We start from the raw sequence: 106,837 nt of genomic DNA on the forward strand, positions 1-106,837 counted from the left end.
ATTTTCTTCGTGTGGTCATCACAGTAAATTTAAGGGGTTAATCATAACTTAATTTACTGTCCCGTTTTTGGGGGAATGCTCATGCATCCGCCGTGGAAAAGATCGGGAAGCCTTTCGGCCAATTTTTTCTGTGGTTTTCGGGCAGGGTCGGTATATTGTACCAAACCAATTTTTCGATGAGACTGCTATTTGCCCTGAGTTTGCTTTTTGGCCTGGGAACTACTGCTTTTGCCCAAAAGACAGACAGCGTCTCCCAAGACAGCACGGCCAAAATGAAAAAGATCGACTTCAGCGTGATGCCCTTTCTGAGCTACAACCGCAACCTGAAGTTCATGATCGGAGCTATCCCGATGGCGATGTATCGGCCCAACCCCGCGGACACCATTTCGCCTAAGTCGCTTTCTGGCATGGCAGCGGTTTACACGACGAACAAGTCCTATTTTCTCTCGTTTTTCAACAAAATCTACCTGAACGAAGACCGTTGGCGGCTCACGCTCTTTGGAGTGACTGGAGACCATAACTCCCAATTCTACATGGACGACATGGAGGATCCGGGTTTTTACGACTACGGTACCAAGACTACGTTCATAGCCGTGGGGGCGCAGCGCCGGATTATCCCACATCTCTTTGGAGGGTTGACCTATTCCTACGCCCATCACCACACCGAATATGACGATGGTGTCCAGCCGCCCAGCACGGTGCAGACGAACGGACTCCAGTTCAATGGCCTCTACGATACCCGAGATGCGGTGTACTATCCGCACAAGGGTATCAAGACTTCCCTAAAATGGATCAACTTTCCGACTTGGTTTGGCAATGACGTAGAGGCAAAGAAGATCCTTTCCGAGTACAACCACTACCTTTCGGTGAGGGAGGGTAGGGACGTGTTGGCCCTTCGTTTTGCCGGGAAATTTGGCTTGGGCGACATTGCCTTTGAGCAGCAGGTCACGCTAGGTGGTCGGGATATTCGGGGATACTCCGAAGGAAAATATCGGGGCGACGGGTTGATGGCTGTGCAGGGCGAGTATCGATACAATTTTGAAAACAAGCTGGGTATGGTCGGTTTTGTTGGGCTGGGTACCATCTATGGCTCGGACACGGAGTCTTTTGACTGGAAAGCCTATCCGGGAGCTGGTGTGGGGATTCGATACAGAGCATTTAAGACGGTCAAGTTTAACATCGGCTTAGACGCGGCCGTAGGCAAAGACGACTGGGGCTTTTATTTCAGGATAGGGGAGGCATTTTAGGCCCGAGGCCGTACCGGCTGGTACTCTTTCTCTTGTCTAATGGAAAGGGGCTGATATCGACTGGGGGCTTGTCACTGCCATTTTTATCACTTATAATAGATTTGGCATTCAATCAAAACCCAAAGCCATGGACTTAACCAAGATTTTTGAAAACAACGAAAAGTGGATCCAATCCAAGACCCAGGACGATCCCACCTATTTTGAAAACCTCAACAAAGGCCAAAAGCCGGATGTGCTCTACATCGGCTGCTCAGACTCCAGAGTCACTGCCGAGGAGCTGATGGGCATGAAGCCGGGCGAAGTATTCGTACACCGCAACGTCGCCAACATCGTCAACGCCATCGACCTCAATGCCCAGAGTGTGATCAACTATGCCGTGACCCATCTGGAAGTCAATCACGTCGTCGTGTGCGGGCACTACTCCTGCGGCGGAGTCAAGGCCGCCATGGAAGCCAAAGACCTGGGCATCCTCAATCCTTGGTTGCGCAATATCCGCGACGTGTATAGAGCTCACAAGGACGAACTCAACGCCATCGAAGATGAGCAAAAGCGCTACGACCGACTCGTCGAGCTCAACGTGAAGGAGCAGGCGATCAACGTCATCAAGATGGCAGCCGTGCAGCGGGCCATCCGAAAAAGAGGCATGCAGATCCACGGCTGGGTATTTGACATCAAGACCGGCAAGCTGATCGACTTGGAGATAGATTTTAGAAAGGCTCTGGAAGGTGTGATGGAGATCTATAGGCTGGAGGACTAGTCGGTCAGAATATCATTCCGATACAAAGTGCGGTTAATCGAAATCATAAAGTCGGGTCCAAAAACTAGGAATAGGATTCGGAAGACTCCCTTTTTACCTTTGCGAAAACAATCCAAACTTATGATTCTGGTAGGAAATGCCGTGCTGTCGGACGATATCAAAGAAAACTTTTTTGTCTGTGACCTAGACGCCTGCAAGGGGGCCTGTTGCGTAGAGGGCGATGCCGGAGCGCCGCTGGAAGATGAGGAGACCAAGATCCTGGAGGAAATCTATCCCATCGTCAAAGATTACATCACCGAGGAGGGACGCCAGGCCATTGCGAAACAGGGAGTGTGGGTGATCGACAAGGACGGGGACAAAGGCACTCCCACCATCGGTGACAACCGGGAGTGCGCCTATGCCTTGTACGACGAGCGCGGCATTCTCAAGTGTGGGATCGAGCAGGCCTACATTGCTGGAAAAATCTCATGGAAGAAGCCGATATCCTGCCATCTCTATCCCATTCGGGTGACGAAGTACGAGCAGTTTGATGCGCTGAATTATGACCGCTGGCATATCTGCGATCCAGCTTGCCAGCTGGGGCAAAGCCTAAAAGTGCCTCTATACCGCTTCCTTAAGGATGCTTTGGTAAGAAAGTATGGAGAAGTCTGGTATGAAAACCTACTGGAGGAAATCGAGGGTCCCAAATAAGGAGACTTAGCCGCCCGACTTCTTGGCGCCGTAGCCAGCTTGAAGCAACACCTGGAGGACTTTGTCCCGGTGGTCGCCCTGAATGAGGATTTCGCCATCCTTGGCAGATCCGCCGACTCCGCACTTGTTTTTCAGAAGCTTGCCCAATTCCTTTAGATCGTCTTCTGTTCCTACAAAGCCTTCTACAAGCGTTACCTGCTTTCCGGCACGGGCTTTTTTGTCCAGCAAAACTTTCAGTTTCTGCTGGGAAGCGGGAAGTGTTTCTGCGTCGTCCTGGTTTCCGTGATTGTATTCAAAGCTGTCGCTAGTGGAATAGACCACGCCGTCGCGCTTTTTCCAGTCGTTGTTTTTCTTTGCCATAGGGGAAATAAAAAAGCCCACACCGAAATGTAGGCTTTAAAGGTAAGCTTGAATTACTTGGTTTTATAAGTCCAGACGGGTCTTTTTGAATGATTGACCACATCCTCTGCGATACTCCCGGTGATCAGGTGCAGCAGGCCGGTTCTCCCGTGGGTGGTCATGGCGATCATGTCGGCCTGAACATCGTCGGCAAATTCCAATATTCCGGACTCCTCAGACAGAGAGTTGTAGATTTCTGCCTTAATGTTTTCAAATTGATATTTCCGGACAAATGTCCTGATTCTTTCCATTGATTCCCGGGTAGTCTCAAAATTGCCTGGTGTATTGATCACCACGAAATAGAACTCGGCATCGAAAATCGCCTGCATCCGCTTGATCCGCCCGGCAACGTGATCATCAGATTCCCTAAAATCCGACGCAAATACGACCTTTTTCATTTTATCGATCGGTGTGTCGGCTTTGATGGTGATTACCGGGCATGAGGCGTTTCTTACCACTTTTTCGGTATTGCTTCCGATGATGACTTCTTCGAGCCCGGAGCTTCCTTTCGAACCCATTATTACCAGGTCAGGGGATTCTTTTTGAATTGCTTCATTGATGCCTTTGAATACATTGCCGAGAACCAATTTACTTTTGAAGCTGAACTTAGATCCCTCATATTGTTCTTCGAGTTCTTTGAACTGTTTCTTTCGGGTTTCAATCAATTCCATGTAGAAAATCTGATTTTGAAAATCAGGGATGGACTCCAATCCTCCACCCATAGTTCCCATACCGGTCGTCACGGGGGTTTCCAACACGTGGATCACGCTGATTTCAACATGATGATAAACTTCTGTCAGACTCGTGGCAAAATTGAGGGCATGCTGCGCGGTGGGAGAAAAATCAAAAGGTACGAGAACTTTTATCATGGCTAAAAGGGTTGTTGTGACGTTTCAAATTAGCTATTTAAAGCGATAGGAAAATGATTTTTGAAAGCTTTTGCTAAAAAAGTAAACCGACTCCAAAAAGGATGACCCAAAGCAAAGTGCTGAGTGCCATTTTCTTTAGAAAAGGGTCCGTTTCAGCAGAGGATTTGGCGCGCTGAACACCCAGACCAACTCTCCACATCAATAGCCCAGCTAGAAGAGCAAGCAAAGAAGAAAATTGGCCGCTAATCAGCGAAAAGCCAACCAAGCACAGGTAACCTCCCCCCAATAACGCCCAATTGTAGCGCACGGCGGCTGTTCTCCCAATTCGGACAGGGATGGACCTTTTCCCAGCCAATTCATCGGATTCGATATCCCGGATGTTGTTGATATTAAGTACAGCTGCGCTGAAAAGCCCAAGAGCAACACCGATAAGCAGTGTAAGCGGTTCAAAACTCAGTGTATGGAGAAAGAACGTGCCTAAAACCCCGAGGAGACCGAAGAAAAGAAATACAGAGATGTCTCCCAAACCTGCATAGCCGTAGGGATTGCTGCCGGAAGTGTAGGTGATTGATGCCCAGATCGCCGCCAGGCCAAGCCCCAAAAAGAGAGCGAAAAGTTTCCAATCCTGTACTGCAACGTAGAGTAGAAGTAGGCCTGACACCAGCGACAGGAATCCAAACAAATACATCGCCCGTTTCATCTCCGGCAGTGTAATGATCCCGGACTGGACGGCACGAACGGGGCCTTGCCTTTCGGCGGAATCAGCTCCGTGTACGGTATCGCCGTAGTCGTTGGATAAGTTGGAGAGAATTTGGAGGAAGATCGTAGTCAACGCGGCGAGAAACAGGATCTCCCAGCGGAAAATTTCTTTCCAGGCAGCCAGAAATGAACCTGCCAGAATACTTGCCAACGCCAAGGGTAAAGTACGAAGCCTGACCGCATGCAGCCAGGCTTCTTTTTTCGATGTGATTTCGTTTTTCAAGGAGAAATTTCTTGAATTAGGCTTCGATTAACTGTAGGATTTCTTCGTCCAACGGCTCCACCTTGGAAGGAAAGAACTTGACAAGCTCGCCTTTCTCATTGATGAAATACTTACAGAAATTCCAGTTGGGCTCCTCGTTGTTCCAGCCATTTTGGGAAGCATCGGAAAGCCATCTGTAGAGGGGATGTTTGTCAAATCCTGCTACAGAGATCTTTTCAAACATGGGGAAAGTCACCCCGTACTCCGTTGAGCAGAAGTCCTTGATCTCTTCGTTGGATCCGGGCTCCTGACCTCCAAAATTGTTGGCAGGAAAGCCGAGGATCAGGATATCTTCTCCGTGCTCAGCGTAGAGCTCCTGAAGTTGGGCATACTGCTTGGTGTAGCCGCACTTGGAAGCGACGTTAACCAAAAGAAGTTTCTTGCCTTTGAACCCGGAAAAATCAACTTCTTTGCCGTTGATGTCTTTCATCTTGAAGTCGTAAAAAGAGCTTTCCATAGTCTGATCAAAAGAGGGGTGGAATTCGGCCTGGTCAGTAGGTCTTCCCAGGGTGTTGCCACAGGCGAGCAGGGCAATGCTGATGAGTAAAGTGAGTGTATTCATGATTTACATTCGTTCTGGTACTGCGATGCCGAGCAAGCTCATACCTTTCTTGATTGTCTTGGCGGTGAGCGCGGATAGCGCTACTCTAAAAGCTTGAATCGCTTGGTTCTTTTCTTGGAAGATAGGAAGATCTGCGTAGAATCGGTTGTACTCTTTTGCCAAATCAAAGAGATATTGGGCGATCACCGCAGGAGAAAACTCTGCTGCAGCGAGGCTTAATTTTTTCTCAAAGTTGCTTAGCAGAAAGATCAGGGCAGTTTCTGACTCAGCCAATTCGCCGATACCGGAGAAATCCGGATTAACATAAGGTACTCCGATTTGGTCTGCTTTTCTCAAGATTGCTGCAATCCGTGCATGAGAATACTGGACGAAAGGGCCCGTATAACCCTGGAATTCGATGGATTCCTGAGGGTTGAACAACATGCGTTTTTTGGGATCGACCTTGAGCAGAAAGTATTTCAGGGCGCCCATTCCCAGAGTTTCATAGAGCTCCTTTGCCTGCTCGTCGGAGAAGCCTTCGATCTTGCCGAGTTCCTTGGTGTGATGCTCGGAGGTCTCGATCATTTCCTGCATCAGGTCATCGGCATCGACTACCGTGCCCTCTCGGGATTTCATCTTTCCGGTAGGCAAATCGACCATCCCGTAAGACAAATGGTAGAGTCCCTCGCCGTACGATCTGCCGAGTTTTCGCATAATCTTAAACAAAACATCAAAGTGATAATCTTGCTCGTTTCCAACGACATATACGGATTTGTCGATTTGAAAATCTTTGTATTTCAAGTCTGCTGTACCGAGGTCTTGGGTGATGTATACAGAAGTCCCGTCACCTCGGCGGACGAGCTTTTCATCCAAGCCTTCGTCGCTCAGATCTACCCACACTGATCCATCATTTTTCTTAAAAAATACACCCTTCGCCAAACCTTCTTCCACGATGTCCTTGCCTAACAGGTAGGTATCGGACTCGTAGTAATACTTGTCAAAGCTGACACCCATCTGAGTGTACGTCGCTTCAAAACCAGCATACACCCATTCGTTCATCTGCTTCCAAAGTGAGACGACTGCTTCGTCGCCAGCTTCCCACATTCGAAGCATTTCCTGGGCTTCGAGAATGATTGGTGCATTTTTCTTTGCCTCTTCCTCGGATTGACCAGCTGACTTTAGTTCCTCGATTTGCTTCTTGTATTCCTTGTCAAAAAGCACATAATATTTCCCCGCCAGGTGATCACCCTTGAGCCCCGAAGATTCGGGAGTTTCACCATTTCCAAAGTGCTGATAAGCCACCATGGATTTGCAAATGTGGATGCCTCGGTCGTTGACCAGGTTGGCTTTGATGACCTCATAGCCGTTTGCAGCGAGGATCTCCGCAACGGAGAAACCAAGAAAGTTATTTCTGAGGTGGCCAAGGTGCAGCGGTTTGTTAGTGTTAGGAGACGAGTACTCCACCATTACTTTTTGGCCGTTTGCTGGAAGCTGCCCTAGATTGGGGTTGGAATAAATTTGGGAGAAAAGATCTACCCAGACCGTTTCGTTCAGCACGAGGTTGAGGAAGCCTTTGACGACGTTGAAGTCTGCCACCACCGGGACATTTCCTTTGAGGTATTCACCTATTTGCGTGGCCGTGCTATCAGGGTTGGCTTGGGATATCTTCAAAAACGGAAAAACCACAAAGGTATAAGTTCCCTCAAATTCCTTCCGCGTAGGCGCCAAGCTGATCCGATCCAAAGGCAAATCGTGGTTGTAAATGTTCTGAAACGCCAGCTGAATGCCTTGGATGATGTTTTCTTGTATGTTCATTATCTTAATCTGACCGCGAAGGGTTTTTTATCCACAAAGAGTCCAAAGGTACATAAAGAATGCCTTTTGAACTGCCTTGGGGCTTTGGTTAAAATCATGTTTTTGATCTCTGATCTGATTTGAATCAACGTTTCCTTGAGGAGTAAGCCAAGTTTTGAAATCGCAAATTTCGACTCCCAGCAATTTGACCGAGAAGGGCGGGAATGTCTATTTCATTGACTTTTTGTGGCGCAGACTGATTTTGAGATTTTCTAAGTTCTCTATTCCAGCCCAAGCATCGCTTTGATATCCTGCAGAGACTTTCCTTCTTTTCTCAAAAACTGAATCGAAGTAGCACCAGCGGATTTGGAGAGCTTTTCTTGTTTGGGCCCTTTGATCAGGGGGTGATGGTGAAAGGTAATTTGTCCAATCCGAGGCTCATCGAGATGTTTGGAAAGATCGAGTTGCGCCAAGGTAGAACTGTATAAATCATTGCCTCTCACGATCAGATCCACGCCGAAGTGCAAATCATCAAGGACTGAAGTCAAATGATAGGCAGGTAATCCGTCTCTTTTCCGGACTACATAAAATGCCGCATCCTGCGGGATCAATGCTTTTTTCTGGTGGTCTGGATATTCTTTCAACTTCAGATAGTCAGCTTCCATGGTATCCATTCTCCAGGATACTTCGGCTTTGTCAAGCGAAAGCCTTCTGTCCAGGCATTGTCCAAGATAGTAGCCTGAGGAGTCGAGTTGCTGGATCTTCTTGCGGGAGCAATCGCACGCAAACAATGATTCAGTGGCTCTCAATTTACCCAGTGCGTGTTGGTATTTTCCCATTCTGTGGATTTGAGACCACTCGGTTTCAAACTCGCTAAGATTTTTTGGTCCTTGGTCAATCTTGATTTCCAAGAAATCCAACGTCTCAAAAATATCTTCCACATATTCGGTCCGATATCGTTCACGATCCAAGTCGTCGATCCGAAGTAGAATTTTTGCCCCATGCTTCTCGGCAAGTGCCTTGGTAATCAAAAAAGAATAAGCATTTCCCAGGTGGAGAAATCCGCTGGGAGTGGGAGCGATGCGGGTCAGATTGTAATCCATGCGGCGAAATTAGCTAGATTGAAATAAAAAAGAATGAATCGACTCTTCCTAGTTGTCCTGATCTATGCCGGTCTAAGCTCATGCACTTCCAACTCTGTAAACCCAGTGACCGGTCGAGACTATATTTTGAAGTCAATAGAATACCACGATCCGGAGGAAGTTTGGGGGAGTCTTAAGGCAACGTTTGTGATTCAGGATAGCTTACCAGCGGGTCGAGATTCGCGATTCTATGAATTTTCTGTGGACAACGCAGAAAGTAAAATGAGCTATAAAATCAAGGATCTTCAGTACCTCGTGTGGCATGATTCTGTACAGGTGCTCGAAGGTGAAGTCGAAACGGAACGGGCATTGCGAATGCGAAATTACTATACCTATCTATGGGGACTTCCCATGAAGTTGACGGATCCCGGTACGGTCATCGACGATGATGTCAAAACAGAAACGTTGGATGGAGTCCGCTATCATGTGGTGAGAGTGCCCTATGAAAAAGACATTTGGTACTTCTATCTCGATCCGGAGACGTATCGAATGGCCGCCTACAAATTTTACCAAGACGAGCCAAACCTGAAGGGGGAAATCATCTATCTGGAAGGGGAAAGGGAATTCAGAGGATTGAAAATCCCAGCCAAACGATCTTGGTATCGGACGGAAAAGCCAGAGTTTTTGGCCACTGATCAGTTGTTGGAAATCAAAGAGACGGATTAGCCTCGACTGCTGTTAAGTTACTTTAACTGGGATCGCTATCGAGTAGGGCTAGTTTCCAGTAATTTGCACTCGAAATGAAAATCCCTGTTTTCTTTATCGTTTTCTTCAATTTTCTACTTTGCGCCTACGGGCAAACCAACTTTTCGGGCAATGTATTGGATGCTTTTGACAAAAAATATCTGGAGGGAGTCACGGTATCTATTACGGGCGGGGATGAGGTTATGACCAATGCGAGAGGATATTTTTCACTCAAGGGTGCCGAGGGAGACACCCTGAAGTTAAGCTTTCCTGGCTTTATTGACCGTGAGATAGTATTGGGAGAAGACCATTTTCTGTTACTCCAAATTCAGGATCGGGCACGGTTGCTTCCGACGTTTCAAGTAGATGCGCAGCCCTATCGATACAGATTCAAAGACGGAAAACTGTACCTCGCCGAGGACGAACCGGAGTATGTCAAACGGCTGAGTAGCGGCGTGAGTGCCGGTGCTGCAAACAATGCTGACCTTACACCCGGTTTTGCAATTTACGGGGTGCTGAGCTCGCTGACCAAGAGGAATAGGGAATTGCGACAGTACGAGGAGCGGCTGGAATGGATCAAGCGACGACAGGGCTATTTGGAAGTCATCGACTCCGAAGAACTCCGCACCGAATTGATGGAAAACTATCAATTAACCCGTGAAGCTTGGGACCAGTTGATCATCCGTTTCAATGCATTTCACCTTGAGCATGAGTTTCTAGACTGGCCCAAAGCTCGTGTGGATGCGAGCCTGCGGGAATTCATCCGGATCGAGGCGTATCTCGACTATTAACTTTTGCGCTTGAAAGACCAGGTGACAAAAAACCTTGCTACGACTTCACCGGCAGGATTTTTTCCGCTGGAAATCATCGTCAGTTGTTCCGCTTCTCCGACTTTCAATCCTTGGATCAAATCAAACAATTCGGCCCCTTGTTCACAGGAAAAGGTGATTTTGGTATTGGCCTTTTTGGAGTATTCCGCCCGGAAGTCTACCACCAGCATGCTGATGGCTCCTTTTCCCGCCAGAGCCAACTGACCCAGTGCCCCTGTGCTCAACTCCGCCGCTCCTGCCAAAGCAGCGAAATAGATGGATTTGAAGGGGTTTTGAGTTCTCCAGGAATAGGGGATGGTGACTTCACATTTTTCCATGGTCAGGCTTTTGATCCGAAGTTTCCAGAAGATGGCCGAGGGGAGTTTGACCAGCATGGCAAACCAAAAAATGAGCGGATTGCACATCTTTTGTTGGTAAGCACGGGTGGCGGGAGAGAGCGTTCGGGTCGAAAGTTGCATTTCCATCTTGAAGTATTTTTACTCAAAATACTAAAATTACCGTGACCGACGAACCTTGGTATCGTTTTTGAAATTCGGGCTGCCAAGAAAAACAATCAATCCTGAAATCCAGCTTAAGGAAAGCAATGCAAATTGAATTGACTTCCGAATACGCGAAATTTCAGATTGCCCTAAAAAATCAATTTTATACAGATGAAAAAGATAGCAATAATTTTTGCGTGCGGACTGTTGGCCTATTCCTGTGCCAAAGTTCCCCTGACCGGTAGAAGTGCCTTGGCGGTAGTTTCTAACGACGAGATCCAACCTTTGGTAAACGAAGAGTATAAAAAGGCGGTTGCTGCGGACAAAACTCTGACCAGTACGCCGGATGGACAGAAAGTAGTTCGAGTAGGGAAGAAAATGGCTGCCGCTGTCGAAGCCTATCTGATTTCTGAAGGCTACCAGGAGTTGGTGGATGATTTTGCCTGGGAATTCAACCTCTTAGAGAGCGAGCAGGTCAATGCTTGGTGTATGCCCGGTGGTAAGGTGGCGTTCTATACAGGGATTATGCCAATCACCCAAGATGAGACGGGGATTGCTGTCGTAATGGGGCATGAGATCGCCCACGCGGTGGCTTCCCACTCTCGTGAGCGGATGTCCAACGGCATGATGATCAACATGGGGATGAGTGCTTTCTCCACAGCTTTGGGTCAAAATCCAACGATGATGGAGCAAATCTTACTTCAATCAGTTGGTGTAGGTAGTGAGCTAGGAATGTTGAGCTTCTCCAGAAAGCATGAGTTGGAAGCCGATGAGATGGGCTTGATCTTCATGGCAATGGCAGGATATGATCCGCGTGCAGCTCCGATTTTCTGGGAAAGAATGTCGGCAGCCGGAGGTGAAGCACCACCGGAGTTTCTCTCCACTCACCCAGGTCCAAACAAAAGAATCGAAAAGCTGAATGCGAATATGCCGAAAGCGTTGGAGTATTATAAGCAGTAGGGCAGCCCTAAGAATCAGTTTCCAGTCTCAGTAAAAATAGGTAGTGGTGAGTAGTAAGTGGTCAATCAACTTACTACTCACCACTAACTGTATACAGTCTGCCTAATCTGCAAGCGAGATTGTAAAAGAAAATCCTTCGAGGTCAAATTAAACTAAAATGACTAGATCCTTTGACTGATCGCTGCTTACTGAACTTACTTCATTCCGAAACCTCTTAACTTCACCTGAGTCAGCTTACGTTTGGTATCCAGCGGAAAGTCGCCGCGCATCATCCACTCGTAGTAGCCCGGTTCTTCTTTCAGGGCTTGTTCGATGGTTTTTCCTTTGTGTTTCCCGAAGTTGAAAATCTCCTGTCCTTGGGAGTTGAAGACGAATCTACCGGCAAGATCGACCATTTTTTCATTGACCATCTCGTGGATCTTTTTCATGTCATTGGTGAAGATGCCCACTTTTTTTCCCTGAAGATCCTCGATTTCCTCGCCTTGGTAACGTTCAACTTGAGCTTGAAACACGTCCAGTGTCGCAAGCGTATCCGCTTCGGCACTATGGGCGTTTTCGAGTGATCGTTGGCAGTAGAACTTGTAGGCTGAAGTAAGGTTTCTTTTTTCCATGAGGAAAAAGATCTTCTGCGCATCAAGTAAGTTTCTGTGCTCCAGATCAAAGTCGATTCCAGCACGCAAAAACTCCTCCACCAATAAGGGTATATCGTACTTCAATACATTGAAGCCGCCCAAATCAGCCGTACCGATAAACTGTTGTACTTCTTTGGCGATGTCTTTGAACAAGGGCTCGTTTTTGACATCCTTGTCATAGATCCCGTGGATCAGCGAAGCTTCCAGAGGAATCGGTATGCTTGGGTTTACCCGTTTGGTATAGATCTCACGTCCTTCGTCGGGGTGAAGTTTGACGATGGAGATTTCCACGATTCTGTCCGTTCCCACATTGGTACCGGTAGCTTCCAGGTCAAAAAATGCAATTGCGTTTCTAAGATTAAGCTTCATTTGAGTTGAATTTTGCTTTCAAAGGTTCAAGGTCCAGGTTGTCGTAGTTTCCTGAACTCATCAAAAGCAGGTTTGTATTGGTGTAATTCTGAGAGTTAAGGTACTCCTTTAACGCCTGACTTTCTGTAAAAAGGATCAAATCTGCTCTTTTAAATCCCTCTCTCAGCGTGGCTTGATCCATGAGTTTAAGTTTTTTTAGCGCCACGGCATGAGGGTTCAGGTAAATCACAGCGGTGTCGGCCGCGTCCATAGACTCGGCATAATTGGGTAAAAACTCCTGGTTCAAAGAAGAATAGGTGTGAAGTTCCTGAACGGAGATCAGCCTTCGCTCAGGAAATTGATTTTTCACTGCGTTGACTGTCGCTTTGAGCTTGGATGGAGCGTGCGCAAAATCCCTAAATAGGATTCCGTTTTTGCTTGACGCCAAAATCTCCTGCCGTTTTGCTGCGCCTTTGAAGCTGGGGATGGAGTGGTAAAATTGCTCCTTGGACACACCCAAGGCTTGGCAGATTTCCATCGCGCCTTGCAGGTTTTGCAGGTTGTGATCTCCAAAAATCCCGATTTCCAATAAACCAGTGCCGGTTTTGAGGAAGGTCTTTCCATTTCTAATTTCCGCAGGGTGGGCTTTATATGGCGTCTTTTGACCAAGAGTCGATGAATTCTCTGCGGCAGATTTTACCAAGGGGTCTGCTTCACAATAGATCAATTCCCCATTTTCCGCGGTCTTGTCCATCAGTTGGGAGAACTGCGCTTTGTAGTCCTCAAAGTCGGGAAAGACATTGAAGTGATCCCAGGCGATCCCACTGACCAAAGCGATGTCGTGCTTGTAGTGGAAAAACTTCGGCGTCCGGTCGATAGGTGAGGTCAGGTACTCATCACCTTCGATGATGATGACCGGCGCATCTGATAGCCGCACCATCAGGTCAAACCCTTCAATCTGCGCTCCAACCAAGTAGTCGAAGTCAACTTTTTGATCCTTCAGCACATGAAGGATGATCGAAGTGATGGATGTCTTGCCATGCGATCCGGCGATCACGACGCGCTTTTTATCCCTGCTTTGGTTGTAGATGAATTCTGGAAAAGAGAAAACCGGCACGCCCAATTCCTGTGCTCGGATCAGCTCGGGGTTGTCTATTCTCGCGTGCATTCCGAGGATGATTCCGTCCAGATCGGAGGTGATTTTCTCAGGAAACCAGCCGTATTCATGTGGGAGGATTCCTGCATTTTCAAGTCTGGTTCGCGAGGGTTCGTAGATTTCGTCGTCAGAACCGCTGACCTGATAGCCTTTTCTGACTAAGGCAAGGGCCAGATTGTGCATTACAGCTCCACCGATTGCGATGAAGTGATAGTTTTTCATGGGAGTTTGGTTGTTTTCTTTTTTGCTACACCGAAAGTTGCACTTGTCTGTCGCATGTCAGGTAGTCAAAAGTCATCCGGCAGTGTGTCGCTTGTGGTCGTCTCGATTTCATTAATGAATAGCCTGGTATTTGTTTTACCTTCCAAACATAAAAATAAAATGCGGGTGCTCAGGGGCTAATCTTTTTTCATTTCCGAGATTCTTTAGGGGGATAGGTTTTTGGCTATTTTCGGGCAAAAATTATCCGAAACATGCCGGAAGATAAGTATGCCTATCTGATTCTTTCTTTGCTCTACCTGCTTGCATGGCTGGTGGTCTATCTCAAAAATCCCTGGAAAAAAGGAATGGTCAGGGTTTGCGCGGTGGGAGGAATCATGGGAGTCCTGGCGGAGGTCTGGTATTTTCAGGATTACTGGAGGCCGCCGACGCTGCTTGGAGTTGGGATCGTAGGTATCGAAGATTACATCATCGGTTTTGCGTTGTTTGGAGTAGGGGGCTATATCCACTCATCCTTTACACGGCAAGAGATCGATTTTGACAGACAGACGCCGGCCAAAAACAGAGACCTCTTTTATCTCTGGCTGATTGGCTGCGCCAGTTTGACGGTTTTCAGCTTTATTCTAAAAATCCACTCGGGATACGTCACCTTCCTGACATTCGTGCTTTTATCGGTATACATTTGGATTCAACGGCCCGACTTGATTTACCCTTCGATCATCTCAGGACTGGCGACCCTAATCATTACTTTGGTGATCTACTACCTCAATTTCCAGATTCTCTTTCCTCATTTTTGGGACACCTACGGGATGCTGGATGCACCGATTTTGGGTACCAAGATCATTGGCATTCCCCTTTCGGAGATCCTGTGGCATTCAAGTTGGGCAATGCTGTGCTCAATGTTTCGTGGATATCGCAACGGAGTTTATTATATACAACGTACCTAACCAAGGCTTGATTTTTGCTGAAAACAGGGTGTTGATAAGTCTTGTAAAACTTGTTTAAAACTCTTGCCTTTCAGCCAATACATTTGTTCTATGACCGAAAATACCAACTCGCCCCGAATTACTCGAAAAAAGTCTACGTACGACAACCCAACCAGTTTTTTGGGTAAAGTCCCACCACAGGCTGTGGAGTTGGAAGAGGCGGTTTTGGGGGCGTTGATGCTCGAAAAAGATGCTCTGACCAACGTGATCGACATCCTGAAAGTAGAAAGTTTTTACAAGGATTCGCACAAAGTGATTTTTCAGGCTATTTTAGATCTTTTCAGTGAAAGCCAGCCAATTGACCTTTTAACGGTAACCACACAGCTCCGCAAAAATGGTGCGCTGGAGATTGCCGGAGGCGCATTTTACGTCACCGAATTGACTTCCAAGGTCGCCTCAGCGGCCAATATTGAATATCACGCCAGAATCATTACCGAACAGTCCATCAAGCGGGAATTGATCCGGATTTCCGGTGAAATCCAAAAGGACGCTTTCGAAGATACGACCGACGTTTTTGAGTTGCTGGACAAGATGGAGCAGTCGCTTTTCGAGATTTCTGAAAAAAACATCCGGAAAAACTACTCAGATATGCGCTCCATTATGCGGGAGGCGATCATCGAATTGGAGGCCAGAAAGCTCCAGAAGGACGGTTTGACTGGGGTTCCGTCCGGATTGACGGCCTTGGATCGAGTGACGTCTGGCTGGCAAAAAGCCGATTTGGTCATCATCGCCGCGAGACCAGCGATGGGTAAGACGGCCTTTGTACTTTCTGTTTTGAGAAATGCGGCGGTTGACCACAATCGCCCGGTGGCGATTTTCTCGCTGGAAATGTCCTCTGTTCAATTGGTCAATCGTTTGATTTCATCCGAAGCTGAACTGGATTCAGAAAAGATCAAGAAGGGCTCCCTTGCGGATCACGAATGGGCGCAGCTGGTTCACAAGACGGCAAAGCTTTCCAAGGCACCTCTTTTTGTGGATGATACGCCAGCCTTGTCTATTCTAGAGCTGCGTGCAAAATGCCGAAAACTGAAAGCGCAACACGACATCCAGATGGTCGTAGTCGATTACCTCCAACTGATGTCCGGCGACTCTAAGAATGGCGGCGGTGGAAACCGCGAACAGGAAATTGCGAGTATTTCCAGGGCGTTGAAAAAGATCGCCAAGGAACTCATGATTCCCGTGATTGCACTTTCGCAGCTGTCAAGAGCCGTAGAGACCCGAGGCGGGGACAAACGACCTCAGCTGTCGGATCTCCGGGAATCCGGAGCGATCGAGCAAGATGCTGATATGGTGATGTTTCTCTATCGCCCGGAATACTATGGAATCACCCAAGATGAAGACAACAATTCCACAGCGGGTGTCGGGGAAGTGATCATCGCCAAGCACCGAAACGGTTCTTTGGAGAATGTGAAACTCCGCTTCATCGGCAAATACACCAAGTTTACCGACTTGGATTCTGGGATAAACTATCCCTCATCGAGTCAATCTCCTGAGGTTTCCTATTCACATAAATTTACTTCGAGCGCATCGGGTACTTCGGCTTTTGATAGCGGACAAACGATTAAGCTGGGCAGCAAAGCCAACGAGGATAGTATTGATGACGTGTTTAACAGTGACAATGGGCCTGTAGGGTTTTAGAAATAAGTCGTTAAACACAGGTAGCAACATGCTGGACACTGGTGTCAGAGATAAATGAAACCGGACATCGTTCACCCGAAATCTGACAGATGAAATGAAAGCAATCGTACTCAATCGCAACCTTGAATCAAATATTGAATTCGCAACGTTGGCAGAGCCCGTCCCAGAAACCGGAGAGGCTTTGATTCGGATCAAAGCAGCCGCTTTGAATCACCGCGACGAGTGGTGTCGTCAGGGGCTCTACCCGAATCTGTCTGATGGGGTGGTTCTCGGCTCTGACGGTGCAGGCGTGGTGGAGAAAGTAGCTGATCCAAAGGACTCTTCTTGGATTGGAAAAGAAGTGATCATCAATCCTGCGATGTTTTGGGGTGCGGAGCAAAGAGCGCAATCAAAAGATTTTCAGATCCTGGGAATGCCAAGAAATGGCACATTCGCAGAACACATCGTGATCCCAGTTGACCGACTACACGAAAAGCCTGAACATCTTAACTGGGAGGAAGCCGCGGCATTGCCTCTTGCCGGCTTGACTGCGTTTCGATCGCTGAGGTATCAGGGGCAAGCTAAAGCCGGAGACCAGGTATTGGCGACGGGAATCGGTGGAGGAGTAGCCCAGTTTGCTGCTCAATATGCCAAAGCCATCGGGGCGACGCTTTCAGTCAGCAGCAGTCGAAGTGCGAAGCTTGAGAAAGGAAAGCGCTTGGGTGCTGTCCATTGTTTCAACTACCTCGAACCGGACTGGGTCGAGCAGGCATTGCAAGCTACCAATGGCTTTGATGTGATCATAGACGGGGCGGCAGGTGATGCCCTCAACAATTTGATCCATGTCTGCAAGCCGGGCGGTCGAATCGTCTTCTATGGAGCAACCATGGGGCTGCCCGGAAAACTGGAGGCGAGAAAAGTCTATTGGAATCAACTGAAAATCATGGGCACTACCATGGGGTCCGATCAGGATTTTTTGGACATGATAGCTTTTGTAAAAGAGAATAAGATCCATCCCGAGATTGATCGGGTTTTCGCCTTTGAGGAGGCGGAGCAGGCCTTTGACCGGATGAGAGCTGGAGATCAGTTTGGAAAGATCGTCCTTACCCCTTGATTTCTTCGTAAGTTTCAGTGAATTCTTTGCGGGCGACGCGATAGATTTCCGATTTGTCGGTGGGTGCCACCAGAAAGTCGCCCGGTTTGACTACGATCGATTCTTTCCATGGAGCCTGGAACTCCATGATTTCGACCGCGCCAAATTTTTTCAAATCTTCGGCAGATACATTGTAGGCGTAGATTTCTCCAACGGGGCGAAAGCATCCCCATCCGTCTCCGAGTGAGTGTAGCATGATGTATTTCCTCTCAAAGGTCGCAGCCTTGATCAGATAGCTTTCTTTTGCTGAGGTTTGATTTTCTACCAACCAATCTCCTTTTTCTGCAGTGTTTTTGGTTTCTACTCCGTCGCTCGTTACTGTGACTACTTGCAAGCCGGGATCAGCTTTTTTTGCACGGATAAGGCTCTTTTTTCTAAACCGTTTTCCCTGGGCTTCCATCAGGGGTAAAAAGTGTGCAAGGATTTCGGTTTGGGTAATCATAGGAAAGAAAGTTTCTATAGTTTTTGGAAATTTCAATTTAGGAAATTGAATATCAATAACCCTCTATAAGCGGGGACTTTCGCTGGATTCAGTCGAGATCATTTTCGAAGAGAAAGTTTTGGTAGGCGTTATTCAGCTCCTTTTGCGCTTTTTCTTCGTTTTGCAAAATTGCGAGTTCTATTCCTTTTTCGAAGAGCGCTTTGGCTTTTTGTATTTGGTCAAACTCGGCAAAAAAATGAGCGGATGGGAAGTAAGCGGGAAGGTAGTTGGGGTGCATTTTTAAAACATAATTAAACAGGATTTCCGCCTCTTGCGGGTCTTTTTCCCGAAGCTCCAGTGCCATAGCGTAATAGTTGAAGGGGTTTTCCGGCTCTTCCTCGATAAAGTCCCGTAGTAGCTGAAGTCTGCCTAAATTGCCCATGAATAGTTTTTTTAATTAGATATAGCCTGTTAATTTCACGCGAAATAAATCTAAAATAATCTAACCCGAAACCAATGAAGATTCTTGTTTGTATCACTCACGTACCGGATACGACTTCCAAGATTCAGTTCACTGCCAACGATACCAAGTTTGATACCACAGGAGTTCAGTTTATTATCGGCCCGTACGACGATTATGCACTGGCTCGGGCGGTGGAGCTTAGGGATCAGACTGGAGGGACTTTGACCGCCTTGAATGTCGGTGAAGTTGAGACTGAGCCGACTTTGCGGAAGTCTCTTGCCATCGGAGCTGATGACGCGATCCGCGTAAATTCCTTTCCAAAGGATTCATTTTTCGTAGCCAAACAAATCGCTCATTATGCCAAAGAAGGAGGGTATGACCTGATCCTGATGGGTCGGGAATCGATCGACTTCAACGGCGGTATGGTGCACGGCATGGTCGGAGAACTGCTGGGCATTCCTTCTTTTTCGCCAGTTATGAAACTCGAAGTAGAGGGCTCCACGGTAAAGATGGCTCGGGAAATCGAAGGAGGAAAAGAGCTTTTGGAAGCTCAACTTCCGTTGATCGCAGGGTGTCAGGAACCCATCGCTGAGTGGAAAATTCCCAACATGAGAGGCATCATGTCTGCACGGACGAAGCCTTTGAAGGTAGTAGAGCCAGTATCTCAGGAGACACAGGCAGAGGCAAGCAGCTATCAGCTTCCGCCTGCCAAAGGTTCGGTGAAACTCATCGACAAAGACAATGTCGTGGAATTGGTTAGATTGCTGAAAAACGAAGCAAAAGTACTTTAATTGATTTTTTGTAAAATTTTATAATTCAAGAAGATATGTCAATACTAGTATATATAGAACATGCCGAGGGCAAAGTGAAAAAAACCAGTCTTGAGGCTGTTTCTTATGCCAATGCTCTGGCTGCTCAGATAGGAGAGCGGGACGTGGTGGCAGTAGCCCTGGGTACGATAGATTCGGCCGAGTTGGCTGCTGTAGGCAAAGCTGGAGCGTCCAAAGTATTGCATGCGGATGATGCTAGGCTGACGGATGGAGTGATCCAAGCGCATGCTGCGGCTGTGGCGCAGGCATTTGCTTCTGTTGGAGCAAAGACCTTGGTGTTGGCAAAGGCGTCGCTGGGTGATGCGGTTGCCGCCCGACTGGCAATCAAATTAAACGCGGGCTTGGTTTCCAATGTAGTCGAGCTCCCGAATATTTCTGGAGGATATCTGGTGAAGCGAAGCATCTATACCGGAAAGGCATTTGCAGAAACGTCTGTTACGACAGAAAACAAGATTTTGGCAGTAAGAAAGAACGCAGTGGATTTGAAGGTCGATGGTGCCGATGCGACGGTTGAGAAGCTGACGGTAAGTCTTTCGGATGCTGATTTTTCATCAAAGATTACTTCTACCGAAAGAGCAAAAGGAGAAATACTGCTTCCTGAAGCTGATATCGTAGTCTCCGGTGGTAGAGGTATGAAAGGCCCGGAAAACTGGGGAATGATTGAAGACCTCGCCAAAGTTCTTGATGCGGCTACCGGTTGCTCGAAACCAGTGTCGGATATCGGATGGAGACCCCACCACGAGCACGTCGGCCAAACAGGGGTGAAAGTTGCCCCGAGTTTATACATTGCCATAGGAATTTCAGGAGCTATTCAACATCTTGCGGGAGTCAACTCTTCGAAATACATTGTTGTAATCAACAAAGATCCCGAGGCGCCATTTTTCAAGGCGGCCGACTATGGGATTGTCGGAGATGCTTTTGACGTGGTACCTAAACTGACTGAGGCACTAAAAGCTGAACTTTAATTTTTGTGGAAAAACTCGTAGAACTGGAGATTTTGGGGCTTTCATCCAACCATTCCCAATCAGGGTCTTTTACCTTGGTAATGGGAGAGATGGAGGGAAGTAGGAGGTTACCTATAGTCATTGGAATGTTTGAAGCTCAGGCAATAGCTATTGAGATCGAAAAGATCATTCCCAACAGGCCAATGACCCATGATTTATTCAAATCGTTTTCGGACAGTTTTAAATTTGAGATTGCCAGAATCGTGATTTCGGATATGAAGGAGGGAGTCTTTTATGCCAAAATTCATTGTAAAAACAGCGCGTCAATAGTAGAGATAGACAGTAGGCCTTCCGATGCAATTGCAATTGCAGTACGATTTGCAGCTCCGATTTTCTGTGCGGAAAAGGTGATGTCAGAAGCTGCCATCGAATTTACAGAGGAAGAAAAAAAATTGGAAAGCAGCAAGGAAGTTCAGTCTCGGGCTCCAAAGTCCAATCCCAAAAAAGAGCCATCTTTGAAAGACTTCAGTTTGGATAAGCTTAATCAGCTCCTTGAAAAAGCAATCACCAATGAAGACTATGAAAGAGCTGCCCGAATCAGAGACGAAATAAACAAGCGAAACTAAAAAAAAATCCTCTTTAGAATTCCATAAAAAAGCCCCCAAAAAGTAAACACTTATTGGGGGCTTTTTTTATCATCAGGTTTATGCCAAATACTTTTCCACTGGAGTAAAGGGTAAATTAAATGCCTGAGCTACTGCTTCATACACTACTTCTCCATTAATTACGTTGAGGCCTGGCACGAGGTCAGCGTTGTCCTGAGCTGCTTTTTTCCAGCCTTTATCAGCCAGTTGGATGGCATAAGGCAAAGTGGCATTTGTGAGGGCCAAAGTAGAAGTATATGGAACCGCACCCGGCATGTTGGCTACACAGTAGTGTACCACGTCATCGATGATATAGGTTGGGTTTTCGTGGGTAGTCGGTCGACAAGTCTCGATGCAACCCCCTTGATCGACAGCTACGTCAACCAAGACTGTTCCCGGTTTCATGTCTTTCAGCATGTCGCGAGTGATCAAGTGTGGTGCTTTGGCACCTGGGATCAATACCGCTCCTACGATCAAGTCTGCGTCCTTTATCAGCGTCCGCACATTGTATTCGTTGGACATCATGGTCTTCACATTGGCAGGCATCACGTCAGCGAGGTATCTCATTCGTGGAAGCGATACATCCATGATCGTTACGTCAGCACCAAGTCCGGCAGCCATCCAAGCGGCTTGAGTTCCAACGATACCGCCACCGAGGATCAAGACTTTGGCAGGAAGTACTCCCGGTACGCCACCAAGTAGAATTCCACGGCCTTTCAGCGGTTTCTCGAGGTAGTTTGCACCCTTTTGAATTGCCATTCTACCTGCTACTTCCGACATCGGGACTAAGAGTGGAAGGCTTCTGTCCTTTTTTTCAACAGTTTCATAAGCCAGGCAAATTGCTTTGCTTTCGATCATTGCCATGGTCAATGGCTCGTAGGAGGCAAAGTGGAAATAGGTGAAAAGGAGTTGGCCTGCCTTGATCAGTTTGTATTCTGACTCAATTGGCTCTTTTACTTTCATGATCATCTCAGCGATTTCGTAGGTCGCTTCGATAGTCGGGAGGATTTTTGCTCCGGCAATTACATATTCTGCATCCGGGAAACCACTTCCATCACCAGCGGTATGCTGAACATACACGGTATGGCCTTTTTTGATTAGCTCCTTAGCTCCGGCAGGGGTTAGTGCGACCCTGTTCTCGTTGTTTTTGATTTCCTTTGGGACACCTATTATCATGGCAAAGTAAATTTGGATTTAAATTCTTGTCGCAAAGATAAGAAGCAATGCATATCCTAAAAGTCATTTGAAAAATAGTGTTTGGTATTCAGTCGGAGTGAATTCATTTTTCGATAGTTTATTCTATGAATTATGTTGAGGATTTAGAAAATTCCAAGATTTAATTTTTCAAAGGGAGAGGGTTTTAAAATAATTTTCTAAAAATGATTTAAATCAAGGTTTAGTCTGATTTTAGATTTTCAATTAATTCAATGGTTTGTTGATTTATTTCAAAATAATATTTTAAAAAATTGAAAATTGGACATTCTTTCGAAATTTTTGATTGCAAATTTGTATAGAGGAAATTTGTATCAAAACCTAATTTGGCTATTTTTGATGAAGCTAAGTTCAAAATGCTCAACCCAAAGTAACATTTAGATTCGTAATCATTTATGGCAATAACCAAATCGCAGCAGAATTCCCCGGAAGAACCTTTAGTTAACAATGAGGAAATCCTGAATGACTTCAAAGTGGCGGTGACCAGTCGGCATGCTTCCTTAATGGGAAGAAAAGAGGTGTTCATGGGTAAGGCCAAATTTGGGATTTTTGGTGACGGAAAGGAGCTCGCGCAGATTGCAATGGCCAAGGCTTTTCAGATTGGCGATTTTAGATCCGGATATTACCGAGATCAGACTTTTATGATGGCACTTGGCGAGTTGACAGTGCAGCAATATTTTTCGCAATTGTACGCTCATGCCGATGTGGACGCCGAGCCGGCAAGTGCGGGTCGATTGATGAACGGACATTTTGCCACACGTTCACTTAAATCCGATGGCTCGTGGAAGGATCTTACCAAACTGCACAACTCAGCTGCTGACATTTCTCCGACAGCCGCCCAAATGCCCAAACTTTTGGGTTTGGCTTATGCCTCTAAGCTTTTCCGCGAAAATAAAGGACTCAAGGTTTTTTCTCAGTTTTCTAACAATGGGAATGAAGTAGCTTGGGGAACAATCGGAAATGCGTCGACCTCCGAAGGGATGTTTTTCGAATCCATCAATGCAGCGGGTGTCATGCAGGTGCCGATGGTAATTTCGATTTGGGACGATGGCTATGGAATCTCTGTTTCCAATGAATTTCATACGACCAAGGGTAGTATTTCGGAAGTTTTGATGGGGTTTCAGCGCACCGAGACCGAAAAGGGAATAGAAATCCTGCGGGTAAAAGGGTGGGACTACGAAGGGCTAGTGCAGGCCTTTAAGTATGCCGGAGAAGTGGCACGTACGAATCATATTCCAGTCTTGATCCATGTGGAGGAAATGACTCAGCCACAGGGGCATTCCACCTCCGGCTCACACGAACGGTATAAGTCTACTGAGCGTCTTCAATGGGAGAAAGATTGGGATTGCATCAGCAAATTCAGAGACTATATCATCTCCTCCGGCATCGCTAAGGATGAGGTTTTGGATCAAATTGAAAGTGAAGCGAAAGCACACGTCAAGGCTCAGAAAGAGGCTGCTTGGAGTAGATTCGCAGGAGAAATAAAAGCCGAAATACAGGAAGTCATCGGATTGCTCAAGTCCACCGCAGATAAGAGTACCCGCAAAGTGGTTCTACTACAACTTGCCGACGATCTTTCCAAGACCATCAATCCGGTACGAAAGGATGCGATTACCGCCGTGAGAAAAGCGTTGCTTGCCCTAAGATTTGACACGGAGAGTGTGAAGAGCCCACTCAATACTTGGTACAAGGCTCAGGAACCGAAGAATTTTGATCGGTATAACAGCCACCTATATAGTCATTCGGAATGGGCAGTTGGGAAAGTAAAAGAAGTTCCGGCAACCTACGACGAGAAGTCTCAACTGGTAGACGGGAGAGAGATTCTTCAGGCATTTTTTGATCACACCCTGGAAAATGATCCACGCTTCTTTGCTTTTGGTGAGGATGTAGGGAAGATAGGCGACGTGAATCAGGCTTTTGCCGGACTTCAGTCAAAGTATGGAGTTCACCGAGTTTCGGATACTGGAATCAGAGAGTGTACGATCATCGGTCAAGGTATCGGCACCGCGCTGAGAGGTTTGCGACCAGTGGCCGAAATCCAGTATCTAGACTACATGCTCTATGGATTGCAGATGCTGTCAGATGACCTCGCATCGCTGCTGTACCGAACCAAAGGCGGGCAAAAAGCGCCCTTGATCGTCCGGACAAGAGGGCATAGACTCGAAGGGGTATGGCACTCAGGTTCGCCCATGGGGATGATTCTATCCTCACTGAGAGGGATGATCGTCTGCGTACCTCGAGACATGACTCAAGCGGCGGGAATGTACAAAACCCTGCTGGATTCGGATGAGCCGGCGATCATGGTCGAATGTCTGAACGGATACCGACTGAAAGAAAGAATGCCTACCAACATCGGGAAATATACGGTGAAGCTGGGGAAACCTGAAGTCCTGCGAGAGGGAAGCGACCTAACCATCGTGACCTACGGGAGTATGTGCAGGATCGTGATGGATTCTGTCGAGGAATTGGCCGAAATGGGCATCTCCGTCGAAGTGATTGACGTACAGACTTTGTTGCCATTTGATACCCATGGTGTGATTGGCAAGTCGATTCAGAAGACCGGTCGGGTGATTTTCGCCGATGAAGATGTGCCGGGTGGTGCATCTGCCTATATGCTTCAGCAAGTGATCGACGAGCAGCGAATCTTCCAGTATTTGGATTCTGAGCCCCAGACGCTTTCTGCCAAGGCGCATCGTCCAGCCTATTCGTCTGATGGGGATTATTTTTCCAAACCAAGTATTGATGATGTGATCGAAAAAGCCTACCGCATGATGCACGAAGCCAATCCTAAAAGGTTTCCTGCGATTTAAACCGATTTGAATATTTCGAGCTAAACTACAAAGTCCCCCGAATCTTCGGGGGACTTTGTAGTTTCTAATTCCTGCTGATCTGCCTGAGGGTGACTTCCGGGCTGGAGACTTGGTTGCTTCGGTTTAGCGCTCGGTCCTGGATTTCTAAGTCGATTCGGAGCGTGTCGTTCCTGAAGATCGATTCCCAGCCGGAGGAAAGCATTCGATACTTGATGTTTCCTTCGACAGATTGACCTTCTTCGCTCGTAAGAATTCTAGGAAATCGACCGTTGAAGGTCGTGTAGAATGGTGGGTCTTGCCATTTGAATTCGGTAAACTGGCCGTTTCTTTTGACATAGAATCGAACGAAAATATTGTATTGATCCTCATTCTGCTCGACCCAGAAGGTATCCTTTATCACCATATTGTTGATTATCGGATCTACGACCCAGTCTATAGGATTGTAGTCTGGGGCTTCTGGTGGTCGGTTAGAATAGGTGATCAAATTGCCCGAGGCGTCTCTCTTATAGAAAAGCGGGTTGTAGGGAGGCTGTATGTCGGTGGGTGAGAGACCCAGATCTCCCTCTGCATCTCTGAAGTTGACACTGACGATCAGGGAGTCTTGTGCAGAGGTTTGCACATATTCTATAGTTGAAAACTCGATTTCAGGAACGCTCGGAAAGTTATCTGGCGGGCTGATGCAGGATGCCCAACCAAGGGCTGTCACCAACATTAATCCTGAATAGTTTTTGAATCGCATCGGCTGAAGGTAAATTTACTCCCGAAAATAACGTTAGTTTTTCTCAGTAAAAACGCAAAATATAAAACGATGCAAGATTTTAAAAGTTTTTCGGAAAGGTTGACCAATATGGACGCCTGGGACTTCGAAGATCTTGCTTTGGAACTGTTTCGGTTTCAAATTTCTGAAAATGAGGTTTATAAGTCCTACGTAGCTGCGAGAAAGATTGAGGTAAGTCAAGTGAAAACTCTTGAATCCATCCCTTTTTTGCCCATTCGATTTTTTAAAGACTTTCCTGTGGTCTGTGGTCAAGAGGCTGATTTCGACTCTTTTTATTCCAGCAGCGGCACGACCGGCGTGATCACCAGCAAGCATTATGTCTGGTCAGAAACCTGGTATTTGCGCCACGCGCAAGAGATTTTCGAGAAGAAATATGGTGCGCTGGACAATTATCATGTATTGGCTTTGTTGCCGGCTTACCTGGAAAGACCGGGAAGCAGCTTGGTGTCCATGGCGAAGCGTTTTATAAAGGTTTCCAAATCAGCGCATTCCGGTTTTTATTTATACAATCAGGATGAGCTCTTGGAGAAAATGACTTCTCTGGGAAATGACGGGCGAAAAGTTTTGTTGCTTGGAGTGACTTTCGCGCTTTTGGATTTGGCTGAATCAGGAAAAGATTTCGCACCCATGGAAAATCTGATCGTGATGGAAACGGGTGGGATGAAGGGGAGGAGAAAAGAAATGATCCGAGAAGAAGTGCACGATATTCTCAAAGCTTTTTTCGGCGTGGAATCCATCCACTCCGAGTACGGGATGACCGAACTGATGTCTCAGGCCTATTCGAAAGGCGATGGAAAATATACCTTGCCCGCAACGATGCGCGTTATGCTACGAGATGTGAATGATCCGCTGAGCTGGTCGTCCAGATCCCAGGGAGGCATCAATGTCATCGATCTGGCCAACTTCCATTCCTGTGCCTTTATCGAAACCCAGGATTTGGGGAAATACGATGAAAATGGCCTTTTGGAGGTTTTGGGACGCTTCGACAACTCTGAAATCCGCGGCTGCAACTTAATGGTGCAGTAATTGCTATCTTAAGATTTAATAGACATATTTGAAAAGTATAAAAACTCAAGCATGAAAAGATTAGCCACAATTGCACTATTGGTAGGGATTTTAGCCTTGGGAGCTTGCGCTTCCAGCAAACCTTGCCCGGCTTATGCCAAAGCGCCAGCAGCGCAAAAAACCAATAGCTAAAAAATATGCTGACCGTTAGTAGTCAGCATATTTTTTTATGTCTTCCAGGCTGATTACCGACTCACCTAGGATTACCAGTCGTTCCACCACATTTCGCAATTCGCGGATATTTCCAGTCCAGGGAAATTCCTGGAGCTTTTGCAAAGCCTCCTTCGAGATTCCTTTTTTCACATCGCCATTTTCTTGCGAGATATCATCCAGAAATTTATCGACGAGTAGGGGAATGTCCTCTTTCCGATCTTTCAGTGCGGGAACCTGCACCAAGATCACACTCAGTCGGTGATACAAGTCCTCGCGGAAGCGGCCTCCCTCAATTTCTTTTTTTAGGTCCTTATTGGTAGCGGCAAGCACACGCACGTCTACTTTGATGTCTTTGTCACTTCCGACCCGGTTGATGAGGTTTTCCTGCAAAGCGCGGAGCACCTTAGATTGGGCAGAAAGGGACATGTCTCCGATTTCGTCCAGAAATAGCGTTCCTCCCTGAGCTTGCTCAAACTTCCCGTTGCGCTGCTTGTGAGCTGAAGTGAAAGCTCCTTTTTCATGGCCAAAAAGCTCGGACTCAATTAGTTCTGAAGGTATCGCTGCGCAGTTGACCGCGACAAATGGCTCGGATTGGCGGTTGCTCTTTTGGTGGATCCAGTGCGCTACCAACTCTTTGCCTGTTCCATTTGGTCCGGTGATCAGGACGCGGGCGTCGGTCGGTGCGACCTTTTCTATGGTGTCCTTCACCCGAGCGATAGCCGGAGACTCGCCCACCATGTCAAACTTCTTCGAGAGCTTCTTTTTGAGCACTTTGGTCTCGGTGACGAGTTGCTTTTTGTCCAGCGCATTACGGACGGTGAGCAGGAGTCGGTTGAGATCAGGCGGCTTGGGGATGAAGTCAAAAGCTCCCTTTTTGGTGGCTTCCACGGCCGTTTCGATGCTGCCGTGAGCGGAGATCATGATGAACTGCGGCGAGCGATCCATGGCTTTGGCATGTTCCAAAACCTCGATCCCGTCCATCTTGGGCATCTTGACGTCGCAGAGCACCAAGTCAAATTCCTCTTCATGTATCTTGGCCAGGCCTTCTTCGCCGTCTTGGGCCTCGCTGACTTCAAATTTTTCGTATTCTAAAATTTCCCGAAGGGAAGCGCGGATAAACCGCTCGTCGTCGATGATGAGAATCTTTGGCATAGCGTAAAGTAAAGAAAAAAGTGCAAGTCTATAAGCCGGGTTCTGTATCCTACTTTCGGAGAAAATAGGCTCTTGCCATTTATCTAGCCCCGACTTCGCAATCGGGGTCCATCGATCTACCCACCCCGGAATCCTGCCGAAGCAAGAATCGAACGAGCAGCTCTTTGCCCGGGGCCTATTTGACCTTTCAACCCATAAGGTTTGCCTAGCTCCCGATGTCACCACCGGGACGGTGGGCTCTTACCCCACCTTTTCACCCTTACCCCTCGACAGGCTCGGGGCAGGCCCTGAGAGCGAGTGGCGGTTTGTTTCTGTGGCCCTGTCTGTCTCCCTACCGTCACCAGTAAAGAGCCTTCCCGTTAGGAAGTATGGTGCTCTGTGTTGCCCGGACTTTCCTCTCCCCCAATCCCGATAGCTATCGCGACGGGGCAGCGGCAAGACGACTCGCACGGTACAAATTACGGCATTTTTTTGCGATAGGTTGGGAGTCTTGCAATAAAGAGCCCTGATGGGTTATGGGTTTTCCGGAAAGCCTTGAGGTTCAGCCCTCTTATTAAGCAGGATTTTCATCCAAAAAAATAATAGCGGTTACTGGCGTAAAACACCCAAAAATTCGATAATTAGTCGGTTTATGGCCGTTTTTGTCACATTTGAAAACCCTCTATCGGAAAAATAATGACGCCAAACCGAATAAACTCCACCGATTAAACCCATTTTACCGCAATTGTAATATTCAAGAGGAATTGATCTGAGAATAGGATTACTTTAGTGCAAACAGAATATAAACTAACCATCAAACAAACCAGTCTTTGAAATCGAGCATGGCTGAAATCACTCCTTAGGATGAAATAGCTGATGCGAAATTCCAATTGACCGACGAAAATCAAATTAATTACAAATGAAAAGAAGAGATTTTATCCACCTGTCCGGCTTGGGACTTGGAGCCCTGATGACTCCCGGAGTCATGGCGATGGGCAATCCCATCTCAGCAGAGCGACTGATTGAGCCGGGGATAGACGTGGCCGCCAAAAAACTCCTTGCCGACACTGCGCTAAATGCGGCTAAAAGCAAAGGAGCCACCTACACAGACGTCCGCATCGGCCGCTACTTGTCCCAAAACATCTTTACCCGTGAGAAAAACGTCCAAAACGTCTCCAATCAAGAGACATTTGGCGTGGGTATCCGCGTGATCGCCAATGGCACCTGGGGCTTTTCGGCCACTTCCGACGTGACTCCTGACGGAATCAAAAAATGCGCAGAGACTGCCGTAGCCATCGCCAAGGCAAACTCCAAACTGCAAAAAGAGCCTGTCGTATTGGCTCCGGAAAAAGGCCATGGTGACGTCACCTGGAACACTCCGATCAAGAAAAATGCGATGGCCGTGCCGGTGAAGGAAAAAATCGACCTTATGCTCGCCGCCAACAATGCCGCGCTTGACAACGGCGCCGCATTCGTCAACTCTGCGATGTTTATGATCAACGAGCAGAAGTATTTCGCTTCCACCGACGGCTCCTACATCGACCAGGACGTTCACCGCTTATGGCCAAACCTCACTGTCACTGCGGTAGACAAAGCTTCTGGGGGATTCCGGTCCAGACAGGGGCTAAGCACTCCGATGGGCATGGGCTATGAATACATGGATGGCACGGCTTCGGAAAAGATCCCAAATGCCGCAGGTTTCAATAGTTACAGGTATTCCTATGACATGGTCGAAGATGCCATCACAGCAGCCAAGCAGGCAAAAGAGAAAATTACGGCCAAATCCGTCACGCCAGGCAAGTATGACCTCGTGTTGGATCCTGACCACTTGGGCTTAACTATTCACGAATCTGTGGGGCACCCCTTGGAGTTGGATAGAGTATTGGGTTACGAAGCCAATTACGCGGGTACCAGCTTCGCCACCTTGGACAAGTGGAAGTCCGGCGACTTCAAATACGGTTCGGATATCGTCAACATTGTGGCGGATAAGACTCAGCCATATTCTTTGGGCAACATGGGATATGACGACGAAGGCGTGAAGTGTAAAGAGTGGGATTTGATCAAGGATGGTATTTTGGTAAACTATCAGGCGATCAGAGACCAAGTAGCGATCTTGGGTGAAAACGAATCCCACGGCTGTTCATTCGCCGACAACTGGAGCTCTGTACAGTTCCAGCGTATGGCCAACGTTTCCCTGATGCCTGGCAAGGAGAAGATGAATCCGATGGACATGATCAAGGATATCGAAAAAGGTATCTACATCCTGGGAAGAGGGTCTTTCTCCATTGATCAGCAGCGCTACAACTTCCAGTTTGGAGGTACGGTATTCTTCGAAATCAAGGATGGAAAGATCGCAGGAATGCTGGAAGATGTCGCCTACCAATCCAATACGCAAGAGTTTTGGAATTCCTGCTCCGCGATTTGCGACCAAGACGACTACCGATTCATGGGAACTTTCTTTGACGGAAAAGGCCAACCATCCCAGTCCTCTGCGGTATCCCATGGAAGCTCGACTACGCGCTTCGATGGTGTGAATGTCATCAACACTGCAAGAAGTATTTAACCCCAACACGAGCATTATGGCTATTTTGACTAAAGAAGAAGCAAAGAAATATATAGATAAGGCATTGTCTTTTGCCAAAGCAGATGAGACTGCAGTTTCGATTTCCGGTGGAAGAACAGGTAATATCCGCTATGCGCGAAATACCGTCAGCACCAGTGGTGAATCGAACGAAATCCAACTGAATGTCACTTCGGTTTTTGGAAAAAGAATCGGCTCATCCTCTATCAACGAGTTGGATGACGCCTCCCTGAAGAAGGCGGTAGAGCGATCTGAGGAGATCGCCCAGTTGGCACCGGAGAATCCGGAATACATGCCAATGTTGGGACCTCAGCCTGAACTGGAGGCTGCAACCTTCAGCCCGGCAACCGATAAGATCGATCCTGATTACCGTGCGCAGTTGGCCATCGACTCGATCGAGCCTTGCAATGCAGCCGGATTGGTCGCTGCCGGTTACCTGGAGGATTTCTCTGGTTTTGTGGCCAGAGGCAACAGCAAAGGACAATTCAACTACAACACCAGCACTTCTGTTGACTTTTCGGTCACGGTTAGAACAGAAGATGGAACCGGCTCTGGCTATGCCATCCGCGATTTCAACGATGTGAGTTTGCTCAATTCCAAAGATGTCACCACAGTGGCGATGCAAAAAGCGCAGGCCTCAAAAGGTGCTCAGGCGATCGAACCGGGCAAATACACCGTGATCCTGGAGCCAACGGCAGCAGGAGATCTCCTGAGACTGATGTTTGGCGGCTTAGATGCGCGAAATGCAGACGAAGGAAGAAGCTACATGAGCAAAAAAGGTGGGGGAACCCGTCTTGGCGAGAAGCTTTTCGACGAGCGTGTCACGATCATCTCCGACCCTGCCAATACTGAAATTCCGATGGCTCCATGGGATGGAGACGGTATGCCGAGACAGAAGACTGTCTGGGTGGAAAACGGTGTGGTGAAAAACCTTTCCTATTCCCGCTATTGGGCTGAGAAGAAAGGTGTTCCGCCTTTGTCCAGACCAGGAGGCGGAGGATTCGGCGGTGGCGGCGGATTTGGCGGCGGAGGATTTATCTTCTCCGGCGGAGATCAGTCGGTTGCCGACATGATCAAAAACACCGAAAGAGGTGTCCTCGTAACCCGTTTTTGGTACATCAGAGCGGTAGATCCACAGACCTTACTTTACACAGGTCTGACCAGAGACGGTACTTTCTACATCGAAGACGGCAAGATCAAATTCCCGCTGAAAAACTTCCGATTCAACGAGAGCCCGATCATCATGCTCAACAACATCGAAGCTTTGGGCAAGCCTCAGCGCGTGGGAGGAAGCATGATCCCACCAATGAAGATCAGAGACTTCACCTTCTCCAGCTTGTCAGACGCTGTATAATCAGTAGGCAGTAGCCAGTGGTCAGTTTGCAGTTTCTGCCGACTGATCACTGCTTGCTGACCACTGAAAACTGACCATTGGGTTCCGACTTCGAAAAATGGTATCAACGCTTAACCGGGGTGTCACCTTGAGTTCTCAAAATTCAAGAAATCACAAAAAGGAGATGACAAGGGTTTGTCTGTTGCGAACCATCGAAGTGTAATAAAAGGTTGGAGTTGCGGCGGCGCAACACCAAATACTATTCGGAGGGCGCGGTGGGAGGATTTGCCAGCGAGCCAGCGTTCGGCCTAGTGCGGTGGGAGCTTTGGCAAATCTTGATCTTTTGGTTCTTTTGGATCAAGCCAAAAGAACGAAGAAAAAAGGAAGCCTAACCAAACTCAGGTGCGTCTATTAATTGGTAAAAGTCGAATGATCATTCGTGAGAAAATCAGAATTAAAATCTGAGATTCGAATATTTTCAAAGATATCCTGTCATTGGTAGCGGCGTCGAAGGGCCTTTCCCATGATACAGAAATCAACTGGGCTTCGACTCCGCTCAGCCTGACAACACGGATCACTGCGACTGATCCCTGATTACTTCCAACTATTAAAAAATGCCCTTTTTCTTTACCCGTCTTAAATACAATTCCGGCAACTGGGATACGGATCAGCGCATGCCCTCCAATCTCCTGCACAGCTTGGTGGAGTACACGACCATCCCCGTGGACGAAAAGGAGCGGATCATCGAGTTGAGCAGTGAGGAAGTATTCAAAAGCCCCTTTTGCTACCTGAGCGGGCATAAGCTCGTGGAGTTTTCCCAGGAAGAAAGGCGGATATTCAAAACCTACGTGGAGCAGGGAGGTTTCGTCTTTGTAGACGACTGCAACCACGACATTGACGGACTTTTCGCTAAATCCTTTGAGGAAGAAATGGCCCGAACCTTTGGCGCAGACGCGCTGAACAAAATCCCAAATGACCACTGGATCTACCGCTGTTTCTTCGAATTCGAAGATGGCCCGCCTGCGACTTCCTTTGAGCTCAACGGCTGGGGAGACGATCTGATCCATGATTACCTAAAAGCCGTCGAAATCAACGGTCGTATCGGTGTGCTGTATAGCAACAAAGACTACGGCTGCGAATGGGACTACGACTTTCGCAACAAACGCTTCAACAAGATCGACAACACCCGCTTTGGGGTCAACATCGTGGTGTACGCCTTAACCTAGACCAAGCTTGGAAACTGAACTGAAGAAATACCAACAGCTGGTGGATAAGATTCCCCTGCTGAAAAAAGAAATTGCCAAAGTCATCGTCGGGCAGGAAGAAGTGCTCGATGAAGTGATCATCACACTCCTGGCGGGAGGTCACTGCCTGCTTGAGGGTGTGCCTGGTCTGGCCAAGACGCTGATGGTGAAGACCATCTCGGAAGTGATGGACATGAGTTTCAAGCGGATTCAGTTTACACCGGATCTGATGCCCGGGGATATCGTCGGCACAGAAGTGCTCGAGGAAGACCACAGCACGGGAAAAAAGTTTTTCCAGTTTACCCAAGGGCCAATCTTTGCCAATATGGTCTTGGCCGATGAGATCAACCGAACTCCGCCCAAGACGCAGGCAGCACTTTTGGAAGCCATGCAGGAAAAGATGGTGACCTATGGAGGAAAAAATTACAAGCTTCCCGATCCTTTCCTGATCATTGCTACGCAAAACCCGATTGAGCAAAGTGGAACTTATCCGCTTCCGGAAGCGCAACTGGACCGTTTTCTTCTCTACATCAAGCTGGGCTATCCCTCCGAGCAAGAGGAACTGGAAGTGTTGCAAAGAACTACAGGCACCTATCGAGGCCAGCCAGAGACGGTATTGAGCGGGGAGGAGATCAGGCAATTGCAGACCCTGACCCGAGAGGTTCATCTGGATTCTGCTTTGTTGGGCTACATCACTCGACTGATACGTGCCACCCGCTTGGAAAACACGACCGTGCCTGAAGTCAAAAACTACGTAGAATGGGGTGCAGGTACCCGTGCCGGGCAAGCCTTGGTCCTTTGTGCCAAAGCTCGCGCCATCGTAAAAGGCCGCTATTCGGTCATCCCTGAGGATATCGAGCATCTGATCTTTCCGGTGCTTCGCCATCGGATCTCCCTACATTTCCGCGCCGAAGCGGAGCAGTTGGATACCGATTTCATCATTTCCAAGATCCTAGCCCAGACACCGGTTCATGCCAAGTAATCTGGAGATCATCAAGCTCAACGACCTTCGCCTGTCTGCACGCCTCATTTCGGAGCAGTTGCGGCAGGGCATCCATTCGGGCATCCGGGTGGGAGTGGGGAGCGAGTTTGAGCAATACCGGCACTATCGTCCGGGTGATGATCTCAAGCGGATCGACTGGAAGTATTTTTCCCGATCTGGCAAGTACATGGTAAAGGAATCGACCACCGAAAGCAATCTCCACATCCGCATGATGTTGGATCTCTCCGGTTCGATGAACTATGCCGAAGCCGATTTTTCCAGGCTCGATTATGCCAAAAACCTTCTGGCTTCCTTGGCCTATCTCGCTTATTTACAGGGTGATTCTCTGAGTTACTACACCCTATCTGAGGGAAAGATTGAGCAGAAAGTGTCCCCGACACCAAAGAGTTTTCAGCGGATTCTCTATCTGTTGGAAACTGAAAAAGCCAACGGGTCGTGGCCCTTGGAGGAATTCCCGGAGGCTTTGACCCAAGGTCGAAACCGTGAATTGATCATCTGGGTTTCGGATTTTTTGCAAAAGGAAAACGAGTGGGAAAGCTTGGTGAAGGCTTTTCTCCACCCCCGCAAAGAGCTGATACTGATTCAGATCTTGGGTGAGCAGGAACTGAGTTTCAAGCTGGAGGGAAATTTTGTCTTCCGGGATTTGGAGTCGGGTCAGGAGTTCATTCAAGACGGCAAATCCGTGCAGGCTGAGTTTCGAAAGAAGTTCCAAACCTACCTGGATCAGCTGAGTGAGCGCCTGCTTTTGCCCAAAGTGCAGCTGCTTCGTGTGTCGATGCAAACTCCTCTTTCGGAGGTTGTGCGCAGTATTTTGAACCGCAAACAGCTGTCCTGATGGAGTGGATTCAACCGGCTTTTTTCTGGGCTTTGCTGGGGATTTCGGTTCCCTTGGCCATCCACTTCTGGAACGGTCGAAAGGGCAAAGTCATCGCCTGGGCAGCTACTGCCTGGCTCAATCCACAGGAATCCCAATCCAGCAAATCGTTTCGCCTAGATCAATGGCTACTTTTGCTGGTCAGAATCCTCCTTTGGATCCTGCTGGTCTTGTTGGCAGTTGGCTTGTGGTGGAAAAGCTCCGGACCATCCGATTCCCCAAAAATCGTGCATTTACTCGTGCCCAATTCCCAGGTAGAGTCGGAGTTCCGTTTTGAGCTGGAGCAGGCATTGGAACGGGGAGAGGATGTTTTTTGGTTGGCCGAAGACCTTCCGGACTATGAACTCGGAGAAAGTCCTGAGGTGGGCTTTCAGTCAGAGAACGTTCAGGAATATCTAAATCTCCTGCCTCAAACCCTTGATTCACTACACCTCTATTCTTCTGGAATGGAGGTGGAGATTCCTCAGGCGATGCTTTGGGTTCCGGTAAAGCCGGAAGTTCACCTTGCCACGCAGCTATCTCCGCCAGTTTTCTCCAAGAAAGTGATCAAGCTGGAGTCGGGTAGCTACCTAGGACTAAATGAAGCTGGCGCGCTCATTTCGATCCCAGTCGAAGCAGCTTTCTCCGCTGATCTTATCGCTTTTTCGGGTGCGATTCCGTTATATTTTTCCCTGAGTGATAGCGACAAAAAAGCCAATTTGCAGGCTGCTTTGACAGCTTTGACTACCGTGTATGGATTGACCTTTGAGGAAGTAAGCGGGCAAGACGCAAAAGTTGTCTTTGCCGATCAGGCTATGGAAGAGTCTGAGGATGGAAAACTCTATTTCTATACGCCAGCGACCGAAATTCCGAAATCGAAACTTCAGATCTCCTTGGGTAATTCCGTCACACTTCCTTGGGAAGAAGCAATTGATAAAGGGATCTTGCCTGAATTGATCCTGACACCGATGGTCGAATATCTTGGGATCTCTCCGAAGGAAGTGAGGATGAGCAAGCGTAATTTTGAGCAAAAGTTTGTGGAAATACCCAAAGCCAAGCAATCCGTCGCTGCCAATACCACGGAGCTATTTCTGGTGTTGATCGTACTCGTATTCGGACTGGAGCGGTTTTTAGCTTATCGAAACAATCTGTGAAGACGCTAAACCAACATATCAAATCCATTGAAACCCAGCTTCAGGTGAACGCCTGGGTCAAGGGTTTTTTGATTGCGCTCTCACTGGGATTACTGGCTTTTACTTTCGGTTTGGATAGATCGATTGTCACTATTTCAGGAGGGTTGCTGACTATGGGCTTTGCCTGGTATCTTGGCGCGATGCGTCCCAGAAGGGCCGAAGCGATCCAGATCCTTCACGACCAAGTGGGTGGCTTGGAGTTTAGCTTGGAGCTTTTGCAAAAGCAGCAGCCGAGCATAGCCGAGCGACTTCAGTTGGAGCGCATTGCTTCGCTGATGCCTCCAAAGATCCGGGTAATCCAGCAGGGGCTTTTGCCTTTTTTCATCGTCTTCCTCTTGACTTTCGGGATTTCCTTCTTGCCGGATTTGTTTTCGCGAAGCGCTGAAAAAAACACAAACGAGCTTGCTATCTCCCAAAATCCAGAAACAGTCTTGGCGGTAAATGCCCCGGTACTTTTGACCCGAAGCCAAGTTGAAATCAAGTCACCGAGCTATACTGGGATTGCTCCTAAAACACAGGATGAGCTGGATATCCAAGCGCTAAAAAGCTCGCAGATTACCTGGAATCTGGCTTTTCAAAACAGTGATGGACTGGAGGTTTTTCTTGTGAATTCTTCCGGAGAAAAGCTGGGGTTTTCTAATCAGGGAGCTGACTATCAGTTGAAAGAAGAGTTGGTCGGTTCAGGAATCTATTCCATTCAGGCGCTTCGGGGCGAAGAGCTGGTCTATGAATCGGACTTTTATACCCTCGAATCCATCGAAGATCAAAGTCCTCAGATCCTTCCGGAAGAGAAGGAAACTTACAAATTCTTTTTCCCCGGAAATGATCCCAAGCTTGCTCTCAAAGCACAGATCAGCGATGATTTCAAGGTCAACAAGGTAGAGATCGTGGCTACGCTGGTGAGGGGAAAAGGCGAGAATGTAAAGTTTCGCGAGACGCGGTTTGAGGTGGAGAAGGCTCCTTTTTCCTCCAAAAAGTCAAGCTTCACGCTGAATGTCAATTCCCTGGATTTCCAGCCCGGAGACGAACTCTACTACTATTGGACTGCGGTGGACAACAAGGCGCCAGAGGCCAATACGAGCCGCACAGACACTTATTTTATCAAGTATTTTGACGACTCGGAGGAGAGCAATGCTGTCTTGGAGGGAATGGCGATCCAGGTTTTGCCCGAATACTTCAGAAGTCAGCGACAGATCATCATCGATACGGAAAAGCTACTTGCCGAAAAGCAGAAGTTGGGCGAGCAGAAATTTAACTCCACCTCCAATGAGATCGGCTATGACCAGAAGCTCCTCCGCCTGCGGTACGGGCAATATCTGGGTGAAGAATTTGAGACAGCGGCGGTCGGAGTGGTGCTGGATGCCGAGGACGGAGACTTGCTGAGTGGCTATATGCACCTGCACGATCAGGAGGGAGAGCATGACCCGAATCCGACGGCGCCGAGGCCTCAGGAATCCGCTGGGCATGATGATCATGGGCATTCAGAATCTGAGGGCGGAACCGAGATGGAAAACCTGATGAGTGCATACATCCATGCGCACGATTCGGAGGAGATGAACACCTTCTACGAGCAGTCCACGCGTGGGGCTCTCAAGGCTGCCTTGGAGCAAATGTGGCAGGCGGAGCTTTACATGCGGCTTTTTGAACCAGAAAAATCGCTTCCCTATCAATACAAAGCGTTGGAATTGCTGAAGACCGTCCAGCAAAAATCGCGGGTGTACGTGAAGCGAACCAACTACGATCCGCCTCCGATCAAAGAGGACGAGAAGCGCCTCAGTGGAGAGTTGAAGGATCTGGACAAGGAAATCCGAAAGGAGCAGGCGGCGCTGGATCAGCAGATCGAACCTCTGGCCTCGGCTGTATTGGGCTTCTTGGCGAAAGATGAACTCGGTGCTGAGGAGCGCCAGACTGTGCGTGAATTGGGAAATCTATGGACCGAGAAGATGCAAAACTCCCAACTTGCCGATTGGAATCTGGTACTCTACCTCCAGCAGTTGGAGGCCGGAAAACTGGATGAAAAGGGCAAAAAGCAGCTGCGGGAAAAGCTCTATCCACTCGCCAAAAACTACAAAAATCCGGGTGCTTCCTACCTGTCGAATGAAGCCTTGAAATCCGCCTTCCGAAAGAACCTGCGATGATCTTCCATTACCAACCCCTCGTTTCTTGGCCGTTTTTCTTTGGGATCCTTGCGATCCTTTGGCTGATCGGCATGGCAAGCTTTTACTTCCAGTGGAAAAAACGCACCAAGGCGGGGCGAATAGTTTTGCGTATGCTGTTTTTCTTTGGATTCGTGACCTGTCTGAGTCTTTTGGTTTTGCGGCCGCAAAGAAAACTGGCGCCTCAGGAAAGGCAAATCCTTGTGTACGAAGACGGACTGGACAAAGCGACGGTGGACTTCTGGAAAGACACCCTGAAGACGAGAAGGACGGTGGCACTTTCCAAGTACAAACCGGGGATGGAAAAGGTCATCTTGCTGGGAGATAATTTTGACCGGGCGGCACTCTACCCTTTGAAGGATCTGGATTTTCAGTGGATCTTGCCAGAGAGACAGGGAGGGATTCGGGCCCTTTCCTGGAAAGGATTTCTTAGAAAAGGGGAGGTGCAGCGACTGGCTTTTGAGGTTTTTTCTGAGAAGGAAAAATCGACGCTGGCAGTGTCAGGAGCCAAGCATGACAGCACCAGCCTGAAGAAAGGTTGGAATACCGGTCTTTTGGAGTTTTATCCAAGTGGCTTGGGGCAGGCGGAATTTCCGTTGACTTTGGACAAGGATACCTTGGTGTCTGTCCGTTTTTTTATCGGTGCAGCCTCTCCCAAAAAGTATCACTTCCAGCTCGGTTTTCCGGGTGCGGAGACTCGGATGCTGGAGTCTTGGCTGAGGGAGAAAGGGGAGACTGTCTCCGAGGAAATCAAGCTTTCCCGAGAAACCGTCTTGCAAAGCGGTAATTCAGCTAACACGCTGCAAGTCCTCTTGGTGGATCCGGCGCAGTTGGGTCTGCGGTCCGTGCAGGATGCGGTGAAATCCGGCAATGCGGCCCTCATCGTAGTCAATGTCGCCCAGCCGGTAGAAACTGCTAAAAACCTCAACAGGCTTTTTGGGACGGATTTCCAAGTCGAGCAGTCAACGCAGAATGAAAGCCGGACGCTGAAAAATGTGATGGAAGCCTTGCCCTATTTTTTCGCAGAAAGAGCAGGGCAAAAACTGCTTCAGGAGCGATCCATCGCGATCCAATATGCCGGCAGCAGTCCTGTCGCAATGAGTCTGGTGAGCGCCAGCTATCCTTTGGCCTTGCAGGGAAAGACGGGTGAGTATGATCTGATTTGGGGAGAATTGTTTGGGCTTTTGGAGCCTGACGAAAGCCATGCTTGGCGAATGGAAGCGCCCTTGCTTACTGGTTTTTCAAAGGAACTCCAGCTAATGGCCGACAGCCTTCCGGAGCAATTGGCCTGGGAGGCCGATACCTTGACTTGGAGTAGAAGCCCTGTGAATCCCTATTTGGTATCAGGAAGTCTCCAGGTCGAAGACAGTACTTGGGTTCGCTTGGACTCGGGCTTCTCGGTTTTTGCTTATGGCAAAGATGATCTTCCTAGTCTGCAGGCCGCTGCTTTGATCCATGAAATCCAGCAAAGTGCCACCCAAAATCCTACGGGTGAATCAAAACTCGGTAATCCGATTTCCCCTTGGATATGGATGGTAGGCATGCTGCTGTTTTTGGGTTTGCTTTGGCTGGAGCCGAAGTTAAGCTAGGCGATGGTTTACCAAATCCAAGTTCCGACCGCACCTGGATTTAGTGCTGCCTCAAAAATTTTCTCCTTTTCCTGGATCTTGAAGCTTTTGGCTTCATCCGATTCGTTGAGGACGATCAATACTTTTTTGCGATCTGGTCTGACGAAGGCAACATTTGCAAGCCCGTCGAGCGGGTTGGAATCGACACGTACCGATCCCGGATCCACAAATTTGCTGGCATGTGCGATGATGTAGTAGGCGGGATTACGAGTCACCGAATCACCGTCGATAGTCACCGCACCTAGGCAGCGGTCACAGCCACCTCGGTCAGTAAATGGGGTGAGTTCGGGATTAGAAGTCAAGTTCCACTCCAAAACCGTCTTGGCCCAATTGCGGGAAGCACCGATGATCAGGTTTTTGACATGCCAGGGCATATCGCCTTCGAGACTGCCAGGTGCTCCAATCCATTGCTCGGTGAAATAGATGTTCTTGTCCGGAAATGCTTGATGAACCTCGGACAAAGCTTCAATTTCTCCACCGTAAAGATGGAAAGCCGAACCGTCTATAAAAGGATTGGCCAGAGTGTCCCTTAAAACAGCAATCGGATAATCGGGCCGATCAGCATTATGATCGTACACGACAATCTTGGTCTTGATGCCGTTTTCTTCAAAAGCCGGACCTAAGTGTAGACCGATAAATCGCGCTAGCTGCTCAGGAAGCATCAGTAGCGATGGATTATTTCCCGGATGAAGCGGCTCGTTTTGGATGGTGAGCGCATCGATTTCAATGCCCAATTCCTTCATCGCCTGGATGTAGTTGACCAGATAGCAGGCATAGGTGCCTTCATACTCTTCCAAAAGCGACCCACCGCGGGTGTCTTTGTTGTCCTTCATCCAGGCAGGAGGGGACCAAGGAGAGGCCATTAACTTGATGTTTGGGTTGATCTTCAGGATTTGCTTTAGGACCGGGATGACATCCAAGGTGTCTGGGCCCAGGGAAAATTGAGTTAGGTTTGGATCTGTGGCCAAAGAATCCTCCAGATCATTGTAGGAAAAAGGATATTCATTCAAGTCCGAGGCCGCAACAGATAGCCTCAGATAGGATATGCGGATGTCATTTTCTCCATTTCCGAAAAGCTCCTGGAGAATCTCTGCCCTCGCTTCCTTGCTCATTCCCAGCAGATGTTTGGCGCTTCCCTGACTTAGTGTAAAGCCAAAACCGTCCATTGACTGAAAGGTCGTCTCCGTATCTACCGTCAATTTGAGCTCACTTTGTGTGATTTCTTGTGGATCGATTTGCTTTTGAAACAAGATGCCTGGTTTAGGATCGGTAAGCCAAAGGTCAACTGGTTGTCTTTCTTTTGCGCAGCCAAAACAGGCTGCAAATAGTAGGAGAGGAAGGATTTTTTTCATTTTCGGGAAAAGAAAAAGCCTTGGAAAGGTTTCCAAGACTTCAAAATTGATTGAATTGCCGTCGGTATGCAAACGCGGCAAGCCCTAATTTCAACTTGAGCAAGATGCTGCTTTTAGAATCTTTCTTTTCTTGAGTACTAAGATTTCTCGATCTCCTTCTGTGGTGAAGGTATCTTGCGCAACATCCAAATTGCGGCTTTAATTGAAATCTTTAAAATTTTCACCCATAATTTGACAACAAAGCCTGCGATTGGAACTACTCCACCTATGGTGGTTATTAGTTCATTTTTGGTTGAGTTTTCGACAGGTCTATTTGTGTGATACTTTGATTCCAAACTTGAGGTTGTAGTATTCATGATCCAGTACTTTTTGGTTTGGCGACGAATATTTCAATTTTTAGTCCAAGATTTTCATGTAGGCTTATTCGGAATAATATTTCAATTTATTAGCAATTGAGATAGATTATTTTATTTAGAGTAGGTGTAGGTTCTTTTTAGCACGAGGGTGGCCTTTGTGCCAAATAGAGAAAATACACAGGATGGGAAATTAAAGCGGCACTCCACCGTAAAATAGAGATCGAGGGCAAGTGCTTTCAGCAGACCATCTTTCTGGCTGGAAAGTAAAACCAATCAATTTTTCGCAACTCCGAACATCAAAATATTTTCTGAGGGGTTTCAGTCCGTTTTCATTGCATAAGTAAGACGGATTCGCTGAAACCCAGACTTCCGAATTGCAAATTCGGAGAAGGAGAGGGTATCCAATATTCGTCTTTTCCTAAAACTCCTTTTCCCCGAATTCGCTTTTCACGAATTTTGTCCGGTTTTTTGACCGGTTGAGGGTGTAGGACAGGTTCAACAGCAACATATCTACTTCTTGGATGTAATTGGTCGTTGTATAGAATTCTCCCGGGCGATAGGTGGTGATGCGCTGTTCGTTGGTCTTGAGTAGCCCCATGTCTATATTTTGCCACGTGAAAAGAGCGGTCAAACGGCCATCGAGCCAGGACCGCTTCACTGTCAGGGAGGGAAGGTAGAAGCGCGAATCTTCTCCTTGAGCCGTTACCCTTTGAGAGAGATAGTTTAGTGTAAACTGGCTACTCCAGACTTTGGCAAAAGTTACGGTCGTGTTGAAGTTGAAGGAATAAACCCAGGCAGACTGATCCACCGGTCGGTCGTCAAATTCGCCTCGAATTTGATAGTAGTAGCCGTTGCCGCCGAGGTAGAATTTCCAGTTTTCCGTGAGGAAAGTCTCCGTTCCCAATTCGATTCCCGTCGAATGACTGGTGCCAACATTGGAGTAGATTCGGTTGAGGATCGTGTCGTTGTACACCGTATTGACCCGATTGACGAGATTCTCGATTCGGGTATAGTAGGCGGTTGCATAGAGACTGTTGTCCTTCCAAGTCTTGATCAGGCCCGCTTCTAAGGTGTTGACAAATTCAGGCAAGACCTCCGGGTCTCCTTGCTCGAGTGTCTCGCTGTGTTCCCGTTCCGGAAAAGGGTTCATCTTAAAAGTGGTTTCCCGCTCTACGCGTTGCGTAAAATTCAACTTGTACTGAAGGTCGTCCTTTGCTTGATAAGTAAGCGACGCACTGAAAAACGGGCGAACATAGTCGTAGAGGTAGGTGGTGTCCAATTGGCCAGTTTTATCCTGAAGGCGGAAGTCACGGTTCATCGCCTCTAATCTCACTCCGGCACCGTAACTCCATTTTTCCATCTTTTTATCCAGTTGCAGGTAGCCGCTGTGTATGACCCGGTGCAGGTCTACATCGGAGGAAAACTCCGGCACGATCTCAAAATCCCCCGTTTCGTTGTTTTTTCTTTCATATAGAAAATCCCCCACATGGTTGAGATAGCGAAACTGGTAGCCGGTCTGCAAGGTGCCCCAACGGCTAGGCTTGAACGTGTAGTCCAGATTCCACCGAATGCCGTTCAGCGGATTGTCGTTGGTGTTGTACTCGTCCTGATAGACGATGGAAAGATCCGGGTAGCCCAAGTTGCGGTTGACCGTCGGGCCGCCGAGCATGGTGTATTCATAGAGAAGGGAAGTGCTTAATTTTGATTCAGAGGCAAAGGTGTGGACATAGTCGAGGCTTCCGATCAGGAAATCACCGCGCCGGTTTTGATCATTGGCATTGAAGTATTGGAAAGGGGGCGTCTCTCCTCCGGGATACTCTTCGTGATTGTCATAATAGAGGATGTCCGCGGTTCTCAACTTGTCCCGAACTCCGCCATAAAACCCTAGGCTGAAGGAGTTTTGAGCATTTGGGTTGTAACCCAGCGTGAATCGACCGGAATAGTTGGTTTCGTTTATGCTCCTTTCACCCTCTGATGGGAAATAGGTGGTGGTATCGCCGTCAATGGTATAGACGCTTCCGACACGCTTCCCGGCAATGTCATTTCTCTGATAACTGGCTCCGAGCGAAAGATCCCAATCTCCCTTTACATAGTTGAGATTGAAGTCTCCTCCGTAACGTTGTTGGGGTTGGGCGTTGTCGTAGTTTTCGATGGATGGGAGACCTATCTTCGCATTTATTTGGAGGAAAAGTCCATCAGCCGCACCCTTCTTTGTCGTGATGTTGATGATCCCGGCTTTGCCCTCCGAGTCGTATTGAGCCGACGGAGCGGAGAGCCACTCCACTTTCTCGATGCTGTTTGCCGGTAATTGTCCTAGAAGCGTCATCGGGTCACCCTGAGTCGGGCGTCCATTGATCATAACTACAAAGCCGATATTCCCACGAATAGACAAGGTGCCTTCCCCATTGATGGCCACACCTGGCAGATTTCTTAACACATCCGTTCCGGTGCCGCCCTGCGCTACTTCGAAGCTTTCGGCAGAGAAGCTTTGTTTTTCAGGCTTGAAGTCTGCAGTGATCCGCTGTCCATTGACATCCACGGCCTGAAGTGTCTGTGCATCGGGCGAAAGTTGCGTCTCGCCCAGATCAAGCTTTTGGTTTTTGCTTAGCTCAAACGAGGGGATAGTTTGCGTACTGAAACCCAAAAAACTAAGATGAACGTAGTAGCCCCCTGGATCAAGGGAAGGGATCAAATAGCGTCCGTCGACATCTGTAATTCCGCCGGTGACGAGGGTAGAATCTCCGGTTCGGAAGACTGCCACGCTGGCAAATTCCAGGGGATCGCCGGAGGTTCGATCCGTTAGTTTGCCGAAAATCTGTCCCTGTCCAAAACTTGAAAAGGTGAATACTAAAAAACAGATGGTAAAAAAGGTAAATCTCATGGATTAAAGATACGTGATAGAGCGTGTTTGTCTTTTGGGAAAAAGACAAAAAGTGATCGTCGGCAAAATAGTAGAATTGCTGGTAAATAGCGATGTTTTTGAAAATCCAGGTGATCGCATTAAGTAGAAGATTGCTCCTATTCTAAAAGCATTTTTAGCAGCAAGTAAAACAAAGAAGGACAAAGAAGGCATCCTAAGCCGGTGTAAAATGTTGCCGTTACTGCGCCATAGGGTACAAGTTTGGGGTCAGTCGCTGCCAGGCCTGCGGCCACACCACTCGAAGTACCCATGATTCCGCCAAAAGCCATGGCTGCTCCGGGGTTGTCTAGCGCTATTGTCTTGGCGAAGATGGGGGTCAAAATGGTGACTGCGATAGTTTTAACCACGCCAGTTCCAATACTCAATGCGATCACCTCTGAGCTTGCCCCCAGTGCCCCTCCAGTAACCGGCCCTACGATATAGGTGCAGGCTCCTGCGCCGATGGTGCAGAGGCTGATCACGTCCCTATAGCCCATCACCCAACCGAGTGCCACACCCGAAAAAAAGAAGATGCCGATTCCAAGAATCAGGGAAATCAATCCAAGGAGGCCGCTTTTTCGAATCAGGACAAAACTGGCACCGATCGCCGTAGCGACAATAGCAAAGTCCCGGAACATTGACCCTCCCAATAGAGAAAGCCCCTGGAGAAGCGGCAAGTCCGCGAGGCCTTTTTCTCCCCCAGCCCAAACTCCGCCCAAATAGCCAAATACCAAAGCGAGGAAGATGGCAATGGCCGATCCCGGAATGCGGGCGTTGAGGATTTTTTTGGAGAAAAGGTCGCATAGCCAGGTCAAAATACCGACGACCAAAAAGGCAACGATCAATCCATTTTTGCCAATTACTTGAGCCAATTCGTTCATTGCCTGGCTGGGTTCAAGTTTTTCATCAAGATCTTGAAAACCCAGAAGGCCAATAGAACCGGAATGATCCCTGCTAAAATAGCCAGCCAACCGGAGGATAGGGCGGACTTGACGTCAAGACTGGCGGCCATCGCGATGACGACCGGGATGTAGAGCTTATTCCAAAACTCAATTCCAAATTCCAGCTCACCATTCCACCAGCCTTTTTTACTTAAAAACTCCTTTGATAGGAGCAGAAAGATCATTGCGAATCCCACTCCTCCCACATTGGTATTGATTGCTAGCCAAGCACCCAATAGTTGACCGCACCACATGCCCAGAATAAATGAAAACGACAACACCGCTAGGCCTTTGATCATGGTTGTTGGACGGTTAAAAAAAGGGCCTTTAACTCATTTTTGACGACTTTTCCCATGGCATTGCGAGGCAATTCCGCCAAGACCAAATAGTGCCGTGGAGTCTTATAAGCTGGTATTTGTTCGCGTATCCACTTGCTAAGGAGCTTGAGATCCAAGTTTTCATCGGTGACTAAAACCGCGGATATGAGCTCGCCCCATTCTTCATTTGGCATACCGACCACTGCACAATCCTTGATGGCTGGGTGTTTGCGAAGGACTTCCTCGATCTCCAAAGCCGAGATTTTGTAACCGCCTGATTTGATGATGTCAACCGAGTCCCGACCGAGAATCCGGAAATATCCTTCGTCAAGCACCGCAATATCGCCGGTCTTGAACCAGCCATCTTGCGTAAACGATTTGGCTGTTGCTTCCGGTTTTCCCCAATATTCCTTAAAGACGGAGGGGCCTTTGATTTGAATCTCTCCCGGCTGTCCCGGTTCAATCGGTGCGTTTTGTTCATCTACCAGCCGGACATCCACCCCGGGTAAGGCTTGTCCGATGTGACCTGCACGTCTTTCTCCGACGTAGGGGTTGCTGATCGCCATGCCGATCTCGGTCATGCCGTAGCGCTCAAGCAGGTAGTGGCCTGAGATGGACTTCCATTTTTCCATCACGGAGACAGGCAGTGCTGCCGATCCCGAAACCATCAAGCGAAATTTTTCCATCGCGCTGAAAAGCAACCTTTGATCTGATTCTGAATAGGATTCAAACTCCGATATCAACTTGAAGTAGATGGTTGGGACGGCCATGAAGACGTTCAGCTTTCCCTCCAAAAAAATCTGAAATAACGTTTTTGCATCAAAGGGATGCATAAATTCCACCGTGGCTCCAGCCCAAAGTGCAGAAGAAACGACATTGATAATCCCGTGCACGTGGTGGAGTGGTAGCAGACAAAGCGTATGATCCTCGGATGTCCATTTCCATGCAATAATCAAGGTGCTGATCTGCGCCTCTATGATAGCATGTGTAGTCAAAACACCTTTGGGCAAACTTGTGGTACCGGAAGTGTATAAGATCATGGCGCCTCGATTTGGATCGATCGTTGGTAAATTGAATGGGTCACTCTCAGGAATCCCTTCTGAAAGGCGAACAAAGCGAATGCTGGGATCTACTGCGTAAGGAGCCAACAAGTCTTCATACTCGGCGCCAGTGAGTATGATTTCGGTACCGGTATCTTCGATCACATATTGGAGCGAAGGCAAAGGGTAAGAGGTGCAAAGCGGAACGGCAATTCCTCCTGCCATCCAGATTCCCCATTGAGTTGAAACGTAGTCAAATCCCGGAGAAACCATGTAGGCAACCCGTGAATCGTTCAAATCGATTTTTCCATTGAGCAAGAAAGCAGCAATCGCTCGGGCTCGCTCCGTCAGAGAGCGATAAGTATAGGTGTTGTCCTGATCTACAATAGCGATCTTTTCGGGGTTTTGAAGCGCCTGGTGGAAAAGTGAATTCATAGCTTGGCCTTGTTTCCGGGAATTTAACCCAGATTTAGAATTTACGTTTTTTGCTTGGGCTAAAATAATGCGGTTTGGAGTCTACGATATTTCGCCGCAATGATGAAGTAGAAAATAATAGCGACAATTGATGTAAAAGCAATTTAGGACGCTTCACGTAATTAATGGCATCTGTTTGCTCGAAGAACAGTCAGGGATTGTTTCCATGTGTTCAATTTTTCAATAAATGCAAATTCCAGGCAATTGGAAATCTTGTGTGCCTTGGTTGGGGGTAGTAGGACAAAAGCCAACGGTTGATCTAAAACAGCGTCTAAAACTAAAAATCCAGCCTAGAGCTGGATTTCAATTAATTTATTGACGAGGTGACACTTTCTTCGGTGAGGACGAATGCGTGTGTTTGATCGATTTGTCCGGCAGGAATGTTGGGATCTTTTTGGAGAAGTCTAGCCAACATTTCAGCTTTTTCCGACCCGGTGATGATCCAGAGGATTTCCGAAGCTTGGTTGATCAGTGGATAGGTTAGCGTCATCCGTTGGCGACCTTGATAGGGGTGATTAGTTAGGGCCACATTTTTGTCCTGTACTTCCAAGACGTCATCGCCGGGTACCAGGGATGCAGTATGTCCGTCGGTACCCATGCCCAGATGGACTAAGTCAAGCCTCCCCGTGCCGGTGATTTTAAGAATGTGTTCAGCATATTCTTCACACGATTGCTCTAGGTCCTCGGCGGTGACACCCATGGGGAAGACATTCAAGCTGGTAATTAGCTTTGTGTTTTGAATCGAGTTGAATAGTTGAGTCAAGTTTCTCTCCGGGCTTGCATCGGGAGCAATTCGTTCGTCGACCTGAAACAAAAACACCTTTTCCCAAGGCAAATCCTCCTCAGCCAGTTCCCTGATCATTTCCCAAGGCGTGCGGCCTCCGCTGATGGCCAGCGTGAAGAAGCCTTTCTTGGCTACTTGTTCTCTGATTCGAGTAGCGATGAGTGCGGCGGCCTCTTTGGCTACCTCACCTGCAGATTGAAAGGTTCTTATCTCCATTTATCTATTTTTTGGTTACAACCGGGTTGTTCCATCCACCAAGCGGAAGGATCTGTTCGTTGACAATGTCTGGTCCCCAAGACTTCACGTCATAGGAATAGACCGGGTGATCTGAGGAGAGGTATTCGTCCACGATTTTCCAAGCTTCCTCTACATAATCTTGGCGTGCAAAGTGGGTTGGATCGCCAGCCATCGCGTCTGAGAGGACGCGTTCGTAGGCTTCTTTTTCGTTTGGAAAAGGAGTGGGGTTCCCGTGTACTTCTGACAATACAGAGGACATGTCCTCGCCAGGCGCCATGATCAGCATTCCGAATGCCACCGTTACGTCAGGACTGATTCTGAACCGGATATGATTGGGTTGCGTGGCGATGGTCGAGTAAGCGGAAGGCAGATGCTTGAATCGAACCAGGATTTCGGTTGAAGTCACCGGTAGGTTTTTTCCGGCACGGATATAAAATGGCACCCCGTCCCAACGAGGGGAGTCGATGTGCATTCTCATGGCTGCAAACGTTTCGGTTTTCGAGCCTTCTTTGACAGCTTTTTCACCAAGGTAACCCTCGTACTGTCCGCAGATGACATCCTGCGCCCGGAGTGGTGCGATTGCTTTCAATACTTTTACTTTCTCATCGCGGATAGATTCGCTGTCCAGTGCTTTGGGTGGCTCCATGGTGAGGTTGCAGAGAATCTGAAAGAGGTGGTTTTGGATCACATCTCGGATAGCGCCGGTGACGTCATAGAAGGCACCCCGACCCTGGATTCCAAAATCCTCCGCCATGGTGATTTGGATGCTTTCGATGTGGTTATTATTCCAGACTGGTTCCAAAAGAGAGTTGACAAAACGGAAAAACACGATGTTATTCACAGGTCTTTTACCCAGATAATGGTCGATACGGTAGATGGAGCTCTCGGCAAATTTGGCGAGGAGAACTTTATTCAGTGCTTTTGCAGATTCGTAGTCCGTGCCAAAAGGCTTCTCGACAATAATTCTGGCACCTTTGGCGCAGCCGGACTGATCAAGTTGCGCGATAATGGTGGGGAAAAGAACAGGGGGAATAGCCAGGTAGTGCGTCGGGTTGTTGGCCTCGCCTAGTGCCTCTCGAATTCTTCTGAAGGTCTCCTGATCGGTATAGTCACCACCGACGAAGGCAAGGAGGCTACAGAATTTTTCGTAGGATTTTTCTTCGTACTGTCCGTGTTTTTGAATACTGTCTTTTGCTCGGGCCCGGAGTTTTTCGAGATCATAGTCTCCGCGGGCGACACCAATGATTGGAGAGTTTAGATTTCCCCGTTTTACCATCATGTGGAGAGCAGGAAAGATTTTTTTGTAAGCGAGATCACCGGTAGCACCGTAAAAAACCAATGCGTCTGATTTGACTTGAGTCATGGATGAAAAGATGATTGCAGAGTATAGATTTTAGGGGATTCCAAGTTGGCAAGGAATCCTGTTTTCGGATTGAATGTTGATTTCTGGAAATTAGTTTCCAATCGGTGTCAATACTTGTAGGATTTTTCCCAAAGTCTGAAGCCTCCGGTAAATGCGTTTTTGTTGGATCCCATCACGCAGTCTTCGGGAATGTCTTCGAGGAGTTTGGAATTCCCCCCGCCCAGCACGATCTGATCTGGCTGAAAGCAGCGTCTGAAATGTGCTATGGACAAGTAAACCATTTCCTTCCAGCGTTTTTTACCCATTTTTTTCATTGCGTCATTGCCCACATGGGTCTCAAAGGTGCCTTGCTTAAAGGGCATATGGCCACCTTCAAGGGGAAGAATAAGCTCTTCGAAAACAAAAGCGGTACCGAGTCCGGTACCAAAGCCCATGAAAAGTAGTTTTCCACCTTCGTAACTGCCCAAGGCCTGCATCGCAGCATCGTTAATGATTTTTACGGGACATCCAAATGCCGCTTCAAAGTCATATCCTTTCCAGCCTAAGCCCATATTGACGGGGTTTGCTGCAATTTTCCCCTGTTTAACTACGCCCGGAAAGCCGATCGAGATCACATCGTAGTTCCAATCCTTTGCTGCTTCTACAACCAATGGAACCATGTCCTCTGGAGTGAAGTCGGGCCCTGAGGGTATTTTGATACGTTCGGGTTCGTCGGTTGCGAGTATTTTGATGTTTGATCCTCCGATGTCAATTACGAGTACTTTCATCTTGTGTAAATAGGTGGTTAGGTTTGTGCTTTTAGTTGGAGCCTTGGCAGGCTTTTAGTTGGAGTTTTGACAGGGTGATTGTCGGGCTCCAGGCAAAGTTTTGTTTTAACATTAAGATTTCCGGCAGAGCAAGTCGGATATTCGGATTAAAGATACGCAATACTTTTACTAGAACAGGTTAAACTATGGGGCTATTGAAGCGAAAGCCCCAACGATTTTCCGTATTGCAGGTGTGTTTTCAATCGATCTGAGGGATGGGATGCGGACGGTTTCACGCGTCAATTTAATTTTAGTTGAAAATGGTATTCTATGGTTAAATGACGCCCAATTTCATTAACGATTTGTTTTGGCTGAGCAATATAAGAGGTAAAAACAATTCATTCGGCTGTATTCCAGTGATCGCTATGGTCTATTGCGGTTTGTAGACTCGGAAGGCCCCAGCCAGAAGCAGTTAAATCTTTTACAACAAATCTGCGTAACAGCCTCTAAAAGTGAATTCTGTAGTCGACGCTCAAAAGGTGATCAGCTTGAAGTGGTAGTTGGATTGTTCCTTTTTGTTACTACAAATCTCTTTACTCAGATGATAAAAAGCCTCCAGCAATTGTGCATTGTGCATTTTTCCGGCATCCACTGCCCTGTAGCCAATGAGTTCGATCAGCCTTTTGACTCGGTTTTTTTCGGGAATACTATCGCCACAGTAGTAGGTCTCCTTTATGATTCCCATGAGGTCCGATTCCGGATAATCTACGCCTAGATTATTGAAGGCCTTGAATACAGGGATGTTTGGAGCAATCTTCAATATCTTAGCTGTGTTTGCGTTGGCGAGTTGTTGATTGTAGGCTGCGTTGGTGCAGTCAATGATAATTTTACCACCTAAATCAACGTTTTGAAGTGCACGGCAGACTTCTTCGAAGTTCTCATTGTAGCAACAGATAAGTACAATTTCAGATTGGATCAGTGCTGATTCGAACGGACAAATTCTATTGTAGAGCCGGTTAAGCATTTTCCAGTCATTAGCTTCTCCGTCAAAATCGTTGGACACACCGAAAACTACCAAAAGACCGGCTTCCAAATATTTCTTTCCCAATGTATAGGCTAGCGACGTGCCGCCAAGAATACCAAGTTTCATAGCCTATAAACTGTCCAATCATGCATTTAGTTTAGTTCCGAGTCCAAAAGCCTACGGGTGTGAGAGATTTACGCGTTTTGGAATGGTTGAAATGATAGAAAAAATAAGTTATTCTGTTTGGTTTTCAAAATTTAATTTTGAACAGTTTATATATCGATACTATTGATAGCTGGAATTTCTTTTTTTATAAAATTTGGAATTTGGGTTTTTATTAAAACTTAGGATTATCACGTATCGAAACTTGAGTTAGAACCGCTGGTTTTTTTCAATCGTCGGATATGGGTTGCGCAGGTATGGGTAAGAATCAGAGCAAGCTCAACTTATTTTGGCGTTCATCTTCGGGCTTGCAGAGCGTTTAGCCTGACCATTTTAACCTGGACATAGTTAGGAGTTTCTATTCCGGCAAGCAGCCTTGAAAAGCAAATTCAACTGCTTCACTGCGCTTTCACTTGGGCCTTATGCAAAAGTTCTCCAAACACTTCAAATCAACAAACGACGGAGCCTTCTCTTGAGTACCCACTGGTCATCAACCCCACTAATATGTCCTTGTCAACTCAGAATCTAGAACTTCTTGAGGTGATATGGTATTTCGAGAACCTCAGAAAAAAAGGTTTTTTGATCATAATCCAACAGTATAATGCCTAAGAGAGATTCTGCCTCACGTAATTCTACCAATAACCGATTTTTCTTGGTCAAGTTGACTGCGTTTTCTCCGGGCGTGAGGAAGATCGATACTTCAGTTGTGCTCAGCACAGGTGACGGGAGGCCGATGTTGGGTATTTGTTATTGTTGAAAATTTCCATGGCTCGTTCAATCCGGCTACATGCAAAGTAGCGTATATCCAAAAAATGAAATTAAAAAAGTTGTATTTCAATTCCTCTTAGCAGTTTTTGCAACTAGTGCCATGCTCCTTAGTTGCACCAAGGTCTTATTCGGACAGGCTCTCGATATTTAAAAATTTTTCAGCTTAAAGCCTTTTTTTTTCTTTTTCAGGCCCTATCCCGAAATAAAAATTTTTTTCACAAAAATGTATTTCATATTAAAAAAAATGCATCTTGCATTTAGATTTGAGACCGAAATAGTGGCTTAAAAAAAGCCAAGCTCATCTTGATTTTAAGGATATGAACAACGAATCAGAAATTTCAAGCTACCGCATTTTCAAAGGACAGCTGATTGAAGTTCCCAAATATGGAGGTACAATCGTCAAAAACTTGAATCAGTATGCTTGTTGCCTTAAACGAGATTTTAAATTATTTGAGAAATCGAGGGAATCTATTGTTCTACCTTTCCTTGATGGAATTTCGGGTGTGTTTTTTACAAGAAAATGGGCATTCCTGGGCAACCACGAAATTCAAGCCAGGAACAATTGTACCCTAGTGGTGACCTCAGTTTTTGCTTCAGGAATAATTATGCAACAAAACCACCCTTGGTTGAACTTCAACTCAGAGCGGTACATCAAATTTTTTAGAGAGCTTAAACGACTATGGTATGGATATTTTTTAAGTGATCCGGTTAAGAGAAAACACATCGCTGTCAGCCAGCATCAGAGATATCACCCAAAAAACTCACCTAAACACTTAACCCATGTCACTAACCATTGAGAAGTACATTTCTATAATGAACTATAAGCAGGAGAAGGATTTTATCATACACTCGTACTCGCTTAACTATCTCGACTCTGTTCAGGTTTACTCCAAGAGGTTTTTCGATTTGCTGCTTTGCGTTCTTTTTCTGTTGACTGTCGGCTGGTGGATTTTCATTATTATTTCCATTTGCATCGTTGTGGACTCGCGCGGACCGGTGATATTCAGGCAATTGAGACATGGTAGAAACAATCGACCTTTCTATTGCTATAAGTTCAGGACGATGAAATTTGATCCTACCACAAAATTCTACCAAGCTCAGAGAAATGATCCTAGAATTACGCGAGTAGGGTATTACTTGCGGGCAACAAGCATGGATGAGCTGCCGCAAATTTTCAATATTTTGCTGGGTGAAATGTCAATTGTCGGTCCAAGACCTCATGCGATTCCTATGAACCGAGTTTATTCTGAAAAAATTCCATGGTTTATGTGTAGGCATGTGGTAAAACCAGGGATAACTGGCTTAGCTCAAGCAAAAGGATTTCGTGGAGAAATCAGAACCCAAAGAGACATTAATTGTCGTCTTACCTATGATTTGTTTTATATTAAGAATTGGAGCTTGCTATTTGACTTTAGAATAATCCTTATGACGATAAAGTGCCTGTTGTTCAACAATAAGAATGCTTACTGATTTTGTAGCAGTTTTTAAATCGAACTTGAGATAATTCATTCTTTTTGCCTTTTCCTAATTCGGATTTTGCAGGGTAATCGAGTTTCCTGTCCCGAACACCAAAAAGAACCATGGCACTGGCGAAGCTTTGGTTCTTTTTATGGTCTGTGCTTCCGGCTATTCAGCGGTAATGGATTGATTATCTGAGGGTAGTTAAACCACGAACGGAAGGGAGATGGATGCAAACGTCCTCTTTCCTAAAAAAATAGAGTTTACTATCCTAGAATGGTAGATCAAAGGATCCGAGTCTGAGGTGGCAGTAAACAGAAGTTTTATATTGCGGTTTGAAACTTCTCATTTATACTGCAGTGTATATATTTTACCGTCAAAACTACAAATGTATAACTCCTGATTTTGGTCGATGCCAAAGGAGGAAATATTAAATCCGGCTTTCAACAGTTCTCTATTTAATGGGCTTTCGGGATTACTGTTGTCTAAACTCCAAATCCGTCCAGTAGCGAAATCAGCATAGATATACTGGCCCTCCAGTTGGTTTAAGGTGGCCCCACGGTACACAAAGCCACCGGTAACCGACACTCCTTCGGATCTGCCATACTCCCAGATTGGCAACTCCAAACCGGTTTCGTTGCAATCGGATTTGAAGCAGTTGGTGCCTTCCATGGTGTTCCAGCCATAATTCCCGCCTTTGATGATGATGTCAATCTCCTCGTAGCTGTTTTGTCCTACATCAGCTGTCCAGAGCTGGCCGTTTTTGGGGTCAAAGCTGAATCTCCATGGATTACGGAGTCCATAGGCGTAGATTTCTGGTCGCGCTCCTCCGGCACCATTGACGAAGGGATTGTCCGACGGAATACCATAGTTTTTGGCTCCCTCGCTGGTGTTCACGTCGATGCGGAGAATACTACCCAACAGGGTGCGCAAGTTTTGGCCATGACCCTGTGGATCTCCTCCGCTACCACCGTCGCCTACCGCGATATACAGGAAGCCGTCTGGGCCAAAGGAAAGCTGTCCGCCATTGTGATTGGAATAGGGTTGCTCAAACTCCAGAATGACCAGTTCGCTCGTTGGATCGGCTTTGTTCGGGTCAGACGCGGATACTTTAAATCTCGAAATGACAGTTCTGTTTGGATTGGCTGCGGTGTAGTTGACGAAGAAGTAGCCATTCGTTTTATACTGCGGATGAAACGCCAAACCCAGTAGCCCTTGTTCATTGCCCCCGTCATTCACTTTGCTTTCTATATCGAGAAAGGTGGCTTTTTCGACCACCTGCGTCTCATTTTTGAAAACAGCGATAACCCCGCGTTGCTCGACGACAAAAAGCCTGTCGCTTCCATCTCCAGCATGCTGAAGATCAACAGGTCTATTGAAAGACAGCTGTGGAAAAGCCACGGAAAGTTGGAGGTCCGTTGGGAGAGAAGGATCTGCCGGATCATTTTGAGCGCAGGCGGCCAATGAGGCAATCAAAAAAAGGAGTATAAAGGGGGAAGGGAGGCGTGAATTCATATCGATTAAGGATTATTCTGTGAGAGAATCTCGTTTTCGGACCGAATCCATTTAAGGGTAATCTCCCAAACGGCAAAGCGCCCTAACGTATATTTTCTTTTACGGCATAATAACGATGCTGGTTAAATCCTCAATCGACCTTGGGCAGATTATGACAGAATAGAGCTGCAGGAAAATCCAGATTCTATTATGCTATCTCAGGCATACCGTCGCTGCCAAATAGATCATTTCTCCGGGTGATTTGTTATCAATTTTCAGTGCGACATCGATGCGCTTATTTGGTTCGATTTCAGATCCTTTCAACTCCATTTCTGCCAGTTTCCACGCCTCTTGAAATTGTCTGTCCGTTTCTGCAGCTTCTTCATTTTTTCCCTGAGCCATCAGGGCGACGGTCAAGCCGGATAGCGCAAAGCCGTTTTTTGGCCAGTTATCGAGATCCTCGCGGTAGGCTTGTTCCGCATTTGCAAAGTCGCCAGTCTCGAGGAAGAGGTTGCCGAGAATATGCCGTACAGAAAAGAACCAGTCGGGCGGTTCATTGTAATTAAGATTATCTTCAATATGAATTGCTTCGGCAAGCAATTTCTTGGCTGCAGCATCCTTTCCCTCATTCGTCAATATTTTTGCCTCCAATACGTTGGAAGCAATTTGGCAAACCTCTGTCACCTTGTTGATTCCCCAGTTCATTTGATCCGCGATTGTAGAATCCTTGCCCAAGATCTCAAGTTGCTGCAACTGGAGCTTTGCTTTGTCATTTTCGCCTTGCTGGGCCAGCGCCATTCCTTGGGCATAGTGCCAGATTGCCCTCGGATAGATCAGGTCGTCTGCGGGCTGGGGTAGCGATCTGATTTTTTCCCATTGGGCAAATTTTATAAGGATGTGGTAGGGGATGGTCATGTAGTGTTGTACCATTTCGAACCCCGGTTCGTGCGTGTAGGCTGGATCGACTAAGCTGGCTGTTTTGAACGACGCCTCGATCGAACGGGAAGCTCGCCCCTCAAAAGCGGCCGTAGCCGCGAGAAAGTGGTAGTTGTGGGTAAAGTACATCTGCGGATAGTACCCCTGCGCTTTGCACTCGGCGATGTAGGTGCTATCTGCAAGTACCGCTTTTTCGTTTGCGATGGAGCCTTCGTGATAGTCCCCCGTATTGATGTAGATGTGTGAAGGCATGTGGACGAGATGGCCTGCTGAGGGTACCAGATCCTTCAGTCTTTCCGATACTTGAAGCGCTTGATCAAGCTTTCCGCTTGCTTCCGTGGCATGGAGATATAGGTGGTTGGCCAGTGGGTTTTCAGGATCTATGGCAATGACGCGTTCCAAAAGAGCGACGAGCCCGGGAGTCCAGGGGCGCGGGGATCCACCTCGCTTTTCGTAGAAGTCCCACGGGTGGAGATTCATGACAGATTCTGCGTAAAGGGTGGCCACGAAGGAATTTTCGGGAAATTCCTCGTGAGCTTCACGCATTGCGTCTGAGAAGGCTTGATCGTCGCAAGTGGTGGAGGAAGAGGGAAATTTGATAGCGATGGCATCGATCACAGCTCGTTCCCAGGCACTGGCTTGTTCACTCAATCGAACGGCTTCTGCGACCGCATCGCGGATTTCATTGATCGTTCCCATGTTTGACGAAGAGTTGAAATTGGGTCCGAGCACATAGGCAATGCCCCAATATCCCATCGCAAAATCGGGATCGAGGCGGACAGCTTCCCTAAAGGAGCGTTCTGCCTCCGCATGGTTGAAGTTATTCGCCATGATGACTCCCTGATTGAAAAACGTCTGGGCATCAGGTGATTTGGTGGTTACATTTACTTGGTACTCCCCGATATTTTTGAGTAAAGGAGCCTGAAATGTTTGGGGCTTCGGTTTGCAGGCGGTAAAAAATACGCAGCAAATCAAGATGAAAAATACTGTTTTCATGAGCTTGAGGATGGAAGGATTGGGTGCTGAAAAAAATCGATGTAAGCCTAAAACTAGCTCCCAATTAGGCGCTATACCGATGACACGGCTGCGTAAGATGAAACCTGCCGCTCTATATTTTGATGGCGGAGACTCAAAACAACTCTGTCAAAGAAAGAAATTTTGTTGAAAAATAAAAGTGGAGAGAGGGCTTAAGATTTTATATATCAGTAAAATAGGAAACGATTCCTATGAAAGTCACTTCTCTCTTCGCCAATATTTAGTCGCTGTTGACCTGAAAAAGGGCCTACTGCGCTAGGAGCTTAGCTTGATGCCCAAGCGCTCATGCCACTGCGGTAGCGTTTCGTAGATTTTGTCCAACGCCAGCATTTGATCCGTCGTCAGAGGCGTGTTTTTTGATCGGCAGATCGGTAGGATGGGCACGCCTCGCTTTTGCAGAAAGTATTTTGCGCTGGTGGGGTAGCCCTGAGAAATGATGGAGTCGGCTCTGGTGAGCTCAGACTGAAGCCACTCGACGTCGGCTTGTTTTGCTGGATCGCTCGCGTTGGCACACATCCAGGAGAATAGTTCAGGGTAGAGATTTCCAGCGATGCATGACATGCCGCGAGCTCCCATCTGTAGCGAATACATCGTATTTGGTGTATGGGCGTCATAAAATTCCAGAGGACTGTCGTCGGTGATAGCCAGTTTTTCTTCGATTTTGTCGAGATCCAGCGAGGTGTCTTTATGGTAGATAAAACGCTTTGATGAAATCATAAAGCGCATGACTTCAGGTGTGATAATTCTTTTGTAGGGAGAGGGGCATTCGTAGGTGCCCAATGGGATGTTTCCCGTAAGGCTCAGGAACTTTTCAAGATTGCTGATTAAAGTGGTATCGTCCTCGTTTTTCGCAGCAAAGTGACTGGTAATCAAGATCACGGCGTCGACACCGGTTTCATACATCCTTTTGGTAAAATCCGCCTTTTCCTCAATCGTATCTCCAAAAGAACCCGTAGCCACCACCGGCACTTTGCCTTTCACTTGATTGACCACATGGCGAGCCAATGCCAGACGCTCGTCATTGTCGAGATGATACATTTCGCTGCTCAAGCAGTTCGCAAAAAAGCCTTTTGCACCACATGCAAGGTAAAAATCAGTGAGCTGCGTCAAGGCCGCAAAATCAATCTTCAAATTTGAGTCGAAGGGAGTGAGCATCACCGGCACAAATTTCTTTTCGCTGTCTTTCAAGATGTCGGCATTCGGTTTCAATTTTGGCTGGGGCAGCACCGCAGAGAGCAACTCTTGATTGAGTCCCATCAAGGCGCTGAGGGACAGCGTACCAATTGAGAGTTTTTTCAAAAAAATCCTGCGTGTGTAGTGGTCGAATGTATTCATAGGGGGTTGGGATTCTTGCAACGGCGGGTCACAAAGGAGACGGAGTATGGGTTTTACTATTGGGTGAGTTTCTGGCGACGCTCCATTACTTCTCTCCAGGTGGTCAGGATGATGCCCTTTTCTTCGATAAAGGCCTTTAGGTCAGCAGATACCATAGCATCCAGGTCTGCCTGTCTTGATCGGCCCGAACCAGAGATGGTATCGAAATTTTCGTTGTGCGTCGTGCTGTGAACAATGATCATGGCCAAGCCGGGCTGCATCTTGTCGAGGATCCGCTTGAACTGCTCGACTTTGTATTGTGCGTGCTCTTCTGGGGTATAATTTGATTTTTCTGGCTTCCAGTCCCCGCTGATGCTATGGAGATCATCCAAGACCGGCAGTCCCAGTGCCCAGATTTGCTCGCCGATTGCGGTAGTCTGGCTCAGGAGGGCGGGTTTGGGAAGAGCCATGCCCTCGGTATATTTTCCCTCGGCTTTCAGTTTTTTCACAACTGGCGCGAGCTGACTTTCCTCCAAGAGCACATTGTTGCCTCCCGGAAACATCACCGGAATCTCGTATTCGGCTCCCAGTTGGATGTATTTTTTCAGAAATTCCGGGTGTGCAAAGACCGTCCCCATGTGGGAATCCAGGTGAGTAGGGCGGATGCCCATGCTGAGAGCACGGTCGATTTGGGCTTTGAGCTCGATGTAGACCTCCTCCGGACTGGCATGTGCGACGACTTGTTCGACCGTATGCCAAAATGAGCCTTCGGGATCGTGGAGTCCTGGAACCTGGCTTTTGCCCGCCAGCGGTTCCCATCGATAGCCTTTCCACTCCGAGGTCAATACCAAGTGCAGGCCTGCATCGATCGGTCCCTTGTCCTTGCTTTCCCGCATAAAAGTCCCCGCCCAGGGACAGGGCATCATGACGCTGCAGGAGGTTGCGATACCACCGGCAAGGGACTGAAAAGTGCCCTTATTGGACTCCAGGGACATTCCGGCATCGTCTACGTGGAAGATGACGACTTTTTTATCCTTTGGCCAGCCGAGCTTCTCCGCGTAGGTCTGCGCCTGGAGCGAAGATGCAGTCAAAGCTAAGGCAAGCACCGAGAGCAAAGCGCGCAGGGATAAAGGGGGCTGAATGCCGGTTTTCATGGGGCAAGTCGGTTAAAATTTCTTTGAGGGATACGTATTGAATACTGGAAAACTGGGCAAATAGGCTAATCTCGGGGTGCGAAAAGTGAAAAAAGAGATTGATAGGAGGGATTTGAACCTCAATATAGCCCGGTCGAACGGAGGAGATTTAGATCTTCTTGAACTTTTTGACCCAATTGGTCATGATATCAATGACGTCGGAAAAAGTGAGCGCAGTTATCTCTTTTGGATCGTAACCTTCCCCTCCGATCATCTGGTTATAATACATCAGAAACTCATTGAAGGCAGAGAAAATAAGCTTGTGTCTGGGAACTGCCTTCCGCTGGCCTTGGGACTTTATCCAGTCTCGAATGGCTTTGATGATCAATTCGGGGTCGTTCTGGTGCGACTTTATGTCATTGCCGGATATGTCGGAGAGGAATGTCTTGTAACGGTGCTCTTCTTTTTCCAAGATCAGAAACCGCTTGGTTCCATATTCTGGGATGCCTGAATATCTAAGTCCAAAATCGATTCCCATTTCAAATGCCATGTTGAGACGCGCAGCTGCGTCAGTGGCAAGCGGGTCAATCCGCGAAAGATCATGGATGGAGAGGGGAGAGGCAACCATCAAGTCTTTGATTTTGAGAATTCTCACCTGCCCAGAATCGGAAGTTTCGGCGATTTTTGGCTTGAATCCGAGATAGATCAGAACAAAAAATATCCCCTTCAACAAAGGATAAAACTCGTTGTCAAAGGGGCAATTGATGAATACATTTTTGGTGTCCATCATTCCATCTTTTCAATGGAAATATCTCCAACTTTGGGGTGGACGTAAACTTTGCTGACATTTTTTAGCTCGTGGATAGCCTTCATGGCAGCCTCTTGACTGGATGCGGTCTGGATTGTTTTCTTAGAACCTTCCCGCTTGATTACCCAGCCTTCACTCATCTCTACTACGTGCACATGGTCTTTATGGAATTCAATCGATTCCATAAATTTTTTCTTCAAATCACCACTTATGTCTTTGGTACTCATTGCGATCAACGTTTGAAAATGAATATACGGATTTTGCTGCGTATGTAGATATAGAACGCTTGGGTGATTATTTCAGCCTCGCGCTTGGGCACAAAAAAACCACAGCCGTTACAGCTGTGGTTTTTTACCTTCAGTGCAGGGATGCTTATTTTCTCGCAATCGCTGCTTTGGCAGCCTTCACGATATTCTCCGCATTCAGGCCGTATTTTTCCAAGAGTTGAGTAGGAGTGCCAGACTCGCCAAAGCTGTCATTGACACCTACATACTCTAAAGGAGCTGGATTGTGGCGGATCAGCGTCTGAGCGATGCTGTCACCCAAGCCTCCGTTGATCTGATGCTCTTCGGCAGACACGGCACAGCCAGTCTTCTTCACAGATTCCAAGATCGCTTCCTCGTCCAAGGGTTTGATGGTGTGGATGTTGATCACTTCGGCGGAGATGCCTTCCTCGCGAAGCATGGCTTCAGCTACAACAGCTTCCCAAACCAGGTGGCCGGTAGCGAAGATGGTCACGTCCTTGCCGTCGATCATCTTCCAGGCTTTGCCAATCTCAAACTTCTGATCTTTTGGAGTGAAGATAGGCCAGCTTGGGCGACCAAATCTCAGGTAAACAGGACCTTCGTGCTCGGCGATTGCCAGAGTAGCTGCCTTGGTCTGGTTGTAGTCGCATGGATTGATCACCGTCATGTGAGGGAGCATCTTCATCATGCCGAGGTCTTCTAGGATCTGGTGCGTGGCCCCGTCTTCACCCAAAGTCAAACCGGCGTGTGATGCGCAGATCTTGACGTTTTTGTTGGAATAAGCTACGGATTGACGGATTTGGTCATAGACGCGTCCGGTAGCGAAGTTGGCGAATGTACCTGCGAATGGAATCTTGCCGCCCAGTGCCAAGCCTGCCGATAGGCCGATCATGTTTGCCTCAGCAATGCCGGTCTGGAAGAAACGCTCAGGAAATTCCTTTTGGAAGTCTCCCATCTTCAGGGAGCCGATGAGGTCAGCACAAAGCCCGACGACATCTGGGTTTTTTCTTCCTGCTTCCAGGAAGCCGTCACCGAAGCCGGAGCGGGTATCTTTCTTTTCTGTATAGGTGAATTTTAAGTCTAAGCTCATGATAAAGTCTTTTGGAAGGAGGAATTAATAGTCGCCAAGGGTTTCTTCAAGTTGGCCCAAGGCATTGGCCAGTTGCTCGTCATTGGGAGGGGAGCCGTGCCACTTGTGTGTGCCTACCATGAAGTCCACGCCATAGCCCATTTGGGTATAGAGTAGATTCATCACCGGTTTGCCTTTTCCGGCTAGGGATTTGGCAGTTTCGAGACCTTCCAACACCGACTTCATGTCGTTTCCTTCTTTGATTTCATTGACTTCCCAGCCAAAAGCTTCCCATTTTGCTCGGAGATTTTTGAGATCCAAGATCTTGGATACCGGCCCATCGATCTGCTGGCCGTTGTAGTCGATCGTCGCGATGATATTGTCCATCTTATGGTGTGCAGCATACATTGCGGCTTCCCATACCTGGCCTTCCTGAAGTTCACCGTCACCCATCATAACATAGACCAGACGGTCATCCTTGTCGATCTTCTTGGCTTCTGCGACTCCAATAGCTACAGAAAGTCCCTGACCCAAGGATCCTGATGCTACACGGATACCAGGAAGATGCTCATGCGTAGCCGGGTGACCCTGAAGCCTGGAGTTCAGTTTTCTGAAAGTCTTCAGCTCTTCCACAGGGAAATAGCCACTGCGTGCGAGCACAGAGTACCATCCAGCAGAGAGGTGGCCATTGGAGAGGAAAAAGAGATCTTCGCCCTTGCCATCCATCTTGAAGTCGGGATTGTGGTGAAGCTGGTCAAAGTACAGTGCGACAAAGAATTCGGCGCAGCCGAGTGGCGCACCTGGGTGGCCGGACTGCACCGCATGCACCATGCGCAACACGTCCCTGCGGAGCTGTGTCGCGACTTTTTGGAGTTGTTCGATTGGTTGTTTTTCCATTAGGTCGGTTTATTTTAGGATTTGAGCAGTATGGTTTTTGGATTCGACTTTTTGGATGATCTCTGTGATTTTGCCCGCTTCGTCGATGACAAAGGTGGTGCGGATCGTTCCCATGTAGGTTTTTCCAAAGGTCGTTTTTTCACCCCACACTCCATACAAGTTTTGGACTTGCTGCTCCGGATCGGAGATGAGTGAAAAGGGCAAAGACTGTTTTTTGATAAAGTTACGGTGTGATTTTTCGCTGTCAGAACTCACCCCGAGCACGATATACCCGGCTTTGAGCAAGGCTTCGTGATTATCCCTCAGGTTGCAACTTTGTGTGGTGCAAGTGGGGGTGTTGTCTTTTGGATAAAAGTAAAGGACCACCTTTTTGCCGCGCAGGGAGGAGAGTTTCACCAGGTTGTCGTTTTCATCTTTGGCTTCAAAATCGGGGGCCATCTGGCCAACTTCTAATGACATTTTACTTCTCTTTAGTTTAAAAACTCAGGCAATCGTCCCTTTCCATTCGGCGACATTTCCCGCCATGTCGGTCACCCTGAGGACAGCGGCTCCGCGAAGGACTTCTCCGTCGAGCGTTTCCGACCAAATCACGGCTTGTTTATGCTCGTACCGCATCAGCACCCACTTGCCATCCACAAATGCTTCGAAGCTTTTGATGCCGGATAGATTGTCCTTAATGGTAAACCTCATCCCTTGGGAATTGGCGCGGATCAAGTTGATGCTCGGTTTCACGTCGTCTACGGCGAGGACAAAACTACCAAAATTTCTGGTTTTGAAGCGGATTTGTCCACCTTCCCAGTCTCCTCCTGCAAAGGATCTTGAACCATTTGGCGAGCGGAGATAAACGTGAGTTTTACCTTTATTTCCAGTATACCCGCTTACATCCCAGGTGACCTCGATCGGATTCCAGAGGTATTCGGTGGTTTCCTGCAATCTGAGGACAGGATTTGAAGAGGATCCTGAAAAACCAACACGCAGGTACAGATCTTCCAATAGACTGTTATCGTCCGTTCGGACGGTGAGTCTGTCGGTGGCGTGCAGGTGCTCTTTTCCCAAAGGGAAATGGCCGAAAAGCTCAGGGTCGAGAATCTCTGAACAGAGGTCAACTTTAGAAGGGACGCCAAATCGCAAATCCCACAAATACGTTCGAGTCTGGGCGTCTTGGTAGGCAGGGAGGATCTCATAGACGGTATTTCCTATGAAAAACTTCGCCAAGCCACCCTTGTCGGTCTGTGCTACACGGATCTTCATATGATGGTTGTAGTAGCTAGTTTGCGCTTTGGCGGGTGCTACACCATCTGAAATAGTAGAATCCAAATCAGTGCCGGTCAAAGTCAGGTTTACCAAACGAGCGTTGCTATAGGCGTCGGAAAGTTTGATCTGAATCGTTTCCTTTTGGCCGGATTCTACGACAAACACACCCGTCCCCGGCGTTTTTGGAGAGATATAGTCAAACTTTAGATTCGGTTGGAAATAGAGTTTGGTAAAGCGATTGAGATGGGTATGCAGCAGAAATTGCCTGGAGTAATTGAAGTCTACCTTGTCAATCTTCAACGTGTATTGGATTCCACTATCACTAGAAACCTCAAATTTCGGAAATCCGTTTTGATTGTTCGCACCGTCCAGCTTGTCGTAGCTTTGGATTTCCAGACCGACTTTCCCTGTGACTTTGATTGTCTCTGGGACCCGATAACTCGCTCCACTGAGTACAGGAGTGATTTCCAGACGTTGGAATTTCCCGTTGACTCGGCTATCAATCTCCAGCGGGACGATGGCGATCTTTTGCGGAGTAGGAGGGATATTGTCCAAAATCTCGGTAAAACCCGCCAATAGTGGATCCATCGCACGGTCCAAGCTGTCTCGAATTTCGAAGTGTAGGTGAGGGCCACCAGAGCTTCCGGTGTTGCCGCCGTTTGCTATTAGCTCGCCTTTTTTTACGCTGAGTTCTCCAGGGTTTGGAAAAACCTCCAGCTCATTTGCCTTAGCCTCGTAGAGCTTCTGTCGCATCCAAGCCTGAAGCTTTGGGTTGAAATTCCTCAAGTGACCGTACAGCGTAATGTTACCGTTGGGATGCTTGAGATAGATCACGTTACCGTAGCCGAAAGAGGAAATTTTGATTCGATGAACCCATCCGTCTGCCGCTGCATAGATTGGTTCGCCCTCACTTCCGCCAAACTTGTAGTCCAATCCTGTGTGAAAGTGGTTGGGTCTAAGTTCGGAAAAGTTGCCGGATAGAAAGTTCCTGCCACCCGGTTTCACGGGAGAGCGGAAATACCCTTTTTGGATTTCTTGCGAAAAACCTCCAAATGTCGTACTGAGACCGAGAATTAGTACTAGGGAGAAAAGCTTAATTAACTCCAATACTTTAAAGATTGCTTCACTGCGATCGCAAAGACTGACAAGTGGGACAGACTTACTTAACTTCAAAATCCAGCATTTTTTCTTTTCCAATAAATCCTGTCAGGCGATCGCCAATCTCCACCGGACCCACTCCGGCAGGAGTACCTGTATAGATCAGATCTCCTTTTTTTAGGGTGAAAAATTGGGAGACGTAGGAGATGATCGTGGCAAAGTCGAAAAGCATTAGGCTGGTGTTTCCTTTTTGCTTTAGCTCGCCGTTGATTTCGAGTTGAAAATCAATGTTTTTCAGATCTGCAAAATCAGAGGTAGACTTAAAGTCTCCGATTGGAGCGGAGGAGTTGAATGCCTTGGCTATTTCCCACGGGAGACCTTTGGCTTTGCACTGATCCTGCAGATCACGAGCAGTGAAGTCGATTCCGAGCCCGATTTCTTCGAAATAGCGATGTGCGAACTGAGGCTGTATGTACTTCCCTTCTTTGGAAATCTTTAACACCAACTCAAGTTCATGGTGGATATTTTTAGAGAAGTCTGGGTAATAAAAAGGTGAGCCGTTTTTGAGAAGTGCCGTGTCCGGCTTGAGGAATACGACCGGTTTTCCGGGTTTTTCGTTTTTGAGTTCCTCGATATGGGCCGCATAATTCCGACCGATGCAAATGATTTTCATAGGGAAATTCTGAATTCAGGAGCTTGAATTTCAAACGAAATTCAAACGTTATTTTCGCCCGTGAAATTAATCCTATTTGCCGCATCGAGGTAATTTTTCGAGGAAAAATCAGGCAATGGCATGAAAATCCGCAAGCCGACAAGATCAAAGTTATGCTACACCAGCTTAGGTCGCTCCCGAATCCAAAAACCGAAGTGTTGAGCAAACAAAGAACACCTACATTTCATCCCTGGACAATTTCGGCGAGACGAAGCGTTGATTGGACTTCAATTTTCTAATTCTGTAAAGATCGGATAGTGGTCTGAGGCTTGGTAGAGGTCGTTTTTTAGTACTTGGATGACGGGATCATCTTTCTCTAAAAATGGATTCCAGACCTGTCCTTTTAGGATGTTGATTCCCTTGCTGACCAGGATGTGGTCAATGAGGACGTTAAACTCATCACCGGTAATGCGATCCCTGTATTTTCCCGAATAAGGAGACCAGCCGTACGCATTGAGTTTGGGTTTGGGCAGAACAGATCGTAGTATCCATTCAGGCGTCCAAGTGTCGCCCAGAAGGAGTTCAACAGCACTTTTTGAAAATCTGTTTTCGTAGAAATCTAACTCAAATCCATCATTGATGTCGCCCATAACTATTACATCCTGGCCCTTGGCAAGGTACTGATCACAGCGCTCCCGAATGTGCATGCATTCGCCGAAAAGCCTCAGCCGATCTCTTTGCGACAGTTGCTCAAACCGTGCATAGTCCACCTTGTCAAAAATGCCTTTTGACTTGGTGTGGGCAATAATCACTCGGGAAAAAAGTTGGTCATCCATACCCAAGATGCTCAGTTCGAGTGGTGGTCGGTAGTGTTTGTACTGCTCCTTAATCATCCGATTGGTCGTGTCCATCAAGAAAGGTTGGTTAAAGCGTTCTCCATCGCGAGTCTCGGGAGTGAAGAGGACTTTGATTTTAGAATGATCGTAGAGTGCAGCGAGCTCTTGCTGACCCGAAGATGGGAAGCCATGTACGGCCGAGTAGGTGTGGCCGGGAAGAAATACGTCAGCCCAATCTACGAGCTGGCCGGAGCTGGTTTTAGCTCCACTGACCAGTGTGTTTGGTCCTTCGACCACACCCAAAAAATCCACTTGGAGTGCCTGTACGATCGCGGCGAGTGAACGACTCTTTTTACCTTCCTTGCCCGTGGTGATGGGGGATCCGTCGGTTTCGAAAAGGTTTCGCATCCACTCCATGTTATAAACGGCGAGTCGTAGTTTCATAAAAAAAGGCTTTTGAAGTAAAACAGTAAAGGAAGTTACCATTTTACTTTAAAAGCCTCTGTATCAGACTGGTGTTTTTAGAGTTTGATGTAGATTTTTCTGCGATCCATCCACCATCCAATTAGCCAAATTAGGAGCATGTAACTGAGTGAGAAAAAGAAAGAGGCAGTTTTTGGGCTTAGCCAGCTGGTGAACAGACCCTCATAGTACAGGTTTCGCAGATTTGAATCACCAAAGGGAATCAACATGAAAATATCCACCACAATCCAGGCAAGTACGTATAGCGCCAGCGTATTTTTTCCGAAAACTTCGAAGAAATAAGTCCAGCTTTTCTGATTTCGGACTTCGATCACAAAGATCAGCACGGCAAGGATCAAGAGATCCCATCCTATCGTCAGCAATACATAGGAGCTAGTCCAAAGCTTTTTGTTGATTGGCAACACCAGATCCCAAGCATACGCTGCAGCGATGAGGATAACGCCGCCGAGTAGGAGGATCTGTACCGTCTTGACGTTATTGCCTTTTTTCTGAATCATTTTACCCACCAAATAGCCACCAATTACATTGACAATAGAAGGGAGCGTACTCAGGAGACCTTCTGGATCGAAGGGGATTCCTTCGCCGGTATATAGTCTTTCGGCTCCGATCAGCGCCAAGTCAAGTTTGGTCGCCGCATTGGTTTCGAGAAGGTATTGCGCGCCGGCATCTCCAAAAAAGTGAAGGATCGCCCAATAAAGCAGCAAAGCGGCTACGCTGAATATCCAACCTAATTTTTCGCCGCCCCAGTAAAGGATAATCGCTGCGAAGAAGTAACAGAGCGCGATACGCTGTAAGACACCAAGTAAACGGACTTCAAAGGGGTTTTTCCAAATCACCTCTCCGGCCTCATTCAAGTCATAGAAAGGGAAGGCATTTAGCAGCCATCCGACTAGGAAGATGAGTAGGGTTCGCTTGATGATTTTTCGATAAAAAATTCCCGCAGGCATTTCGTTGAGTTTTTTCATCGCAAAACTCATCGCATTGCCGACCACAAACAGGAACGTGGGAAACACCAAGTCGGTAGGAGTGAAGCCATGCCAGGAGGCGTGAGTAAGCGGCCCAAACATGTCGCTCCAATTGCCAGGGGAATTTACAATAATCATGAAAGCAAGCGTGATGCCTCGGAACACATCAAGGGCGAGATACCGGTTGCTCATGACTTTTGCCTGTTGATCAATTGTCATTGGGTGGTTTTTAAGAGGTAAGGAAAATCAAAGTAAATCTTTCCCGGAATATTCGGGAATGGTAACTATAAAGGGTGCAAACTCTCAAAAAGGACTAGCTGGAAGGCAGAAAAATTCTCATTTGCAAAAATCACTAAAAATTCCTGCGACCGATGGTTAGGGTGCAAGAAACGAAATGGTTAAATTCAGTTGATTTTAAGGTGTTGATTTTTAACCTTTTAAATTTTTATGGATATGAAAAAGGTATCGTATTTACTGGGCTTTCTGACTATTATCACTTTTTCGGTTGATTTCATTATTGGTGACCGGGCACAAAGTTGGAATACTATTCCCAAGGAAAACTTAGTGGACGAAAGCTATACAGTTTTCGTTAAAGACAAACTTTCTTCTAGACTCTTGATTAGAGCCTATGCGAGGTCCAAAGGGATAGATGTATCAGAAAGTCAAATTTTTGTCGAAGGGGCCTATGGCTTTGTCGCTGATCTTAACGAACAACAAATTGATGCGCTGAAAGGGTGGTTTTATTGGTTGAGAGCGTTTACAGACGTTAGGCAGATACGACCCAATTTCAGAATTCAATCTACTCGGGCCAGAATGCAGTCTGATCCGATTCCGCAAAGCACCCGGGCAAGGATGCAGTCTGACTATGACGTTAGCTATCAAACTTCTAACGGTGTTATATTTGTTGGAGGTCCAGAAATACCTCCGAATTTAAACAGGAAGGTATGGGTCATTGACACCGGAATAGACAGCAGCCATCCGGATTTAGCTGCTCAAGTGGTGTTGGGAGGGCAATTTGCCAAATCATTTGTTCAGTCTGAGCCGAACCCCTATGAGGATGGTAATGGGCACGGGACGTTTAGCGCCGGTCTCATTGGTGCCAAATCCACCGACCCGACCGACGAATTTGTACGGATGAACGGCGTAGCGCCTGGAGCCAAGCTAGTCTCTGTAAAAGTCTTAAATAATGAAGGAGAAGGGTCCTGGGGTACCGTATTACTGGGGCTAAGCCATGCTTTGATTAATTCGAGTCCCGGTGATATTATTTCTCTCAGCTTGGGAGGTGATTTTCCCGAGGCTTGTGATTTTTTTAACCGTTCTTGGTTCAAGAATTTTAGACTTTCGGTAAAAAACAAAGGAGTGTTGGTTGTAATGTCTGCAGGAAATCTGGGCGAGGATATGCCAGGTCCAGGACAGTCCTCTACCATAAACTTTCCCGGATGTTTGACCGGAGAAAATTTTATTGCTGTTGGCTCTATTTCTGTTTCAGGAGAGTTGAACTCTGTCGTTGAGTTTTCCAATTTTTCCTATATGGCTATGCCAGCGATAGACTATGTTGCACCTGGCAAAGGTATTTTTTCAACTACCAAAGATCAGGTTTACGAGATCAGAAGTGGTACATCGGCATCTGCGGCGATCGTTTCCGGAATCATTTATGCAAGAGGGGGTCTGCCACTCTCTAATGAGACTATCCGCGGAATCGGTACCGATGAAACTGATTATCCGGTTGCAAAAGTAAAATTACAGGAATAGAGTTTAGCCGATTTTCATATTGGGAAAAGCCGTTTTGAACAGAGGTGTCCACGATTGAATTGTTATTTTGTCAGATGATAAAAACTGATGGTTTGTTCGAAATGGCCTATCGGGAAAGTGGCACCGGAATAACCGCCAAGCTCTCTTCACCGGTTTCTGTGACGGATTGCACGGCAAAGAAGTAGTTGTCTTTGGAATAAGGCAGGGTCAAAGTCGTCTCGGTGGTGAAAAACTTTTTCTCCCACATCGAATCCGAAGTCTCGCGCATCAGGACGTAGTACCCTTTCACTTTGCCGATGGCAGGTGACTTCCAGAGCAAGGTGGAGTTGTTGCTTAAGCCACGCACGTCGATCTTGACTTCTTCTGGCACGCCAGCGGAATTGGCCAGCGATGAAGCCGAGGCAAGATTGACCGCGGCCACCTTTCGCAGGTATTCAAAATCCATGAATTCCGGCAGATCACCGTACTGAATTCCATTTTCCATCCTGACATTTTCATGCTGATGGTAGAAGTTTTCGTTCATCTCCGAAACTCGGATTGCCGTAAAGCCATTTCGAAGAAAAGGAGTTTGGTCGCCACCTCGCAGGAATCGGTCACTTCGATAGATAAGCTTGACCTCCATCTGATCGACGTAGCGCTCGCCCACCTCTTTCATGTATCGGGCTAGTTGGCGGGATTTGCTATCGTTGTCGGCATTGATTCCCCGGCGTAGGTTAGCCTGCTGTTCTGTCTCTGAGAGCGGGATAGTTTCTGAAAAAATCCTGACTTTGGTGTTGTCACTGATATTGGTCTCCGACGAATTGCTGTTGCCGACGATGTCGTTGTTGAGTACCCCGGCGATGTTCCAACCTTCTGCTTTGGCTTTGTCGGCGAGGTAGGTAGCACCTTTGAGGCCTTGCTCTTCACCAGTGAAAGCCACAAAAAGGATTGTCGCCGAAAACTCCCTCTTGGCCATGATTCTTGCCAATTCGATCACGACTGCGACACCGCTGCCGTCGTCGTTCGCTCCGGGAGCACCGCCCTCGGCATCCATTACATCTTTATTTCGGGAATCCAAATGCCCCGAGACAATGAAAATCCGATTGTCGCTTGGATCGGTTCCTTTCAGCGTAGCGATCACATTGGCGACTTTTGAATCGACCAAAACGCGGCGCTCGTCGGCAGGAGTGACAAAATCGGCGATTTCAGCGGTCATTCGACCGGCGGAGGTTTTTGCAAAAGTGTTGAATTTGCTCAATACATAGCGCTGAGCTGCGGGCATTCCGTTTTTCTCATCGACACTCAGCGTGTGTCTGGAGTTGAAGGCAGATAGGTCGTCGATGTACTTTTTCAGAGAATCCGAAGAAACTTCAGAGACCAGTTGTTGAATTTCAGGGTTGCGGTGAACGACGGTTTGAGCTTGCGAGCTCAAAGCCAAGAGGCAAAGAAAAAGGGCGAATAAAGTTTTGCGCATAGTAGTTTGGTTTTAACCTTAACCCTAAATTTATCCGAATCCGATTTAACCCAAGCATCTTTTATATGAACAGCTTCGCACTGCCCCAAACGGGGACGTATCCGTCATTTTACCATACCTACATTTCAAAACTTTCGGAAGAAAACTATCAGGAATTGATCCTTTCGCAGGTCTCCGAGATTCGAGATTTGTTTCGATCCAAAGAGGAAGGTTGGGACACAACTGCCTACGAACCCGGCAAGTGGACACCCAAGGAAGTACTCGGCCATATTGCCGATACGGATCGGGTGATGACTTTTCGGGCGCTGTGTTTTTCCCGAGGAGATCAAAATGCGCTTCCGGGGTTTGACCAAGATCCCTATGTGCTCAATGCCAAATACAATCATGTGCCCACCGAGGTACTTTTGGCGGATTTCGAAGCGGAAAGAACTGCCTTGGCGACTTTGGTGAGGACGCTGAATGAAAACGTACTGGACAATATCGGCACGGCCAACGGCAACCTGATTTCGCCGAGATCCTTGTTTTGGATCATTCCGGGACACTTTATTCATCATTTGAATATTCTAAAGGAAAGATATTAAGCCATGAACCTACCCATTGCCATCATTGATGCCTTTACGGACAAGCCATTCGCTGGCAATCCGGCTGCGGTTTGTCTGCTCGATCATTCCCTCACTGCAACCCAGATGCAGGCTATCGCCATGGAGATGAATCTTAGTGAAACGGCTTTTGTCGAGCGTACTGCCGAACACGGCGTCTTTTCACTCCGATGGTTTACGCCGACTGTGGAAATAGACTTGTGCGGACATGCAACCTTGGCCTCAGCTTTCTGGATGAAGGAGTCTGGTTGGGCTTCTGATTCGAAAGTCTTTCGATTCCAAACTCGAAGTGGAGAACTCTGTGTTAAAAATATTGACAGTCAGCTTACGATGGATTTTCCTTTGATACCGACATATACCGATACGCATCCTAGATTTAGTTCAGAGCTTTTTGGCAAGAAGATCGTCCAGGCGGCGCAGTTGAGTCGAAACTGGATTTTTGAGTTGGAATGTGAAAAGGCAGTTCGTGAGTTTGATCCGGATTTTGTTGAGATCGCTAAGCACAGCGATTTGGGATTTGTGATCACCGCCAAGGGGGACGGGAAGTACGATATGGTAAGCCGTTTTTTCGGCCCAAATGTCGGAATCAACGAAGATCCGGTGACTGGATTTGCCCACTGCGCTTTGGTGGACTATTGGAATCAAAAGACCGGAGAAACTCAGTTTAAAGCCTATCAGGCAAGTAAACGTGGTGGCGAGCTTTTCCTCGAAAAACATGACGATCGAGTCCTAATCACCGGCAAAGCGGTTAAAGTGTTGGTGGGAACGCTAGAAATATCCTAGGCCATGGAATTAAAAAGATCTTTTAGAGTACACCCGGTCCGAAAAGTATTCAAGCGGATCACTGACTACTGGTTGAATGACGCGAGTTTTGTGGTGCTGTTGGTGGCATTGGTATTTACCGTTTTTGTGTTGCCGATTTTGATTGACTATGGCCACGTCAAGATGCTTTTTGTCAACATGGTGTTTATCTTTTTGTTCTTTACAGGCATCTGGGCTTCGGATAATAGACTATTGATCACACTCACGACGGTTTTGTTCTTGTGTCAATTGGTGCTGCGTATTGTGCGATTTAGTGATTTGCCTGTTGAGTTTTACCTGCAAGAAAGAATCATAGGCTTGCTGAATATGGTCGTCTTCATCTTCCTGAATATTCGCTTGCTTTTCAGGAATTATGAGATCAACCTTTTTCGGATCATCGGGGCGATCAATGTCTATTTGCTGGTTGCTATCCTCGGCGCATTTGCCTTGGAAGTGATTCAGATCAGTGTTGGTTCTTCGATTTCGGGTATCTCAGTAGATATACCGATCAAGGAATTGACCGGTGTGGATCAGGATTTTTCCACCTACATCTACTTCAGTTTGGTGTCCCTGACCACCGTGGGATATGGAGATTATCTGCCGGTAAACATTATGTCGAAAATGCTGGCCGTGTTCCTTTCGACCACGGGAATTCTATATCCAGCCGTTGTGATCGCCAAATTGGTCGGTTCTAGTAACGCCGAAAAATAATAGGAACTTCCATTCCTGTAAATCCGACCCCAGAATTCACATTTACTCCTTACTTTTTGAATAAACTTATAGACCACACCTGATGAAGAAAATTTACCTGAGTATGCTGTTGCTCCTGTGCTATGGACTAGCCTGGGCACAAACCGAAACAACCACGTCCCGAAAGATTCCAGTGGAAACCAAGGTGGAAACCACCGCTGAAGTGACGATCAAAGGCAAGCGAGTTCCTTACAAAGCCACCGCAGGCACTCAGCCTGTTTGGGATGAAAAAGGAGAGCCGATTGCCTCACTTTTCTACACCTTCTACGAAAGAACTGACGTATCTGACAAGACCAAGCGCCCGTTGGTCATCAGTTTCAATGGTGGCCCTGGATCGGCGTCTATCTGGATGCACTTGGCCTACACCGGGCCGGTGATCTTAAACATCGACGACGAAGGCTATCCAGTTCAACCTTATGGGACCAAAGCCAATCCTCATTCGATCCTCGACGTGGCCGACATTGTCTACATAGATCCGGTAAATACGGGATATTCACGAATTGTGAAAGAAGATACGCCACGGGCTACTTTCTTCGGGATCAATTCCGATATCAAATACCTAGCGGACTGGGTCAATACCTTTGTGACGCGTGCCAACCGATGGGCCTCGCCAAAATACCTGATCGGTGAAAGCTACGGCACCACCCGAGTGGCTGGTATCGTGGCACAGTTGCAAGATGCGCATTGGATGTATTTCAACGGAGTAATCCTCGTGTCTCCGACTGACATGGGAATCGAGCGTGAAGGTCCGGTGAAGATGGCCAACTATTGGCCGTACTATGCTGCTACCGCTTGGTACCACAAGGCTTTGCCGGCAGACTTGCAGAGCAAAGATCTGGACGAGTTATTGGCGATCGTGGAGCCGTTTGCGCTGAATGAAGTGCTTCCGGCCATGTCCAAAGGTGGCATGCTAACCGATGCCGAGCGGGATGCGATAGCTACCAAGATGGCCTACTATTCAGGCTTGAGTAAGGAATCCATCCTTGACTACAACCTGATGGTTCCTACCAGCTTTTTCTGGAAAGAGCTGCTAAGAGAGCGTGACGGCATGACGATCGGTCGATTGGATAGCCGTTACAAAGGATTTGACCGCATGGAAGGTGGAGATCGCTATGACTTTGATCCGGCGCTGACGAGCTGGAATCATGCTTTCGCTCCGTCATTTCAAATCTATGCCAAAAACACGTTGAAGTTCAACACTGACCTGACCTACAATCTCTTCGGCCCGGTACATCCATGGGACCGAAGTAATGAAAATACCGGAAATGATCTGGGAACAGCCATGCGTCAGAATCCATATTTGCATCTGATGGTGCAATCGGGGTATTTCGACGGAGGCACAGACTACTTCAATGCGAAGTACAGCACCTGGCACATCGATCCAACAGGTAAGATGAAAAACCGCATTGACTTCAAAGCCTATCGCTCAGGACACATGATGTACCTGAGAGCCGAGGATTTGGCGACTTCAAACGAGGACATTCGGGTATTTATCCAGAAGTCCACCGTGGCACCCGGTCAGCCTGCAATGAACAAGTAATCGAAGTAGGACTGGTCATTACCACTAGAAAAGCCTGGGAGAAATTCCGGGCATTTTTATTGCCGTGGTTGGTGTCCTTCCGGACCGATTTAGTTCGACCCTTTTGGGATGAGTTTTCGAAATTCTATCCTAGGATTTTTAATCCTTTTTTCTCGTCAATCGAGTCAGGTTAGGATCCTCACGATATCTCCTCAGTATTACTCCAGATGGCTATTACGGATTCCTAGGAGCGGACTCACCCTCTCCCAGACTGCTGTCGATCTGCGGTTTCACGTCAATAACCACTCTTTTGTAGCGAGTGAGGGCAGGAGAACCTTGATCGGTGACTTCCAGGATTATATGCAGCTCGCCCAGTCTTGGTGCTTCTGGAATTACAAAATGAGCATTTGCTGAGTCGGCATTTTCGAGCTGCAGGGGAGTTGCAGTACGTCCGTCGGTCAAGGTGTAATCGCCGGGTTCTCCGTAGTAAAACCATCTGTAGGTCATTTGATCTCCGTCTGGATCCGTAGTACCCTGAGCATTTAATTCGATGCGGTCGCCTACTCTCGCATCCAGATTTTCCGGAGTGTTCAGTTGTATTACAGGTGGGTGGTTTGCGTCATCGTAGTCTTTGATCGTCCAATCCATCCGGGCTTCGAAGTCATTTTGAAAAGCTTCTCTCCAGCGGTAGATAGTGGCTTTGTTGCTCAAGTGCCACTCTCCATCGAATCCAAGCACTTCATCTCTTGCATCAGTCCACAAAGGGCGAGTTTCCGGCTCAGAAAACCAGCTTTCCGTTCTGGGTTGGTAGAATTCATAGCGACCGCCCCAATTTCCGTAGTCCGGGCGCTCTGGATTTTCCATACCGGTGTGGATCAGATGCATGAAACTCGGAGAATCTCCTTCCATCAAAAATTCCATGTGGGGGTATTCGGCTCCCAAGGGACCTTTGCTGCGGATATGCTCGTCCAGCCAGGGATTGTCCACGATTTCAAAATTTCCTCCTGCGAATCTGCCATGAAACTTATCACCGCTGATCCCAGACCAGGTGGCGAAATGATACGCACCATAGGCATGAATTCCGGGGCTGGCAATGTAGAAGAGCTCAGGAAATGTCTTTCTCAACCACGGCCCACTATCATCCTGATCTGAAATGGTGTACACACGCAGCTTCGCTACAAACCTCTCCAATTCAGCAGGTGTGCGGGTTTCCTTTACTTTCCAAAGGGCTTGGGCGAGGCAGTTGGGCCCACCCCAGACCAGTACCCAAACAGGACGCGGATCGTCTTTGTCCACGGACTGGATGATAAGTTCGGATCCTTCGGAGTCCATTCCTTCTCCCACAGCTTCCATTCCGAATTTTGGAATACCTTCCTTAAGCACAGATCTGAAATAGTCAGCGGTTGGATATCCTTTTTCATGCTTTTCCAGGTTTGCGTGGATGGTATCATAAGCGGAGAGGATTTCCCTGATTCTCCAAGCTGCGATTTTATTCCGCTGATGGGTTGACGTCGTGGCGATGAGACCTTCTGTGTCCCATTGGTTGGAGTAAGTAAGGTAACGAACCAAAGACATTGCGTCGTCTGGTTCATTTTCTATGTCCGTGAGGACAATTATTCTTTCCTTATTTACACTGTTTTGGGCGAATAGTTCAATCTGCATAAAAACTAAAACTCCAATAAGTACTAAGGTGTATTTGATTTTTTGATCCATGGGTCAGTTTATTTTATTGTAATAATCACTCGTCTATATCTGGTCAAAGCGGGACTTCCATTGTCTGTGACCTCACAGATCACATGGATCGTTTGTCCGGTTTTTGCGTCTTTAGGCACGGTCAGGTCGGCGTCTTGCTCATTTGGATGCTGGATCGAAACCTCGCCTTTGTAGGAGCCCGGATCGCGATACTGCCACCAATGATAGCTAAGCCCATCGCCATCTGGGTCATGGGAGCCTGCTGCACTTAGTTTTACATTAGCTCCTGGTTTTAGCAGCATGTCCTCGTCGTGGGCCAGCTTGACGACGGGCTCATGATTTGCCTCCGCAAAAGACTTGACCGTCCAGTCTGCTCTTGCCGCAAAGTCATTTTGCATGGCCGCAGTCCAGCGCCAAAGCGGTTCCAGATAGTCCGTAAGTTTCTGGTCGTTGGGTATTTCTTCCTTTAGCCGCTCTCTTCCCCAGGCAGAGTCGCCATACCATCTTCCTTCAGGGTAGGAATAAGTGGAATCCAACACCGGATCCAGCCAGGTGTTTTCGCGAACTTTCACGTATCTACCTCCCCAGCCTCCAAAGTCCGGCGATTCCATGCTCCGCAATCCGGTAGGTACGGTATGGAGAAAAGCAGGTGAATCTCCCTCTGACCTGAAATCGCCTTTGTCGAATCCTTTATCACCTTCTTTGTGGGCTGGATACATGGACAAAAGTGGCCCATGCCCCTCCAGGATATTTTCGTTCATCCAGTCCGCCGCAAGGTATTTCTGCTCAGCTTCCGGCAAATACTTTTTCCAATGATAAAAGATGGCGATGAACTGATCAGAAATGATCGTAGGGATATTGTATTTGCCCCAGACCGGGCGAATGTATTTCTGATAGGTGTCGTCTTGCTCCCAGATGAAATAGAAACGGATTTTGCCTGCGACCGCCGCCATTTTTTCAGGATGATCTTCCGCTATCGTTTTCAATGCCCGCGCAATGGTATTAGTCCCACCCCAAGCCTGAATCCAGATTGGCCGATCGTCGGATTCGTCCAGCAGTACTTTTACGATGTGCTGGGAACCAGCCGTGATTTTTTCCATCTCACCTTCTGTCTCCACATTTCCGAGAAAAGTGCGAGCGCTGAGGAATTCTGCAGAAGGGTAGTCCGGGTCATGCTTGAGAAGGTTGGGCTGCACTTTTGCGTAAGCATTCAAGTAGGGCACAGCCCAGTCGTCACCGGCCCATTTGTGACCATGCCAGTGGTATTGGGAGCTTGAGGTAATGATCCCCTCAATATCCCATTCGTTCGCGTACAGTAGAAACCGCACCAGGGAGCATTCATCGTCGATCTCTCCATCGCTGGTGACGATCACCCTTGGTTTTTCCGCTTTTTGCTGCGCAAAGACATTCGTGTCAAGCGTGCCAATTAGCAGCACTAGGAACAGGGATTTTGGGGAAAAGTTTAGAGGGTTCATCGATTGATAGTTTGCTATAAAGCAGTTCTTTGGAGATCTAGTTTGCGTTTACGGAGACGATCACTCTGGTATATCGTGTTAGTGCCGGACTACCATTGTCGGTCACCGCACAGATCAAATGAATAGTTCCAATGCCATGGGGCACTACAAAAGAAGCCTGAGCCTGATCTGCGTTTGTCAACTTTACCTGCTCGCCGACATTAGGGAAAGTGCTGGGTTCGGTATGCACATACCAATGGTAGCTGAGTTTGTCCCCGTCTGGATCTTTGCTTCCGGCTAGGCTGAGTTTGATGGTTTCACCGGGTTTTGCCACTGGGTTGAGCTTGCTTTTAGTCCGCACTAAAGGCGGATGGTTGGCTTCTTCATAGGACTTCACGCTCCAGTCTGCCCGAGCTGCAAAATCATTTTGCATGGCATCTGACCAGCGCCACATTGGTTTGAAATAAGTATTGCGCTGTTCCGCAGTGGAGGTGCTTCCTTCGCGCAAACTTGCTCTGCCCCAGCCGTTGCTACCGTACCATCTGCCTTCCGGATATTCATATCCAGAGACCGGCACCGAGTCCAGCCAGGTGTTGTCGCGAACTTTCACAAATCTTCCGCCCCAACCTCCATAGTTTGGTGATTCCAAGCTTCTCAGGCCTGTGGGAATGGTATGTAAAAAAGCCGGAGAATCTCCTTCTGAGCGGAAATCGCCGTTTTCCATCGCAGGATAAAGTGCTGCCAAAGCGCCGTGGTTTTCAAGAATATTTGCTTTCATCCATGGCCCTTCAAAATACGGCAGCATTTCTTTTGGCTGAACTTGAGCCCATCGGTAAGCAATCGCTTCAAACTGATCCGAGATGATGGTCGGAATATTATATTTCCCCCAATGCGGACGGATGTATTCCTGATAAGTCACGTCCTGCTCCCAAATCAAATACAGACGCATCTTTCCGGCTACGTATTCCATCTTTTCAGGATGGCTTTCTTCAATAGTTTTCAAAGCTCGCGCAATGGTATTGGTGCCACCCCAGGCTTGAATCCAGATGGGGCGATCATCTGTTTCATCGAGAAGTACCTTGACGATCAGCTCTGATCCCGGAGTGATTTCAGTCATCTCGCCCTCTGTTTTAACATTGCCCAGCAGGGTTCTTTCCCGCAAAAAAGCTGGGCTTGGAAAATCTGGATCATGCTTGACCAGATTTGGATAGTCCTTTGCGTAAGCGTCCAGATAAGGATCGATCCAATCATCTCCAGGCCAATTATGTCCATGCCAATGGTATTGAGAACTGGAAGTGATAATTCCATCCACATCCCATTCATTGGCATAAAACAGAAAGCGGACAATGGAACATTGATCGTCAATTTCTCCATCGCTGGTGACTAGGATTCGGGTCTTGTCGGATTTCTTTTTTTGAGCCATCCCTTCGGTAAAACCAAGTAGGAGCAGGGAAAAAATCAAAAGCGATATGTTGGGTAGGTATTTCATGGAATGGAGGTTCGGTTTGGGTGTTTGTTTAGCCAATTACTTTTTTCCAGCCTTCATAGTAGTCGGCTACATTTGCTGAGTTTTCTCCTGGTAAGGTGCTAATGGATTCTTGATTAAAGGATTTGAGCTGCTCTAAACTTTCATATACTCTGACATTCAGCCCTGCCAAATACGCCGCGCCCAATGCGGACACATCAGCGATGGCTATGTTGGTGACTTTGCGTTGGAGTAGGTCGGCAAGGAACTGCACCACAAACTTGTTAGAGGTGATGCCGCCATCTATCTTGATTTCGGTCAAGGGAGTGCCGGAATCGGCCTCCATGGCAACAATCACATCTTTGATCTGAAAAGGAACAGACTCCACCGCGGCACGGATCAGATGGTTTTTGGAAGTCTCGAAAGACAATCCTTCAATCGTGGCCTTGCGATTCATGTCCCAGTGCGGGGCTCCCAAGCCCGAGAAAGCCGGTACGATATACACGCCGCCGTTGTCGGAGAGGGAAAGGCATATTTGCTCCAATTCCGACGCATTTTCAAACAGGCCCAGTTGGTTTTTTACCCATTCGATCGTGGCGCCCGCGGAGACGATTATCCCTTCGAGCGCATAGTCCACACGATCTTCAGTACTCCAACAGATGGTCGTGACCATTCCATTTTGGGAGGTCTTGGGTTCCTTTCCGATATTCATCAGGATGGAGCTCCCGGTTCCCAGTGTGGCTTTGGCACTACCCGGTTCAAAACAAGCTTCCCCAAATGCCGCTGCGTGTGAGTCACCGATCAAAGCTGAGATGCTGATTGGATGATCCAGCAGTCCTTCGAGATTCGTGTCACCGAAGTGGAAAGAAGAGGGCTTTAATTCCGGCAGCTTGAGTTTTGACAGGCCAAAATCAGCCAACAATTCTCCATCCCAGCGCAGTTCTTTCAGGTTGAAAAACAGCGTTCTGGAAGCGTTGGTGTAGTCTGTCAGATAGGATTGACCCTTGGTTAATTTAAAGAGAAGCCAAGTGTCGACGGTACCAAAGTACGCTTCTCCCTTGTCGATCGCGTCCCTGACCTTAGGTTCATTTTCGTAAAGCCAGATTACCTTGGTGCCTGAGAAATAGGGATCGATGATCAAGCCCGTTTTCTCGTTGATTTTTCTGCCAAAGCCTTCTTTCTCCAAGCGTTCACAGACTGCTACTGATCGCTTGCATTGCCACACGATGGCAGGGTGCAGGGGCTTGCCTGTCTCGTCCCAGATGACGAAGGTTTCCCGCTGATTGGAGATGCCGCAGGCCTTGATCTGTGCCAAATCACCTCCGTTGGCTGCAAAGCCGTCTAGGCACTTGCGCACGGAAGTCAAGACGTTTTGGTAGATCTCTTCCGGGTCTTGCTCCACCCGGTTTCCATCCAGATAGACGCTCTTCAGCGGCTCGGTGGTCTTGTGGACCGACTTTCCGCCCTCGTCGAAAAGGATGGTTTTGGTGCTGGAGGTTCCCTGGTCTATGGCTAAAATGTAGGACATGTCGTATGCTGTTTTCCGAGTCGGGTTGAAGGTTGTTACTCGCTTTTTTGATTGGACTTGTCGATGATCACCGCAAGCAGGATCACGATTCCTTTGATGACTTGCTGCCAAAAAGGGGAGACGTTGAGGAGGATGAGTCCATTGTTCAATACGCCGATGATGACTGCTCCGAGGACTGTGCCGAGGATGGTACCCCTGCCGCCGGACAGGGAAGTGCCACCGATCACGACAGCCGCGATAGCGTCCAGTTCATAGCTAATACCGGCATTGGGTTGTGCCGAGTCCAGTCGGGCTGTCACCAAGACTCCGCCGACTGCGGCCAATAGTCCTGCGATGGAATAAACCCAGATCTTGACCTTGGAGATGGGGATCCCGGAGAGGCGCGCGGCATTTTCGTTTCCTCCGATGGCATAGATATAGCGTCCAAACTTGGTCTTGCCGGTCAGTACGACTGCAATGAAGACGACCAGCCCGGAAATCCAAACCGGCATGGGGATTCCCAAAAACCAGCCGGTACCCAAGAATCCAAAACTTTCTCCCAACCCTGTAATCGGGTGACCTTTGGTCCAGAGCATGGTGAATCCCCGCGCCATGGTGAGCATCGCCAGCGTAGCGACAAATGGAGGGACCTTGAATTTGGTGACGGCATATCCGTTGACCCATCCCAGGCCGCCGCCCACAAGCAAACCGGCCAACACGGCTCCCAGCACGGTAAATCCGATAAAGAGATTGGCGGAGGGGATGCTGATGCCAGACCTCAGCAGTCCGGCAGTTACCGCTCCGCAAAATGCCAGGATAGAACCTACGGAGAGGTCGATTCCCGCAGTCAGTACCACCAGCGTCATACCCACAGAGATGCAGACGTTGACGGAAATCTGCCTCATGACGTTCCAGAAATTGTCCGCGGTCATGAAGTTTTCCGTCGTGATGGCCAAGCACAAGCACAGGACGAATAGAGCTATGAGGGACTGAAACTGGGCAATATTTAGGTTTTTCTTAAGAGCGATCATGGGTGTTGGATTTCGGGAATACAGGCATTCATGATGTTGTTTTCGGTGGCTTCTTCACTGCTGAATTCGGCGGTGATCTGTCCCTCGGACATGACCAGGATGCGGTCTGAGATCGCCAGGATTTCGGGGATTTCGGAGGATATGACCAGGATGGAGATTCCTTCGGAGCTCAAGCGGGAGATCAGGTCGTAGATTTCGCTTTTGGCATTGACGTCGATGCCCCGGGTAGGCTCATCGAGCATGAGGACTTTCGGGTTGCGCTCGATCCACTTGCCAAGGATGACTTTTTGCTGGTTGCCTCCGCTGAGTTTGTTGATGGCTTGATCGGCTCCCGATGATTTGATTTTCAGGGAGGAGACGTGTTTTTTGTAAAGCTGGGAGTGAAGCCGGTCGCTGAGAAAGCCCAGCTTACTGACCTTTTCCAAGACCGTGAGACTCAGGTTTTTTTCCACCGACATGCCGGGTACAATCCCGTCCTTCTTTCGGTCTTCCGGTACCAAAGCCATCCCGGCTTCGATCGCCTGAATGGGATTTTTGAACTTGCAGTCCCTGCCGTCCAGTGTCAGGCTTCCGTCCAAGGTTTTGGAATGGAGTCCAAAAAGGCTTTCGCAAAGTTCGGTTCGTCCGGCACCCATGAGTCCATAGATACCCAACACTTCCCCCTTGCAGAGTTCGAAGCTGATGTCTTTCAGAAGAGGTCGGGCGCTGTTTTCCGGGTTAGCCAGACTGAGGTTTCTCACCTCCAACATCTTGTCGTCGGAACAGTTTTTCGTAGTCTTCTTCGTTATCTTGACCTCTCGTCCAGCCATCATGTTGATCAGCTGAGGGCGGGATATTTGGGACACAGGTCCTTCGCCGACGATCTTTCCGTCCCGGAGTACGACAAAGTCATCTGCGAGTGCGAAGAGTTCGTCCAGCTTGTGGGAGATATAGACGATGGCTTTTCCTTCAGCTTTGAGTTTTTTGATGATTTCAAAGAGCACCTCGACTTCGCTTTCGCCGATGGCCGAAGTGGGTTCGTCCATGAATACCACCTCGGATTCGACCAGCAGGGCTTTGGCGATCTCCACGATTTGCTGTTGACCTACTTTCAGACTTCCCACCAAAGCAGTGGGCTCCACGTCCAGCTTCAATCTTTCAAGGAGAACTTTTGTCTTTTGGATCATTTGTCCTTTGTCCAAAAAGCCGAAAACATTGGGCAATTCCCGTCCAAGGAAGATATTCTGGGCGACGGAGAGGTAGGGGATCAGGTTCAACTCCTGATGGATGATCGCGATGCCCAAGTCCTGCGCGTCCTTGGGACGGGAGAATTTGACTTCGTTTTCCCTGAAAAGAATCTGGCCCTCGTAGTCGGTATAAACTCCGGACATGATCTTGAGCAAGGTCGATTTCCCGGCACCATTTTCCCCGATCAGGGCTGTCACTTTGCCTCCCTCGAGACGGAGATTGACCTCACTGAGTGCGGTCACGCCGGAAAACTTTTTGGTGATCTGCTTTACTTCCAAGAGTGCCGCCATACTAGGGATTGATCTTGAGAGTGAAAGGAATGACTTCGAGCGCCTCTAGGTTCAGGTGCGCTTGGTTGAGCTCCATTGCGCCTTCAAAGCTGACCTGGTCTCCGGTTTTCAAGGCAGATCTGAAAGCAGGAACGATGTCTTGTCGGATTTTGGCGTTGATCTCTTCCGATATCGTGTTGAAGTCGGAGGTGTTTGGATAGTCGTTGATCTTCACGAGTCCGGAGGCGTCACGCAGGGCATTTCCGTAGATGAATTCCGTCTCGATCTCTACGCTTTTGTCCCCAACTTGCAGCAGGACATGGTTTTCGTCCACCGAAGTGACCCTGCCTTCCCCCTTCACCCGGAAGTATCCGATGTTGCCGATGCCGAGTGCATTGCCGCTTTTTTCGAAGGTGGCTGCTGCATCCGACTTAAGGTCGGTGATCAGTTGGAGAAAGTCGGGAGCGTCGCGGTAAACCTCGGATAGCTCTTGGTCCCAGATGCTTTCCACATATTCATGGGCATCAAAGACCTCTTGGTGGTTTTCAGCCTGTCTCTGGTCGAGCGGCTGGATGTATACTGAATTGTAGCCCAGCAGTCCCAAAAGGACAATCCCTACGCCGTATTTGATCGCTTTCTGATTCATTTGCTTCCGTAGGCTTCGTATTGCTGTACATTTTCCTGATTGACCATCTCTACCGTCACGGGTACTTTCTGGGCAAAATCACGCTTGCCTTCAAAATAGGTCTTGGCGTATTCGGCGGCAGTCCGGGCGATCAGTTTGGGAAACTGCATCCCCGTGGCGAGGATCTTTCCTTGGTTGATTGAGGTGATCACATCACTGGCGCCGTCAAAGCCAAAGACCATGACTTGATCGGATTTTCCGGCGGCGACCAAGGCTTGGTAGGCTCCCATGGCCATGCCGTCATTTCCACAGAAAACCCCCTTGATATCTGGATGCACCTGTAAGATGGATTCCATGACTTCCATGGCCTTGTTGCGGTCAAAGTCCGCGTTTTGCTGGGCAACCATCTGCAAATCCGGATAGTTGTCCACTACGGAGTGAAAACCCTTGGATCGGCTCCAGGTATTGTTGTCACCGACCAGGCCGAGGATCTCGACGTATTTTCCGCTTTTGTCCAGCTTTTCCACGAAGTATTTACCGATGGCCACGCATCCGGCATAGCTGTCGGAGAGGATTTGGCTGGTGGCGGCGTCGGTGGCGTTGATTTCCCTATCCATGCAGAACACGGGGATTTCGGCCCGCTTGGCGATCCTCACGTTGGCGATGGAGCCGTCTGCATCGGTGGGATTGAAAAGTATGGCATCGTAGCCGGAAGAGATGGCGTTTTCGAAGTGGTCGGTCTCCAGCGCGGTGTTGTTTTGGGAGTCGAAGATCGTGGCCTCAAATCCCAATTCCGTCGCGCGGTTTGCCGCCGTCTCTGCCAGGACAACAAACCAGGGATTGTTGAGTGTGGAGACGATCACCGCAACCTTTTTCGGGCTATTCGGGTCGGCTCCCTTTTGCTTCTGGCAGCTGGCGCAAATACCGGCAATCAGCAGGAAGAGAAATGGGAAGAAGCTGTTTTTGAAATAGGTCATTTTTGGGTGTTTGGGGTTTATTTCAAAAGCTTCTCTGCCTGGGCTAGAATACCCTCCGGGGAGATTCCATAATGCCCGAAAATTTCTACCTGCGATCCGGTCACGGTGTATTCATCCGGAATTCCCATGATGTGGAATCGGTTACTGGCTCCCTTTTGGAAAAGGTAAGAAGCACAGGCTTCGCCCAAACCACCGTTCACCATGTGTTCTTCCACGGTGATGATGGGTTGGCCTTTGGCTGCCAGCACATCCAACAGCTGGGTGTCAAGCGGCTTGATGGTGTGCATGCTGACCACTTTTGCGCTGATGCCGTGTTTTTCGTCAAGCGCTTTGGCCGCTTTCCAAGCGGGATAAACGGTCTCCCCATTGGCGATGATCGTCAGGTCATCTCCTTCGCGGACAACCCGTGCTTTCCCGAATTCAAACTTTTGGTTTTCCTCAGAAAGAAAAGGCATGGCCTTCTTGCCAAATCTGAGGTAGACAGGCTTGTCTGATTGGCTGGCAAGGCGCACCGCCTGTTCGGCTTCAAAATTGTCCGCCGGTACCACGATGATCAGGTTGTTGATCGCACGCAGGGCGGCAAAGTCGTGAAGGCTGTGGTGTGTCGTGCCCAAAGCCCCGTAGCTCACTCCGGCACTGATCCCGACGAGCTTGACGGGATTGTCGGAGTAGGCGACGTCATTCTTGATTTGTTCCAAAGCGCGTGCAGTCAAAAAGCAGGCAGGGGAGACGGCAAAAGCCTTCTTTCCGGCCGAAGCCAATCCGGCCGCCACACCCACCAAGTTTTGCTCGGCAATGCCGACTTCGACGATTTGCTGGGGGAATTTTTGGCCAAAAGGCACCAGCTTGCCAGAGCCCCGCGAGTCACTTGTCACGGCGACGATATCCCGGTCTTCGGCCGCCAGCTTTTCCAGCGTTTCCGCAAAAATCTCCTGGTTAGCTTTTCCCATCCGGAGATCCATTTCCACTAGTTTGTCCAGTTCCATAGGTTTCAAATTTGTGCTTCGGCAGTGTCCAGTTCGGTCATTGCCAGTTCGTATTGCTCTGGGCTTGGCACGCCATGGTGCCATTTTAGCACGCTTTCCATGTAGCTGATGCCTTTGCCCTTGATGGTATGGGCGATGATGAAGCTGGGTTTTCCGGCTTCAAAAGGACCGTTGTTGAGTGCTGATTCCAGGGCTTGGAGGTCGTGGCCGTCGACTTCTCGCACCGCCCAGCCAAAGGCTTCCAATTTTTCCCGCAGGGAATCAGTATTCATGACTTCTTGATTGGAGCCTGTGATCTGTTGCTTGTTGTTGTCCAGGATGGCGTAGAGATTGTCCAGTTTGTAATGCGCAGCCGAGAGAAATGCCTCCCAGTTGGATCCCTCGGGCATCTCTCCGTCGCCCAGAAGCGTGAAGACCCGATGCGTTTTCCCGTCAAGTTTGGCGGCGATGGCTTCCCCGACACAGATGGGGAGTCCGTGGCCCAAGGCTCCGGTATTTTGCTCCACGCCATTCACTTTCTTGGTGGGATGCCCAATGTAGTGGGATTGGTATTGGCACAGGGTTTCCAGATCCGATTCGGGGAAAAAACCCCGGTCAGCCAAGGTCACAAAGAGCGCTTCGACGCAGTGTCCCTTGCTCTGGATATAGCGGTCCCGGTTGGGATTTTTGAAATCGGCAGGATCGACATTCAGCACCCGATTGTAGAGGACATTCAGCGTGTCCACGCAGGAAAGACTTCCGCCGGTATGGCCGGCCTTGGCTTTATAGATGTATTTGAGAAGGTTTTTTCTCAGCAATACAGACTTTATTTTCAACTCGCTGTCGGTCATCTGAAGGTAGTTTTGATAGCAGCGGACTGCAAGATGGATGTTGTGTTATCCCTGGTGGTGGTAGACTTCCCAGCCCAGGTAGTTTTCAAAGGCCTCTTGAAGCACGGCGGAGGTATGGGAGGCATTCATGACCACGTGATGCTCAAAGCCGTTTTTGCAGATGTGCTTCATCAAACCTTGGAGATCTGGGATTTTGGCCACGGCTCTGTTACCGAAAGTTTTCAGCTCATCGTCAGTCAAAACCCCGTCGCCGACATAGGCTTTCATGATTCCTCTGGTGTCGTCGGTACTGATCCGACCGAAGGTCAAGGGAGAGGCAGGCGTTCGCCCATCGAGTGCCCCGTAGGTGTTTTCCACTCCTACGGTCGTGCCCAGGATAGGCGCATTGCTGATCTCTATGTCTGGGAGAAAAGACTTGGCCCAGTTGCCGCAGTGGAAAAGCACGCACTTTTCGTCGTCGTCCGCATAGTTGTTGTTCCAATCGACCAAGGCACTCGGAGAGCCTGAGGCCAATTGCATGGCGTACATGCTGAGCGTTCCGGTGACATCGACTTCGCAGGCGCTGGGGATCATTCCCTCGCTAAACATGCTGGAGCTGGTGCAGACATTGCATCCGAAATTTTGCTGCAGGGAAGTCCAGCACTGGATGGCGTTGGCATCGAGCTGATTTTCGGTCATGAAATCATTGAGGACCACATCGAGCTTGGCCATCTGGATCAGAGACTCGCTTGGCGTCTTGCCTGTCGAGGCATAGTTGTGGATTTTTTCCAGATGTTCTTTCACTCGCTGATCACCGGGGCCGAGCTTGTTTGCTTTGCCGAGGATTTCGGAGAGATCGCAGGTGACGACGGAAATGCCGTTTTTCTGAAGGATCTTCTCACTGTACCGCACCGTGTTGAAAGCTGTAGGTCTTGCACCAATGGCACCGATGCGCACATTTTTCAGGCCCTTGACCACCCGACAAACTCCCAGGAACTGCTCCAAATCCGCCAGAAAGGATGGATCGGTCGGGTGAACCACATGCTTGGTGGTGATGGAGTATTTGATGCCGTATTGGTAGAGGTTATTGCAGACAGAGATCTTGCCGCACCAGGAGTCTCGGCGGTTTGCCACATTGAGTTTGTTGAGCTCATCCGGATAGCCTTGGATCAGCACCGGCACCTTGAGATCAGCTAGATGGAGGGTGTCGGCCACGCCACGTTCGTCCCCAAAATTGGGAAGGACGACCAATACACCGGCGATATCATCTTTGTGCTTCTTGAATAGATCCGCGCATTTTCTTGCATCAGTATAGGTTTCTACTCCGCCGAGCTTGGTGTCGGTTTCCTCCAGAATGATCACGTTGATGCCTTTTTCACGAAACAGTTTTAAGATGTCCGCGCGGGCTTCAGATACCAGTTTGTCGGGAAAAAAATCCCGGTTGCCTATGATCACTCCCAAGGTGAGGTTTTGCTTTTTCATTGAATGGGTCAGTATGGGGTACTATTTATGTGGTCGGTTTCTCTGCGATGATCAATTCGATCTCGTGCTCCTTAAATACTTCTTTGTGCTTGTTTTCTATCCCTTCGTCCGTGATGATGTAGTCGATCAGAGATAGGGCTCCCAGACTCGCAAAGGCGCTTTTGCCGATCTTGGAAGAGTCGGCAACCAGGTAAGTGGTGTCTGCGGCCTCGATCATGGCTTTCTTGACCACAAGATCGCTGAGGCTGGGATAAGTGAGTCCGGACTTCAGGGATATTCCAGCCGTTGCCAGAAAGAGTTTTTGGACATTGAGACCTTTGAAGAAATCCGCCGCCTTTTGTCCGGTGAGCGAAAGGGTAGGAGCTTTGAATTCTCCGCCTGTCATGATGATGTCGATGTTTGGGTTGGCGCCAAGCATCAGGGCAATATTCAAGGCGTTGGTAATCACCGTCAGTCCTTTGATGTTGACGATCTTCTTGGCGATTTCTGTGGTCGTCGAGCCTGAGTCCAGGATGATGGTATCACCCGGTTGGATGAATTCAAGGCACTTCTGGGCGATGATTTCCTTTTCTCTCAGGTTTTCTTGATGGACGAGTGAGAAATTGCGAACCTTATCTTCTACATCCTTGAGATGGACGCCACCGTGTTCTCGGTTTACCAGTCCATTCTTCTCCAATTTCTCCAAGTCCTGCCGGATGGTCACTTCGGTGACTTTAAAGATCCTTGCAAGGTCGTTGACTTTGGCAGAGCCGTCTTCTTTCAATAGCTCAAGTATCTTTTCTTTTCTTTGTTTGGGAAGCATGTGGATTTTGTTTCTTGATGGAAAACAAAAGTAGCCTATTTCGAAAACTTATGCTTTTCATTGGGTTTGCTTTCGCAATATTTCATTTTGATATACAGCCTTTCGAAAATTATCTTCCCAGGATCGTTTGAATGAAGACTTGGATTGAGCGTTTTGATGTAAAACTTAGCTAGGAGGAGGGGGCTCTACCTCCTAGGGTAGAGCCCTTCCTTCTAAGTCCATGTATTTATTGGTAACCCGGATTTTGGGTAAACTCATCCCGGTTAGTAACCGCGTCCAATTGCGACTGAGGGATAGGACGGATATAGTGGTGTTGACCCACGCTCTTTACGTCCGGATTTAGTGCAGGGACTCTGTCGACAAGCTTGTTGGTTCTTTTCAGATCAAACCATCTCAGTTGCTCCCCGGCAAATTCTCTTGCGCGCTCATCCAAGATGAAGTCGAGCGTAACTTGGTCTGCGGTGATTTTCATTGCATCCGCTTGGCCGGGCTTGGCTGCTCTTGCTCTTACTACATTGATGAAATCTGCCGCAGCCTGAAGGTTGCCAAGGTACATCTGCGCCTCAGCTGCGATCAAATACAATTCTGCAAATCGGATGACATATGCGTCTCTCGCACTCTGAGCTTCATTGGCACTTGATCTGGTGTTGTCCATGTGCTTAGTGAGTGTAGGATAGCGAAGATTGTCACGGACGGTTCCGTTTTGGTTATAGATGTCATTTCTATTATAGACCTGATATTTATGTCCCGCGCTTCCCTTGAAAGCAGATCTGGTGGCTACTACGGCTGTGTCTCCCCGGTGCATTCCGGCTGGGAGGTTGGTGGAGTTGGCATACCATACCTCCATAAATGACCCTTCATATCTATTATCCGCCTCGCTGTATAGGTCTAGCAGTGTTCTGGTGGGCATGTATCTGTTGAACGGTCTGCCATATTCGATGGCTCTGGTGAGTCCGGGCAGGTTGTCGTATTTCATCAGGAAATGCAGGTGACCATTATTACTGCCACGGCCATGTCCAAGGGGATTGGTTTCATTGTTTCGGAGGTCATTCAGAGTAAGATTTTCCGCATAGTTCACCGCGTATACTATTTCGCTATTACGGTTGTTGGCCATAATCCATAGGTCCTTATAGTTCGGTACAAGTTTGTACCCAAAGCCCCCATTGATCACTGCAGTGGCCATATCACTCGCTTCCTTGTACATCTTTCTCGTCAGATAGATGCGGGCGAGAAAAGACATCGCTGCCGGCTTGGTTACTCTTCCGTAATCTGGAGTCGTAGGGGCAAGGTGCTGCACGGCGAAATTCAAGTCTTCGAGAATCTGGGCGTAGAAGGTATCCACCGGAGTTTTATTGGCAGTAGTGATGATCCCTTGGGATTCTTCCAAGGTGAAATGTACCCCTCCCCAAGTCTCCACGATATGATAGTAGTAAAATGCCCTAAGGAACCTCAATTCAGCTTCTCTCTGTAGACGGTTGGCCGGTGTTAATCCTGCGTCGGCGATTCTGTTGATGCCAGCATTCGTCAGGTTCACGGCTGCATATAGCTGCGTCCAAAGTGTAGTGATAGGGGCGTTGGTGCCCTGTAGGTTGGTGTAGGTGGTCAGATCTGGCCACACATCCCCTGCTGCACTCATCCAGATATCGGTCCCCATCTCTGTCATATTGTATGCCTCTTCTTTGCCATACCACCATCTCTGGTAAGAGTATGCAGCATTGACTAAGGACTCAAATCCTTCAGGAGTGGTATAAACGGCCTCTGCAGTTAGACCGCTGGGGTTGTATTCTTCCAACAAGTCTTCACAAGACGTGGTAAGTATCGTGATCGATAAAGCGAGTATGGATAGTAATGATGTATTTTTCATGGTTAAGAGCTTTTGAATGATTTAAAAACCAAGGTTGATTCCGAAGACATAGTTTTTTAACATCGGAAAGCTTTCTCCGCCACCTCTTTCGGGATCGTATTCATCGAGCTTGGAGTTCTTAGTCCAGGTGAAGAGATTGGTGCCGGCGAAATATATTCGCATGTTGCTGACAATCGATTTATCCTTCACTGGTAGCGTATAGCCAAGGGATAAATTTCTCACCCTGAGGTACGATCCGTCTACATAGCCAATGGTGCTCCAATAGAGCGTAGATGAACCGGATACCCCTGCATTTGGTCTTGGATATTCATTCGTTGGGTTTTCAGGAGTCCAATAGTCAATGGCTTTTGAACTATTGCTAAGGTTTGACTGCCTGTCATATCTGCTTAGGAAATTTGGATTGATAGTTTGTCCCCATCTCGCAAATAGATACACACTGAAGTCAAATGCTTTGTAGGTCACTTTGTTGTTCAAACCTCCAAACCAATCGGGTCTATTGTTGCCAGCCAATACGATCCTGTCATTCACCGCATCGATCTTATTGTCTCCATTTTGATCCCTTACCTTGATATCGCCCGGCGCCTGTCCAAAGATTTTTGCTTCATCCGCCTCGGCGGTCTGCCAGATTCCCAATTTTTCATAGTCATAGAAAACCGAAATAGGCTGTCCTACAAACCAACCGTTGCCGATATCATCCACTCCGTCAGTGACCAGAGAGACAATCTCTTCTCTGTTTCTGGTGAAAGTCAATGTGCTTTCCCATAGCAAATTTCCTTTTTCGATGTTGACGGTGTTTATCCCCAATTCAATCCCGCGATTTTGCGTTTTGCCGATGTTTTGGTAGACCTGCTGCACGCCTGTGGTAGGTGGCAATCCTCTAGGAAGGAGCAAGTCGGATGTCTGTGTGTTGTAGATGTCAAGGGTGGCATTGATTCGGTTTTTCCATAATCCCAGGTCAATTCCAAAGTTGGTGGTGGCTGATAGCTCCCATCCTGCATCTGGATTTCCGAGAAGGGGGGAGAATGTAAAGCCCTGGAAACTTGACTCTCCAAATGCCATAGGGATTCTGGTCAAAGTGCTTTGCGTACCATAAGGCTGGATCCCGGAGTTTCCTGCCACACCGTAGCTTGCACGGAGTTTCAATTCACTTATGCCTTCAATGTTTTGCATGAAACCTTCATCTACCATTCGCCATGCCACTGCTGCCGATGGGAAAAATGCCCATTTGTTTCCTTCTGACAATCTCGAAGCTCCATCAGCCCGGTCCGTCAAAGTGATAAGATACTTGCCTTTGAAGCTGTAGTTTAATCTCGCGGCAAAGGACAAAACATTCCATTTTGAATAGCCGCTGTTGATTGAAATATTGTCAGGGGCATTTCCCAGTCCGTAGAACAACTGTCCGGGAAGCAATTGATTTTCGCCTTGCGCCAACACATCATCCCCCTCGCTTTGTACATAGCTACTCAAGGCGGTGATGGTAAAGGAGTGGTCTTTGACCTCTTTTTGATAGTTGAAAACATTGTCCCAATTAAAAAAGCGGCTGTTGGAGGCGGTGTATTGTGCTCTGCTTGTTCCCCCGTTTCTGCTGATGGAATTGGAGGCTTCGAATAGACCAACCCGCGAGTTGCCGATATTTGTCCCAAAGTTGGTGCGGAAACTAAAGCCCTCGAATGGTTTGAGATCCAAATAGACATTGGCGATGACATTGGTGATCTTACCCGTGTTGGAGAAAATGTCCGGCTGCTCATCAGCTAATGGGCTGATGGAAGAGCCTCCAAGAGGATATACGATAAACTCGCCTTCGTCATCATATACGGTCCCAAGGGGAATGATTTTGTTCGCCATGTTCAGCGGGTCTCTGCGATAGCTTTCGTCCCTGTTGGCCACCTGTGACTGTAAACCAGCCTTGATCCAGCTATTGAAGGTATGGTCCACATTGGCTCTGATCGTATAGCGTTTTACCTCGTCGAATTTCAAGATGCCTTTTTCGCCAAAGTAATCGATTGAGGTGTAAACCTTTGTTTTATCACTTCCGGCGTTTACGCCTACGTTATAGTTTTGCTGAGTGCCGTTTTTGAACAGTAGGTCTTGGTAATCAATCCATTCTCCGTTTGCTATGGCGTCCAATTCTTGAGTGTTGAAGATGAGTGGATCATCTGCCTCGGACTTCCATTTTCCCGTGGTTCGGTTTGCTTCTCTCTTGATGGCAACATATTCGTCCCCGTTCATTACTGCTGGATATCGGGAAACTTCCGAGACACCGAAGTAAGAATTGAATGAAACTTTGGGTTTGCCTGCCGCTCCTTTCTTGGTGGAAATAATGACGATGCCATTGGCTCCTTGCCAGCCATATATTGCGGTAGAAGAGGCATCTTTTAGGAATTCCATCGATTCAATGTCATTTGGGTTGATATTGTCGATGTTGCCTGTCTGCACTCCGTCCACTATAAACAAGGGGTTATTGCTTGCACCGATTGATCGGTTTCCTCTAATCCGGATATTGATTCCCGACGAAGAAGATCCGCTTCCTCTGGTGATATCTACACCCGCGACCTTTCCTTGGATGGATTCCAGTGGGTTTTGGGCCGGCACCTGTCTGATGTCTTCATTTTTTAGAGAGGTAACGGCACCCGTCAGGTCTCTTTTCTTCACAGTACCATACCCAATGACGACCACTTCTTCCATGTTGGTGATATCAGGACTGAGCGTGATGTCGACAGTTTTTTGATTGCCTACTTCAGCTTCTTGTGTGATATATCCAATCGAGCTGAATACCAGGGTGGAACCCGTCGCCACTGAAATGGAATATCTTCCATCTGCATTGGTTACTGTACCGGTATTGGTTCCTTTTACCAATATCGTCGCCCCTGGAAGAGGACCGTCGAAATCAGTCGCGTTTACGATCCCCGTTACCTGGGTCGTTTGGGCCGAAATCTTGAAGGATACAAGTGCTAAACAAACTGAAAAGAGCCACAGGAGCCGATTCAGTTTGCCACGTTTCCGTGTAGGTCCCGTTTTAGTAGGATTTTTCTTCATGTTAAATGGGTTTTTGTTAAAGGATAGGGAATCGACAGACAAGCGGTTCCTTTGATAAGTTTCATAAAACAGAAAGTATGTGAAACTAAAACGAAGAAAACAGAAGTTATTTCCGGGATAAATGTAGGTATTAGGAAAAATAATCAAAGAAATATTTCGAAAAAATTTACGAATATTTTCCTTTTGTTTTTCGTTTACTTTCTTTTTGATACATTTGGCCATAGTCTAGCTTGGGGCGAGCGTACCAAATCTTCGGGTGAATGGGTGAAATGTCCTATATAGCGTCAAATAAAAGTCAGGTAAGTAGTATGAAATGGATCAGGATTATTGGTTTGGGAATAATGGGGATAGTCGCAGTGGGTACTTTGCTCAGCTGTGAGGGATCTGAAATAGAGACTTCCAAGCCCAGGGTACTCATCAGTTCTGATATCGGCGGCACAGACCCTGATGATTTCCAATCCATGATCCACCTACTGATGTATGCGGATCAGGTAGAGTTGGAAGGCCTGATATCTTCTCCTTTCGGAGAGGGTAGCAAAAAAGACATCCTGGACATAATCGGGCTCTATGAGCAAGATTACCCTCAACTCCTTGCCCATGCCCCGCAGCTTCCCAGCCCCAATTCCCTGCAGGCTATCACCAAGCAAGGCGAAAAAGAAGCGGCCCCCTTCAAAGGCTATGCTTCTGCGACGGAAGGCTCAGAGTGGATAATCCAATGTGCCAAGAAGAAAAGCGATCAGCCTCTTTGGGTGCTCGTCTGGGGTGGGATCGAGGATGTCGCGCAGGCGCTCCACGATGCTCCTGAGATCAAGGAAAAGATCAGGGTGTATTGGATAGGCGGGCCAAATAAGAAGTGGAGCATCAATGCCTATTCCTATATCGCCGAGCATCATCCGGATCTCTGGATGATCGAGGCCAATGCCACTTATAGGGGCTGGTTTATGGACGAAGATTCTCCCTTGGATGTAAAAGGCGACGCTTTTCACGATAACTACATCCAGGGCCGCGGCGCTATGGGCAAGGACTTTATCAACTACTATAAAGGTGAGATCAAGATGGGAGATACGCCATCGCTGGCCTACCTGCTAAACGGTAATCCTGATGATCCCACTGGCGAAAGCTGGGGAGGAAGTTTTGAAAGGATCGATCGCAGTTCGCGAAATGTATTTGTCGACGGGAGTACTTTGGAGGATACCGTGGCGGCCTACGGCACGATAGAGTGGAGGTTTACCGGCCCGGAATTAAGTGTTTCGGAAGATTCGGTGCTGTTTGAACTCGAAGTCCAAAATCAGATCTGGCCTGGATTCTACTTGGGAGATGGGATCTATGGAGTGAAGTATTCTTCGAAAAAGCCAGAAAAGGGAAGCTATAAGACCAGCAGTGCGATCGCTGAATTGGACGGATTGACTGGGAGCTATGTAAGCATTGATCCTTGGCCAGGGACGCCTTCACCGGATGATTATCCTTTGAGGCCCAATTGGTATAGCGACCGGAAGGATCCGGCACTATTCATTAAAGATCAACAGGGAGCAAAAACTATCTCAAAACATAGGAAGGAGTTTTTGCTCGATTGGGCAGAAAGATGGAAATGGCTCGAGAAGTAACTGAGCTTCCGGTTTTGAGTCGACGTTTATCACGCTTTGTTCACGAATGCCGAAAAATGGAGACACCTGAAAAGTAGAATTTGCTTCCTCAAAAAGCAGAAATTATCAATAGACCCAACACATGAAAAACATCATATTAATAGCAGGGCTGGCCTTTTTTGCCTTTACGTCGACATTTTCTCAGCAGCTGGCATTTCCTACCGCTGAGGGTTATGGCAAGTTTTCCAAAGGCGGTCGTGGGGGGGCAGTGTATGAAGTCACCAACCTGAACGATAGCGGAGAGGGGAGTTTGAGGGCGGCGGTTGATGCCTCCGAACCCAGAACGGTTGTCTTTCGAGTGTCTGGCACCATAGAGCTGGAAAGCGCCCTGCGGATCAAAAACCCCTACATCACTATTGCCGGACAAACGGCGCCGGGAGATGGGATTTGTATCAAAAAGAAACCGTTGGTCATCGAGGCGGATCATGTCATCATCCGCTACCTGAGAGTGAGACTGGGCAATGAATCCGGCGATGACGCTGATGCGGTTTCCAGCAGATATACCAAGCACATCATCTTGGACCATATCTCCGCGAGTTGGAGTGTGGACGAAACCATGTCGATCTACCATTGCGACAGCATCACCGTGCAGTGGAGCATAATCTCCGAAAGCATGCATGATTCAAACCATGTCAAAGGAGCCCATGGCTTTGGGGGTATTTGGGGTTCCAATTTTGGGACCTATCACCACAATCTCCTGGCCCATCACGGCAGCCGAAACCCGCGGATGGCCTCTGGCTCTGGATATACCGACTACAGAAATAACGTCCTTTACAATTGGGGGTATAACAGCACCTATGGCGGGGAAAACAAACAGGGTGACGATCCTCGTTTCACCTTTTCTACCATCAACTTGGTAGGCAATTATTACAAGCCAGGACCTGCCACCCAGGCAGGCGAAAATTCCCACAGAATGGCCAATCCATCGATGCGGAAGGACGTCAGTGATTTTGGCAAGTGGTACGTGGCAGACAATGTGATGATCGGGAATGAGCGTGTGACGGCTGATAATTGGGATGGGGGAGTACAGCCCCAGGGTGGTAAAGAAAATCTGAAATATGTCAAGTTGGAAAAGCCTTGGGAATCAATGCCCATCAATCAGCAGTCGGCAGAAAAGGCATTTGAATTGGTGCTAGCCAATGCCGGTGCTACGCTACCCAAGCGGGATGCAGTCGATACCCGAATCGTCAATGAAACCAAAGGCGGGTTTACCACCTTCGAGGGCGGGACTTATAGAAAGCGGATCACCTTGACCGATACCTCCAAAAAATCGGGAATTATCGACTCCCAAAACGATGTGGGCGGATGGCCTGAACTGAAGAGCGTACCGCCTCCAAAAGACGGCGACCATGATGGGATTCCAGATGCATGGGAAAATGCAAATGGTTTGAACCCCTCAGACCCTTCTGACCGAAACCTCGTCAAAGAGGGATATACCATGTTGGAAACGTATCTCAATTCGATCAAGTAGCTAGAAAGTATTGCATAAATAACTCGGATACTTCGGATCGGAAAACCTGATTAGAAAGTGACCATGACCCAAGAAAGACTGATGAAGAAATGTATAGGCATCTTTAGCTGCATACTGCTGGCTTATTCCATCCCAGTAGATGCCCAAGACAAAGCGATGGTGAATACTTCCAAAAGTCCCTATGCCCAGCAGGTTTCAGTTGATATGGATGCGGTGCACTGGACGGGGGGATTTTGGGGGAGATGGGCAGAAGTCAGCCGGGATACCATGGCCATGAACATGCTTCATGTCTATGAAAATGACACCTTGAGCCATGCCTTTCTCAACTTTGAAATAGCCGCCGGTCTCAAGGAGGGACGGTATCGCGGGGCGCCTTTTCACGACGGGGATTTTTACAAAACTCTCGAAGCGCTCGTGTCGGTATATGCCACCACGGGAGATTCGAGATATTATGAGGAACTGGAGCGGATCATTCCTGTGATCGCGGCGGCACAGCGGAGCGACGGCTACATCCATACCTCGACTTTGATCAAGCAGCGAACCAATCCCGCGGAGGCTGTTGAGTTTCAGGACAGGATGAATTTCGAGACCTATAATATGGGCCACTTGATGACCGCCGCGAGTTTGCATTATAGGATCACTGGCCAGACAAATTTCCTGGACATTGCCATCAAAGCGACGGATTTTCTCCTTGCTTATCATGAAGATGCGACGGCCGAACAAGCCCAAAATGCCATCTGTCCCTCACACTACATGGGAGTGATCGAAATGTATCGCACCACCAGAAATGAGGCTTATCTCGAGCTGGCGGAGAAGATGATAGACATTCGGGGAATGATCTCCGATGGGACAGATCATAACCAAGACCGTATACCGTTTCGCCAGCAGCGCGAGGCAGTGGGACATGCGGTTCGCGCCAATTATCTCTATGCGGGGGTGGCAGACCTCTATGCGGAGACTGGTGAGGATTCGCTCATGATGGCATTGGAGAGCATCTGGGAGGATGTCGTGACCAAGAAACTCTACATCACCGGAGCCACCGGCGCACTGTACGACGGGGTGTCTCCAAATGGAACCACCTACAACCAGCCCATCATCCAGCAGGTGCATCAAGCCTATGGTCAAGCTTACGAGTTGCCCAACATAGCCGCTTACAATGAAACCTGTGCCAACATCGGCAATGTACTCTGGAATCACCGGATGCTGCTGATCACCGGCGACAGCCGCTTTGCAGACATCCTCGAACTGAGCCTGCTCAACAGTGTCCTGTCAGGCACCGACCTTGGCGGCACGAATTTCAACTACACCAATCCCTTGCGAATTGATGAGGATTTGCCTTTTGAGTTTCGCTGGTCCAAGGAGCGGGAACCCTATATTGCCAAGTCCAACTGCTGTCCTCCCAATGTAGTGAGGACCGTCGCAGAATCCCAGAATTATGCCTATGCGCTATCCAAAAAAGGCTTGGTTGTAAATATGTATGGAAGCAATTCTCTGAAGACAAAGCTGTTGGATGGTTCCGAAGTGGAGCTTAATCAGGAGACGGATTACCCTTGGGATGGTGCGATTAAGCTGAAAGTTGAAAAAGCTTCGGCAAGTCCATTTGCCATCGATCTGCGGATCCCGGCTTGGGCAGAACATGCTGAGATCAAGGTAAATGGAGAAAAGATGTCCGAAAAAATCACTTCCGGAAGCTATGCAAGCCTAAACCGAAACTGGAAAGAAGGAGATGTGATCGAATTGTCCCTTCCAATGCCGGTTCGCTTGATGGAAGCGAATCCGCTGATAGAAGAGACCCGAAATCAGGTGGCAGTGATGAGAGGGCCAATCGTCTATTGCATCGAGTCACCGGACGTGGTAGGAGCGAGGATAGTTGACGTCGAGCTTCCTTCTGATATCCAATTGCAACCCGTGAAAGAGCAACTCGCTGACGCTGATATCACTTTCCTGCGAGGCAAAGCTTTGCTCCAGCCTGATAGAAACTGGAAAGATGAGCTGTATCGGCCCATTGATTCCAAGACTGAGCTCAAAGAATTTGAGATTCGGTTGGTACCCTATTTTGCCTGGGGAAATCGAGGCAAATCCGAGATGTCAGTTTGGATCCCTTTGAAAAAGTAAAGGAATCAGAGGAAATCCCACCAATACTGTTCGTGGAAATACGATGGCAAAACGCGGAAATACTATGTTGAAGATGTGTCTAAATTCTATCTTCTAAATCTTTGAAAACCAGTTAATAATATATTGATGAATAGATCGGGAATCAATTGGACAGTGAATTTGCCTCTTAAAAGTGAGTTGGTGAAGTTTGTTCCGGTATGGCTTTTCATGATTTGTTTTGGGCCTCATTTGATGATGGCTCAAGAAAAACCAAGGTTGTTTGTTCTCACAGATATAGGTGGTGATCCGGACGACCAAATGTCGATGGTCCGGTTGATGACCTATTCCAATCAGCTGGACATAGAGGGGCTTGTCGCGACAGAGGTGAAAGACGCCGTCAATCCCGAGCGTATCCATCAGATCGTAGAAGCCTACGGTGAAGTACGTGACAACTTGGAACTTCATGAGCCCGGATTTCCCGATGCTAAATATTTGAAATCCAGAATCTTTCAGGGAATTCCTGTTGGAGGAATGGACGGAGTAGGGGAAGGAAAGGATTCTCCTGGATCTGAGGAGCTGATCAAGGTGGTGGATCGAGAGGATTCAAGACCTGTTTGGGTGACAGTTTGGGGAGGACCGAGCGTCTTGGCTCAAACACTGTACAAGGTTCGTTCTACCCGCTCAGAAGAGAATGTAGCTAAATTTGTTGCAAAACTCCGGGTTTATGCCATCTCTGATCAGGACAACAGCGGGCCGTGGATTCGCAAAGAGTTTCCAGGCTTATTTTACATAGTTACCCCAGGAAGTAACGGAGGTGGTGCATATCACCATGCCACATGGATAGCCATTGGAGGAGACAAGTTTCATGGACGCTTTGTTGGGGCAGATTTCCGACTCGTAACCAATGAATGGCTTGAAAAAAATATCCGCCGCAAAGGTCCCCTGGGAAAAGTATACCCCCATTGGGAATACATGATGGAAGGCGATACCCCCTCTTTCCTATACCTTATCAATAATGGCTTGAACAGTCCAGATCATCCCAACTGGGGTGGCTGGGGAGGACGCTATGAGCTCTATACTCCCAAAACCGAGAAGTGGTTTTTTGAGCCTGAGACAAGACCGATCTGGACCAACGTTCAAGACGAAGTATTGGGAAAAGACGGAGAGTGGCACACGACAAACCATGCGACTATTTGGCGCTGGCGCGAGGCTTATCAAAATGATTTCGCCGCCAGGATGGATTGGACAATCAAATCCTATGAACAGGCCAATCACCCACCTGTGGTAAAGCTAGATCATCCGGCATATATCAAGGCCAAGCCAGGCCAACGGGTGGATCTAAGTGCTGTTGGTACTTCAGATCCTGATGGGGATTTGCTTTCCTACGAGTGGTTCTGCTACGAAGAACCGGGAACTCGCGGAATGTCAAGTTCCGACTCCGGGGTAAAACACGATATCATTGGCTTCGATCAGCAGAAAGCATGGCTGAATGTCAAGACAAGCCGTGTCATGCCTCCCGGCACAGGAACGATGCACATCATACTCGCCGTCACTGACAACGGTGTCCCACGACTTACGAGATATCAGCGAGTGATAATAGAGGTGGAGAGGTAAATCTTACATGGAAAGGAAATATCGCAAAGTCTGCGTGGATCCCATTGAAAAAGCAAAGACCAGCTATCTGATGAAAATTGAATGGGGAAAAAATGAAATCGAACCTATAATGAATAAATATCTACTTTTGATCCTGGTGCTTTTTTGCTATGCCAGCTCATACGCCCAAGCCCCTTGGGATCATGGGAAACTGGCTGTTTCACCCAACGGCCATTTTATACAGCATCACGATGAAACTCCCTTTCTCTGGATCGGGGATACAGGTTGGGGTATGTTCCAACAATTGACCCGAGAGGAAGTTGATCTCTATCTGGATAGCCGTCAGGCACTGGGTTTTACAGTGATTCAAGCAGTTGCTCATTGGTCCCCTCACGGTGGTGGACTAAAAAGGAGTCCGGACAATGCCGCAAATGCCTATGGTCACCGACCTTTTACAGGAGAAGAAAATGCTCCGAACACGTCAGAACCTTTGGTAGTCGCCGGGGGAAGTCCTACCTCCCCCAATGATTATTGGGACCATGCTGACTATGTGGTCGAAGCAGTCAGAAAACGAAATATGTATCTGGCGCTGCTACCTTGCTGGGCTGCCCAATTGGTTTCAGGCACTGGAGAATACAATGAAGAGGAAGCCAAGGATTACGGGCAATTTATAGGCAAGCGATATGCTGCGGAGCCCCACATCATCTGGGTATTGGGTGGAGATACCAAGGCCCAATTTGCGGCATTTGACAAAAATCAGAAGTACAGTGAATTTGATTTTCGCGCAATCTATCGGTCCATGGCTGAGGGCATTGTAAGCGGTGTCACCGGGGAAAGCCCCAAGTGGGATGAGAAACATTCGGCATGGGATCAAGTATTTCTTTCCTACCATCCCAATGGTGATGCTCCGTATGGCTCCTCCCAGTGGTTTCATGAAGATGTCTGGCAAGATGCCAATGGTGTGGAAGTGTGGAAGGAAGTAGATGATGTCTATCGGACAATGTTGGATGATTACCAATTGAAAAACCCGGTCAAGCCGAGTTTATTTCTCGAAGGCTCCTATGAATATGGCACCTATCGCCATGAATGCGGCTGGGTGACGCCTGTTCGTGTGCGAAGACAGTTCTACCAAACCTTCTTTGCCGGAGGGGCTGGCCATACCTATGGAGCCGCACCGATTTGGAGCATGAGAGGGAATGAGGGAGACTACAATTGTGGATATACATGGCAGCAGGCTTTGGATTTTTCCGGGGCAGCACAAGTATCAGTGGTGGGCAAGCAGTTTTTAGCTGATCACAGATGGTATGAATGGATACCCAATGGCAGTGTCATTTCTGGCGTAGGAGAAGGAGAAAGCTTAAAAACAGCAGTGACAACCTCGGATAATAAGATGGCCTTGGTTTACTTTTCCAACAACTCATCTACCCGCGTGACTAATATACTCGACCAAGATGCCCAAGCCTATTGGTTTTATCCCAGAGATGGTGAGCGAGTGGAGATAGGATCTTTTAAGGTAAATGAATCGAGGGAAATGGTGCCTCCAGAAAATTGGGAGGATGCCTTGTTGGTCCTTCTGGTCGCAAACTGATTAGCTCACCTGCTAGTGGTGACGAACATGGTTTTGATAGACAGTTTATGAAAAAAACAATTTTGAGTATCGCTTTGGCATTCATTGCCTTGTGTAGCTTCGGGCAGCAATTGGCCTTCCCAACTGCCGAAGGCTACGGCAAATACACCGTGGGTGGTCGTGGTGGCAAAGTATATGAAGTCATCAATCTGAACGACTCCGGTACCGGAAGCCTTCGGGAAGCAGTGGAGGCGGAAGGGCCTAGGACGGTTGTTTTCAGAGTGTCAGGCACCATCAAGTTGGAAAGCGATCTGAGGATCAAAAATCCCTACATCACCATAGCCGGGCAAACGGCTCCTGGAGACGGAATTACCCTCAGGGCTTATCCACTCATGATAGATGCCGATGAGGTGATCATCAGATACATCAGGGTGCGACTGGGGAGTGAATCGGGAGGGGAAACTGACGCGATCTCCAGCAGATATACCACCAATCTGATCTTGGATCATATATCTGCCAGCTGGAGTATCGACGAAACTATGTCTATCTACCATGGTAAAAATGTGACTGTGCAATGGTGTGTGGTTTCAGAAAGTCTCTATAACTCTAATCATGTCAAAGGCAACCATGGTTTTGGCGGGATCTGGGGTTCGAATTACAGTACCTATCACCATAATTTGATCGCAAGTCATTCCAACCGCAATCCGCGCTTTGCATCTGGAGGGGGAAATATCGATTATAGAAACAATGTGGTTTTCAATTGGGGCTATGAGTCCACCTATGGAGGTGAAGTGAATCAATTGGGCAATGCCAAATTCAATTTCACCAACATCAATATGGTGGCTAATTATTACAAGACCGGGCCGGCAACCGAACCGGGACAAATCAGCCAACGACTCGCCGCCCCTTGGTCCCGCAACAAAGCCGAAGATTACGGCAAGTGGTATGTAGCAGGCAATGTCCTGGAAGGGAACCAAAGAATTTCAGGGGACAACTGGCTCGGCATGCATCCGCAAGATGGCAGCGAATACCTCGAGGGTCTCAAATTGGATAAGCCTTGGCCTTCCATGGAGATCCATCAGCAGACTGCCGAAGAAGCCTTCACTGCGGTTCTAGCCAATGCCGGAGCAGTTTTTCCCAAGCGTGATGCCGTGGACCTAAGGATCATAGAGGAAGTCCGAAAGGGCATCGCCTCCTATGAAGGGGCCACCTACAAAAAGGACCACAAGGTTGCAGACCAATCGAAGAAGTCCGGGATCATAGATTCCCAGGAAGATGTGGGCGGATGGCCGGTTTTGCAAAGTAGCTCTGCCCCGGTAGATTCCGATCATGATGGCATGCCAGATGATTGGGAAAAGCGAAATGGACTCAATCCCAACAAATCCAGTGATCGAAATACATTGGCAAAAGACGGATATACAATGTTGGAGAAGTATCTTAATTCCCTCATGTGACCCATTCAATAGGATCAAACTATTTACAATTCATGAAAAATATATTTCTTTTTATCCTGGCTCTATTGGTTGTGCCGGCAGTCTTTGCGCAGCAAAAGAAAAAAAATGCTCCCCAAAAGCCCAGAATGGTGGTCTTGACAGACGTCTCTACCTGGGAAACTGATGACAGCGAGTCGTTGGTGAGGCTGTTGGTTCATGCTGATCTGTATGAGATCGAGGGCCTGATCTTCACCACGGGCTGGAGCATGGATACCCTCCACACGGATTTTATGGGTTTGATCCATGAGGCGATAGATGCCTATGAAAAGGACGTCCCAAATCTGATCAAGCGCTCCAATCAACAGGGTTTCCTGGCCGATGAGTCCCGGCAGAAGATTGGCTACTGGCCAAGTCCGGCATATCTGCGCAGCATCACGGTCTTTGGAAGCAGAAACATGGGCAACAAGTTTATCGGCGAAGGCAACAACTCGGCAGGATCTGACTTGATCATTCAGCTTGCCGACGAGAAGGATGATCGGCCGCTTTGGATCACCGTCTGGGGCGGCGGAAACACCCTGGCGCAGGCGATCTGGCAGGTGCAGGAGAGCAGGACTGAGGCGGAATTGAAGACTTTCCTGCACAAGATTCCTACCTATACGATCACAGATCAGGACCGAGGCCAAAAGACAGACTATGCCATCAGCTCACATCAATGGATGAGGAGGGAGTTTTCCGAGGATATGCTCTTCATCTGGGATGAGTCAGCCTGGAAATACCAAAACGGAACGGGAAAAAGCAAGTGGGAAGAATATGCCGCCCACATCCAAAATCACGGCAATCTCGGTACCGTGTATCCCAAGTATAAGTATGGGGTAGAGGGCGATACACCGGCGTTTTTGCACCTCATGCCCAATGGACTCAATGACCCCATGGTACCAAGCCAAGTGGGTTGGGGAGGCTATTTCGAAAAGGGGCTGACGGACGACAAGGAAACCAGTTCGTTTACCAACCATCAGTCGCCGGTCTATGACACTTCGCGAAAGTATTCGACATACTTCTATCCGGCGACCTTCAATAATTTTGCGGCGAGGATGGACTGGGCTCAGGACGGCGAAGGCAACCGGAATCCTATCGTCGTAGTGAACAAAAACGCAGGGATAGAGATACTGAAATTGCAGGCAAAGAGTGGCGAAACCATTCTTCTCGATGCTTCCAAATCTCATGATCCCGAGGGCGATGCGTTGAGCTTCAACTGGTGGATTGTCCCTGAAGCAGGTACGTATCAGGGAGAAGTTTCCATCCCGGAGAGCGATGCAAATTCGATAAAACTTGAGTTGCCAAGCGATTTCTCAGGAAAGACACTGCATGTGATCTGTGAAGTCACAGACAATGGCGCTCCTACCTTGACTACTTACAAAAGGATTATCTTGGAGGGAAAATGAGCCTAAGTCTCAAAAGAAAAAACATGAAAACACGTGTTCTTTTCACCTTGTTTTTTGCACTTGCAGCCACTGCCACCTACGCCCAGCAAGCCGACTATCTCATCATGAGCTGGAAGAATGTGGCGACCAAGATGCCTGAAGCCTGGTATGGTTCGGCTGAAGCGAAAGCCGTTGCCGAGAATGTATTGCTTACTCAAAAAGAAATAGGGGGCTGGGAGAAAAACAAGGACTATCACAAACCCCTGTCTGAGGCTGAAAAGGCCGAATTCAAGGCCAATAGAGCAAAGATCGGAGCGACATTTGACAACGGCGCGACGATCACCGAGATGAGATTTTTGGCGAAAGTTTACTCGCAGGTCCAAGATCCCCGCTACAAAGAGGCTTTTGAAAAGGGCCTGAACTACATCTTCATCTCCCAATATCCCAATGGCGGGTGGCCACAGTTTTTTCCCATTCGGGGTGGGAAAGGGGACTATTCCATGCACATCACCTACAACGACGACGCGATGGTGAACACGATGAAGTTTCTCAAGGAGATCTACTCTCAAAATAAGGCTTTCGAAGCAATGAACCTGAATTCGGACTTAACAGCAAAAGCTCAAAAGTCCTTCGATGCGGGGATCGACTGCATCCTCAAGACGCAGATCGTGGTGGATGGATCGCCTACCGTCTGGTGTGCGCAGCATGATGAGAAGACGCTCGCCCCGGCAAATGCCCGGGCATACGAACTGGCTTCTTTTAGCGGTTCGGAGTCCGTGGGTATCGTGCTGTTGCTGATGGATTTGGACAATCCATCCCAGGAAGTCATCGCTTCCATAGATGGGGCGGTGCGGTGGTTTGAAGCCCATAGGATTGAGGGAATCAGTCTGGAGACCGAAACCGACGCGCAAGGAAAAAAGAACCGGGTAGTCATTGCGGATGCGAAAGCCCCCGCATTGTGGGCACGCTTTTACGACATGGAAACCCAAAAGCCTTACTTCTGCGACCGGGATGGTATTAAGAAAAGCACCCTCGCGGAGATCGGCTACGAGCGAAGAAATGGCTACAGTTGGTACACCAACGCACCGGAAAAGCTTTTGAAAGAATATCCGGCTTGGAAAGAGAAGGTTGAAAACTAGTTCAGACCCGACCGTTCACCACTATGACAACAAGTGAAATACAAACTGAAGAAAAAATTAAAATACTAAAAGGGCTTGAAATTGCATATGAGAAGCTTTTAGAATTCAAGAAGATGAAGAACTCTGAATTGGTTGTTTTACGCGACAACAAAATAGTAAAAATCAAACCCGAGTAAGACTTGGTGCCTGGGGATAGTTCATTAAACTGTGTCTAGGGTTTAAACTTTGTATCAACCCATTCCCTTAGTTGGCCTAGGCCAACTAAGGGAA

The 106,837-nt window shown here is 48.0% G+C and carries 89 protein-coding genes and 1 other RNA gene; 37 read left to right on the forward strand and 53 right to left on the reverse strand.

Going from position 1 to position 106,837, the window contains the following annotated elements; genetic code table 11:
- The first annotated feature begins 176 nt into the window (after window positions 1-176).
- The 3 genes from ABD031_RS16860 (at window position 177) to ABD031_RS16870 (ending at window position 2,694) form a co-directional block, all read left to right on the forward strand.
- Window positions 177-1,247 (forward strand): BamA/TamA family outer membrane protein, encoded by a 1,071-nt coding sequence (locus ABD031_RS16860; RefSeq protein WP_343853607.1) that lies wholly within the window; start codon window positions 177-179, stop codon window positions 1,245-1,247.
- A gap of 127 nt (window positions 1,248-1,374) precedes the next feature.
- The gene (locus tag ABD031_RS16865) at window positions 1,375-2,004 is read left to right on the forward strand and encodes a carbonic anhydrase (RefSeq protein WP_343853609.1); all 630 of its coding nucleotides are present in this window, start codon (window positions 1,375-1,377) and stop codon (window positions 2,002-2,004) included.
- A gap of 120 nt (window positions 2,005-2,124) precedes the next feature.
- Window positions 2,125-2,694 carry a DUF3109 family protein gene (locus tag ABD031_RS16870; RefSeq protein WP_343853611.1) on the forward strand — a complete coding sequence of 190 codons (570 nt, stop codon included), beginning with the start codon at window positions 2,125-2,127 and terminating at the stop codon, window positions 2,692-2,694.
- Window positions 2,695-2,700: 6 nt separating this feature from the next.
- On the opposite strand, the gene ABD031_RS16875 is transcribed toward ABD031_RS16870, so the two are convergent.
- The 6 genes from ABD031_RS16875 to ABD031_RS16900 form a co-directional block, all read right to left on the reverse strand.
- On the reverse strand, window positions 2,701-3,054 hold the full coding sequence (locus ABD031_RS16875) for a translation initiation factor (RefSeq protein ID WP_343853613.1): 354 nt from the start codon (window positions 3,052-3,054) through the stop codon (window positions 2,701-2,703).
- Between the two features lie 53 nt (window positions 3,055-3,107).
- Complete coding sequence (locus tag ABD031_RS16880; RefSeq protein ID WP_343853615.1) at window positions 3,108-3,962, reverse strand: universal stress protein; 855 nt, start codon at window positions 3,960-3,962, stop codon at window positions 3,108-3,110.
- A 73-nt stretch (window positions 3,963-4,035) separates the two neighbouring features.
- Complete coding sequence (locus ABD031_RS16885; RefSeq protein WP_343853617.1) at window positions 4,036-4,944, reverse strand: 1,4-dihydroxy-2-naphthoate polyprenyltransferase; 909 nt, start codon at window positions 4,942-4,944, stop codon at window positions 4,036-4,038.
- A 16-nt stretch (window positions 4,945-4,960) separates the two neighbouring features.
- A complete protein-coding gene (locus ABD031_RS16890) occupies window positions 4,961-5,545 on the reverse strand; it encodes a glutathione peroxidase (protein ID WP_343853619.1) in 585 nt (194 codons plus the stop codon).
- A gap of 3 nt (window positions 5,546-5,548) precedes the next feature.
- Complete coding sequence (gene argS / locus ABD031_RS16895) at window positions 5,549-7,339, reverse strand: arginine--tRNA ligase (RefSeq protein WP_343853621.1); 1,791 nt, start codon at window positions 7,337-7,339, stop codon at window positions 5,549-5,551.
- A gap of 260 nt (window positions 7,340-7,599) precedes the next feature.
- Window positions 7,600-8,421, reverse strand: coding sequence for a glutamate--tRNA ligase family protein (locus ABD031_RS16900; protein WP_343853623.1), 822 nt, complete (start codon window positions 8,419-8,421; stop codon window positions 7,600-7,602).
- Between the two features lie 33 nt (window positions 8,422-8,454).
- On the opposite strand from ABD031_RS16900, the gene ABD031_RS16905 reads away from it, so the two are divergent.
- On the forward strand, window positions 8,455-9,126 hold the full coding sequence (locus ABD031_RS16905; protein WP_343853625.1) for a DUF6503 family protein: 672 nt from the start codon (window positions 8,455-8,457) through the stop codon (window positions 9,124-9,126).
- 74 nt (window positions 9,127-9,200) lie between these two features.
- Window positions 9,201-9,935, forward strand: coding sequence for a peptidase associated/transthyretin-like domain-containing protein (locus ABD031_RS16910; protein WP_343853627.1), 735 nt, complete (start codon window positions 9,201-9,203; stop codon window positions 9,933-9,935).
- Here the strand turns inward: ABD031_RS16910 and ABD031_RS16915 are convergent.
- Entirely contained in the window at window positions 9,932-10,438 is a 507-nt protein-coding gene (locus tag ABD031_RS16915) for a DUF4442 domain-containing protein (protein WP_343853629.1), read from the reverse strand. The two genes, ABD031_RS16910 and ABD031_RS16915, sit on opposite strands and share 4 nt — an antisense overlap.
- A gap of 186 nt (window positions 10,439-10,624) precedes the next feature.
- Here ABD031_RS16915 and ABD031_RS16920 point away from each other — a divergent pair, with 186 nt between their 5' ends.
- The gene (locus ABD031_RS16920; RefSeq protein WP_343853631.1) at window positions 10,625-11,413 is read left to right on the forward strand and encodes a M48 family metallopeptidase; all 789 of its coding nucleotides are present in this window, start codon (window positions 10,625-10,627) and stop codon (window positions 11,411-11,413) included.
- A 194-nt stretch (window positions 11,414-11,607) separates the two neighbouring features.
- On the opposite strand, the gene ABD031_RS16925 is transcribed toward ABD031_RS16920, so the two are convergent.
- Window positions 11,608-12,414, reverse strand: a complete 807-nt coding sequence (locus ABD031_RS16925) for an exonuclease domain-containing protein (RefSeq protein WP_343853633.1) — start codon at window positions 12,412-12,414, stop codon at window positions 11,608-11,610.
- Window positions 12,404-13,771 (reverse strand): UDP-N-acetylmuramate--L-alanine ligase, encoded by a 1,368-nt coding sequence (locus ABD031_RS16930; RefSeq protein WP_343853635.1) that lies wholly within the window; start codon window positions 13,769-13,771, stop codon window positions 12,404-12,406. Before ABD031_RS16930 ends, ABD031_RS16925 begins: the two co-directional genes overlap by 11 nt.
- 251 nt (window positions 13,772-14,022) lie before the next feature.
- On the opposite strand from ABD031_RS16930, the gene ABD031_RS16935 reads away from it, so the two are divergent.
- The 3 genes from ABD031_RS16935 to ABD031_RS16945 all read left to right on the forward strand — a co-directional run bounded on the left by ABD031_RS16935 (window position 14,023) and on the right by ABD031_RS16945 (window position 17,485).
- Window positions 14,023-14,715, forward strand: coding sequence for a lycopene cyclase domain-containing protein (locus ABD031_RS16935; RefSeq protein ID WP_343853637.1), 693 nt, complete (start codon window positions 14,023-14,025; stop codon window positions 14,713-14,715).
- 90 nt (window positions 14,716-14,805) lie between these two features.
- Window positions 14,806-16,392 (forward strand): replicative DNA helicase, encoded by a 1,587-nt coding sequence (gene dnaB / locus ABD031_RS16940; protein WP_343853639.1) that lies wholly within the window; start codon window positions 14,806-14,808, stop codon window positions 16,390-16,392.
- A 94-nt stretch (window positions 16,393-16,486) separates the two neighbouring features.
- The gene (locus ABD031_RS16945) at window positions 16,487-17,485 is read left to right on the forward strand and encodes a zinc-binding dehydrogenase (protein ID WP_343853641.1); all 999 of its coding nucleotides are present in this window, start codon (window positions 16,487-16,489) and stop codon (window positions 17,483-17,485) included.
- On the opposite strand, the gene ABD031_RS16950 is transcribed toward ABD031_RS16945, so the two are convergent.
- Complete coding sequence (locus ABD031_RS16950; RefSeq protein ID WP_343853643.1) at window positions 17,475-17,966, reverse strand: hypothetical protein; 492 nt, start codon at window positions 17,964-17,966, stop codon at window positions 17,475-17,477. The two genes, ABD031_RS16945 and ABD031_RS16950, sit on opposite strands and share 11 nt — an antisense overlap.
- Before the next feature lie 88 nt (window positions 17,967-18,054).
- A complete protein-coding gene (locus ABD031_RS16955; protein ID WP_343853645.1) occupies window positions 18,055-18,387 on the reverse strand; it encodes a tetratricopeptide repeat protein in 333 nt (110 codons plus the stop codon).
- A 74-nt stretch (window positions 18,388-18,461) separates the two neighbouring features.
- Between ABD031_RS16955 and ABD031_RS16960 the strand changes: the two genes are divergently transcribed.
- From ABD031_RS16960 to ABD031_RS16970, 3 genes are read left to right on the forward strand one after another with little or no spacing between them, the layout of a single operon-like run.
- Window positions 18,462-19,199, forward strand: a complete 738-nt coding sequence (locus ABD031_RS16960; protein WP_343853647.1) for an electron transfer flavoprotein subunit beta/FixA family protein — start codon at window positions 18,462-18,464, stop codon at window positions 19,197-19,199.
- Window positions 19,200-19,234: 35 nt separating this feature from the next.
- Complete coding sequence (locus ABD031_RS16965) at window positions 19,235-20,203, forward strand: electron transfer flavoprotein subunit alpha/FixB family protein (RefSeq protein ID WP_343853649.1); 969 nt, start codon at window positions 19,235-19,237, stop codon at window positions 20,201-20,203.
- Window positions 20,204-20,208: 5 nt separating this feature from the next.
- Window positions 20,209-20,808 (forward strand): bifunctional nuclease family protein, encoded by a 600-nt coding sequence (locus ABD031_RS16970; RefSeq protein ID WP_343853651.1) that lies wholly within the window; start codon window positions 20,209-20,211, stop codon window positions 20,806-20,808.
- A 78-nt stretch (window positions 20,809-20,886) separates the two neighbouring features.
- Here ABD031_RS16970 and ald read toward each other — a convergent pair whose 3' ends face one another.
- Window positions 20,887-22,002 carry an alanine dehydrogenase gene (gene ald, locus ABD031_RS16975; RefSeq protein WP_343853653.1) on the reverse strand — a complete coding sequence of 372 codons (1,116 nt, stop codon included), beginning with the start codon at window positions 22,000-22,002 and terminating at the stop codon, window positions 20,887-20,889.
- Window positions 22,003-22,433: 431 nt separating this feature from the next.
- On the opposite strand from ald, the gene ABD031_RS16980 reads away from it, so the two are divergent.
- Window positions 22,434-24,848 carry an alpha-ketoacid dehydrogenase subunit alpha/beta gene (locus ABD031_RS16980; protein WP_343853655.1) on the forward strand — a complete coding sequence of 805 codons (2,415 nt, stop codon included), beginning with the start codon at window positions 22,434-22,436 and terminating at the stop codon, window positions 24,846-24,848.
- A gap of 64 nt (window positions 24,849-24,912) precedes the next feature.
- Here the strand turns inward: ABD031_RS16980 and ABD031_RS16985 are convergent, their stop codons facing one another.
- Window positions 24,913-25,560: a hypothetical protein gene (locus ABD031_RS16985; RefSeq protein WP_343853657.1), complete on the reverse strand. Its 648-nt coding sequence runs from the start codon at window positions 25,558-25,560 to the stop codon at window positions 24,913-24,915.
- A 96-nt stretch (window positions 25,561-25,656) separates the two neighbouring features.
- Between ABD031_RS16985 and ABD031_RS16990 the strand changes: the two genes are divergently transcribed.
- Window positions 25,657-26,652 (forward strand): acyl-CoA synthetase family protein, encoded by a 996-nt coding sequence (locus ABD031_RS16990; protein ID WP_343853659.1) that lies wholly within the window; start codon window positions 25,657-25,659, stop codon window positions 26,650-26,652.
- Between the two features lie 186 nt (window positions 26,653-26,838).
- Here the strand turns inward: ABD031_RS16990 and ABD031_RS16995 are convergent, their stop codons facing one another.
- Window positions 26,839-27,996, reverse strand: a complete 1,158-nt coding sequence (locus ABD031_RS16995; protein WP_343853661.1) for a sigma-54-dependent transcriptional regulator — start codon at window positions 27,994-27,996, stop codon at window positions 26,839-26,841.
- A gap of 15 nt (window positions 27,997-28,011) precedes the next feature.
- An RNA gene (gene rnpB, locus ABD031_RS17000) (RNase P RNA component class A) lies at window positions 28,012-28,447 on the reverse strand.
- A 447-nt stretch (window positions 28,448-28,894) separates the two neighbouring features.
- On the opposite strand from rnpB, the gene ABD031_RS17005 reads away from it, so the two are divergent.
- The 8 genes from ABD031_RS17005 to ABD031_RS17040 all read left to right on the forward strand — a co-directional run bounded on the left by ABD031_RS17005 (window position 28,895) and on the right by ABD031_RS17040 (window position 39,927).
- Window positions 28,895-30,538: a TldD/PmbA family protein gene (locus ABD031_RS17005; protein ID WP_343853664.1), complete on the forward strand. Its 1,644-nt coding sequence runs from the start codon at window positions 28,895-28,897 to the stop codon at window positions 30,536-30,538.
- 16 nt (window positions 30,539-30,554) lie between these two features.
- A complete protein-coding gene (locus ABD031_RS17010) occupies window positions 30,555-31,910 on the forward strand; it encodes a TldD/PmbA family protein (protein ID WP_343853666.1) in 1,356 nt (451 codons plus the stop codon).
- 593 nt (window positions 31,911-32,503) lie between these two features.
- Window positions 32,504-33,115, forward strand: a complete 612-nt coding sequence (locus ABD031_RS17015) for a DUF4159 domain-containing protein (protein ID WP_343853668.1) — start codon at window positions 32,504-32,506, stop codon at window positions 33,113-33,115.
- A 7-nt stretch (window positions 33,116-33,122) separates the two neighbouring features.
- On the forward strand, window positions 33,123-34,115 hold the full coding sequence (locus tag ABD031_RS17020) for an AAA family ATPase (protein ID WP_343853670.1): 993 nt from the start codon (window positions 33,123-33,125) through the stop codon (window positions 34,113-34,115).
- The gene (locus tag ABD031_RS17025; protein WP_343853672.1) at window positions 34,105-34,971 is read left to right on the forward strand and encodes a DUF58 domain-containing protein; all 867 of its coding nucleotides are present in this window, start codon (window positions 34,105-34,107) and stop codon (window positions 34,969-34,971) included. Before ABD031_RS17020 ends, ABD031_RS17025 begins: the two co-directional genes overlap by 11 nt.
- Window positions 34,971-36,143, forward strand: a complete 1,173-nt coding sequence (locus ABD031_RS17030; protein WP_343853674.1) for a BatA domain-containing protein — start codon at window positions 34,971-34,973, stop codon at window positions 36,141-36,143. Before ABD031_RS17025 ends, ABD031_RS17030 begins: the two co-directional genes overlap by 1 nt.
- A complete protein-coding gene (locus ABD031_RS17035) occupies window positions 36,140-38,320 on the forward strand; it encodes a hypothetical protein (RefSeq protein ID WP_343853676.1) in 2,181 nt (726 codons plus the stop codon). The genes ABD031_RS17030 and ABD031_RS17035 overlap by 4 nt, the downstream gene beginning before the upstream one ends.
- Complete coding sequence (locus tag ABD031_RS17040) at window positions 38,317-39,927, forward strand: hypothetical protein (protein WP_343853678.1); 1,611 nt, start codon at window positions 38,317-38,319, stop codon at window positions 39,925-39,927. Before ABD031_RS17035 ends, ABD031_RS17040 begins: the two co-directional genes overlap by 4 nt.
- Before the next feature lie 8 nt (window positions 39,928-39,935).
- On the opposite strand, the gene ABD031_RS17045 is transcribed toward ABD031_RS17040, so the two are convergent.
- The 10 genes from ABD031_RS17045 to ABD031_RS17090 form a co-directional block, all read right to left on the reverse strand.
- Window positions 39,936-41,216, reverse strand: coding sequence for a glycoside hydrolase family 30 protein (locus ABD031_RS17045; RefSeq protein WP_343853680.1), 1,281 nt, complete (start codon window positions 41,214-41,216; stop codon window positions 39,936-39,938).
- Between the two features lie 239 nt (window positions 41,217-41,455).
- A complete protein-coding gene (locus ABD031_RS17050) occupies window positions 41,456-41,674 on the reverse strand; it encodes a hypothetical protein (protein ID WP_343853682.1) in 219 nt (72 codons plus the stop codon).
- Between the two features lie 418 nt (window positions 41,675-42,092).
- Entirely contained in the window at window positions 42,093-44,555 is a 2,463-nt protein-coding gene (locus ABD031_RS17055) for a TonB-dependent receptor domain-containing protein (RefSeq protein ID WP_343853684.1), read from the reverse strand.
- Between the two features lie 137 nt (window positions 44,556-44,692).
- Complete coding sequence (gene madM / locus ABD031_RS17060) at window positions 44,693-45,454, reverse strand: malonate transporter subunit MadM (protein WP_343853686.1); 762 nt, start codon at window positions 45,452-45,454, stop codon at window positions 44,693-44,695.
- On the reverse strand, window positions 45,451-45,813 hold the full coding sequence (locus ABD031_RS17065; protein WP_343853688.1) for a malonate transporter subunit MadL: 363 nt from the start codon (window positions 45,811-45,813) through the stop codon (window positions 45,451-45,453). Before ABD031_RS17065 ends, madM begins: the two co-directional genes overlap by 4 nt.
- Window positions 45,810-47,306, reverse strand: a complete 1,497-nt coding sequence (locus tag ABD031_RS17070; protein ID WP_343853690.1) for an acyl-CoA synthetase — start codon at window positions 47,304-47,306, stop codon at window positions 45,810-45,812. The genes ABD031_RS17065 and ABD031_RS17070 overlap by 4 nt, the downstream gene beginning before the upstream one ends.
- A 346-nt stretch (window positions 47,307-47,652) precedes the next feature.
- Window positions 47,653-48,345 (reverse strand): 6-phosphogluconolactonase, encoded by a 693-nt coding sequence (gene pgl, locus ABD031_RS17075; protein WP_343853691.1) that lies wholly within the window; start codon window positions 48,343-48,345, stop codon window positions 47,653-47,655.
- A 4-nt stretch (window positions 48,346-48,349) separates the two neighbouring features.
- Window positions 48,350-49,729 (reverse strand): glucose-6-phosphate dehydrogenase, encoded by a 1,380-nt coding sequence (gene zwf, locus ABD031_RS17080; protein WP_343853692.1) that lies wholly within the window; start codon window positions 49,727-49,729, stop codon window positions 48,350-48,352.
- 107 nt (window positions 49,730-49,836) lie between these two features.
- Window positions 49,837-50,496 (reverse strand): ROK family protein, encoded by a 660-nt coding sequence (locus ABD031_RS17085; RefSeq protein ID WP_343853694.1) that lies wholly within the window; start codon window positions 50,494-50,496, stop codon window positions 49,837-49,839.
- Window positions 50,497-51,007: 511 nt separating this feature from the next.
- Window positions 51,008-51,625, reverse strand: coding sequence for an NADPH-dependent F420 reductase (locus ABD031_RS17090; protein ID WP_343853695.1), 618 nt, complete (start codon window positions 51,623-51,625; stop codon window positions 51,008-51,010).
- Between the two features lie 1,121 nt (window positions 51,626-52,746).
- Here ABD031_RS17090 and ABD031_RS17095 point away from each other — a divergent pair.
- Both ABD031_RS17095 and ABD031_RS17100 read left to right on the forward strand, forming a co-directional pair.
- Window positions 52,747-53,226 (forward strand): hypothetical protein, encoded by a 480-nt coding sequence (locus ABD031_RS17095; RefSeq protein ID WP_343853696.1) that lies wholly within the window; start codon window positions 52,747-52,749, stop codon window positions 53,224-53,226.
- 16 nt (window positions 53,227-53,242) lie between these two features.
- Window positions 53,243-53,899, forward strand: a complete 657-nt coding sequence (locus tag ABD031_RS17100; RefSeq protein ID WP_343853761.1) for a sugar transferase — start codon at window positions 53,243-53,245, stop codon at window positions 53,897-53,899.
- Window positions 53,900-54,232: 333 nt separating this feature from the next.
- Here the strand turns inward: ABD031_RS17100 and ABD031_RS17105 are convergent, their stop codons facing one another.
- The 13 genes from ABD031_RS17105 to ABD031_RS17165 all read right to left on the reverse strand — a co-directional run bounded on the left by ABD031_RS17105 (window position 54,233) and on the right by ABD031_RS17165 (window position 68,325).
- Window positions 54,233-55,402, reverse strand: coding sequence for a PQQ-dependent sugar dehydrogenase (locus ABD031_RS17105; protein WP_343853697.1), 1,170 nt, complete (start codon window positions 55,400-55,402; stop codon window positions 54,233-54,235).
- Between the two features lie 192 nt (window positions 55,403-55,594).
- Complete coding sequence (locus ABD031_RS17110) at window positions 55,595-57,313, reverse strand: tetratricopeptide repeat protein (RefSeq protein WP_343853699.1); 1,719 nt, start codon at window positions 57,311-57,313, stop codon at window positions 55,595-55,597.
- A 294-nt stretch (window positions 57,314-57,607) separates the two neighbouring features.
- A complete protein-coding gene (locus ABD031_RS17115) occupies window positions 57,608-58,687 on the reverse strand; it encodes a dihydrodipicolinate synthase family protein (RefSeq protein WP_343853700.1) in 1,080 nt (359 codons plus the stop codon).
- Between the two features lie 56 nt (window positions 58,688-58,743).
- Window positions 58,744-59,820, reverse strand: a complete 1,077-nt coding sequence (locus ABD031_RS17120; RefSeq protein WP_343853702.1) for a polysaccharide deacetylase family protein — start codon at window positions 59,818-59,820, stop codon at window positions 58,744-58,746.
- Window positions 59,821-59,968: 148 nt separating this feature from the next.
- Complete coding sequence (locus ABD031_RS17125; protein ID WP_343853703.1) at window positions 59,969-60,589, reverse strand: hypothetical protein; 621 nt, start codon at window positions 60,587-60,589, stop codon at window positions 59,969-59,971.
- On the reverse strand, window positions 60,586-60,834 hold the full coding sequence (locus tag ABD031_RS17130; protein ID WP_343853705.1) for a DUF2188 domain-containing protein: 249 nt from the start codon (window positions 60,832-60,834) through the stop codon (window positions 60,586-60,588). Before ABD031_RS17130 ends, ABD031_RS17125 begins: the two co-directional genes overlap by 4 nt.
- A 145-nt stretch (window positions 60,835-60,979) precedes the next feature.
- The gene (locus ABD031_RS17135; protein WP_343853707.1) at window positions 60,980-61,942 is read right to left on the reverse strand and encodes a transketolase family protein; all 963 of its coding nucleotides are present in this window, start codon (window positions 61,940-61,942) and stop codon (window positions 60,980-60,982) included.
- A gap of 24 nt (window positions 61,943-61,966) precedes the next feature.
- The gene (locus ABD031_RS17140) at window positions 61,967-62,818 is read right to left on the reverse strand and encodes a transketolase (protein WP_343853709.1); all 852 of its coding nucleotides are present in this window, start codon (window positions 62,816-62,818) and stop codon (window positions 61,967-61,969) included.
- 9 nt (window positions 62,819-62,827) lie between these two features.
- On the reverse strand, window positions 62,828-63,277 hold the full coding sequence (bcp, locus tag ABD031_RS17145; RefSeq protein ID WP_343853710.1) for a thioredoxin-dependent thiol peroxidase: 450 nt from the start codon (window positions 63,275-63,277) through the stop codon (window positions 62,828-62,830).
- Between the two features lie 24 nt (window positions 63,278-63,301).
- On the reverse strand, window positions 63,302-65,179 hold the full coding sequence (locus ABD031_RS17150) for a M23 family metallopeptidase (protein WP_343853711.1): 1,878 nt from the start codon (window positions 65,177-65,179) through the stop codon (window positions 63,302-63,304).
- 52 nt (window positions 65,180-65,231) lie between these two features.
- A complete protein-coding gene (locus tag ABD031_RS17155) occupies window positions 65,232-65,843 on the reverse strand; it encodes a fumarylacetoacetate hydrolase family protein (protein WP_343853712.1) in 612 nt (203 codons plus the stop codon).
- Between the two features lie 266 nt (window positions 65,844-66,109).
- Entirely contained in the window at window positions 66,110-67,102 is a 993-nt protein-coding gene (locus ABD031_RS17160; protein WP_343853714.1) for an endonuclease/exonuclease/phosphatase family protein, read from the reverse strand.
- A 77-nt stretch (window positions 67,103-67,179) separates the two neighbouring features.
- Entirely contained in the window at window positions 67,180-68,325 is a 1,146-nt protein-coding gene (locus ABD031_RS17165) for an acyltransferase family protein (RefSeq protein ID WP_343853715.1), read from the reverse strand.
- Window positions 68,326-68,559: 234 nt separating this feature from the next.
- Here ABD031_RS17165 and ABD031_RS17170 point away from each other — a divergent pair, with 234 nt between their 5' ends.
- Window positions 68,560-69,858 carry a S8 family peptidase gene (locus ABD031_RS17170; protein ID WP_343853716.1) on the forward strand — a complete coding sequence of 433 codons (1,299 nt, stop codon included), beginning with the start codon at window positions 68,560-68,562 and terminating at the stop codon, window positions 69,856-69,858.
- 106 nt (window positions 69,859-69,964) lie between these two features.
- Here the strand turns inward: ABD031_RS17170 and ABD031_RS17175 are convergent, their stop codons facing one another.
- On the reverse strand, window positions 69,965-71,311 hold the full coding sequence (locus ABD031_RS17175) for a M20/M25/M40 family metallo-hydrolase (RefSeq protein WP_343853718.1): 1,347 nt from the start codon (window positions 71,309-71,311) through the stop codon (window positions 69,965-69,967).
- Between the two features lie 65 nt (window positions 71,312-71,376).
- On the opposite strand from ABD031_RS17175, the gene ABD031_RS17180 reads away from it, so the two are divergent.
- From ABD031_RS17180 to ABD031_RS17195, 4 genes are all read left to right on the forward strand, one after another.
- Window positions 71,377-71,892 (forward strand): DinB family protein, encoded by a 516-nt coding sequence (locus tag ABD031_RS17180; protein WP_343853719.1) that lies wholly within the window; start codon window positions 71,377-71,379, stop codon window positions 71,890-71,892.
- A gap of 3 nt (window positions 71,893-71,895) precedes the next feature.
- A complete protein-coding gene (locus ABD031_RS17185; RefSeq protein WP_343853721.1) occupies window positions 71,896-72,693 on the forward strand; it encodes a PhzF family phenazine biosynthesis protein in 798 nt (265 codons plus the stop codon).
- A 3-nt stretch (window positions 72,694-72,696) separates the two neighbouring features.
- On the forward strand, window positions 72,697-73,422 hold the full coding sequence (locus ABD031_RS17190) for a potassium channel family protein (RefSeq protein ID WP_343853723.1): 726 nt from the start codon (window positions 72,697-72,699) through the stop codon (window positions 73,420-73,422).
- Window positions 73,423-73,504: 82 nt separating this feature from the next.
- Window positions 73,505-75,001 carry a S10 family peptidase gene (locus tag ABD031_RS17195; protein WP_343853725.1) on the forward strand — a complete coding sequence of 499 codons (1,497 nt, stop codon included), beginning with the start codon at window positions 73,505-73,507 and terminating at the stop codon, window positions 74,999-75,001.
- Window positions 75,002-75,214: 213 nt separating this feature from the next.
- On the opposite strand, the gene ABD031_RS17200 is transcribed toward ABD031_RS17195, so the two are convergent.
- The 14 genes from ABD031_RS17200 to ABD031_RS17265 form a co-directional block, all read right to left on the reverse strand.
- Window positions 75,215-76,693, reverse strand: coding sequence for a DUF1593 domain-containing protein (locus ABD031_RS17200; protein ID WP_343853726.1), 1,479 nt, complete (start codon window positions 76,691-76,693; stop codon window positions 75,215-75,217).
- A gap of 8 nt (window positions 76,694-76,701) precedes the next feature.
- A complete protein-coding gene (locus ABD031_RS17205; RefSeq protein ID WP_343853728.1) occupies window positions 76,702-78,147 on the reverse strand; it encodes a DUF1593 domain-containing protein in 1,446 nt (481 codons plus the stop codon).
- A gap of 37 nt (window positions 78,148-78,184) precedes the next feature.
- Window positions 78,185-79,615: a DUF1593 domain-containing protein gene (locus ABD031_RS17210; RefSeq protein ID WP_343853730.1), complete on the reverse strand. Its 1,431-nt coding sequence runs from the start codon at window positions 79,613-79,615 to the stop codon at window positions 78,185-78,187.
- A 28-nt stretch (window positions 79,616-79,643) separates the two neighbouring features.
- The gene (locus ABD031_RS17215; RefSeq protein WP_343853731.1) at window positions 79,644-81,119 is read right to left on the reverse strand and encodes an FGGY family carbohydrate kinase; all 1,476 of its coding nucleotides are present in this window, start codon (window positions 81,117-81,119) and stop codon (window positions 79,644-79,646) included.
- A 35-nt stretch (window positions 81,120-81,154) separates the two neighbouring features.
- Complete coding sequence (locus ABD031_RS17220; RefSeq protein ID WP_343853733.1) at window positions 81,155-82,129, reverse strand: ABC transporter permease; 975 nt, start codon at window positions 82,127-82,129, stop codon at window positions 81,155-81,157.
- A complete protein-coding gene (locus tag ABD031_RS17225; protein WP_343853735.1) occupies window positions 82,126-83,646 on the reverse strand; it encodes a sugar ABC transporter ATP-binding protein in 1,521 nt (506 codons plus the stop codon). Before ABD031_RS17225 ends, ABD031_RS17220 begins: the two co-directional genes overlap by 4 nt.
- 1 nt (window position 83,647) lies before the next feature.
- Window positions 83,648-84,271: a DUF2291 domain-containing protein gene (locus tag ABD031_RS17230; RefSeq protein ID WP_343853737.1), complete on the reverse strand. Its 624-nt coding sequence runs from the start codon at window positions 84,269-84,271 to the stop codon at window positions 83,648-83,650.
- Window positions 84,268-85,227, reverse strand: a complete 960-nt coding sequence (locus ABD031_RS17235; RefSeq protein ID WP_343853739.1) for a D-ribose ABC transporter substrate-binding protein — start codon at window positions 85,225-85,227, stop codon at window positions 84,268-84,270. The genes ABD031_RS17230 and ABD031_RS17235 overlap by 4 nt, the downstream gene beginning before the upstream one ends.
- A 17-nt stretch (window positions 85,228-85,244) precedes the next feature.
- Entirely contained in the window at window positions 85,245-86,213 is a 969-nt protein-coding gene (locus ABD031_RS17240) for a transketolase family protein (protein WP_343853741.1), read from the reverse strand.
- A gap of 5 nt (window positions 86,214-86,218) precedes the next feature.
- Complete coding sequence (locus ABD031_RS17245) at window positions 86,219-87,043, reverse strand: transketolase (RefSeq protein WP_343853743.1); 825 nt, start codon at window positions 87,041-87,043, stop codon at window positions 86,219-86,221.
- Between the two features lie 45 nt (window positions 87,044-87,088).
- Window positions 87,089-88,504, reverse strand: a complete 1,416-nt coding sequence (locus ABD031_RS17250; RefSeq protein WP_343853745.1) for an L-fucose/L-arabinose isomerase family protein — start codon at window positions 88,502-88,504, stop codon at window positions 87,089-87,091.
- A 25-nt stretch (window positions 88,505-88,529) separates the two neighbouring features.
- The gene (locus tag ABD031_RS17255) at window positions 88,530-89,306 is read right to left on the reverse strand and encodes a DeoR/GlpR family DNA-binding transcription regulator (protein WP_343853746.1); all 777 of its coding nucleotides are present in this window, start codon (window positions 89,304-89,306) and stop codon (window positions 88,530-88,532) included.
- A gap of 226 nt (window positions 89,307-89,532) precedes the next feature.
- Window positions 89,533-91,170, reverse strand: a complete 1,638-nt coding sequence (locus tag ABD031_RS17260; protein ID WP_343853748.1) for a RagB/SusD family nutrient uptake outer membrane protein — start codon at window positions 91,168-91,170, stop codon at window positions 89,533-89,535.
- Between the two features lie 21 nt (window positions 91,171-91,191).
- Entirely contained in the window at window positions 91,192-94,206 is a 3,015-nt protein-coding gene (locus ABD031_RS17265) for a SusC/RagA family TonB-linked outer membrane protein (RefSeq protein WP_343853749.1), read from the reverse strand.
- A gap of 308 nt (window positions 94,207-94,514) precedes the next feature.
- Here ABD031_RS17265 and ABD031_RS17270 point away from each other — a divergent pair, with 308 nt between their 5' ends.
- From ABD031_RS17270 to pelA, 8 genes are all read left to right on the forward strand, one after another.
- Entirely contained in the window at window positions 94,515-95,810 is a 1,296-nt protein-coding gene (locus ABD031_RS17270; RefSeq protein WP_343853751.1) for a nucleoside hydrolase-like domain-containing protein, read from the forward strand.
- A gap of 121 nt (window positions 95,811-95,931) precedes the next feature.
- Entirely contained in the window at window positions 95,932-97,320 is a 1,389-nt protein-coding gene (locus ABD031_RS17275; RefSeq protein WP_343853752.1) for a pectate lyase family protein, read from the forward strand.
- Window positions 97,321-97,383: 63 nt separating this feature from the next.
- Window positions 97,384-99,435 carry an aceric acid hydrolase gene (locus tag ABD031_RS17280; RefSeq protein WP_343853763.1) on the forward strand — a complete coding sequence of 684 codons (2,052 nt, stop codon included), beginning with the start codon at window positions 97,384-97,386 and terminating at the stop codon, window positions 99,433-99,435.
- A gap of 126 nt (window positions 99,436-99,561) precedes the next feature.
- Window positions 99,562-101,028 carry a nucleoside hydrolase-like domain-containing protein gene (locus tag ABD031_RS17285; RefSeq protein ID WP_343853753.1) on the forward strand — a complete coding sequence of 489 codons (1,467 nt, stop codon included), beginning with the start codon at window positions 99,562-99,564 and terminating at the stop codon, window positions 101,026-101,028.
- 7 nt (window positions 101,029-101,035) lie between these two features.
- On the forward strand, window positions 101,036-102,595 hold the full coding sequence (locus ABD031_RS17290; RefSeq protein ID WP_343853755.1) for a glycoside hydrolase family 140 protein: 1,560 nt from the start codon (window positions 101,036-101,038) through the stop codon (window positions 102,593-102,595).
- Between the two features lie 47 nt (window positions 102,596-102,642).
- Window positions 102,643-104,028 (forward strand): pectate lyase family protein, encoded by a 1,386-nt coding sequence (locus ABD031_RS17295; protein WP_343853756.1) that lies wholly within the window; start codon window positions 102,643-102,645, stop codon window positions 104,026-104,028.
- Window positions 104,029-104,060: 32 nt separating this feature from the next.
- Window positions 104,061-105,449, forward strand: a complete 1,389-nt coding sequence (locus ABD031_RS17300; protein WP_343853757.1) for a nucleoside hydrolase-like domain-containing protein — start codon at window positions 104,061-104,063, stop codon at window positions 105,447-105,449.
- Between the two features lie 23 nt (window positions 105,450-105,472).
- Window positions 105,473-106,567, forward strand: a complete 1,095-nt coding sequence (gene pelA / locus ABD031_RS17305; RefSeq protein ID WP_343853760.1) for a pectate lyase — start codon at window positions 105,473-105,475, stop codon at window positions 106,565-106,567.
- Window positions 106,568-106,837: the final 270 nt, after the last annotated feature.

It is taken from the genome of Algoriphagus jejuensis (assembly GCF_039523455.1).
GTDB classification, from domain to species: domain Bacteria; phylum Bacteroidota; class Bacteroidia; order Cytophagales; family Cyclobacteriaceae; genus Algoriphagus; species Algoriphagus jejuensis.

Coding starts and splice junctions, on each gene's coding strand:
- ABD031_RS16860 (WP_343853607.1), top strand. CDS start 177: ATGAGACTGCTATTTGCCCTGAGTTTGCTTTTTGGCCTGGGAACTACT.
- ABD031_RS16865 (WP_343853609.1), top strand. CDS start 1,375: ATGGACTTAACCAAGATTTTTGAAAACAACGAAAAGTGGATCCAATCC.
- ABD031_RS16870 (WP_343853611.1), top strand. CDS start 2,125: ATGATTCTGGTAGGAAATGCCGTGCTGTCGGACGATATCAAAGAAAAC.
- ABD031_RS16875 (WP_343853613.1), bottom strand. CDS start 3,054: ATGGCAAAGAAAAACAACGACTGGAAAAAGCGCGACGGCGTGGTCTAT.
- ABD031_RS16880 (WP_343853615.1), bottom strand. CDS start 3,962: ATGATAAAAGTTCTCGTACCTTTTGATTTTTCTCCCACCGCGCAGCAT.
- ABD031_RS16890 (WP_343853619.1), bottom strand. CDS start 5,545: ATGAATACACTCACTTTACTCATCAGCATTGCCCTGCTCGCCTGTGGC.
- argS (WP_343853621.1), bottom strand. CDS start 7,339: ATGAACATACAAGAAAACATCATCCAAGGCATTCAGCTGGCGTTTCAG.
- ABD031_RS16900 (WP_343853623.1), bottom strand. CDS start 8,421: ATGGATTACAATCTGACCCGCATCGCTCCCACTCCCAGCGGATTTCTC.
- ABD031_RS16905 (WP_343853625.1), top strand. CDS start 8,455: ATGAATCGACTCTTCCTAGTTGTCCTGATCTATGCCGGTCTAAGCTCA.
- ABD031_RS16910 (WP_343853627.1), top strand. CDS start 9,201: ATGAAAATCCCTGTTTTCTTTATCGTTTTCTTCAATTTTCTACTTTGC.
- ABD031_RS16915 (WP_343853629.1), bottom strand. CDS start 10,438: ATGGAAATGCAACTTTCGACCCGAACGCTCTCTCCCGCCACCCGTGCT.
- ABD031_RS16920 (WP_343853631.1), top strand. CDS start 10,625: ATGAAAAAGATAGCAATAATTTTTGCGTGCGGACTGTTGGCCTATTCC.
- ABD031_RS16925 (WP_343853633.1), bottom strand. CDS start 12,414: ATGAAGCTTAATCTTAGAAACGCAATTGCATTTTTTGACCTGGAAGCT.
- ABD031_RS16930 (WP_343853635.1), bottom strand. CDS start 13,771: ATGAAAAACTATCACTTCATCGCAATCGGTGGAGCTGTAATGCACAAT.
- ABD031_RS16935 (WP_343853637.1), top strand. CDS start 14,023: ATGCCGGAAGATAAGTATGCCTATCTGATTCTTTCTTTGCTCTACCTG.
- dnaB (WP_343853639.1), top strand. CDS start 14,806: ATGACCGAAAATACCAACTCGCCCCGAATTACTCGAAAAAAGTCTACG.
- ABD031_RS16945 (WP_343853641.1), top strand. CDS start 16,487: ATGAAAGCAATCGTACTCAATCGCAACCTTGAATCAAATATTGAATTC.
- ABD031_RS16950 (WP_343853643.1), bottom strand. CDS start 17,966: ATGATTACCCAAACCGAAATCCTTGCACACTTTTTACCCCTGATGGAA.
- ABD031_RS16955 (WP_343853645.1), bottom strand. CDS start 18,387: ATGGGCAATTTAGGCAGACTTCAGCTACTACGGGACTTTATCGAGGAA.
- ABD031_RS16960 (WP_343853647.1), top strand. CDS start 18,462: ATGAAGATTCTTGTTTGTATCACTCACGTACCGGATACGACTTCCAAG.
- ABD031_RS16965 (WP_343853649.1), top strand. CDS start 19,235: ATGTCAATACTAGTATATATAGAACATGCCGAGGGCAAAGTGAAAAAA.
- ald (WP_343853653.1), bottom strand. CDS start 22,002: ATGATAATAGGTGTCCCAAAGGAAATCAAAAACAACGAGAACAGGGTC.
- ABD031_RS16980 (WP_343853655.1), top strand. CDS start 22,434: ATGGCAATAACCAAATCGCAGCAGAATTCCCCGGAAGAACCTTTAGTT.
- ABD031_RS16985 (WP_343853657.1), bottom strand. CDS start 25,560: ATGTTGGTGACAGCCCTTGGTTGGGCATCCTGCATCAGCCCGCCAGAT.
- ABD031_RS16990 (WP_343853659.1), top strand. CDS start 25,657: ATGCAAGATTTTAAAAGTTTTTCGGAAAGGTTGACCAATATGGACGCC.
- ABD031_RS16995 (WP_343853661.1), bottom strand. CDS start 27,996: ATGCCAAAGATTCTCATCATCGACGACGAGCGGTTTATCCGCGCTTCC.
- ABD031_RS17005 (WP_343853664.1), top strand. CDS start 28,895: ATGAAAAGAAGAGATTTTATCCACCTGTCCGGCTTGGGACTTGGAGCC.
- ABD031_RS17010 (WP_343853666.1), top strand. CDS start 30,555: ATGGCTATTTTGACTAAAGAAGAAGCAAAGAAATATATAGATAAGGCA.
- ABD031_RS17015 (WP_343853668.1), top strand. CDS start 32,504: ATGCCCTTTTTCTTTACCCGTCTTAAATACAATTCCGGCAACTGGGAT.
- ABD031_RS17025 (WP_343853672.1), top strand. CDS start 34,105: ATGCCAAGTAATCTGGAGATCATCAAGCTCAACGACCTTCGCCTGTCT.
- ABD031_RS17030 (WP_343853674.1), top strand. CDS start 34,971: ATGGAGTGGATTCAACCGGCTTTTTTCTGGGCTTTGCTGGGGATTTCG.
- ABD031_RS17040 (WP_343853678.1), top strand. CDS start 38,317: ATGATCTTCCATTACCAACCCCTCGTTTCTTGGCCGTTTTTCTTTGGG.
- ABD031_RS17050 (WP_343853682.1), bottom strand. CDS start 41,674: ATGAATACTACAACCTCAAGTTTGGAATCAAAGTATCACACAAATAGA.
- ABD031_RS17055 (WP_343853684.1), bottom strand. CDS start 44,555: ATGAGATTTACCTTTTTTACCATCTGTTTTTTAGTATTCACCTTTTCA.
- madM (WP_343853686.1), bottom strand. CDS start 45,454: ATGAACGAATTGGCTCAAGTAATTGGCAAAAATGGATTGATCGTTGCC.
- ABD031_RS17065 (WP_343853688.1), bottom strand. CDS start 45,813: ATGATCAAAGGCCTAGCGGTGTTGTCGTTTTCATTTATTCTGGGCATG.
- ABD031_RS17070 (WP_343853690.1), bottom strand. CDS start 47,306: ATGAATTCACTTTTCCACCAGGCGCTTCAAAACCCCGAAAAGATCGCT.
- pgl (WP_343853691.1), bottom strand. CDS start 48,345: ATGGAGATAAGAACCTTTCAATCTGCAGGTGAGGTAGCCAAAGAGGCC.
- zwf (WP_343853692.1), bottom strand. CDS start 49,729: ATGACTCAAGTCAAATCAGACGCATTGGTTTTTTACGGTGCTACCGGT.
- ABD031_RS17085 (WP_343853694.1), bottom strand. CDS start 50,496: ATGAAAGTACTCGTAATTGACATCGGAGGATCAAACATCAAAATACTC.
- ABD031_RS17090 (WP_343853695.1), bottom strand. CDS start 51,625: ATGAAACTTGGTATTCTTGGCGGCACGTCGCTAGCCTATACATTGGGA.
- ABD031_RS17095 (WP_343853696.1), top strand. CDS start 52,747: ATGAACAACGAATCAGAAATTTCAAGCTACCGCATTTTCAAAGGACAG.
- ABD031_RS17100 (WP_343853761.1), top strand. CDS start 53,243: ATGAACTATAAGCAGGAGAAGGATTTTATCATACACTCGTACTCGCTT.
- ABD031_RS17105 (WP_343853697.1), bottom strand. CDS start 55,402: ATGAATTCACGCCTCCCTTCCCCCTTTATACTCCTTTTTTTGATTGCC.
- ABD031_RS17110 (WP_343853699.1), bottom strand. CDS start 57,313: ATGAAAACAGTATTTTTCATCTTGATTTGCTGCGTATTTTTTACCGCC.
- ABD031_RS17115 (WP_343853700.1), bottom strand. CDS start 58,687: ATGAATACATTCGACCACTACACACGCAGGATTTTTTTGAAAAAACTC.
- ABD031_RS17120 (WP_343853702.1), bottom strand. CDS start 59,820: ATGAAAACCGGCATTCAGCCCCCTTTATCCCTGCGCGCTTTGCTCTCG.
- ABD031_RS17125 (WP_343853703.1), bottom strand. CDS start 60,589: ATGATGGACACCAAAAATGTATTCATCAATTGCCCCTTTGACAACGAG.
- ABD031_RS17130 (WP_343853705.1), bottom strand. CDS start 60,834: ATGAGTACCAAAGACATAAGTGGTGATTTGAAGAAAAAATTTATGGAA.
- ABD031_RS17135 (WP_343853707.1), bottom strand. CDS start 61,942: ATGAGCTTAGACTTAAAATTCACCTATACAGAAAAGAAAGATACCCGC.
- ABD031_RS17140 (WP_343853709.1), bottom strand. CDS start 62,818: ATGGAAAAACAACCAATCGAACAACTCCAAAAAGTCGCGACACAGCTC.
- bcp (WP_343853710.1), bottom strand. CDS start 63,277: ATGTCATTAGAAGTTGGCCAGATGGCCCCCGATTTTGAAGCCAAAGAT.
- ABD031_RS17155 (WP_343853712.1), bottom strand. CDS start 65,843: ATGAAAATCATTTGCATCGGTCGGAATTATGCGGCCCATATCGAGGAA.
- ABD031_RS17160 (WP_343853714.1), bottom strand. CDS start 67,102: ATGAAACTACGACTCGCCGTTTATAACATGGAGTGGATGCGAAACCTT.
- ABD031_RS17165 (WP_343853715.1), bottom strand. CDS start 68,325: ATGACAATTGATCAACAGGCAAAAGTCATGAGCAACCGGTATCTCGCC.
- ABD031_RS17170 (WP_343853716.1), top strand. CDS start 68,560: ATGAAAAAGGTATCGTATTTACTGGGCTTTCTGACTATTATCACTTTT.
- ABD031_RS17175 (WP_343853718.1), bottom strand. CDS start 71,311: ATGCGCAAAACTTTATTCGCCCTTTTTCTTTGCCTCTTGGCTTTGAGC.
- ABD031_RS17180 (WP_343853719.1), top strand. CDS start 71,377: ATGAACAGCTTCGCACTGCCCCAAACGGGGACGTATCCGTCATTTTAC.
- ABD031_RS17185 (WP_343853721.1), top strand. CDS start 71,896: ATGAACCTACCCATTGCCATCATTGATGCCTTTACGGACAAGCCATTC.
- ABD031_RS17190 (WP_343853723.1), top strand. CDS start 72,697: ATGGAATTAAAAAGATCTTTTAGAGTACACCCGGTCCGAAAAGTATTC.
- ABD031_RS17195 (WP_343853725.1), top strand. CDS start 73,505: ATGAAGAAAATTTACCTGAGTATGCTGTTGCTCCTGTGCTATGGACTA.
- ABD031_RS17200 (WP_343853726.1), bottom strand. CDS start 76,693: ATGGATCAAAAAATCAAATACACCTTAGTACTTATTGGAGTTTTAGTT.
- ABD031_RS17205 (WP_343853728.1), bottom strand. CDS start 78,147: ATGAACCCTCTAAACTTTTCCCCAAAATCCCTGTTCCTAGTGCTGCTA.
- ABD031_RS17210 (WP_343853730.1), bottom strand. CDS start 79,615: ATGAAATACCTACCCAACATATCGCTTTTGATTTTTTCCCTGCTCCTA.
- ABD031_RS17215 (WP_343853731.1), bottom strand. CDS start 81,119: ATGTCCTACATTTTAGCCATAGACCAGGGAACCTCCAGCACCAAAACC.
- ABD031_RS17220 (WP_343853733.1), bottom strand. CDS start 82,129: ATGATCGCTCTTAAGAAAAACCTAAATATTGCCCAGTTTCAGTCCCTC.
- ABD031_RS17225 (WP_343853735.1), bottom strand. CDS start 83,646: ATGGCGGCACTCTTGGAAGTAAAGCAGATCACCAAAAAGTTTTCCGGC.
- ABD031_RS17230 (WP_343853737.1), bottom strand. CDS start 84,271: ATGAATCAGAAAGCGATCAAATACGGCGTAGGGATTGTCCTTTTGGGA.
- ABD031_RS17235 (WP_343853739.1), bottom strand. CDS start 85,227: ATGACCTATTTCAAAAACAGCTTCTTCCCATTTCTCTTCCTGCTGATT.
- ABD031_RS17240 (WP_343853741.1), bottom strand. CDS start 86,213: ATGGAACTGGACAAACTAGTGGAAATGGATCTCCGGATGGGAAAAGCT.
- ABD031_RS17245 (WP_343853743.1), bottom strand. CDS start 87,043: ATGACCGACAGCGAGTTGAAAATAAAGTCTGTATTGCTGAGAAAAAAC.
- ABD031_RS17250 (WP_343853745.1), bottom strand. CDS start 88,504: ATGAAAAAGCAAAACCTCACCTTGGGAGTGATCATAGGCAACCGGGAT.
- ABD031_RS17255 (WP_343853746.1), bottom strand. CDS start 89,306: ATGCTTCCCAAACAAAGAAAAGAAAAGATACTTGAGCTATTGAAAGAA.
- ABD031_RS17260 (WP_343853748.1), bottom strand. CDS start 91,170: ATGAAAAATACATCATTACTATCCATACTCGCTTTATCGATCACGATA.
- ABD031_RS17265 (WP_343853749.1), bottom strand. CDS start 94,206: ATGAAGAAAAATCCTACTAAAACGGGACCTACACGGAAACGTGGCAAA.
- ABD031_RS17270 (WP_343853751.1), top strand. CDS start 94,515: ATGAAATGGATCAGGATTATTGGTTTGGGAATAATGGGGATAGTCGCA.
- ABD031_RS17275 (WP_343853752.1), top strand. CDS start 95,932: ATGAAAAACATCATATTAATAGCAGGGCTGGCCTTTTTTGCCTTTACG.
- ABD031_RS17280 (WP_343853763.1), top strand. CDS start 97,384: ATGACCCAAGAAAGACTGATGAAGAAATGTATAGGCATCTTTAGCTGC.
- ABD031_RS17285 (WP_343853753.1), top strand. CDS start 99,562: ATGAATAGATCGGGAATCAATTGGACAGTGAATTTGCCTCTTAAAAGT.
- ABD031_RS17290 (WP_343853755.1), top strand. CDS start 101,036: ATGGAAAGGAAATATCGCAAAGTCTGCGTGGATCCCATTGAAAAAGCA.
- ABD031_RS17295 (WP_343853756.1), top strand. CDS start 102,643: ATGAAAAAAACAATTTTGAGTATCGCTTTGGCATTCATTGCCTTGTGT.
- ABD031_RS17300 (WP_343853757.1), top strand. CDS start 104,061: ATGAAAAATATATTTCTTTTTATCCTGGCTCTATTGGTTGTGCCGGCA.
- pelA (WP_343853760.1), top strand. CDS start 105,473: ATGAAAACACGTGTTCTTTTCACCTTGTTTTTTGCACTTGCAGCCACT.